The sequence below is a fragment of the uncultured Sphaerotilus sp. genome, assembly GCF_963924895.1.
In the GTDB taxonomy this organism is placed as follows: domain Bacteria; phylum Pseudomonadota; class Gammaproteobacteria; order Burkholderiales; family Burkholderiaceae_C; genus Sphaerotilus.
This window is the reverse complement of the sequence record NZ_CAWURG010000016.1, coordinates 55,554-138,531: the sequence shown is the minus strand read 5'-3', so window position 1 is coordinate 138,531 and position 82,978 is coordinate 55,554. Positions and strand designations below refer to the sequence as shown.

57 protein-coding genes, 1 tRNA gene and 1 pseudogene (1 of these 59 running past the window's edge) are annotated in these 82,978 nt (G+C 69.7%); 22 read left to right on the top strand and 37 right to left on the bottom strand.

Annotation, left to right across the window (positions count from 1 at the left end; translation table 11 throughout):
- Positions 1-136 precede the first annotated feature (136 nt).
- The 3 genes from AABN02_RS07515 to AABN02_RS07505 form a co-directional block, all read right to left on the bottom strand.
- Positions 137-967, bottom strand: coding sequence for a peptidoglycan DD-metalloendopeptidase family protein (locus AABN02_RS07515; RefSeq protein ID WP_338414302.1), 831 nt, complete (start codon positions 965-967; stop codon positions 137-139).
- Between the two features lie 75 nt (positions 968-1,042).
- Positions 1,043-1,603 (bottom strand): hemerythrin domain-containing protein, encoded by a 561-nt coding sequence (locus tag AABN02_RS07510; protein WP_338414301.1) that lies wholly within the window; start codon positions 1,601-1,603, stop codon positions 1,043-1,045.
- Positions 1,600-2,331, bottom strand: coding sequence for a hypothetical protein (locus tag AABN02_RS07505; protein ID WP_338414300.1), 732 nt, complete (start codon positions 2,329-2,331; stop codon positions 1,600-1,602). Before AABN02_RS07505 ends, AABN02_RS07510 begins: the two co-directional genes overlap by 4 nt.
- A gap of 156 nt (positions 2,332-2,487) precedes the next feature.
- Between AABN02_RS07505 and AABN02_RS07500 the strand changes: the two genes are divergently transcribed.
- Positions 2,488-3,342 carry a MoxR family ATPase gene (locus AABN02_RS07500; RefSeq protein ID WP_338414299.1) on the top strand — a complete coding sequence of 285 codons (855 nt, stop codon included), beginning with the start codon at positions 2,488-2,490 and terminating at the stop codon, positions 3,340-3,342.
- 10 nt (positions 3,343-3,352) lie between these two features.
- The gene (locus tag AABN02_RS07495) at positions 3,353-3,952 is read left to right on the top strand and encodes a GNAT family N-acetyltransferase (protein ID WP_338414298.1); all 600 of its coding nucleotides are present in this window, start codon (positions 3,353-3,355) and stop codon (positions 3,950-3,952) included.
- 3 nt (positions 3,953-3,955) lie between these two features.
- On the opposite strand, the gene AABN02_RS07490 is transcribed toward AABN02_RS07495, so the two are convergent.
- The 6 genes from AABN02_RS07490 to AABN02_RS07465 are packed head-to-tail and all read right to left on the bottom strand — an operon-like array spanning position 3,956 to position 10,027.
- On the bottom strand, positions 3,956-4,384 hold the full coding sequence (locus tag AABN02_RS07490; protein ID WP_338414297.1) for a type IV pilin protein: 429 nt from the start codon (positions 4,382-4,384) through the stop codon (positions 3,956-3,958).
- Complete coding sequence (locus AABN02_RS07485) at positions 4,381-7,344, bottom strand: PilC/PilY family type IV pilus protein (RefSeq protein ID WP_338414296.1); 2,964 nt, start codon at positions 7,342-7,344, stop codon at positions 4,381-4,383. Before AABN02_RS07485 ends, AABN02_RS07490 begins: the two co-directional genes overlap by 4 nt.
- A 17-nt stretch (positions 7,345-7,361) precedes the next feature.
- Entirely contained in the window at positions 7,362-7,964 is a 603-nt protein-coding gene (locus AABN02_RS07480; protein WP_338414295.1) for a PilX N-terminal domain-containing pilus assembly protein, read from the bottom strand.
- Positions 7,951-9,018: a PilW family protein gene (locus AABN02_RS07475; RefSeq protein ID WP_338414294.1), complete on the bottom strand. Its 1,068-nt coding sequence runs from the start codon at positions 9,016-9,018 to the stop codon at positions 7,951-7,953. Before AABN02_RS07475 ends, AABN02_RS07480 begins: the two co-directional genes overlap by 14 nt.
- On the bottom strand, positions 9,015-9,500 hold the full coding sequence (gene pilV / locus AABN02_RS07470) for a type IV pilus modification protein PilV (RefSeq protein WP_338414293.1): 486 nt from the start codon (positions 9,498-9,500) through the stop codon (positions 9,015-9,017). Before pilV ends, AABN02_RS07475 begins: the two co-directional genes overlap by 4 nt.
- Complete coding sequence (locus AABN02_RS07465) at positions 9,491-10,027, bottom strand: GspH/FimT family pseudopilin (RefSeq protein WP_338414292.1); 537 nt, start codon at positions 10,025-10,027, stop codon at positions 9,491-9,493. Before AABN02_RS07465 ends, pilV begins: the two co-directional genes overlap by 10 nt.
- A gap of 180 nt (positions 10,028-10,207) precedes the next feature.
- Here AABN02_RS07465 and AABN02_RS07460 point away from each other — a divergent pair, with 180 nt between their 5' ends.
- The 4 genes from AABN02_RS07460 to AABN02_RS07445 all read left to right on the top strand — a co-directional run bounded on the left by AABN02_RS07460 (position 10,208) and on the right by AABN02_RS07445 (position 17,599).
- A complete protein-coding gene (locus tag AABN02_RS07460; protein ID WP_338414291.1) occupies positions 10,208-11,389 on the top strand; it encodes a hypothetical protein in 1,182 nt (393 codons plus the stop codon).
- The gene (locus AABN02_RS07455) at positions 11,386-13,266 is read left to right on the top strand and encodes a BamA/TamA family outer membrane protein (protein ID WP_338414290.1); all 1,881 of its coding nucleotides are present in this window, start codon (positions 11,386-11,388) and stop codon (positions 13,264-13,266) included. Before AABN02_RS07460 ends, AABN02_RS07455 begins: the two co-directional genes overlap by 4 nt.
- Before the next feature lie 2 nt (positions 13,267-13,268).
- Positions 13,269-17,534: a translocation/assembly module TamB domain-containing protein gene (locus AABN02_RS07450; RefSeq protein WP_338414289.1), complete on the top strand. Its 4,266-nt coding sequence runs from the start codon at positions 13,269-13,271 to the stop codon at positions 17,532-17,534.
- A tRNA-Arg gene (locus AABN02_RS07445) sits at positions 17,525-17,599 on the top strand. The genes AABN02_RS07450 and AABN02_RS07445 overlap by 10 nt, the downstream gene beginning before the upstream one ends.
- 14 nt (positions 17,600-17,613) lie before the next feature.
- Here AABN02_RS07445 and AABN02_RS07440 read toward each other — a convergent pair.
- From AABN02_RS07440 to AABN02_RS07375, 14 genes and pseudogenes are all read right to left on the bottom strand, one after another.
- Positions 17,614-20,841 carry a type I restriction endonuclease subunit R gene (locus AABN02_RS07440; RefSeq protein ID WP_338414288.1) on the bottom strand — a complete coding sequence of 1,076 codons (3,228 nt, stop codon included), beginning with the start codon at positions 20,839-20,841 and terminating at the stop codon, positions 17,614-17,616.
- Positions 20,838-21,920, bottom strand: coding sequence for a Fic family protein (locus AABN02_RS07435; protein WP_338414287.1), 1,083 nt, complete (start codon positions 21,918-21,920; stop codon positions 20,838-20,840). Before AABN02_RS07435 ends, AABN02_RS07440 begins: the two co-directional genes overlap by 4 nt.
- A gap of 93 nt (positions 21,921-22,013) precedes the next feature.
- Positions 22,014-22,535: pseudogene (locus tag AABN02_RS07430) on the bottom strand (DUF1016 domain-containing protein); the annotation flags it as partial.
- Between the two features lie 128 nt (positions 22,536-22,663).
- Positions 22,664-23,965, bottom strand: a complete 1,302-nt coding sequence (locus AABN02_RS07425) for a restriction endonuclease subunit S (RefSeq protein WP_338414286.1) — start codon at positions 23,963-23,965, stop codon at positions 22,664-22,666.
- Positions 23,966-24,040: 75 nt separating this feature from the next.
- Positions 24,041-24,412, bottom strand: coding sequence for a type II toxin-antitoxin system VapC family toxin (locus AABN02_RS07420; RefSeq protein ID WP_338414285.1), 372 nt, complete (start codon positions 24,410-24,412; stop codon positions 24,041-24,043).
- A complete protein-coding gene (locus AABN02_RS07415; RefSeq protein ID WP_338414284.1) occupies positions 24,399-24,635 on the bottom strand; it encodes an antitoxin family protein in 237 nt (78 codons plus the stop codon). Before AABN02_RS07415 ends, AABN02_RS07420 begins: the two co-directional genes overlap by 14 nt.
- A 17-nt stretch (positions 24,636-24,652) precedes the next feature.
- Complete coding sequence (locus tag AABN02_RS07410) at positions 24,653-26,206, bottom strand: class I SAM-dependent DNA methyltransferase (RefSeq protein ID WP_338414283.1); 1,554 nt, start codon at positions 26,204-26,206, stop codon at positions 24,653-24,655.
- 45 nt (positions 26,207-26,251) lie between these two features.
- Positions 26,252-27,610 (bottom strand): sensor domain-containing diguanylate cyclase, encoded by a 1,359-nt coding sequence (locus tag AABN02_RS07405; protein ID WP_338414282.1) that lies wholly within the window; start codon positions 27,608-27,610, stop codon positions 26,252-26,254.
- Between the two features lie 125 nt (positions 27,611-27,735).
- On the bottom strand, positions 27,736-28,842 hold the full coding sequence (locus AABN02_RS07400) for an OmpA family protein (protein WP_338414281.1): 1,107 nt from the start codon (positions 28,840-28,842) through the stop codon (positions 27,736-27,738).
- A gap of 5 nt (positions 28,843-28,847) precedes the next feature.
- Positions 28,848-32,195 (bottom strand): hypothetical protein, encoded by a 3,348-nt coding sequence (locus AABN02_RS07395; RefSeq protein ID WP_338414280.1) that lies wholly within the window; start codon positions 32,193-32,195, stop codon positions 28,848-28,850.
- A complete protein-coding gene (locus AABN02_RS07390; RefSeq protein ID WP_338414304.1) occupies positions 32,192-39,259 on the bottom strand; it encodes an SdrD B-like domain-containing protein in 7,068 nt (2,355 codons plus the stop codon). Before AABN02_RS07390 ends, AABN02_RS07395 begins: the two co-directional genes overlap by 4 nt.
- A gap of 445 nt (positions 39,260-39,704) precedes the next feature.
- Positions 39,705-40,283: an SCO family protein gene (locus AABN02_RS07385; protein WP_338414279.1), complete on the bottom strand. Its 579-nt coding sequence runs from the start codon at positions 40,281-40,283 to the stop codon at positions 39,705-39,707.
- Positions 40,280-40,756: a hypothetical protein gene (locus tag AABN02_RS07380; protein WP_338414278.1), complete on the bottom strand. Its 477-nt coding sequence runs from the start codon at positions 40,754-40,756 to the stop codon at positions 40,280-40,282. The genes AABN02_RS07385 and AABN02_RS07380 overlap by 4 nt, the downstream gene beginning before the upstream one ends.
- Complete coding sequence (locus AABN02_RS07375) at positions 40,753-46,086, bottom strand: discoidin domain-containing protein (RefSeq protein WP_338414277.1); 5,334 nt, start codon at positions 46,084-46,086, stop codon at positions 40,753-40,755. The genes AABN02_RS07380 and AABN02_RS07375 overlap by 4 nt, the downstream gene beginning before the upstream one ends.
- 206 nt (positions 46,087-46,292) lie before the next feature.
- Between AABN02_RS07375 and AABN02_RS07370 the strand changes: the two genes are divergently transcribed.
- A complete protein-coding gene (locus tag AABN02_RS07370; protein WP_338414276.1) occupies positions 46,293-48,668 on the top strand; it encodes a UvrD-helicase domain-containing protein in 2,376 nt (791 codons plus the stop codon).
- A gap of 9 nt (positions 48,669-48,677) precedes the next feature.
- Here the strand turns inward: AABN02_RS07370 and AABN02_RS07365 are convergent, their stop codons facing one another.
- Positions 48,678-48,884 carry a hypothetical protein gene (locus tag AABN02_RS07365; protein WP_338414275.1) on the bottom strand — a complete coding sequence of 69 codons (207 nt, stop codon included), beginning with the start codon at positions 48,882-48,884 and terminating at the stop codon, positions 48,678-48,680.
- 163 nt (positions 48,885-49,047) lie between these two features.
- On the opposite strand from AABN02_RS07365, the gene AABN02_RS07360 reads away from it, so the two are divergent.
- The 7 genes from AABN02_RS07360 (at position 49,048) to AABN02_RS07330 (ending at position 62,110) form a co-directional block, all read left to right on the top strand.
- Positions 49,048-51,261, top strand: a complete 2,214-nt coding sequence (locus AABN02_RS07360; protein ID WP_338414274.1) for a PhoX family phosphatase — start codon at positions 49,048-49,050, stop codon at positions 51,259-51,261.
- 148 nt (positions 51,262-51,409) lie between these two features.
- Positions 51,410-52,855 carry an HlyD family efflux transporter periplasmic adaptor subunit gene (locus tag AABN02_RS07355; protein WP_338414273.1) on the top strand — a complete coding sequence of 482 codons (1,446 nt, stop codon included), beginning with the start codon at positions 51,410-51,412 and terminating at the stop codon, positions 52,853-52,855.
- A complete protein-coding gene (locus AABN02_RS07350) occupies positions 52,848-55,016 on the top strand; it encodes a hypothetical protein (RefSeq protein WP_338414272.1) in 2,169 nt (722 codons plus the stop codon). The genes AABN02_RS07355 and AABN02_RS07350 overlap by 8 nt, the downstream gene beginning before the upstream one ends.
- Positions 55,016-56,731, top strand: a complete 1,716-nt coding sequence (locus AABN02_RS07345; protein ID WP_338414271.1) for a hypothetical protein — start codon at positions 55,016-55,018, stop codon at positions 56,729-56,731. Before AABN02_RS07350 ends, AABN02_RS07345 begins: the two co-directional genes overlap by 1 nt.
- Positions 56,732-56,766: 35 nt before the next feature.
- Positions 56,767-57,624 (top strand): efflux RND transporter periplasmic adaptor subunit, encoded by an 858-nt coding sequence (locus tag AABN02_RS07340; protein WP_338414270.1) that lies wholly within the window; start codon positions 56,767-56,769, stop codon positions 57,622-57,624.
- Complete coding sequence (locus AABN02_RS07335) at positions 57,621-60,530, top strand: right-handed parallel beta-helix repeat-containing protein (protein WP_338414269.1); 2,910 nt, start codon at positions 57,621-57,623, stop codon at positions 60,528-60,530. The genes AABN02_RS07340 and AABN02_RS07335 overlap by 4 nt, the downstream gene beginning before the upstream one ends.
- Entirely contained in the window at positions 60,527-62,110 is a 1,584-nt protein-coding gene (locus AABN02_RS07330; protein WP_338414268.1) for a diguanylate cyclase, read from the top strand. The genes AABN02_RS07335 and AABN02_RS07330 overlap by 4 nt, the downstream gene beginning before the upstream one ends.
- Here the strand turns inward: AABN02_RS07330 and AABN02_RS07325 are convergent.
- On the bottom strand, positions 62,090-62,695 hold the full coding sequence (locus AABN02_RS07325; protein ID WP_338414267.1) for a glutaredoxin family protein: 606 nt from the start codon (positions 62,693-62,695) through the stop codon (positions 62,090-62,092). The two genes, AABN02_RS07330 and AABN02_RS07325, sit on opposite strands and share 21 nt — an antisense overlap.
- Positions 62,696-62,744: 49 nt before the next feature.
- Positions 62,745-63,449 carry a retropepsin-like aspartic protease gene (locus tag AABN02_RS07320; RefSeq protein WP_338414266.1) on the bottom strand — a complete coding sequence of 235 codons (705 nt, stop codon included), beginning with the start codon at positions 63,447-63,449 and terminating at the stop codon, positions 62,745-62,747.
- 112 nt (positions 63,450-63,561) lie between these two features.
- Between AABN02_RS07320 and AABN02_RS07315 the strand changes: the two genes are divergently transcribed.
- The gene (locus AABN02_RS07315; RefSeq protein WP_338414265.1) at positions 63,562-64,551 is read left to right on the top strand and encodes an MBL fold metallo-hydrolase; all 990 of its coding nucleotides are present in this window, start codon (positions 63,562-63,564) and stop codon (positions 64,549-64,551) included.
- 83 nt (positions 64,552-64,634) lie between these two features.
- On the top strand, positions 64,635-65,006 hold the full coding sequence (locus tag AABN02_RS07310) for a hypothetical protein (protein ID WP_338414264.1): 372 nt from the start codon (positions 64,635-64,637) through the stop codon (positions 65,004-65,006).
- A 12-nt stretch (positions 65,007-65,018) separates the two neighbouring features.
- Here the strand turns inward: AABN02_RS07310 and AABN02_RS07305 are convergent, their stop codons facing one another.
- From AABN02_RS07305 to AABN02_RS07275, 7 genes are all read right to left on the bottom strand, one after another.
- Positions 65,019-66,215, bottom strand: a complete 1,197-nt coding sequence (locus AABN02_RS07305; protein WP_338414263.1) for a toxic anion resistance protein — start codon at positions 66,213-66,215, stop codon at positions 65,019-65,021.
- Positions 66,212-66,931 carry a hypothetical protein gene (locus tag AABN02_RS07300; protein WP_338414262.1) on the bottom strand — a complete coding sequence of 240 codons (720 nt, stop codon included), beginning with the start codon at positions 66,929-66,931 and terminating at the stop codon, positions 66,212-66,214. The genes AABN02_RS07305 and AABN02_RS07300 overlap by 4 nt, the downstream gene beginning before the upstream one ends.
- Entirely contained in the window at positions 66,928-68,592 is a 1,665-nt protein-coding gene (locus AABN02_RS07295; protein WP_338414261.1) for a VWA domain-containing protein, read from the bottom strand. Before AABN02_RS07295 ends, AABN02_RS07300 begins: the two co-directional genes overlap by 4 nt.
- Before the next feature lie 8 nt (positions 68,593-68,600).
- Positions 68,601-69,734 (bottom strand): hypothetical protein, encoded by a 1,134-nt coding sequence (locus AABN02_RS07290; protein WP_338414260.1) that lies wholly within the window; start codon positions 69,732-69,734, stop codon positions 68,601-68,603.
- A gap of 184 nt (positions 69,735-69,918) precedes the next feature.
- Entirely contained in the window at positions 69,919-70,698 is a 780-nt protein-coding gene (locus AABN02_RS07285; protein WP_338414259.1) for a 5-oxoprolinase subunit PxpA, read from the bottom strand.
- Positions 70,699-70,734: 36 nt separating this feature from the next.
- Positions 70,735-71,775 carry a biotin-dependent carboxyltransferase family protein gene (locus AABN02_RS07280; RefSeq protein ID WP_338414258.1) on the bottom strand — a complete coding sequence of 347 codons (1,041 nt, stop codon included), beginning with the start codon at positions 71,773-71,775 and terminating at the stop codon, positions 70,735-70,737.
- Entirely contained in the window at positions 71,760-72,575 is an 816-nt protein-coding gene (locus AABN02_RS07275) for an allophanate hydrolase subunit 1 (RefSeq protein ID WP_338414257.1), read from the bottom strand. Before AABN02_RS07275 ends, AABN02_RS07280 begins: the two co-directional genes overlap by 16 nt.
- A gap of 469 nt (positions 72,576-73,044) precedes the next feature.
- On the opposite strand from AABN02_RS07275, the gene AABN02_RS07270 reads away from it, so the two are divergent.
- Complete coding sequence (locus AABN02_RS07270; RefSeq protein ID WP_338414256.1) at positions 73,045-73,566, top strand: hypothetical protein; 522 nt, start codon at positions 73,045-73,047, stop codon at positions 73,564-73,566.
- 103 nt (positions 73,567-73,669) lie between these two features.
- Here AABN02_RS07270 and acnB read toward each other — a convergent pair whose 3' ends face one another.
- From acnB to AABN02_RS07250, 4 genes are all read right to left on the bottom strand, one after another.
- Positions 73,670-76,264, bottom strand: a complete 2,595-nt coding sequence (gene acnB, locus AABN02_RS07265) for a bifunctional aconitate hydratase 2/2-methylisocitrate dehydratase (RefSeq protein WP_338414255.1) — start codon at positions 76,262-76,264, stop codon at positions 73,670-73,672.
- Positions 76,265-76,397: 133 nt separating this feature from the next.
- A complete protein-coding gene (locus tag AABN02_RS07260) occupies positions 76,398-76,826 on the bottom strand; it encodes a hypothetical protein (RefSeq protein ID WP_338414254.1) in 429 nt (142 codons plus the stop codon).
- A 146-nt stretch (positions 76,827-76,972) separates the two neighbouring features.
- A complete protein-coding gene (locus AABN02_RS07255; protein WP_338414253.1) occupies positions 76,973-77,995 on the bottom strand; it encodes an aldolase/citrate lyase family protein in 1,023 nt (340 codons plus the stop codon).
- A gap of 116 nt (positions 77,996-78,111) precedes the next feature.
- Entirely contained in the window at positions 78,112-79,098 is a 987-nt protein-coding gene (locus tag AABN02_RS07250) for a malate dehydrogenase (protein WP_338414252.1), read from the bottom strand.
- A gap of 186 nt (positions 79,099-79,284) precedes the next feature.
- On the opposite strand from AABN02_RS07250, the gene AABN02_RS07245 reads away from it, so the two are divergent.
- The 5 genes from AABN02_RS07245 to AABN02_RS07225 form a co-directional block, all read left to right on the top strand.
- On the top strand, positions 79,285-80,046 hold the full coding sequence (locus AABN02_RS07245) for a GntR family transcriptional regulator (RefSeq protein ID WP_338414251.1): 762 nt from the start codon (positions 79,285-79,287) through the stop codon (positions 80,044-80,046).
- A gap of 90 nt (positions 80,047-80,136) precedes the next feature.
- Positions 80,137-80,559 (top strand): succinate dehydrogenase, cytochrome b556 subunit, encoded by a 423-nt coding sequence (sdhC, locus tag AABN02_RS07240; RefSeq protein WP_338414250.1) that lies wholly within the window; start codon positions 80,137-80,139, stop codon positions 80,557-80,559.
- Between the two features lie 37 nt (positions 80,560-80,596).
- Positions 80,597-80,962, top strand: coding sequence for a succinate dehydrogenase, hydrophobic membrane anchor protein (gene sdhD / locus AABN02_RS07235; protein ID WP_338414249.1), 366 nt, complete (start codon positions 80,597-80,599; stop codon positions 80,960-80,962).
- On the top strand, positions 80,962-82,788 hold the full coding sequence (gene sdhA / locus AABN02_RS07230) for a succinate dehydrogenase flavoprotein subunit (protein WP_338414248.1): 1,827 nt from the start codon (positions 80,962-80,964) through the stop codon (positions 82,786-82,788). Before sdhD ends, sdhA begins: the two co-directional genes overlap by 1 nt.
- 36 nt (positions 82,789-82,824) lie before the next feature.
- Positions 82,825-82,978 carry the 5' portion of a succinate dehydrogenase iron-sulfur subunit gene (locus AABN02_RS07225; RefSeq protein ID WP_338414247.1) on the top strand. Its footprint extends 551 nt past the window's final position, so the window shows 154 of its 705 coding nt (coding positions 1-154); it begins with the start codon at positions 82,825-82,827; its stop codon lies beyond the right edge, outside the window.

Here is an 82,978-nt window from a genome sequence, read left to right as displayed (position 1 = left end):
TGTCCTTGATGCGCAGCTTGAGGGTCTTCACGGCTTCCATCCGGCAACTGTATTTCCATACATGTCGGTTGACAAGCCGTCCCGGCTTGAACGCTCGACCCCGGGCTGAACCCCGGGGCTTGTCGCTTCGTCCGGGTCAAGGCGCCAGGAACAGCGCCGGGTCCACCGTCGCCCGGTTCAGCGTGACCGACCAGTGCAGGTGCGGCCCGGTGACGCGGCCGGTGGCGCCGACGTCGGCAATGCGGTCGCCGGTGCGCACGAGGTCGCCCACCTTCACGTGCGTGGCCGAGAGGTGGCAGTACATCGTCAGCAGGCCGCCGCCGTGGTCGAGCCAGACGGTGCCGCCGTTGAAGAAGTAGTCGCCGACATCGACCACCCGCCCCGCTGCCGGCGCCACGATGGGCGTGCCGGTGGGGGCGGCGATGTCCATGCCACTGTGCGGATTGCGGGACTGGCCGTTGAAGACGCGGCGCAGGCCGAAGGAGCTGGAGCGCGGCCCCGGCACCGGCTGGCGCAGGCGCAGCGTGGCGGGCAGCGGCTCGCTGAAGGTGGCGATGACCTCGGCCTGGTGCGCGCGCTCGCGCTCGTGGCGGGCGAGGTTCTCAGGGGTGAGTTCGACGTGCTTGGGCGCCACGCTCAGACGCTGCTCGGCGTAGCGCATGGGCGCCACGGTGAAGGACAGGCGCGCCGCCGGGGCGCCCTCGCGCTGCACGGTGACCTCGTCCTTGCCAGCGCGGGCGCCCAGCGGCAGACCCAGCACGGCGGTCCACTCGATCGGGTCGCCCACCACCAGCACCGGCACGCCCGCGTGGCGCACGGTCGGCGGCAGGTTGGACGGGCCGAGCGACAGCGTGGCGATACCGCCCGGCACCGGGCGGGCGACGGGAAGATCAGGGGACGCGGCCAGGGTCAGGACTGGGGCAAGCAGCACGGCGGCCAGCACGGCCGCGGACAGGGTGGAATTCATCGCGGCATCATGCCGCAGCGCCGGGCCGTTGTGCGTGCGGAGCGGCCGGGCGCAGGTGCTCGGGCGTGCGCTCGTTCATCGGGGAGTTCCTGTGGCGGGCACGCGGCGACGGGCGCTCATCTCGGCGCCCATGTCGGCCAGGGTCGCGGCATCCAGCAAGGTCCGGGCCTGCGGGTAGGCGTGGGCCTCCTCGCGGGCGATGTGGCCGGCGTAGACCGCGGTGAACTCGGCCAGCGCCTCCGGCAGCGGGAAGGTGGTCGAGGCCGGTGCTTCGTCCGCCCACTGCTGCAGCGGCACGCGCAGCGCGGCCCAGAGCGCCTCCATGCGCCGGTGTTCGGCCACCAGTTGCTCGGCCAGCGCGCGCAGGTCGGCATCGTCGCTGGCCAGCAGCGGTGGCAGGACGTGGCGTTCCTCGTCGAGGTGGTGGTGTGGCGCGGCGAGGTCGAAGTAACGCAGCACGTCGCGGGCGGCGCTGCGCGAGGCGGCGTCGTGGCCGTGGTCGCGCACATGGGCCACCAGCCGCTGCAGCAGCGCCAGACTGCGCTCGACCCGGTCGTGGCAGGCCTGCAGCATCTCGAAGGGCTGGTCGAAACCGACCGCAGGCGAGGCGAAACCGGGCAGCGCCGTCGCGTTCATCCGCGCTCGCTCTGCCGCTGGTCGCCGTCCAGCGCCATGGCCCGGTGCGCCTTCAGCTCGGCGACCCACTGGTCGAACTGGTAGGGGTCGACCACCCTGCCCTCGCGCGGCTCCTCGCGCCCGCAGTCGATCACCACCTCGTCCGGCGCCCAGCGCAGCAGCTGCGGCAGGTCGGCGCGGCGCGGCGCGGCCATCAGTCCGACCTGCACGCCCATGCGCCGCAATCCGTCGAAAGCCCCCAGCAAGCGCCCCGGCGAGACGCGCTGCTGCCAGAGGTCGCTGCCCTGCGCGTCCGTGCCGCGGGCGTCCAGCAGCACGCTGGCGAAGCCCTGCTGCGTCACCAGGCTCAGGCGCTGCGCCCAGGCCGCACCATCACCGTGGTCCAGCGGCACGCGCAGCACCGGCGTCACCGGCACGCCCTCGCGGGCGAGCTGCCCGAGCTGGGTCAGCAGCAGCACCGACGACGGCCGCGCCGGCACCAGCACGCGCACCCGGTCCACCCCGCAATCGGCCACCCGCCGCACCCGCAGGCGCACGGCGGACAGTGTCGGCGCCGCCAGCGGGCCGATGCCCGCACCGACCACCACCCCGTCGCGCAGCAGCCGCAGCCGGGCCACCACCGCGCGGATCACCTCGGGCGCGGCCGACATCACCTCGACCCCGGCGGCACCCGCGCGGACGGCCCAGGCCGCCTCTGCCGGATCGCGCACGCAAAGCTGCAACTGCATTGCTTCCTGCCTCTGTCCTTGCATCGCTCTGTTTTTCCCTGAATACACGGCCCGAATTGTCCACGACCCCACCGCGTGCCGCGGCCATGGCCGCCGATATACTGATTCGATTCCCCCCTCCCACCCTGGCCTTCGCCTTTCCGACCCGAGATCCGCATGAAATTCACCGGCTCCTCCCAGTACGTCGCCACCCAGGACCTGATGCTCGCGGTCAACGCCGCCATCACGCTGCAGCGCCCGCTGCTGGTCAAGGGCGAACCCGGCACCGGCAAGACCATGCTGGCCGAGGAAGTGGCCGCCGCGCTCGGCATGCCGCTGATGCAGTGGCACATCAAGAGCACGACCAAGGCGCAGCAGGGCCTCTACGAGTACGACGCCGTCAGCCGCCTGCGCGACAGCCAGCTCAACGACGCCGAGAGTGCGGCGAAGGTGCGCGACATCCGCAACTACATCGTCCAGGGCACGCTGTGGCAGGCCTTCACCGCGGACCAGCCTGTGGCGCTGCTGATCGACGAGATCGACAAGGCGGACATCGAGTTCCCGAACGACCTGCTGCGCGAGATCGACCGGATGGAGTTCTACGTCTACGAGACGCGCGAACTCGTCCGGGCCAAGCACCGCCCGCTGGTCTTCATCACCTCGAACAACGAGAAGGAGCTGCCCGACGCTTTCCTGCGCCGCTGCTTCTTCCACTACATCAAGTTCCCGGAAGCGGAGACGATGCGCCAGATCGTCGAGGTGCACTTCCCCGGCCTGAAGAAGGAACTGCTCGCCGCGGCGATGAAGAACTTCTACGACGTGCGCAACCTGCCGGGACTGAAGAAGAAGCCGTCCACGTCCGAGCTGCTGGACTGGCTGAAGCTGCTGGTGGCGGAAGACATCTCGGCGGAAGCGCTGCACAGCACGGACCAGAAGGTCGCGATCCCGCCGCTGGTGGGCGCGCTGCTGAAGAACGAGCAGGACCTGACGCTGTTCGAGAAGCTGGTGTTCATGCAGAGCCGCAACCGCTGAGGCGACCTCCATGACGACCCTCTGGCCGGCTCCCGTCACGCTCCAGGGTCGGCATGTCCGGCTCGAACCGCTGCGCCCCGACCACGCCCCGGCGCTGGCCGAGGCGGTGCGCGAAGGGGAACTCTGGAACACCTGGTACACCGTGGTGCCGTCACCGGACGGCATGGCGGCCGAGATCGAGCGCCGGCTCGGTCTGCAGACGGCGGGCTCGATGCTGCCGTTCGCGGTGCTGGATGCCGAAGGCGCGCCAGTCGGCATGACCACCTACATGCACATCGACGCGCGCTTCCGGCGCGTGGAGATCGGCTCGACCTGGCTGGCAAAGCGGGTACAGCGCACGGCATTGAACACCGAGGCCAAGTGGCTGCTGTTGCGCCACGCCTTCGAGACGCTGGACTGCATCGCGGTCGAGTTCCGCACCCACCGCTTCAACCAGCAGAGCCGCCGCGCCATCGAGCGGCTCGGCGCGCAGCTCGACGGCATCCTGCGCCACCACCAGCGCACGGCCGACGGCAGCCTGCGCGACACCTGCGTCTACAGCATCACCGCGCCGGAGTGGCCGACGGTGCACCAGCACCTGCGCGCCCGGCTGGACGCACCCGGCCGCTGAGCCTCACCAGCACTGCGCCGTGGTGTAGGTGGCCGAAGCCACGCCCTTGGTGCCGGCTTGGTCGTAGGTGTAGTTGCCGCACTTGTCGCCGACCTGGGCACCAGCCCGGGTGGCGAGCAGGCTGAAGCCGTTCGCATCCTGGCTGGCGATGGACAGCGCGTAGTAGCCCTGGGGCGAGGTCGAGGGATAGACGCCCGTCGAGCCGAGCGCCACCCCGGCGTAGGTGCCGCGCTCGGTGTAGTTGCGCTCCATCAGCTGGGCCACGGCCAGCAGGGCGGATTTGGCATCGGTGCGGCGCGAGGCCGCAATGTGCTCGCGGTAGGACGGCATCGCCACCGCCGCCAGGATGCCGACCACCGCCACCGCGATGATCAGCTCGATCAGCGTGAAACCACGCGCCCGCCGGGGGCAACCCAGCATCGTCTTCGTCATTGGATCTGCTCCCAGCCGGCGCGTCCGGAGGTCTGCGACAGGCCGGATTCGCGGACCTTCATGATGGTGCCCGTCGAGAGGCTGATGAGCTTGTCGTCCAGCGTGCGGTTCGTGCTGCGGATGAAGCGCGGCGCCGAGGGGATGGCCCCGGTCTTCACGCCGGACGGGTTGGTCTTGCCGGCGAGGTAGCTCAGCATGTCGGCGGCATTGACGCTGCCGTCCGCGTTCGTGTCGAGCGACGGCGTCTCCGGACGGTTGCCGGTGAGCGCGTCCACCTCCATCACCCAGCCATCGCCGCCATAGGTGCAGGCAACTGCTGTCGGGACCATGGTCGAGACAACCACCTTGCCCGCCCGCACCGACGCCTGCGCGACGATGCGCTCGCCCGAGGTCGGCAGGTTGAGCACCCAGCCCCGCTTGTTGTCCAGAAAGTCCTTCCGCTCGATCGTGTCGTCGCCGGTGTACGCCGGTGAGGCGGCGCCGACCGCGTGGGTCGTGAACCGGTAGGTGCGACCGTCCGGCCCGGTGGCCGTGCCCAGCACCGCCTGGGTCGTGAGCTGGCTGGACTTGACCGTGGCGCCCTTGTCCCAGATGCCATAGAGCGCCTGGGGGGAGCCGGAGGCGTTGTCACCGGTGTCGAGGTAGCGGCCGGTGCCGAAGGTGACGAGGTAGCCGCCCAGGGGGTGGGCGGTCACGTCGATCCGGGCCGTGATGGGTTGGCCGGAGGCGGTGGCGAACAGCTCCTTCGGACTGCTGGCGCTCCCGTAGGCCACCTTCCACTGCGTGGCGTCGGTGGCGGACAGGTCGAACTTCCAGAGATTGCCCGCGAGGTCGCCGGCGTAGACGATGTCGGCCACGCCGTTGTTGGCGCTGCTGACGGCCACCACACCGGACAGGCCATTGACACTGGACGGCGTGCCTACCTGGGCGCTGATGCGCGTGATCGCCCCGGTCTCGACGTCCACCAGCAGCAGCACGGCGCGGCCATTGGTGCTGTTGTAGCCATTGCCGAGGATGGCCATCCAGCGGCCGTTCTTCATGCGGGCGATCAGCGGCTGCTGCACGAGGTGGCCGACGTCGCCGTCGCTGCCGCTGATTTCCCAGCGCACCACGCCGGAGGCGGTGGACTCGGCGAACTTGGTGGGATCGGTCAGGTCGAGCGCGAACAGGCCCTTGCCACCCGCCCCCAGACCGCTGACCAGCACGGTGTGCCAGGCGCCGCCGTAGTAGACGTCCCGCGCCACCGGCGAGCCGTCGACGTTGTACTGGTGGGTGAAGCTGGTGTCGGCCAGGGCGCTGAGCTGGCCGGCCACCAGCCCAGGCACGTAGGCGAAGACCTCGTTGCCGGTGGCCGAGTTGAAGACGTGCAGCATGCCGTCGTTCGCACCCACCGCCACCAGCGGGGTCAACGTCGAGCGGGTCTGGCGGTAGGTGGCATAGGCGGCGGCCTCGGCGGCGTCGCGGACGTACTGGTCCCCGCCCTTCACGTAAGCCGGTGCGGAATTGATGATGTCCCCCAGCACGCTGACCGGGCGGCTGCGGAACACCGGCGCCGCGCAGTTGCTGCAGACCCGCAACTCGCGCGAGGAGTCGCCCCGCAGGTAGTTCAGGCGCAGCGCACCATTCGTGTCCGCGACACCCGAGCCGTTGCGGTTGAGGGCGGTCACCATGCTGGCATCGAGTTCGGTCGCGCCCGGCGACGCGGCGTTGGCCGGCCACCGGAACGGGATGCCGCGCGCACCGAGGGCGGCCGAGGCCTTGTAGGTGAAGATCTTGCGGCCGGTGTTCCAGTGCTGGGCGTTGAGCTGGACACTGGCATCCCAGCGGGGCGTCGACTGCGGCAGGCCGGTCGAGTCCAGCGGATAGGCCAGCAGCTGGCCGGACCAGTCGGCCGAGCTGAACCGGCCCTGGTAGGCCTCGGAGCCGGTGGTGAGCGAGCCAGAGTTCAGCGCCACGGCGCTGCCGGAGCTGGTGCGTGCGGCGATGTCACTGGTGATCTTCGTGAACGCGGCGTTCACGGCCGCCTGGTCCGATGCCAGGTAGGTGCTGGTGGTGCCGCCCAGCTGCGCCATCTGGTTCATCGCCGCGATCGACGAGGCGTCGGACGCCACATCGCCCAGCCCGATCAGGTAGGTCTGCACGTCGTACTGGCCGTTGATCGCCGCGTTGTTGGTCACCGAGACGTTGCGCAGCGCGGTGATCTGGGTGAACACGTCGCGGGTGGCCTGCCCGAAGGTCCAGACGCCGTTGCTGACGGTGTTGGTGGTCTCGGCGGGGGTGTAGGCGGTGCCGTCGGTGCGGATGGTCGGATCGCCGTCGGTGGCGATCACCAGGAAATTGCGCTGGCAGGTCTTGTCGATGATGGGCGACGCGTGGCCGCTCAGCGTGTTGGAGAAGTACTGCTGCACGGTCCGGATGGCCCCGGGCAGCGGCGTGCCGACCGAGCCGTTCTTCAGCTCCGTCGTGGCCAGCGAGCTGGTCTCGTTGCCCAGCAGCGTCATGAGCTGCTGGTAGTGGGTAGTGGAGTTGTCCTGCGCATCCTCCAGCACCGCCCCGCTGCCATTCCCATCGTTGCTGTAGTAGAGCGTCGGCAGGTCCAGCTCGGGCGCCGTGGTCTTGAAGATCGGCGCGTTCATCGCGAACGTCGACAGTCCCCAGCGGAAGGTGTTCTGGTAGGTGGTGATGTTCTGGCGCAGCACGTCCCGGGCGATGTTGCCGCGGGTGGCGAGGTTGGCCAGATCGGTCGTGCCACGGCCGCTCGGCATCAGGTACTCCATCGACGGCGAGTTGTCGTAGAGCACGAGCAGGTTCGGCTTCACCGAGGCCGCGAGGTAGAGCGGCGTCTGCGAGAAGTTGATGGTCTGCGCCTGCGCGAGGCCCGCGGCCGACAGCAGCAGGATCGCCACCCCGGCGCGAGCGCGGGCACGGGCACGGGCGCGGTTGCAGGTGGTGGTGCGCATGCGCTTCGGGTTCGGGTTCATCGCTTGATGTAGGTGGACTGCAGGATCACGACGGTGGAGGCGCGCAGCCCCGTCGCCCGGACGCTGATGCGGAAGGCCTGTGCGCTGTCCTCGTCGCTGTTGCCCAGGCTGGCGGACTGGCCGGAGACGGGGGGCAGCAAGGGCAGCAACTCGACGAGGTAGCGCGGCGGTGCGGCGACACCGGGCAGCGCCGTCGCGCCGGTCACGCTGCCGTAGGCGCGGCTCTGGCCGGCGGACGCACTCCAGTCGATCGACTGCCACAGGGGCTGTGAGGTCGGATTGCTCGAGGTCATCGACGGCGGCAGGCACAGGCCGCCGGTGCAGGCCGCCACGAAGGGCGAGGCCACCGAGAGATTGGCCTCGACGTCGGCCTCGGCGTCGCGCAGCGCGGCCTCGGCCGCCTGCAGCGCGATGTTGCGGTCGCGGGCATTGCCCGCCATGCGCTCCTGCACCAGGCTGGAGTTCATGCCGGCCAGTGCCAGCGACACCAGCACCACCATCATCATCAGGATGGTGATGAGCGAGAAGCCCGATTGCCCGGACCGTGTCCTGGCCATCGTCTCCACCGCCGCCATGTTCGATCCGTCAGCGCAGCGCATTGCGCACCTGCGTGGTGGTGGAGACGACCGTGCGCAGGCGCCGGTCGGTGGGCGTCACCGTCGCGCCGGCGAAGGTGTAGGGCTGGGCGCTGCTGGTGATGTTGTCCTCGGTGCTGGCCAGCAGCAGTTCGGTCTGGACGGTCACCACCTGGGTCCAGTCGGTGACGGAGGCAGGATCGACGTAGGCATCGGCGGCGCCGTCGGCATTGCTGTCCAGTCCCAGCGTGACGCGAAAGGCCTCGACCCCGGTCACCAGTTCCTGTGGCTGCGGCGTGCCGTCGTAAACCGGCGTGGTGTGGGACCACAGCGCCCGCTGCGAGGTCTTGCCGGTGCGTGCACTGGGGGCGAGGTAGTAGGTGACGGTGGCCAGCCGGAAGACCAGCGCATCCTGCAGGTAGGCCCGCCCCAGGCTGCTCACGCTGACCCCGGGTGTCGCGGTGACGCTGGCGCTGTGCTCGATCGAGCCGTCCAGTCCGGGCGTTGCGTTCGTGGCCTGGAACACGGCCGATCCGACGCAGTCGGACACCAGCAGCAGGTCGCGCGAGGTGATGCGCGCGGTCGGCGTGACGTTCAGCGCCGCGGTGTCGCTGGCCATCTCGGCGGTCAGCGCCCAGCCCGGCCCGACGGTGCGGCGTACCGTCAGCACGTCGCCCGCGAGATGGGGCACAGGACTCAGGGCCGGGCTGGACAAGGCGGCGTCCAGCGCAGGCGCCCAGGCCGATCCGTTGTGGTGCGAGGCCCAGATGCCCAGCCCGAAGTTGTAGAGGAACCCTGTCGGCGTGTTGAGCAGGTTGGTCAGCGGGGTGGACGCCCCGACACCCCGACAGCCCCGGAACCCGGACATGCGCAGATCGCCCGAGAGCGTGTCGACCGTGAAGCGCGCGCTTTCCTGCAGCCGGGACACGTGGTTCTGGGCCTGGAAAGTGCTCTTGCTGCCCAGGAAGATCGTGCCCATGACCCCCACCAGGAACAGCCCCAGTGCCATGGCCACCAGCAATTCGACCATCGTGACCCCATGGGCGAGGGACCGGTACAGGTTGCCGGTTCTCTTCATGGCCGCATCACGTTGACGAAACGGGACTCGGTGCCACGTTCATTCCAGAACACCTTGATGGCGATCTGGGACCCGATGCCGTCGCACGCCGGTGCAGCGGCCGTGCCGTCGTCGGCCGTGCTGTCGAGGCAGATCACGCCTGTTCCGCCGGGCAGTGCGCTCAGGACCGAGGTGCGCCACTCCACGAAATCACGTGCCGCCATCTGGGTGTTGCTGCAGGCATTGGTCAGCGTGCACGCCGACGTCGAGGTCGAGGGCGTGGTCAGGTTGTTGTACTGCCCGGCAGTCACCCCCGGCAGGTTCGCGCGCACGCGGTCCGCGGCTTCGTAGGCCAGCACGGTGGCCTTGCTGCGCCACAGGGCGCTGGAGTTGGCGGACAGCCCGCGCAATTGCAGGGCGGCATAGCCCAGCGCCGCCACCGCCAGGACCACGACCGACACCAGCACCTCGATCATCGCGAACCCGTTCCGGTTCAGCTGCATGTGGTGATCCTCGTCACATCGGCCAGTCCGCTGGGGGGCACCGTGATCTGCACGCCATTCTTCAGGCCGGTGGTCGGACACAGCACGAAGGTCACGGCCGACGCCGGTGTCAGGTAGCCGATGGCACTGAAGTTGAGGGTCGATGCACTCTGCATCTTCAGCGTGCCCGGCAGCGCCGCGTAGGTGCGCAGCAGCGTGTCGCCGCTGTCGACGGTGCCGCTGCCGTTGTTGTCGAGATAGAGGCTCCATCCCTTGCCATATTCGTTGCCGGTGACACCACCCGTGGCCGGCCGCACCAGCATCGGCAGGCCAGCGCGGGCCGCCTCGGTCCGGGCCAGCGCCAGGGACGACACCAGATCCGACGACAGCGCCGAGAGCCGGTTGCTGGCCGTGAAGGCGGTCAGCGCCGGCATGGCCACCGTCGCCAGAATCGCCAGCACGGCCACCGTCACCATCAGTTCGACCAGCGTGAAGCCCCGCGCGATGGTGATCGGGACATGCGGTGTCGGCAATTTCGGCGGCAACATCGGGCAGACGTGGTTCAGGCGGATGGAGGTGATCCTGAATGTAAGGAAACCCTGGCCTGCCACAGCCTCCGAAGAACCAGCCATTGCCCGCGCAATTCAACCCGGGTCGGTCCTGAACTTCACCGCGTGGCCTAGACTCGCAGACACGACGCGGTTGCCGTGCGTCCGGAGACTTCCCCCATGCTGATCGACTTCTTCTACACCCTGCGGGCCGCCAAGCTGCCGGTCTCGATCCGCGAGTACCTGACCCTGCTCGAAGCGCTGCAGGCCGGCGTGATCGACGACGACGGCGGCCCCTCGGTCGACAAGTTCTACTACCTGGCCCGCACGACGCTGGTCAAGGACGAGGTCCAGTTCGACAAGTTCGACCGCGCCTTCTCGGCCTACTTCAAGGGCGTGGAGATGCTGACCGACTTCACCCAGGAAGTGCCGCTGGACTGGCTGCGCAAGACGCTGGAAGTCGAACTCAGCCCCGAGGAGAAGGCCAAGATCGAGAAGATGGGCTGGGACGAGCTGATGGAGACGCTCAAGAAGCGCTTCGAGGAACAGAAGGAACGCCACGCCGGCGGCAGCAAGTGGATCGGCACCGGCGGCACCAGCCCCTTCGGCCACGGCGGCCACAACCCGCAAGGCATCCGCATCGGCGGCGCCAGCAAGAACAAGAGCGCCGTCAAGGTCTGGGAGCAGCGCGCTTTCCGCGACTACGACGACAACCTGGAACTCGGCACCCGCAACATCAAGGTCGCGCTGCGCCGCCTGCGCCGCTTCGCCCGCGAAGGCGCGGCGGAAGAGCTGGACCTGGACGACACCATCCACTGCACCGCGGCGAATGCCGGCCTGCTCGACATCAAGCTCGTCCCCGAGCGCCACAACAAGGTCAAGGTGCTGCTGCTGATGGACGTGGGCGGCACGATGGACGAACACATCCACCGCGTGGAAGAACTCTTCAGCGCCGCAAAAACCGAGTTCAAGCACCTGGAGTTCTACTACTTCCACAACTGCGTCTACGACTTCGTGTGGAAGAACAACCGCCGCCGCTACACCGAGAAGTTCTCGACCTGGGACATCATCCGGAAGTACAACCGCGACTACAAGCTGATCTTCATCGGCGACGCGACGATGAGCCCCTACGAGATCGTGCAGCGCGGCGGCAGCGTCGAATACAACAACGAGGAACCCGGTGCCGAGTGGCTGCAGCGCCTGACCCATGCCTTCCCGAAATTCGCCTGGATCAACCCGGAGCCGCCCGGTGTCTGGGAATACCGCCAGAGCATCGCCATGGTCCAGCAGTTGATGAGCCAGCGGATGTTCCCGCTGTCGCTCGCCGGCCTGGAACAGGCGATGCGGCTGCTGTCGAAATGAGCGGACGCGAGAGAAGAAGCCCCACCCTGCTGCTGCTGGCGGTTCTGGCCGCGACCGCCGTCCCCGCCATGGCCCAGACCGTGGCCCAGCCCACGGCGCAACCCGTGGCGCCAGCCGCCTCGGCGCCCGAAGACGACGCCGACACCCGCGACGTCACCTGGACACTCGACATCGCGGCGCCGCCCGAGCTGCGCACGCTGCTGGCGCGCTACCTCGACCTCTCGCGCTACCTCGCCACGCCGGACACCGCCCGCGTGCCCCGCGGGGAGCTGATGCGGCTGCGGCAGGCGGCACCCGCCCAGGCCCGCGCGCTGCTGGAAACCCAGGGCTATTTCAATGCCAAGGTGAGCACGCAGGCGCGCGACGACGGCACCGTCATCGCGCTGAAACTGCTGGTCGAGCCCGGACCGCTCACCCGCGTGCGCCAGACCCGTCTCGAATTCGAAGGCCCGCTGTCGATCGCCGCCGAAGCGCGCGACCCGGCCGCGGTTTCGCTGGTCGATCGGACGCGGTCCCGCTGGTCGCTGCCCGAGGGCGCGGCCTACACCCAGGACCGCTGGAGCGGCGCCAAGGGCGAGGTGCTCGCACTGCTGCGCGCCGAAGGCTACGCCACCGCCGGCTGGAGCGGCACCGTGGCCCAGGTGCGCGCTGTCGAAGACCGTGCGGCGCTGTTCCTGGTCGCCGACAGTGGCCCGCTCTACCGCTTCGGCGAGGTGCAGGTCACCGGGCTGGACCATGTGGACGCCGAGTCGGTGCGGGCGCTGCAGACCTTCTCCACCGGACAGCCGCTGCGCGAGCAGGCGCTGCTCGACTACCAGGACCGGCTGGTCAAGTCGGCGCTGTTCGACAGCGTCGCGATCGAGATGGAGCCGGACCCGGCGCTCGCGGACGCCATGCCGGTGGTCGTCAAGGTGCGCGAGCGCTCGCTGCAGCAGGCGACACTCGGTCTCGGTATCTCCGACAACACGGGGCCGCGGGTCACGCTCGAACACCTGCACCAGCGTGTCTTCGGCTTTCCCTGGCAGGCCAAGAGCAAGCTGCAGCTCGGCCGCACCGACCAGCAGGCGTCGGTCGACCTCACCTCGCATCCCCTGCCCGGCCCCTACCGCAACCTCATCTCGGCCTCGATCGGCCAGACCGACGCCAGCGGGCTGGAGGTCACCTCGCAGCGCGCCCGGATCGGCCGCAGCAAGGACGACGAGCGCCTGGAGCGCCTGTACTACCTGGAGTGGCAGCGCTCCCGCACCCGCCAGCTCGACAACGGCCTGACCGTGGACGACACCTCGGCCCTCTCCGGCAACTACCAGTGGATCTGGCGCCAGCTCGACCACCCGCTGCTGCCGACCAAGGGCGTGAGCCTGTCGCTGGACACGGCGCTGGGCCGCTCGTTCGCCACCACGGCGCAGCGCAGCGGCGTCTTCGGCCGGATCAACGGCCGGCTGACCCACTACGCCACGCTCGGCCAGAACTGGTACAGCACCAGCCGGCTGCAGGTCGGGCAGGTGCTGTCGGCGACGGCTGTGGCGGTGCCCTACTCGCTGCTGTTCCGCACCGGCGGCGATGACACGGTGCGCGGCTACGCCTACCAGAGCCTCGGCCCGAGCAACGCGGCCGGCACGGCGGTCGGCGGCCGGGTCACCGCCGTCGGCAGTGTCGAGCTGGCCCGGCCGATCCTGGCCCGGATGCCTGCGCTGTGGGGCGCCACCTTCATCGACGCCGGCAATGCCGCGCCGGACTGGAAATCCTTCAAGGCCGCCCTCGGCTACGGCGTCGGCCTGCGCTGGCGGAGCCCCGTCGGCGCGCTGCGTCTGGATCTGGCCTACGGGCAGCAGGTGCGCAAGGTGCGGCTGCATTTCAGCGTGGGCATCACCTTCTGACGATGGCCGACGACACCCCCGACGTTCCGGTCCGGTCCCCGCGAGCCCGCCGGTCCTGGTGGCCGGTGCTTGCCGGGCTGGCCACGCTGCTGTGCCTCCTGGGCGCCGGCCTGTACGCCGCCCTCGCCACCGAGCCCGGCAGCCGCTGGCTGCTCGGGCTGGTGCCGGGCCTGCAGGCCAGCGGGGTGCGCGGCCGGCTGCTGGGAGATTTCGACGCCGACCGGCTCCGCTACCAGCTCAACAGCAAGCAGGCATTGCAGATCGACCAGCTGCGCTGGCGCGGACTGGCGCTGAGCTGGCCCGATGGCAAGGCACCGCTGCTGAATCTTGTCCAGCTGACGATCGGCCACCTGGACTTGCAGGGCCCGTCCGCCAGCGACCAGCCGCCCGTGCTGCCGACGGCGCTGAATCTGCCGCTCGGCGTGCAGATCGGCGAGGTGCGGATCGACCGCCTCAGCATGGACGCGCTGCGCGAGCGCCCGGTGCGCGACCTGTCGGCGTCGCTGAGCCTGCAGGCCGGGCGCGGCGGTCTGCACCGCGTGGACGGGCTTCAGCTGCACTGGGACCGGCTGGCGCTGCACGGTCTGGTGGCGCTCGGTGCCGACGCGCCGATGCCGCTGGAGGCGCGCCTGGTGCTGACGCCGGAAGCGGCCGAACAGGCGGGGGCCGCCGCGGCCTCCACGACGCCGAACAAGCCCGCCACCGGCCTGCCGCAGGACTGGCGCGTTGACCTGCGCGCCCACGGCCCGCTGCAGCAGATCGCGGTCGACACGCGCATGGTCGCGCGCGGCCAGTCGCTGGAGCTGCAGGCCGAGGTCCACCCCGCCCAGCGCCAGCCGCTGAGCCATCTGCAAGCCCGGCTGCAGGCGCTTGACCTCGCCCCCTTCGCCAGCGGCCTGCCGACCACGGCGCTGTCCGGCCAGATCGACGCTCTGCTCGACACCCGCACCCGCACCGGCACGGCCCAGCAGCGCCTGCAGGTGCAGGTCGATCTGCAGAACCTGCGCCCCGGCCCCTGGGCGCAGCGCCTGGTGCCCATCGAGACCGTCAAGCTCACCGCCAGCGGCGACCTGCGCAACCCGGACGCCGGCACGGTCGACACCCTGCTCGTCAGCCTGAACGACGGCACCGACGCGGCCGGCACCGTGCTCGGCAGTGGCCGCTGGACGCTCAGCGGCGCGGGCGCCCAGCGCCGCCTGGACGCGGCCCTCAGCAGCACCTGGCAGGACCTGCATCCGGCGCGGCTCGATCCGCGGGCACCGGCAGTGCAGGTCAGCGGCCCGCTCACGCTGACCTATGGCCAGTCGCTGGGCGAGAACATCGCCGCCAGCCGGCGCATCACGCTGCACACCGACCTGCGCGGCCAGCTCGTCGGCGCCGGGTTGCCCGAAGTCCGGCTGCTGCTGCAGGCGCAGGCCACGCCGCAGCGCATCGACCTGGAGCAGCTCCAGGCCCGCAGCGGCGCAGCCAAGCTGGACGCGAGCGGCCACGCCGAGCAGGTCGACGCCCACTGGAAGCTGCTGCTGAAAGGCGATCTGGCGGCCTTCGACCCCAGTGTGTGGTGGCTAGGCGAAACCCAGTCCGCAGGTCCGCGCGGCACCCACCGCCTGGACGGCCAGCTCGACACCGACCTGCTCATCCCCGTGCCGCTGTCCCCCGGTCTGGCCGGACTGGCCGAGATCACCGGCCGCGCCGATCTGCACCTCGACCCCAGCCTGATCGCCGGTGTGCCGCTGGCGGGCCAGCTGAAACTGCAGACGCGTGCGGGCACCGGCACGTCCCGCTGGAACCTCGACCTGAAGGCCACCGCCGGCGCCCCGGCCGGCGCCGCCGAGGCCACCGATCTGCACCTGACCGGCGACCTCTCCGCCCCCGGCACCGAGGACCACTGGACCCTCCAGTGGAAAAGCAGCGCCCCCGAGCGCCTGAATCCGTGGATGAAACTCGCCGGATCGACCGCCCAGATCAGCGGCGACACCACGGGCCAGCTCGACCTCACCGGCCGCTGGCCCCGCGTGCGCAGCACTGGCCAGTTGCGCAGCGGCCAGCTGCACCTGGGGGCCTCCGACCTGAAGGCCCTCGACCTGCACTGGAAGGCCGGCACCTTTCCCGCCGACCCGATCGACGTCAGCGCGGAAATCGGCACCCTGCGCACCGGTGGCCAGAACCTGAGCGGCGTGACGCTGCGCACCCAGGGCACCGCCGCCAGCCACCAGCTGCAGCTGCGCAGCCAGATCGACGTGCCCGCCCGCACCGACCTGCCGGCCCGCAAGCTGCAGGCGCTGCTGTCGCTGACTGGTGGCTTGGCCGACGAGATCGGGCAGTCGCTGGCGCACCGGGACGCCGGCCTGCGCTGGAACGGCAAGATCGGGCAACTGGAGGTCCGTGACCTCGCGGCGCCGGGCGGTGGTCCGATGCCCGCGGCCACACCCCTGCCCCCCCTGCTGCAGCTGGACCCCGCCCCGCTCACCCTCGTGCAGGACAGCAGCGGTCTGACCGTGACCCTTGGCGCCAGCCGGCTGGCGCTGATGGATGCGCAACTGCTGATCGACCACCTTGACTGGCAGAGCGGTGCGGCGTCGCGCCTGAGCCTGCGTGCCCAGCTCTCGCCGCTGCGGGTGGCGCCGCTGCTGGCACGCGCCCAGCCCGATTTCGGCTGGGGTGGTGACCTCACGCTCGGCGGGCGCATCGAGCTGCAGTCCACCCCCGACCAGTTCACGGCGGACGTCACGCTGCAACGCGACAGCGGCGACCTCAGCGTCGAGGACGCGGACCTCGGCACCGGCCCGCGCCGCCTCGGCCTCGCCGACCTGCGGCTGCGGCTGAACGCGGCCGAGGGCGTCTGGCGCCTGACCCAGCTGGTCTCGGGCGGCAACCTGGGCAGCCTGAACGGCCAGCAGACCGTGCGCACCGACCGCCACGCCTTCTGGCCCGCCGCAGACGCGGCGGTGGGTGGCCAGATCGATCTGCAGATCGCCCAGCTCGGCCACTGGGGCCGCTGGCTGCCGGCGGGCTGGCGCCTGTCGGGCCAGCTCGCCACCGAAGCCCGCGTCGGCGGCACCTTCGGCGCGCCGGCCTTCGCGGGCGAACTGTCCGGCAACCAGATCGCCGTGCGCAACACGCTGCAGGGCGTGGACTGGACCGACGCCCAGCTCAAGGTGCAACTGGCCGGCGACACGGCCCGCATCGACACCTTCAGCGTGCGCGCCGGGGCCGGCACGCTGGTCGCCCGCGGCGAGGCCACGCTCGGCGCCGCGCCGCGCCTGTCGGTCAAGATCACCGCGGACCATTTCGCTGCGTTGCAGCGGGTGGACCGCAAGGTCGTCGTCAGCGGCGACGCCGATCTGGTGCTCGACGCCCAGAGCACCCAGCTCAAGGGCCGGGTGCGCGCCGACGAAGGCCGCTTCGACTTCACGCAGAGCGATGCGCCGGCGCTGGCAGACGATGTCGATGTCGACCGCGGCACCGGGGAACCCCGGACCCGCGAGACCGGCACCGCCAGCCGCCGCACCACCACGCTCGACCTGCGGGTCGATCTGGGCGACGCCTTCATGCTCCGCGGGCGCGGCCTGAACACGCGGCTGGCCGGCGAGCTGCGCCTGACCAGCCCCGGCAACCGGCTGGCGATCCACGGCAACATCCGCGCGGTGGACGGCACCTACGCGGCCTACGGCCAGAAGCTGCGCATCGAACGCTCGGTCATCGCCTTCACCGGCGTGGCCGACAACCCGCGGCTGGACGTCGAGGCCATCCGCCCGGACCTGGAGGACGTGCGGGTCGGTGTCACCGTCACCGGCACCGCCCAGAACCCGCGCATCCGCCTGTTCAGCGAGCCGACCATGACCGACACCGACCGCCTGTCCTGGCTCATCCTCGGCCGGCCGTCCGACGGCCTGGGCCGCACCGACCTCGCCCTGCTGCAGCGCGCCGCCTATGCGCTCATCGCCGGCGAAAACGACGGCCCGAGCCTGGTCGAGCGCATCGGCCTCGACCAGCTCTCGGTGCGGCAGGCCGGCGACGGCGACACCCGCGAGACGGTGGTCACCCTCGGCAAGCAGATCAGCCGGCGCTGGTACGTCGGCTACGAACGCAGCCTGAACGCCGCCAGCGGCACCTGGCAGCTCATCTACCGTGCCGCCCAGCGCTTCACGCTGCGGGCGCAATCCGGTGCGGAAAACGCGCTGGACCTGATCTGGACGTGGAAGTGGGGGCCGCAGGCTACAATTCCCGGCTCCGCAGCACGCCCTGCCGTGCAGTCCTCCCCGTAGTTCAATGGATAGAACGGGCGCCTCCTAAGCGCCAGATACAGGTTCGATTCCTGTCGGGGGGACCACCCATGCAGGCCATTCAGGCCACCCAGGCCTCACCCAGCACCCTCGCCTGCTGCAACACCAGCTCCACCGCTGCGTCCTGCTGGTCCGGCGGGTACTTGTACTTGCGCAGGATGCGCTTGACCATCAGCCGCAGCTTGGCCTGCACGCTTTCGCGCTCGGACCAGTCCACGGTCAGGTTCTTGCGCAGGTTCTCGGTCAGCTCGTGGGCGATCTTCTTCAGCGTCTCGTCGGCGAGTTCCTTCACCGCGGATTCGTTGTTCGCCAGCGCGTCGTAGAAGCGCACCTCGTCCTCGCTCAGCCCGAGCTGTTCCCCGCGGCCGGCGGCAACCCGGAACTTCTTCGCCATCTCGACCAGCTCGCGCATCACCTGCGCGGCCTCGATCGAGCGGTTCTGGTAGCGCTTGACCACGTCGGCCAGCAGGTCCGAGAACTTCTTGTTCTGCACCACGTTGCCGGCGAAGCGCGCCTTGATCTCGCCTTCCAGCAGCCGCTCCAGCAGCTCCACCGCCAGATTGCGCTCGGGCAGGTTGCAGACCTCGGCCAGAAACGCATCGTCGAGGATGCCGATGTTCGGCTTGTCCAGCCCCACCGCGTCGAAGATGTCCACCACCTCGTCGGACACCACCGCCGCGCTGATGATCTGGTGGATCGCCAGCTCTCTGGCCTCGTCGGTCTTCTTCTGCTGGCTGAGTTCGCGCTTGGTCAGCAGCACCTTGACCGCCTGGAAGAACGCCACTTCCTCCCGCACCGCCTTGGCCTCGTCGAGCGTGCAGCACAGCGTGAACGCCTTACTCATCGCCAGCGCGGTGTCGGCGAAGCGCTTCTTGCCGTCCTTCAGGCCGAGCACGAAATTGGCCGCGCCCGCCAGCGCCTTGTGGCCGGCGGTGAGGAAGTCGCTGTGGTCGAAACCGTGGCCGTTCGTTCCCGCCAGCATCCCGCGCAGGATGTCGAGCTTCTCGGCCAGCACGCTGTACGCCTCGTGCGCGTCCACGGTCGGCCGGCCGCGCCCCTGGCTGCTGGTGTATTCCTTCAGCGCCGCCTTCAGCTCGTTGGAGATGCCGATGTAGTCCACCACCAGCCCGCCCTGCTTGTCCTTGAACACGCGGTTCACGCGGGCGATGGCCTGCATCAGGTTGTGGCCCTTCATCGGCTTGTCGATGTAGAGCGTGTGCAGGCACGGCGCGTCGAAGCCGGTCAGCCACATGTCGCGCACGATCACCAGCCGCAGCGGGTCGGCTGGATCCTTGAAGCGTTTCTCCAGCCGCTTTTTCACCTGCCCGCTGGTGAGGTGGGGCCGCAGCAGCGCCTTGTCGCTGGCCGAGCCGGTCATCACGATCTTGAGGGCGCCCTGTTCGGGGTCGGCGTCGTGCCAGTCGGGGCGCAGCTTGACGATCTCGTCGTAGAGGTGGACGCAGATGTCCCGGCTCATCGCCACGACCATCGCCTTGCCGGACTGCGCCTTGGCGCGCTCCTCGAAATGCGCCACCAGATCGGCCGCCACGCGGGCCACGCGCGGCTCGGCACCGACTACCTTCTCCAGCGCGGCCCAGCGGCTTTTGAGTTTGGCCTGCTGGCTCTCTTCCTCATCTTCGGCGAGTTCGTCCACCTCGTCGTCGATGTGGGCCATCTCGTCCGACTTGAGGTCCAGCTTGGCGAGGCGGCTCTCGTAGTAGATCGCCACCGTCGCGCCGTCCTCCTTGGCCTGCTGCATGTCGTAGACGCTGATGTAGTCGCCGAACACCGCCCGGGTGTCGCGGTCCTCGCGGGACACGGGCGTGCCGGTGAAGGCGACGAAGGTGGCGTTGGGCAGCGCGTCGCGCAGGTGCTGGGCGTAGCCGACCTGGTAGCGCTCAAGGGAGCGCTCCAGACCGCTCGCGGGCGGGACGAACTCGGCCTTGTACGGTGGGGCATCGCCGGTGCCGGTGGTCAGCAGGGTCGTGGCGCGGCCGGTGTTCGGTGACTTGGACGGCTTGAGCGTCTTCAGCCTGGCCTCGAAGCCGTACTGCGTGCGGTGCGCTTCGTCGGCGATGACGACGATGTTGCGGCGCGTCGAGAGGGTCGGGAACACGTCCTCGTCCTCGCCGGGCATGAACTTCTGGACCGTGGCGAAGACGATGCCGCCTGAGGGCCGGTTCGCCAGCAGCGTGCGCAGTGCCTGCCGGGTGGTCGCCTGCACCGGCTGTTCGCGCAGCAGGTCCTGCGCCAGCGAGAACACGCCGAAGAGCTGGCCGTCGAGGTCGTTGCGGTCGGTGATGACGACGATGGTGGGGTTCTCCATCTGCGGCGCCTGCATCACGCGGGCGGCGAAGCACGACATGGTGATGCTTTTTCCGCTCCCCTGGGTGTGCCAGACCACGCCGCCCTTGCCGCGGGTGCGCTCGTCGCCGTCCGGGCGCGAGGCGGCGATCACCTGTGTGATGGCGGCACGCACCGCGTGGAACTGGTGGTAGCCGGCGATCTTCTTCACCAGCCGGCCGTCGTCCTCGAACAGCACGAAGTAGCGCAGGTAGTCGAGCAGGTAAGCGGGGGCGAGCGCGCCGCGCACCAGCGTCTGCAGCTCATTGAACTGGCCGAGCGGATCGAGCGCCACGCCGTCGATGGTGCGCCACGCCATGAAACGCTCGGCGTTGGCGGAGAGCGCGCCGAGCAGCGCCTCGGTTCCGTCCGAGATCACCAGCACCTCGTTGTACTGGAAGGCGTCGGGGATCTGGTCCTGGTAGGTCTGGAGCTGCTGGAAGGCTTTCCAGACGTCGGCGTTCAGGTCGGCCGGGTTCTTCAGCTCGATCATCACCAGCGGCAGGCCGTTGACGAAAAGGACGATGTCGGGGCGGCGGGTGTGGCGCGGGCCGGTGATGGAACACTGGTTGACCGCGAGCCACTCGTTGCGCGCCGGGTCGGACCAGTCGATCAGCCGCACGAAGTCGCCGCGGGTGTCGCCGTCGCGCTGGTACTGGACGGGCACGCCGGTGACGAGCAGGCGGTGGAAGTGGCGGTTGGCGGCGAGCAGCGACGGGGTGCCGAGGTCGAGCACCTGCTTGAGCGCGTCGTCGCGGGCGGCGGGTGGGACGGTCGGGTTCAGCGTGTCGATGGCGCGGCGCAGGCGGCGCACGAGGACGACCTGGCGGTAGGAGTCGCGCTCGGGGGTGGCGCCTTCCGGGGCGAGGTCGGGGCCGTAGGCGTGCGTGTAGCCGACGTCGGTGAGCCAGCCGAGGACTTCTTGTTCGAGTTGGTCTTCGGTCATGGCACCTCCCCTGGCGGACGCAGAAGAATCTGGTTGAGCGCCAGATTCATGTAGTAGTTGCTGCGCCCGATCTTCTGTTTACGCAAGAAACCCGCCTCGACCAGGGCATCCAGGTACTTGGTGGCCGTCATGCGAGAGACCTGCAAATCCCGCTCGATGAAGTCGATCTTGGTGTACGGGTGCATGAACAGGTTGTTGATCAAGTCCTGGCTGTAGAACTTGTGGCCGGCGCGTATGCGGTGTTTGTAGTCCTGCAAGGCGGCCTTGATGGCTTGTACGGTATGGATCGCGGCCAGCGCTGTCTTTTCCACGGCGTCCAGCATGTACAGCACCCAAGCTTCCCAGGTGTCCTCGGTCCGCACGGTCTGGAGCAGGCGGTAATAGTCGGCCTTGGTCTGGACGATGTGCTGGCTCAGATACAGCACCGGAATGTCCAGCAAGCCTTCCTTGACGAGGTACAGCACGTTGACGATGCGCCCCGTGCGGCCATTGCCGTCGTAGAAGGGATGGATGCTCTCGAACTGGTGGTGAATGAGCGCCATCTTGATGAGCGGGTCCACGTCCAGCAGATCGGGCTCGTTGATGAAACGCTCCAGGTCACGCATCAGCGCCACGATGGTGGCCGGGTCTTGCGGCGGCGTGTAGACCGTGCGCCCGGCGCCATCCTTCAGCGCCGTGCCGGGCAGCTTGCGAAAGCCGGCGTGGTTGCGCTCCAGCTCACCCTGGATGGTGATGATGTGATTGATCGTCAGCAGTCCGCTGCTGCGCACCTGCTCGAAGCCCACGCGCAGCGCCTGACGGTAGCGCAGCACCTCCTTGGCGGCCGGGTTGGTGAAGGCGTCTGGGTCCACGTCGTCACGGAACAGCTCATCGTGGGTAGTGACGATGTTCTCGATGGCTGAACTGTCCTTGGCTTCCTGCAGGCCCAGGGTGTTGATGAGGATGCCCTGATTGGGGATGGACGCCGCCACGCCCTTGAGTTCTGCCAGTCGCCGGCTGCTGGTGGCCAGCTTCTTCAGGATGGCCGGATGATCGAAGCGCGTCGCTTGCAACTGCTCCAAGGGGAAGAGATCGGGCATCGGTCGGCCTGTGCATGTGTCGAGAAATGGGCGATTCTTGTGCAGGTTCACGCTGACGTGCTCAAAAAATCGAAATTTCTGTGTGTGTGGCGGTTATCTGCTGGCCAGCTCTGCCTCGATCTCGGCAATGCTCGGCAGGTTGCGGCCCAGGTTGTCGGGCAGCTCGCGCATGAGTTGGTATTCGGCCACGCCGATGGGCTTGGCCATGCCGGAGAGCGCGTATTCGGCGACCAGCCGGTTCTGCTGCTTGCACAGCAGCAGGCCGATGGTGGGGTGGTCGTCGGGCTGTTTCACCTGGGCGTCGATGGCCGAGAGGTAGAAGTTGAGCTGGCCGGCGTGCTCGGGCTTGAAGGCGGTGGCCTTGAGTTCGACCACGACGTAGCACTTCAGGCGCACATGGTAGAAAAGCAGGTCGATGAAGAACTCGTCGCCGGCCACCTCCAGCCGGAACTGCCGGCCGACGAAGGCGAAGCCGGCGCCGAGTTCGAGCAGGAAGCGGGTGATGTGGCGGATCAGGCCGCTTTCGATCTCGCGCTCGTGGGCGTCGTCGGCTGGGCCGAGGAGGTCGAAGAGGTGCGAGTCTTTGAGGGCTTCCTGTGCCAAGGCCGAATGCGGCACGTGCACGAGTTCGGCGTTGACGGCCAGCGTGGCGCGCTGCCGGGCCTGCGCGATCTGGCCCTTGAGCTGCGCCAGCCAGTCGCTGTAGCCCTCGGGCACGGCGGGCGGGGTCTTGCGGGTGGCCGTCATGCGATGGCCTCGGCGAGTTGTTCCTCGGCTTCGGGCAGGCGCAGTTGGCCGGAGATCAGGCGAGGGAGCAGGGTGTCGCGCAGGGTGGCGAGGGTTTGGGCTTGCTCGTGGTTCGACGCAATCGCCTTCTGCGCCGCTGTCACGACATCGCCAAAAGCATGTGCAATCGCATCAGACGGAACAGCCACGGGAAATTGGCCTAGTGCATCGTTCTGTATTCGTTGGCGACCGCTGGTGCCGACCATGCTCTGAATCGCAAAATCTAGAAACGGTTTGTGCTTGCATAACAAATATGCAAAGTAATCCGGCAATGCGCCTTTTGGCTTCAAGACAAGAAACTCTGTAGAACCCCAGCCGACTTGGGCGTCATCAAGAAAATCCACAAATGCCGCCTTGCCATTTTCAAGGCAAGGCGTGATGCGCGCCAAAAGGGTGTCACCGTTCTTGAACTTGGAACCTGATCCCATTTCTCGCAGGATAGGAACATCGGTCCGATGACCACTGGTTGCCACGCTCGCCATGTCAAGGTACGGCGCAATTTTTCCTTTTCTCAAGGTTCGAGATGGGTTTATCTCGAACACATCCAAAAATGGCATCAATTGCCACCCCTTCGGCACCAACCCCAACGCCGACTCCTCGAACCCATCCGGAAACAACGCCGCCGTGGCGTCGTCCATCCCCGCCGGCGCGATGCCTTGCTGCTTGGCGTACACGGGATCGAAATCGACGAACCACGACTTGAACAGCGCCTGGGCGATGGCTTCGAGGGTGGTGTTGGTTTCGCGCAGGATGTCGATTCGTTCGTCGATGGCAGCAAGCACTGCAGCAGAGGATCGCTGCATTCCTATTGGAGGGAGCAACACAGATATTTTTCGAAGCTCGCTCTGCTTGATACCCAAAACAGTTGTACCTGTTGCTCGTGCTTTGAGTTGTTCTTGCATCTCTTCTGTTTGGAGAAGATATAGCAAATACGTGCTATCCAGCAGGCCAGCCTTTCCGCGCAGAGTAACCACACGCTGTGCGAGTGCAACTCGTTCGCGACCAAGTTGAGCGACTTCACCAAGTGGAGCTTCAGTCGTCAATACGACATCACCCGCTCTCGGAATTCCGCGCCGCATCCACGAGTCGTAAGCCTCAGATGCGATGAACTCGAAAGGCTTTTCTATACGTCCGCCCTTGATGATTTTAGCGGTTACTAGCGGGACACCTGAATCAGTTTTTTCAGGGGTTTTACCCCGGTAGTCAATCAGCGCATCAAGGCATTTTTCCAGAGGAAGAATCGGCCACTCAGAACTCATACCCCAACCCTCCCAGCTTGGCGCGAATCACCAGATCCAGCCATTTGTGCAAGCACCTCTTGCACCATCGCGCACTCAGACCTCATTCGCCATCACCCGCGCCAGACGCTGATCGAGCGTCAGCAGTTGCGCCCCCGTCACCAGCGCACTGGCGGCCACGATGGCATCGGGCAACTTGAGCAGCCCCGCGCGACGCAGGCGGATGGCCCGGGCTTCCACTTCATCGCTGATCGCGACCACTTGGCAAAGCCCCAGAAAGGCCCGCGTGGCCCGCTCCTCGACCTCCCCAAGACCCGGAAAACCCAGCAACTCCATGCGCGTGATCTGGCTCACCCCCGCCCGCGCGAGCACCAGCCCTGACGCCTTGGCCAGCATCACCGTCGGCTCGCTGCCCTTGAGCAGCCCGATGACGATGTTGGTGTCCAGCAGGTGATCAATCCCACTCATGGCGCATCGCCTCCTGCACGGCCAGCGGGTCGCCATTCCAATGGGGCGAATCTTTCAGGACACCGGCAAGACTTTGCCAATCGCCCCCGCCCGCGGGCGAAGCAGCCGCCGGCCGAGCGGCCGGCATGCGCACGATCACCAGATGCTCGTTTTCCTCGAAATGCACAGGCTCCAGCGGAACGATCTGTCCGGCCCGGCAGACAGCTTCAATGGCTTGGTACATGGTGTGGCCTCCGTGAATCAGAACTCATAGCCCAGTCCGCGCATCTTCTCGCGAATCACCAGATCCAGCTCCGCCCCCTTCGCCATCTGCTCGCCAAGCTTCTCCGTCAGCCCCCGCATCTTGGCCTCGAAGTCCTCGTCATCGTCCTCCACCGCCTCCGCGCCCACATAGCGCCCCGGCGTCAGCACATGCCCGTGCTCGGCGATCTCGGCGAGCCGGACGCTGCGGCAGTACCCCGCCACATCGGCATACACCCCCGCCCCGCCCTCACCGCGCCAAGCCGCCACGGTCCCCGCGATGCGCTCGATCACCGCGTCGGTCAGCGCGCACTGCACGCGGCTGATCATCGTCGCCAGCTTGCGCGCATCGATGAACAGCACCTCGCCCCGCCGCACCCGCTTGGACTTGGCCAGGAACCACAGACACGCCGGGATCTGCGTGTTGAAGAACAACTGCCCCGGCAGCGCCACCATCACCTCCACCACATCCGCCTCGACCATCGCCGCGCGGATCTGCCCCTCGCTGTTCTGGCTCGAACTCATCGACCCGTTCGCCAGCACGATGCCCGCCCGGCCGTTCGGCGCGAGGTGGTGGAGCATGTGCTGCAGCCACGCGTAGTTGGCGTTGCCGGCCGGCGGGTCGCCGTACTGCCAGCGCGCGTCGCCCATCAGGCTGGCGTGCCACCAGTCGCTGATGTTGAACGGCGGATTCGCCAGGATGAAGTCGGCGCGCAGGTCCGGGAACTGGTTGCGCGAGAAGGTGTCGGCCGGCTCCCGCCCGAGGTTGAAGTCGATGCCGCGGATCGCCAGGTTCATCGCCGCCAGCCGCCACGTCGTCGGGTTGGCCTCCTGCCCGTAGATCGACACGTCGCCCACCTTGCCGCCGTGCGCCTCGATGAATTCCTCGCTCTGCACGAACATGCCGCCCGAGCCGCAGCACGGGTCGTACACCTTGCCGTGGTGCGGCGCGAGTACGGCCACCAGTGTCTTGACGATGCTGCGAGGCGTGTAGAACTGGCCGCCGCGCTTGCCCTCGGCGTTGGCGAACATGCCGAGGAAGTATTCGTAGACCTGCCCGAGCACGTCCCGCGCCTCGCCCGCCGTCGCCCCGAAGCCGATCGTGGACACCAGATCGACCAGCTCGCCCAGCTTGCCGTCCGGCAACTGCGCCCGGGCATAGCGCTTGTCGAGGATGCCCTTGAGCTTGGTGTTCTCGACCTCGATCAGCGAGAGCGCCTCGTCGATGCGCTTGCCGATGTCGGGCTGCTTGGCCGCCGCGCGCAGGGCCTCCCAGCGCGCCGCCTCCGGCACCCAGAACACGTTCGCCTCGCGGTAGTAGTCGCGGTCTTCGAGTTCGGCGGCGATGTCTTCGGGTGCGGCCTCACCGTAGAAGTATTCATCGTCCGGATCGGCCAGCCGCCGCGTCAATTCCGCGTGCTTGGCCTGGAAGGTGTCGGAGATGTACTTGACGAAGATGAGGCCGAGCACGAGGTGCTTGTACTCCGCCGCGTCCATGTTGGCGCGCAGCTTGTCGGCGGTGGCCCAGAGGGTCTTTTTGAGGTCATCGAGCATGGTGCGCGAGATTCTGCCCGGCAATGGCGCCGGAATGGCAGATCCTCAGCGCGCGAGACAGACCCGGTTGCGCCCCGTCTGCTTGGCCTCGTAGAGCGCCCCATCCGCGCGGCGCAGCAGCTGGATCTCGTCGTCCACGCCCCCGGCGCCGAAGGCCGCGATGCCGAAGCTGGCCGTCACCACCGCGGCCACCGGCGAGGCCGGGTGCGGCAGCGCCTCGCGCTGCAGCCGCTGCAGCAGGCGCTCGGTCAGGTTGAGCGCCCCCTCGACGCCGGTGCCCGGCAGCAGGATCGCGAACTCCTCGCCGCCATAGCGGGCCACCACGTCCAGCTCCCGGGCGAAGACCGATTTCAGGATCAGCGCAAACTGGCGCAGGCAGTCGTCGCCGGCCGCGTGGCCGCAGTGGTCGTTGTAGGCCTTGAAGGCATCGATGTCGGCCATCACCAGCGTCAGCGGTTCGCCCGAGCGGCGCGCGCGCTGCACTTCGAGGTGCAGCTGTTCATCGAACTCGCGCCGGTTGGCCAGCCCGGTCAGCGCATCGGTGGTGGCCAGATGGCGCAGGCGCTTCTGGGCCTCGTGCAGGTCGGTGGCATCGGTCAGGCTGATGACGACGCCGTCCTTGCTGAGCGGGCGGATCTGGATGTCGAGGTAGCGCAGCAGGTTCTGGCTGGTCAGCAGGACCCGCGTGACGGCCCGGGGCGCGGTGGAGGCCCTCGTCAGCAGGCACTCGGCCTCGACATTGAGCGCCGACCAGTCCGCCAGCGTCTCGTGCACCAGATGCCCGACCAGCGCCCGGGAGGCCATGCCGAACATCTCCGTGAACGCCGGGTTGATCACCAGCACCATCCAGCCGAGATCGACGCCCTGCGCATCGTGCACACGGCGCAGTGCCAGCAAGGCATCGCTGGTCGCGTCCAGCACGGACTCCAGCAACTGGTGGCGCATCTGCAGCGGGTGGCCGTAGACCAGCAGCCAGTCCTCGCCGTCCTGGCTGTCCAGCGGCAGGATCAGGCGCTCCCAGGTGAACACGGCGAGCGAGCGGTCCGAGACATGGACCGTGTAGATCGGCTGGTCGTTCGCCAGGGCGTCCTGGTAGGTGGCCAGGAAAAACTCCGACAGGCGCCCGCCGAAGTCCGACACCTTGCGCCCCGTCATGTCGCCCTGCGAATAGCGGGCGATCTCGGTGCCGTAGTGGCCGTAGATGAACTCGTCGCCTTCCCGGCGCAGCAGCATCAGGCGCGGGTACAGCTCGGGCCAGCGCCCGGCATGGAACATCGCCATCGACGGCCGACGCTGCGCCACGCGCGCGGTCTGCCAGTGCCGCAGCAATTCGAGGACATGCGGGTTGTCCGCGATGTCCTCGATGCCGTTCCGAATCACCTGGTGCCAGATCTGGGTCGTCATAAACCGCTGTTTCAGCGCGTCGAAATTGGTACTCGATCGTTCTGAAGCATAACTGCATTCATGCCACAACCGACACCCGTACCCGGGGCGTCGTCAGGTCTTCAGAAAAAACGGCGGCCAGCGCCTCAGCGCGGCACGCCCGTGATGCTGATCTCGACGCGCCGGTTCGGCTGCAGGCACGCCGCCAGCGCCGCCTGGGTGCGCTGCGAGCAGGTGAGGTTCGGCAGTGGCTCGGCGGCACCGCGCCCCACCGACACGATGTCCACCTTCACGCCCTGCTGCTGCAGGTAGGCCTTGATCGTGTCGGCACGGTCGGTCGACAGTTTGGCGTTGTAGGCCTCGGTGCCGAGGCGGTCGGTGTGGCCGACCAGCTCCAGCCGGTCGACCCGGGCGTAGACGCGGTCCAGACGGGCGACGAGCTGGTCGAGCTGTCCGCGGCCTTCGGGCAGCAGGTCGGTCAGACCACGGCGGTCGAAGGCGAACAGCACGTTGGCGCTCAGCACGATGCGCTCGTGCACCACCGGCGGCGGCGCCACAGGAACCACGACAGGCGGCTGCGGCGCGGCCACCGGCGTCTCCACCAGCGGAGCCACCGGCACAGGCAGCGCCGGGCAGGCCTCGGCCGCCAGACGGGCATCGCCGATCAGGTCCTCGGCGATCTGCACATACGGTTTGGCGTGGCGCCAGCCCTGCTGGCGGTGCTCGTTGCCGGCGTGCACGAGTTCGACCTCGCCGCACGCGACCAGCTTCTCGGCACAGCGCCAGCCGGCGTGCGTCTTGAGTGCGGCGGCCTGCGCCCACAGGTCGTCGCGCAGCTTCAGCGCGTCGTTGACCAGCGGGGTCTGCTGCGCGGGGTTCTCGGCCGCACCGGGGGCGCCGCCGCGGGCGAGGTAGTCGGTGATCTGGCGCGACGCATCCAGCGCGCCCTGCGGGAAGGCCGAGCGGTCGTTGCGTGTGTACTCGTGGAAGCTCACGTCGAGCCAGCACTGCGCTTTGGCCAGGGGGTAGCTGGCCAGGCGGTGGCGGCCGGTGTCGTTGAGGGCCTGGATCGCGTCCTGCTGGACCTTGTAGCCCTGGTGGTCGGCGGCGAGCGCGCCATCGGTGGCGGCATCGGCCCGGACCAGCGGCGCCGCGGCCAGCAGGCCGAGGGCCAGCACCAGGGGACGCAGCGCCAGACGGGTGGACACGGTGGAAACGGTGGAGGTGTTGTTCTTCATGTGCGTCAACTTCATCGCGTTCACCGCGGCAGGCTGCGGTTGATGTCGGGGTTGCTGCCGGACCAGAGGTCGGCGTCGAACTTGTAGCGCAGGCGCAGGTAGACCCCGCGCGCGGTGTAGTCGCTCGACAGGTCGCGGTCGCTGAAACCGGCCCAGTTGAAGCCGGCGGAGAGCCAGAGGTTGGTCTTGACCAGATACCCCGCCTCGATGCCGAGGGACTTCTGCAGCGCCGCGCCGGTCTGGCCGTCGGCCTTGCCGTGCATGACGCTGGCCTGCAGACCGAGGTCCCAGTTTTCGGTGATGTCGTAGATCAGGCGACCGCCGAGCAGCCACGCCTGGTAGCGGTCTTCGCCGCCGCCCTGCGTGTTCGGGAAGCGCTCGCGCACGTCCTTGGCCGCGACACGGGCCGAGGTCCACCAGACCCGGCTCGGGTGGAAGTTGGCCTGCAGCGCGCCGACGTGGACGCGCCGCGCCTCGTCGGTGGCGTTGATGTTGTCCTCGGTCTTGTACTCGTACTTGCCGAGCACATCGAGCCGGTTGTGGTCCACCGGCCGGTAGGCGAAGCCGATCTGGAAGCGGTCCTGCCAGCCGTCCGGGCGCGCGCCGTGGTTGTCGGTGGACAGGTAGTAGTTGCGGGCCAGCGCGGTCCAGTCGCGGTCGAGCTTGCGCACCACGGTCACGGTGGAGAGCCAGCTGTCCTGCGTCAGGTTGGTGGACACGGCATCCAGCCGGCGCCATTCCAGCCGGCCCGACGCTTTCCACCACTCGCTGGCGGTGTAGTCGGCGCCCAGGGCCGCGGCGGTGGCGTTCTGGCCGGTGCCGTCGAGGATCTTCAGGCGCTCCAGCCCGGTGGTCAGCGCCAGGCCTTCGCGGACATGCCAGACATTGCGCACGCCGGTCGCCACCTGCGAGGCGCGGCCGTCGCTGGCGTCGCGCAGCCGGTATTCGCTGAAGACGTTGCCGCCCTCCATGTAGCTGCCGTCGATGCCGAGCGCGATGGCGTTGCTGTGCGCGGCGCTGTCGAGCGCGTACTGCGAGGACAGACCGGTCTGCGACTCGCCGCGCAGGTAGAGCCGGGTGCGCTCGGCGAGCTGGTAGCTGGCGCCGAGTTCGACCCGGTGGCGGTCGTCGCCGGTCACGTCGGCCTCGGCCAGCGCGCGCAGCGTGAGCCGGTCGGTGGCCTTGAACGCGGCGCTGACGAAGGCGGTGGTCGCCTCCAGATCAGGCACGGTGCCGGGGGCTGCGCCGGTGGACGCCAGCGCATTGTTGACGTTGAACAGCGTGCTGCTGCCCGCGCCGCTGAAGCCGCCTTCCGAGCCGGGCGTGAAGTAGCTGCCCGCGCTCGGGTTGGCACCGAGCGTGGCGAGCGCGCCGCGGATGCGGCCGCGTTCCTCGATGCGGCGCAGGCCGCCGCCCAGCGTCAGGGCCGGCGTCACCGCCACCTCGGCGCCGACGGTCAGGCCGGTGCGGCGGGCCTCGTTGCCGGTGTCGTCGGTGCGCTGGGCATCGGCCTTCAGTGTCACGGTGTCGGTGGCCTTGAACGCCGCCGACGCGCCGACCTGCTGGCTGCCGGGCTGCACACCAGCGGCGGTGTTGGCGAAACCGGCGCCGGTGCGGCTGGCGTAGACCTTGGCGGTGAGCGTGTCGCTGCGGTGGGCCAGCTCGATGCGGCCGGCGCGGCCGATCGACGTGTCGCCGCCGGGCAGCGGCGTTTCACCAGCCGCGTTGAGCGTCGGGCGCAGCGCGGCGAGGTCGGCGTCGGTGAAGGCGAGTTCGGCGACGAGGCTGGTCTGCTCGCTCAGCTTGATGCCGGTGTTGACGCTGGCCAGGCGGAAGCGTGCGTTCGGGTTGCGGTCCTCCACGGCGCTGCCACCGACGGTGAGGCGCTCGCCGAGGTTGAGCTGCGCATCGGCGCCCGCCAGCCAGAAGGCCGCCCCGCCCTGGTCGATCTCGTAGCTGATGCGCAGCGAGATCGGGTTGCCGTCGGCGTCCTGGCTGGGCACCGGGCGGGTCAGCAGGATGCGGCCACTGAAGGGCTCGAAGCTGTAGTCGTTGAGCCGCACCAGCGTCGTCACCGAGAGCACGGTGTCGCGGTGGTTGCGGTCGCGGACAACGAGCTGCACCTGCTCGCTGTTCTCCAGCGCCTGCGTGCCGCTGACGGCAAAGGGGCCGCTGGTGCCGTTGGCCTGGACCTCCTCGACGACGTGGCGCAGCGTGTCGCGGCTGGCGTAGGCGTTGGCCACACCGGCCGGCGTTTCCCAATGGCCACGCACGCCGGTCATCACCCGGTTGTAGGCGCCGAGCTGGCGCATCCGGGTGCCGGCCACGATGCCACCGCCGGCGGACGCGGTGTAGGCGTCGCCGGTCGAAAAGTCGCCGTAGAGCAGGAAGTGGCGGTCCTTGTCGACGCGCACATAGAGCTTGGACGAACTTTTCGCCTCGAAGCCCTTGACGCTGGCGTCGCCATAGACCGGGTAGAACTCTTCCGGCTTGATGTCGTTCAGCAGGCGGGCGCGGGTGTCCTTGTCGCTGTCGTAGGCCATGGTCAGCAGCATGTCGCCGCGGATCTTGCCCTTCAGGAACAGCGCGGCCCGCGCCGCCGCCTGGCCGCGGCCGTTGTCGAAGCCGCGGCTCCACTGGCGCAGTTCGGTCTCGAAACCGTCGTCGATGCGGGCCGGCGTGATGGCGCTGTCGTAGCGGCGGCGGGTGCTGCCGATCACGCCCTCGACCAGACCGGCGGCGATCATCTCGCGCAGGTCCGGCGAGAAGCCGATCAGGCCGGACACCTCGGCCTCGCCCGCCGTGAGGCGCAGCAGCACGTCCTCGGGCTGGCTCGGGGCGATCAGGCTGAAGGTGGCGGTGCCGCCGACGACCTTGAGTTGTGTGCCGGGCACGCGGCGGTCGGCGTCCTTGCGGCTCGGGCCGAACTCGTCGGTGGCCGTGCCCTGCATCTGCAGGCGGGCGGTGCCGCTGTGCTCGATGGTGACGAGCACGGCATCCTTCAGCAGCGCGCCGTCGCGGTCGTGCACCGTCACGGTGATGCTGACCGGCGTGACACCGTCGGCCGTGGCACCGGCCCCGCGCACCTCGACCTTGAGCTGCCCGACCCGGGCATTGGAGGCGTACTGGCCATCGAGCACGATCGCCGGGGCGCTCGTGCTGGTGACCGGGTTGAACAGCGGCTGGTAGCGGTTCGCGGTGACCGGCTGGTCCGCGGTCTGCGCCAAGGCCGAGCCGGCCCCGACCAGCCACACGGCCGCGGCGACCGCGCGCAGGGCCAGCGGCCGCGGGAGAGTCTGAACTTGCATCGTCTTGGGGCTCTGGAGCGGGCTCGGGATCAGGGAGAGGGACAGCGGGTGGCGGCTCATTGCGCGCCTCCTTCGCTCTGGCGCGGCTTGACCGTGCCGCCACGCTGGCGGGCACCGTCGGTGGCCTGGGCCGGCGCGCTGACCGGCTTGCCGTCAAAGCGCAGCACCTGGCCACGTTTCTCGGTGTCCACGCCCTGCGTCTCGCCGCGGGCGCGACGGGCCTTGACCTGCTCCAGCACGCGGTTCGAGCAACTGCCCTCGACCACGTCGGCCCGGTGCAGCTCGCCGTTCTTCAGGTCGAGGAACAGGCTGCCGGCGTCGCCCGCGTTGCGGCTGGACGTGGTCGTCAGGCGGCTGCCGCGCGGCAGGGTCGTCTGGTCGACCACCAGCACCTGCGTGCGCGGTGCCAGGCCGCAGAGGCTGTACTTGCCCTCCACGTCGCTGACCAGGCTGGTGCCGTCCGTCAGGTACATCCGCACACCCGGGATGCCCAGCTCCTCGTCGTCCTGCACGTGGTTGTTGTTGCAGTCGACGAAGACCTTGCCGACCACGCAGGCCTCGGCCGCGAACACGCCCCCGGTGACCCGGACGCGGTACTGGCTGACGTTGGAGCACAGCGCGTTCGGCGTCGTGCCGCAGGTGGCGCCGGGGGTGCCGGTGGCCTGGGCGCTGTTGATGCCGGTGCCCTGCATCGCGCCGACACCCAGCCGCACGCGGTAGGTCAGCGTGACCGTGCTGCCCGAGGCCATCGCGCCGAGCGAGAAGCGCAGCGCCGGGCCGGGCTTGCCGACCGGATCGGCGATGCTGACGCCGTTGACCTGCGCCGTGCCGTCGATGTAGCGGAAGCCGGCCGGCAGCATGTCCACCACTTCCAGCGCCGGCAGCAGCGCACTGCCGCTGTCCGAGCGCTTGATGACCACGGTGTAGCGCACCGAGTCGCCGAGTTCCGCCTGGGCGCGGTCGCCGGTCTTGATGACCAGCAGTGCCGGCAGCACGGACGGGTCGAGCGGGATGTGGTTGTTCACCACGTCCGGGCCGGCGGCGGGATCGAGGCGCAGCGCGGTGTACCAGGGCGTCGGATCGCTGCCGGTGGGCGCCGCGTTCTGCGCCTGCACGGTGCAGATGCCACCGGCCGCGCCGTTGGTGCAGCCCACCGGCGGGGTCAGCGTGCCGGCCTGCGCGGGCAGCGTGCGGCTGACGACGTAGTCGCTCGTCGGCGTGATGCGCAGCTGGTAGGTCGCCGCCCCCGGGCAGCCCGCAGGCACCGGGTTGTTCAGCAGGAAGCCGTAGGCCCCTGCCAGCGTGCCGGCCGCCGAGGTGACGACGCTGTTCGCGCCGCCCACCAGGCAGCTCGCCGGCACGGCCGCACCCGCCGCGTCCAGCAGTTCGACCCGCACGCCGCCCACCGGGGCGCGGCTGTCGGTGCCGTAGACCAGACCGCTCGGGTCCAGCGGCAGGCTCTGGTTGATGCGGGCGCGCTGGCCCGCCGGCACGGTGAGGTTGCGGATCACGCCGCTCACCACCACGCCGGTGCCGGCGGCGGCCGTCGGGTCATTGCCACCGGCCGGGTCGTTGGAGACTGGACGGCCGTAGTAGGCGCCGCTGACCGGGTCGCGGAAGCGCACGGCAAAGCCGGGGCCCGGCACCAGGCCGTCGACGCGGTAGTCGCCCAGCGCATCGGTGGTGGCCGTGCCGACGACCGCGCCGCCCGCATCCAGCACCTCGACCGCCATGCCCGCCACCCCCGACTCGCTGCCGGACTGCACGCGGTCGTGGTTGGTGTCGCCCCAGACGCGGCCGGAGACGGCACCCGCCTGCTGGACCGGGGTCGGGTCGGTGGCGGTGTTGTTGTCGCCCGTGCCGCCGACGCCGGACTCGCCGCCGCCGCTGACGCGAACGTTGTTGACCAGCGCGGTGCCGTTCGCCACCGAGCACAGCCCGTTGGCATCCGGCGTCGCGCAGGCGCCGGCCGCGACGTTCACGACCAGCGTGATCGGCGTGGCGCTGGCACCGGCCGCGATCGGCGTCGACGCGGTGCAGGTGGCGCTGGTGGCGCCAATGGCGGTCGTGCTGCAGTCCCAGCCGCTGCCGGTGGGCACCGCCGCGACCGTCATGCCGGCCGGCAGCGTGTCCACCACCGTGTACGGCAGGCTGGTCGCGAAACCGCCCGAGTTGCGCGCGGTGATGGTGTAGGTGCCGGTGTGGCGCTCGGTGAAGACCGCCGGGCTGTGGGTCTTGCTGACCTGCAGGTCCGGCTGGCCGAGCACGTTGACGGTGACCGTGGCCGTGTCGCAGGCCGCCGGGGTCGTGGCCGGGTTGACGCAGATCTGGTAGGTCAGCGTGTAGGTGCCAGGGGTCGTGTTGGCGGGCACCGTGAGGCGGCCTTGCGGATCGACCGTGGCGCCGGTGAGGCCGCCGAGGCTGGTCAGCGTGAGCGACAGTTGCGTCGGAACCACCGGGGAGCCGCCGAGCGTGTCGTTGGTCAGCAGCGCGATGGTGCTGCCGGTCGCCGGCACGGACGCCGGGCCGTCGTTGACCGCGTCGATCACCGGCAGTGCCGCGGTGGTGCTGTTATTGCCGCCGGTGCCGGTGCCACCCTGGAGGTCGTTGGTGGCGCCGGTCAGGCCGCTCAGGTTGACCAGGCCGTTGGCAGGCGCCGTGGCCGTGATGGCGCAGACGATGGCGCTGCCCGCTGGCAGGCTGGCCACCGGCAGGGTCACGGTCACACCGCCGACGGTGCAGACGCCGACCGTGGCGCCGGTGGCGGCACAGGTGGCCTGCGTGGCGGCGGACGGACCGCTGTTGGCGCAGGTCAGCGTGCCCGTGACGGTGCTGCCCGGCGAGGCGGCACCGGGCAGGCCGGTGAAGGTCGGGACCATGTCAGCGCCCTGCACGGTGACGAGCACCGTCGCCCGGTCGCACACCGTGGCCGCGCTGGCCGCGCAGATCTGGTAGGTCAGCGTGTAGCTGCCCGGAGCGGCACCGGCCGGGATGACGAGTTCGCCGGTCGCGGCGTCCACGGTCGCGCCGATCAGGCTGCTGGTGTCGACCAGCGTCGGCACGACCTGCGCCACGGCGATGGTGCTGCCGCCGAGCGTGTCATTGCCATACAGCGGCACGCGCGCGCCGGTGCTCGGCACGGTGGCCGGGCCGTCGCTGACGGCGTCGATCAGCGTGGCGCTGCTGCTGACGCTGTTGTTGCCGCCGGTGGTCAGGCCGCCGTTGCTGTCGTTGGCCGCGCCGGTCGTGCCGGTGAAGACCACCGCCGTCGCGGTTTCGCGGCTGCCACCTTGGGTGCCGGGCGCCGTGTAGCCGAAGGTGCAGGCGATGGCCGCACCCGCGGCGACCGTGCTGCCGGTGGCCGGCGTGCACTGCAGGTTGGTGATGGTGCCCACCGAGACGCTCGGTTGGCACAGCGCGCCGGTGGCGGCCGCCACGCCGGTGGCGTTGCGGCAGCTCAGGCCGAGGCCGGTGAGCTGTTGACCCGGAAAGACCGCGGTCGGCAGGCCCGAGAAGGTCGGGACCATGTCGGACGAGTTCACCGTGGCGGTGAGCGTGGCCGTGTCGCAGGATGCCGTGTCCGGCGCCGGGGCGCAGACCTGGTAGACGACGGTGCAGGCGCCGGTGGCCGGCATGTCGTAGGTGGCCAGGCCGGTCGGGGCCATGCTGGCGAAGGCGCAGGTGCCGCCCGTGCGGGTGAAGGTGCTGCCGGCCGGGAACTGGTCGTTCTCGGCGACGTTGGTGGTCTGTCCGGTCAGGCTGGCGGGGTGGACGTCGGTGTCGTCGACCGCGTCGATCACCACAGCCGAGGCCAGCGTCAGGTTGTTGCCGTTGGCGCTGGTGCCGCCGTTGCTGTCGTTGAGCGCGCCGGTCAGGCCGCGGAAGACGACGTTCACGGCGGGTTCGTCCACACCGCCGCGGGTGCCGGGTGCCGTGTACGAGAAGGTGCAGGCGATGGCCGCTCCGGCCGCGAGGTCGGCGCCCGGTGCGGGCGTGCAGACCAGATCGGCGACGGTGCCGACCGAAGCCTCGGGGGCACAGGTCGGCGAGGTCGCCACCGCGCCGCCAGCGGCGTTGGTGCAGGTCAGCGCCAGACCCGTGTAACGCTGGCCCGGGCCGACCACGCGCGGCAATCCACTGAAGACCGGCGAGAGGTCCGCCGCACCCGCCGTGACGGTGAGCGTGGCCAGATCGCAGGTGGTCTGGTTCGGCGCCGGGGCGCAGAGCTGGTAGGTGACGGTGCAACTGCCGCTGGCCGGCACGTCGTAGGTGGCGATGCCGGTGGCGCCCACGCTGGCGTTGGCGCAGGTGCCGCCGGTGCCGGTGAAGCTGCTGCCGGTCGGATATTGGTCGTTCGGCGCCAGCGGCGTGGTGCGGCCGGTGCTGCCACCGGGCTGGCCGATGGTGTCGTCGACCGCGTCAATCACCGTGGCGGCGGACTGGACCACGTTATTGGACGCGTTCGTGTCGTTGGTGGCGCCGGTCGTGCCGGTGAAGACAAGCGAGAGCGTGGGTTCGTCCGCCCCGCCCTGCACGCCGGGTGCCGTGTAGCTGAAGGTGCAGGCGATCGCCGCACCCGGCGCGACCGAGGTCCCCGCTGCGGGGCTGCAGGCGACGGCCGAGACCGTGCCGGCGCTGACCGTCGGCGCACAGGTGGCCGCGGTGGCAACGCCCGTGGCGGCGACGTTGGTGCAGCTCAGGCCGAGGCCGGTGAGCGTCTGGCCCGGGCGCACCACCGTCGGCAGGCCGCTGAAGGTGGCGGCCATGTCGGCGCCGGTGGCGGTGACGGTGAGCGTCGCGGTGTCGCAGGCGGTGGCGTTCGGTGCCGGGGCACAGACCTGGTAGGGCACGGTGCAGGCACCGGTGGCCGGCACGTCGTAGCTTGCCAGGCCGGTCGGGGACACGCTGGCGTTGGCGCAGGTGCCGCCAGCGCGGACCGTGAAGACGCTGCCGGCGGGGATCTGGTCGTTGGTGTCGAGCGGCGTGGTCTGGCCGGTCAGGCCGCCCGCGCGGGTGGCCGTGTCGTCGAGCGCGTCGATGACCACGGCCGCTGCCGTGACGAGGTTGTTGCCGCCCGTGGTCAGGCCGCCATTGAGGTCGTTGGCCGCGCCGGTCGTGCCAGTGAAGGTCACGGCGGTGGTCGGCTCGTCGGTGCCGCCCTGCGCGCCCGGGGCCTGGTAGGAGAAGCTGCAGATTTGCGCGGCCCCGCTGGCGACATCGGCGCCGACCAGTGGCGTGCAGACGATGTTGCTGACGGTGCCGACGCTGGCCTGCGGCTGGCAAAGCGTGCCGCGGGCGGTGGCGGCGCTGGCGCCGCCGGCGACGTTGGCACAGCTCAGCGTCAGGCCGGTGTAGCGCTGGCCGGGGTACACGACCCCCGGCAATGCGCCGAAGGTGGGCACCATGTCCGCGCCGGGACCGACGACGATGGTCGCGGTGGCGGTGTCGCAGACGGCGGGCGTCAGCGCCGGGTTGGCGCAGAGCTGGTAGCCCACCGTGTAGGTGCCGGGCAAGGTCGCCGCGGTGGTACTGAATGCGCCGCTGGAGGGATCGATCGTGGAGCCGGGGGTGGGCGGGGTCAGCACGGTCAGCGTCACGCTGCCGAAGGTCGCCGCCAGGGTCCCACGGGTGTCGTTGTTCAGCACGGCGAGCGAGACCGCGGTGCCATAGGGCGTGGTGGTGGCTTCGTCGACCGCGTCCAGCAGGCCGACCGATGCCGTGGTGGTGTTGTTCGCGGGGGTGACGTCGTTGCTGGCACCGGTGGTGCCGGTGAACACCACCGCCGTGTCGGCGGTGTCGCTGCCGCCGGCCGTGCCGGGCGCGGTGTAGTTGAAGGTGCAGACCATGCTGGCCCCGGCCGCCACGCTGCTGCCGGACACCGGCAGGCAGTTCACGGCGCTGACCACGCCGGTCGACGCCGTCGGTGCGCAGGTCGCGGCCAGCGCGGCGGCGCCGCCGACCGCGTTCGAGCAGGTCAGCGTCAGGCCGGAATAGCTGGCACCCGGGCTGAGCAGCGCGGGCAGGTTGCCGAAGACCGGGCTCATGTCCGCGGTGGTCGGCGCATTGACGGTCACGGAACCGGTGGCCGGGTTGTTGCCGGCGGCCGGGCTGGTGCCGCCGTTGGTGTCGTTGAGCGCGCCGGTCCCGCCGGTCAGGTTCAGCAGGCCGCCGACCGTGGGCGTGAAGGTGATGCTGCAGGCCCGGCTGCTGCCGCTGGTGAGCAGCCCGGTCAGCGTGCCGCAACCGGCACTGCGCACTGCGCCGGCCGGCAGCGTGCCGGTGAAGTCGCAGGAGGGGTTGATGGCCACGTCCGGGCCGTTGTTGGTGCAGGTCAGCGCGCAGCTCGTCTGCGCACCGGACGCCACTGGATTGGGCGTGCACTGGATCGCCGAGGGCACCATGTCCGCGTCCGGCACACCACCGGCGATGCCGTACTGGCGGAAGCTCTCCCGCACGCTGCCCGGGCCAACGGGCGCGATTTCAAGACCGAAGGCGAAGTCGATGTTGCCGACCATCCCCGTGTAGACCGCGGTCGCGGCGACATTGGGCGTGGTACTCAGCAGCGGGTAGAAGACGTAGTTGCCGGTGCCGCCGTAGTTCGAGTCGTTGCAGCCTACGGCCGTGCCGTTCGCGCAGATGACGGGCGAATAGGCCACGCCGCCGGGAACCAGCGCCTGGGTGTTTTCCAGCTGCGGACCGATCGCGATGGTGGAGGTCGGCGTGATGACCTCGAAGCGCTCCCGGTAGCCCCCCGAGATGGAACTCTGCATGCCGTCGGTGTCAAGACTGGTGAAGTAGACCGGGCCCGGCAGCGGGTTGTCGGTGGTGGTGCCCGGCGTGACGAAGCGCAGCCGGAAGCGCACCTGCGACACGGCGCCCGGTGCCAGATTCGTGCCCACCTTGCCGTCGATGTAGGACACCCCGCCCGACGACCCGCCGACAGCGGCCGCGTAGACGGACGCGCCATTGGTGGCGTCGACCACCTCCAGCAGGATGTCGCGCGGGTTGGCACCGGCGACGGCATTGCTGAAGCGGGTGATGCTGCCCACCGTGGTGCAACCGCCGGCGGTGATGCAGGTGGCCGACGACCAGTTGAACGACGCCGCCTGCGCCACCGAGGCCATCACGCTGCCCAGCAGCAGCAGGACAAACCATCGGGTCAGCGCCCGGAGGGCGGAAAACGGTGCCTGGCTCCTGACGCAGTTCCGGAACGAAACAGTGGAACAACGGCGAGCGCTTGTGGCGTACGAGGACATATCCAGCCTTGATTTTCTTGTTGGCGAGCGAGCGTGCGGCGAGACCGCACGGCGGCCGGCGCGAGCACCAATACCGCCTGAAACCAGCCCGTAGACTCATGAAACGAGCCATCGGGAGGCTTTTTCGATGGATCAAAGGCTAACCGCATGTGGTAACACAGCGCACCTATTGAAAAACTTTAGGAATGAATTCGTATAAAAATCACGGCACAAAAGCGACGTTTTGATTCAACTTGTTACGACTGTTTTATTTTTATCACTTTGAACTTTGGCATTTCGGCAGCACACCCATCGAATCGGGTGCGGCGGCGCGCTACGCGCGGCTCTGGCGCAATGCCTGAGCCACCGCCTCGGCCGAGGCCAGTTCCGCGCAGCGGAAAACCAGCCGTCCGGCTGTGTCCAGGAGGAACACCTGCGCGCTGTGGCGGTCTGCGCCACCCGTGCGGCCGCGCAGGCTGTCCAGCAGCGGGTCGACACCGGCCACGTCCGGCACCGCGGCCAGCCATTGCGCACCGGCCCCATGGCGGGCACGCCAGGTGGCGAGTGCCCGGGCATCGTCCCCCAGCGCGTCGATGCTGACCGAGAGCAGTTGCGGCGCGGGTCCGCGACCGGTGCCCTCCCGCCGCAGCAGCGCCTGCAGCTCGGCAAACACGGCGCCCTGCACTGGACAGATCGAACTGCAGCCGGTGAAGATCAGCTGCAGCGCCGTCATCCGCCCCTGCAGCACGGCAGCCAGCGGCAGGCGCCGGCCGTCGTGCAAGGTCAGCGCGGTGGCGGGCAGGGCCTGCGCCGGTGTGACCGGGCCGAGCAGTCCGTGCGCCCGGACACCGGCCCCCGGCCCGCACAGCACCGCACCCGCCAGGCCCAGGAAGGCACGCCGCCGGAGCGTCATGCGGGCTTGCGGGTCAGGTGGACCCAGAGGGCGCCGCAATCCGCATCACTGATCTCGTAGCGCGGCATCTGGCGCGGCAGCAGGACCGCGGCCGGATCGACTCCGGTCCGCAGCAGCGTGCAGAACGAGGCCGCGTCATAGCGGGAGGGTGGACCGCCGCGACGCGGCCGGGACTCGCGCAGGTGGCGGGCCGTCAGCACGGGCGCGGGCCCGTCCACCGGCGCAAGGCCCGCGGCCGGTGCCGACGCGGCGACAGCGCCCGCATGGCAGTTGAGGCAACGCGCCGCCGCCACTGGCAGCGCGTGGGCATGCCCGACGATGCGGGCCGTCAGCGGCAGGCCACCGCTCCACAGCGCTGCGCCGTGCAGACCCTCTGCCGAGGGACCGGCGCCCCATCTCGGCCCGAGCGCTCCGCCAACGACCAGCGTGACCAGGGCGACTGCAGTGAGCTGCCAGCGCCGCGGATGCATCACGGCAGGTACAGCCGGTTCGCCGGCACCGCCGTGAACACGCTGGTTGTCGGCCAGCGCCAGCGCAGCGCGATCTCGGCCCGCCCCCCGCGCTCGTAGTACTCGACCACGATGCGCAGCCGCTGCCCGGCGGCCATGGTGACCGCGGTGCTGGTGTTGTCGGTCACGCCGTGGTCGGTCCAGTTGTTGAGGACCTGCACGCCATTGACCCAGACGCGCACGCCGTCATCCGAGCGTGTCTGGAACACGACAGGACCCGACTCCGGCGCCTCGACCCAGCCGCTCCAGCGCACCGAGAAGTTGTCGACCGGCACGCCCGCGGCCGGCGCGCCCCGGTCCCAGTTGAAGTCGATCGCCTCGGCGGTGGTGCGCAGCGGCGTGCCGGCCAGGGTGGTGCCGGCGAAGTACTCGCCGCGCAGGCCGGTGCCGGCGCCGGTCGGGGTCGGCGCGGTGGTTTCCTCGCGGCCGATCTGGCGCACATAGTTGCTGACCTGCGCCAGCTCGGCGGCGGTGAGCGCGGGCGTCAGCGTGGTGTGGGCCTGCACGGCCGCCTCGATGGTGGCCGCCGAGCCGTCGTGCAGGTAAGGCGGCGTCGACCACACGTCCCGCAGCGTCGGGGTGTCCAGCCCGGTCAGCGCGGCACCGAGGCGCTGGCCGCTGGATGGCTTGAGCGTCCCGATGTTGCGCAAGGGGCTGGTCGCGCTGTCGGTGAAATCGGCGCCGCCGTGGCAGCTCGCGCACTTGCCGGCGAACACCGTGCGGCCCGCCACCGCGTCGGCGGTGAGCGTGCCATCGGCCTGGCGGTACGGCGTCGGCGCGTGGGCGCTCAACGAGGCGACATAGGCCGCGAGCGCATCCAGGTCGGTGCTGACGCCAGCCTTGGCATCGCCCAGCGGCTGGCTGCGCGTGCCGGTGGCGAACTGGGCGTCGCTCATCAGGCCGGTGCCCTGTTGCAGACCACGGATCTGGCCCTCGAAGTCCTGCACCTCGTCGAAGTTGGCGCTCCAGTGCAGGCGGCCCTGTCCGCCAGCCCGGCCGCGCAGGCTGATGGTGTTGCGCAGGCCCTCGCCCTGGCCGGTGAAGTCCCAGGTGCGGCCGTCGTGGCCACCGTCGTGGTGGCAGGCGGCGCAGCTCATGTAGCCGTCGCGCGCCAGGCGCGGGTCGCGGGCGTCGTAGAAGAACTGCTTGCCGCGCAGCACCGCCGCCGGCAGCACCTCGCTGGCCGTGGCCGCCAGCGTCGCCGTGGCGGGCACCGCCGCTTCCCCGCGCTGCAGCAGCGGGCGCAGGTCGAACACGCCGATGCTGCGGTCCATGAAGTGGTGGACGTAGAGCGTGAACCCGTCCGCCGACACCGCCACCCCCTGCGGCGCACGGCCCGTGTCGAAGCGGAACAGCTCGCGCCGTCCGACCGGATCGACCACCGCCACGTGCCGGCTGGCCTCCAGCGCGACGAAGAGGAAGGCGCCCGTCGGGTGGAAAGCCGCGGCGCTGGCCACCCCAGAGTTGTCGTGGTCCACCCGCGCCGCGGTGGCCTCGGTGAGCGTGCCGAGGTCGATGACCGAGCTGACGGCACGCACCGTCGTCTCGAAGATCAGGCCGAGGCCGTCGCGCAGCGCACCGCGCCGGACGTTGTCCTGCTTGGACGGCACCCAGGCGCTGCGGCCGTCGGGCGCGATCACCGGCGCGCCAAGGTAGTTGGGGATGCCGCGGCTGCTGACGGTCGTGTCCGGGCGCTCGCTGTGCTGCAGCACCACGGTCGACTGGCGCGCCAGCGTGGCCGGGTCGAGCACCAGCAGCTCGCCGCCCTTCGGCGCACCGCCGGCGCTGGTCTGCACCGCCGCCGTGCCTTCGCCGGGCAACGGCGGCGTGATGAAGCGGGTCGCCAGCAGGCGCGTGCCCGCCGCGTTCAGTGCCAGATGCCGCACGTTCGGGCCGACGTCGACGCTGTTGCCGACCACGCCCGCCGCCGACACCTGGGCGATTCGTCCGCTGGCCTCCAGCGACACCAGCGCCGTGCCGTCCGCGCGGACCAGCACGCCGTAGGGCTGCGAGGCCCGCGGCAGCAGCACGGTCTGCACCACCGCCAGCGTCGTCGGCGAAACGATGCTCAGCGAGGCGCTCTCCTGGTTCGCCACCCAGACGCGGCCGTCCGGCGCCAGCGCCAGCGTGCGCGGCTGGGAGCCGACCGGGAGGATCGCCACGCGGGTGTTCATCGCCAGATCGAAGACGCTGACGCTGCCGTGGTCCGGGTTGACGCTCCACAGCCGCGGCGTGGCGCCGGTGCGGTTTTCCACCAGCACCGGCGAGGTCGAGCGGCCGCCCTGCCCCGTCGTGCCCTGCACCACCTGCCAGAAGGAGCGGGTCGTGGTGCGGCCATCGGTGGTGCGCAGCGTGGCGGTGACGGTGTAGACGCCGGCCGCCGCGAAGGCGTGGCTGGCGCTCGGCGACGCGGACCAGGCGGTCACGGGCGTGCCATCGCCAAAATCCCACTGGTAGGTGTAGGTGCCGGCCAGCGAGGGCGCCGCGGTCCACGACACGGTGCCGCCCACTGCGACCGGCGCGACGGTCACGGGCTGCAGCGTCGGCAGCGTGACGGGTGGCGGCGTGTCGGCAGCGGGTCGACCGTGGACCTCGACCTCGGCGAGCTGCAGGAAGTTGGTGCCGGCCAGCTGCACCCGCACGTAGCGGCCGCGGGCGCCGAGCGCGTCCAGGCGCAGGGCGCGCGGCGCGGTGGTGGTGACGCTGCGGCGCCAGACGGTGGTGTCGGCGAGCAGCGCGGCCAGCGTGCGGCCGGTCATCGGCGTGTCGGAGGCGAAGACGTGGAAGTTGGTCAGCCGGTCGGCGCAGCAGTCGGTGCGGTTCCAGAGCCGGATGGCGTGCAGGTCGTGCGCGCGGCCGAGATCGACCTCCCACCACGCGTTCGCCTCGGACTGGGTGTGGGACACCGAATTGCCCGCCCAGTTGCCATCGGTGTTGCCATCGACCGCGCGTCCGGCGGCGCCCACGTCGAACTGCGAGGACTGGCTTGCGGTGCGGCCGCGGGCAATGTTCTCGAAGTGGATGATCTTTTCGGCGGTCGCCGTCGCATCCAGCTGCGAGAAGTCGCCGCTCGCCACAGGCGCACCCCAGTTGACGCCATCGGCACTGAGGAAGACGCGGTATTGGCGGATGGTGCCGTTCGGTGTGGTGCTGCGCGGCAGGTAGCGCAGGCCAGTGACCTCGGCGCCGCGCTGCAGGTCGAGCACGATCCAGTGCGGCATCGGCGCGGTCGCCGTGCTCCAGGCGGTGTGCCAGATCGTGGCCGGGTTGCCGTCGAGCACGTTGGCGGCGCTGCCGTTCTCGTTGGCCGTTTCGGCGCTGTCAGCCGTGGCGGTCCAGCCGCTGCGCGGGAGCGGGCGGCCATCGGCGCCGAGCAGCTCGATCTCGGCGGCGGACGACCACGGATTGCCATTGACCTCGGACAGCGCCTCCAGCCGCACGTAGCGGGTGGCGGCCGGGTTGCTGATGCTCCAGACGAAGTCGGTCGAGACGGTGCGCCCGCCCGCGCTGACGAAGACCGTGACGCGGAAGGTGCCTGCTGCGGTGGGCGTGCCGCTGATGCGGCCGGTGACCGGGTCGATGGTGGTGCCGGCCGGCAAGCCGGTGGCGCGCCAACTGGCGACCGTGCCCGAAGGCAGTGTCACCTGGGGCGTGAAGCCGACCGGGCCGGCGACGGTGGAGGCCTGGTCCGTCACGGGCGCGAGCTGCGGGCTGCCGTCCAGCGTCAGGCGCAGCAGCGTGGACACCGAGGGCGTGCCGGCCGCGTTCAGCGCGAACAGCATCCACTGCCCCGGCAGCGCCAGGCCGCCGTTGGTCGGCACGTCGACCGCGTAGCGGTTGCCACCCAGCGCGCGGAAGGCCAGCGGCAGGCGGCGCTGGTCGTTGTTGGTCGCGTGCGTGGTGGACGACTGGCGCACCAGCGCGAACGCGCCCACCGCGCTGTCGGTCGTGACCTCGATGGTCTGGCCATGGCCGGCCACGGCCGGCGCGGCGGTGATGACCGGGCGCACGGCGGGCGTGCCATCGGCATTCGACAGGTAGGGCGGGCTGAGGATCTGCAGGTCCGGGTGGTTGGCCGCGCAACCCGCGCCGCACAGTCCGCCCCCCGCCGACAGCACCCGGCCATCGGGCAGCAGCAGCGCGATGCTGTGGTAGTTGCGCGGCACGGCCATCGCCGGCAGCGTCGTGAAGGTCTCGGTCTCGGGATCCCAGAGTTCGGGCGCGAGCACCGAATTGGCGTCCGAGAAGCCGACCGCGTAGGTCTGCCCGCCGAGGACCACCACCTGCCCGTTCGGCAGCACCACGCTGTTGTGGAAAGCGCGCCGGTAGGCCATCGGCGGCAGCTTGCGCACCGTGACGCCGCCGTTCAGGTCGATCACGTAGCTGTTGGCATTGGCCTGCACGCTGTCGTAGCCGGGGCCGCCGCCGGTCTTGAGCACCTTGCCGGCGTCGTACATCACCGTGTTGCCGCTGACGCTGAACTCGTCGTCGCCACGCCGTCCGGCTGGCGTGACCGCGCCGGTGCCACGGGCGTCGATCCAGTGCATGTTGACACCGGGACCGGCGTGGAAGACGCGGCCGTTGCCCGCCGGGATCAGCCAGAAGTGCGAGTCGCCGCCGAAGTTGCGCGATGGGTCGGGCGAGAGGAAGGAGTCGATCGGCACGCCCGTCAGCCGCCGCCAGCCACCGGCCTCGGTCCAGACTTCCCCATGCTTGTTGCCGACGCCACCGCTCCACGAGCCGCCCAGCGTCAGCACGCCGCCGTCCGGCAGCAGCGTGTTGGCCTGGTAGCCGCGCGGGATGTTCATCAGCGCGCCGGCCGTCCACACGCCGGTGGCCGGGTTGTAGAGCGAGGTCTTGGCCGAATCCAGCCCGCCGTTGACCAGCAGGCGGCCATCGGCGAGGTTGGTCGTGCCGACGCAGAACATGTCATGGCCGGTCTCGGACACCAGCCGCTCCGACACCGCGTCACTGAGCGGATCGAAGGTCAGGCTGTAGGTGCGGCCCGACCCGCCAAAGCTGAACTTCTCCTCAGCCGACCACATCAGCAGCCGCCCGTCCGGCAGATTGGCCGCCGACACCGGCACCAGCGGCAGGGTCTTCACCGCCGACCAGCGCGCCAGGTTCGGCTGCACGACCGCCAGCGCCTGGCGGCGGACCTGCGGTGCGGTGGTCGATGCCGTCCCGGTCGCGTTGGTCGCTTCAGGCTCTTCGCTGTTGCACGCCAGCAGTGCCGCCGTGGCGGACAGCAGCAGCACGAGCCTCGGCAGGCGCCGGATGCAGAAACGGTTCATGGGGCAGGAGCCGGTCGGTGTTCGGCCAGATGTTTCTAATTGTGTTTAATGGTACGAAATGAACACCCCGCCGACGGCGCCACGCGTACCCGCATTCGCAGGTGTCCGCCACACCGGAGCGGCCTGTGTCCGCGCGGCTTGTGCAGTTGCGGGGTATCGGCCGCCCGATGGCCGCGCCCGTCAGACCCGGCACGTAGAATTTCCCGATGCACGAATCCCCGGACTCCCCGATGCCCCACGACCCCGCCGCGCCGGTGTCGTCCCGCCTGCTCGCCAACCTCAACCCCGAACAGCTCGCCGCGGTCACGCTGCCGCCCGAGCCGGGACTCATCCTGGCGGGCGCCGGCTCCGGCAAGACCCGCGTGCTGACCACCCGCATCGCCTGGCTGCTGCAGACGGGCCAGGTCTCGCCGGGCGGGCTGATGGCGGTGACCTTCACGAACAAGGCCGCCAAGGAGATGCTCACGCGGCTCGGCGCGATGCTGCCGTTCAATGTGCGCGGCATGTGGATCGGCACCTTCCACGGCCTGTGCAACCGCTTCCTGCGCGCGCACTGGAAACAGGCCGGCCTGCCGCAGAGCTTCCAGATCCTCGACAGCGGCGACTCGCTCAGCGCGGTCAAGCGGGTCATCAAGGGCATGAAGCTCGACGAGGAGCGCTTCGTGCCCAAGCAGGTCGCCTGGTTCATCGCCGGCGCCAAGGAAGAAGGCAAGCGCCCGAAGGACGTGGACGTCCAAGACCCGCACAGCCAGAAGCTCGCCGAGATCTACCAGGCCTACGAGGACCAGTGCCAGCGCGAGGGCGTGGTCGACTTCGCCGAGCTGATGCTGCGCAGTTACGAGCTGATGCGCGACGATGCCGCGCTGCGCCAGCACTACCGCCACCGTTTCCAGCACATCCTCGTCGACGAGTTCCAGGACACCAACCGGCTGCAGTACGCCTGGCTGAAGATGTTCGCGGGCGATCCGGCCAAGGGGGATGTGCCGTGCGCGGTATTCGCCGTCGGGGACGATGACCAGAGCATCTACGCCTTCCGCGGTGCGCGCGTCGGCAACATGGCCGACTTCGAGCGCGAGTTCCGGGTCGCCAGGCTCATCAAGCTGGAGCGCAACTACCGCTCGTTCGGCAACATCCTCGACTCGGCCAACGCGCTGATCTCGCGCAACACCGGGCGGCTGGGCAAGAACCTGCGCACCGAGGCGGGGCCGGGCGAGCCGGTGCGCGTCTACGAGGCGACCAGCGATTTCGCCGAGGCCGCGTGGCTGCTGGAGGAGCTGCAGCAGCTGCACCGCGGCGGCATGGCGCGCTCGGAATGCGCCCTGCTCTACCGCAGCAATGCGCAGTCGCGGGTGCTGGAGTCGGCGCTGTTCAATGCGGGCGTGCCGTACCGGGTCTACGGCGGCCTGCGCTTCTTCGAGCGGGCCGAGGTGAAACACGCGCTGGCCTACCTGCGCCTGATCGAGAACCCGAACGACGACACCAGCTTCCTGCGCGTCGTCAACTTCCCGGCACGCGGCATCGGCACGCGCTCGGTGGAGCAGCTGCAGGAAGTCGCGCGCGCCAGCGGCCGCAGCCTGTACCAAGGGGTCAGCGGCCTGACTGGCACGGCGGGCGCCAAGGTCGCCGCCTTCAACCGCCTGATCGACGGTCTGCGCGCCAGCACCCAAGGACAGACGCTGCGCGTGATCATCGAGCAGGTGCTCGCCGCCAGCGGGCTGATCGACTTCTACCGCACCGAGAAGGAAGGCCAGGACCGCATCGAGAACCTGGAGGAACTCGTCAACGCGGCGGAGGCCTTCGTCACGATCGAGGGCTTCGGCAAGGACGCGGTGGCGCTGCCGGTGGACGAGATGGGGCAGACGGCGGCCGAGTTGCTGCCGGACGCGGAGACGGGCGAGATCCTGTCGCCGCTGGCCGCCTTCCTGACCCACGCCGCGCTCGAAGCCGGCGACAACCAGGCGCAGGCAGGGCAGGACGCCGTGCAGATGATGACGGTGCACGCCGCCAAGGGGCTGGAGTTCGACGCGGTCTTCATCACCGGGCTGGAAGAAGGCCTGTTCCCGCACGAGAACGCTGCCACCGAGGCGGACGGACTGGAGGAAGAGCGCCGCCTGATGTACGTCGCCATCACCCGCGCCCGCCAGCGGCTCTACATCAGCCACAGCCAGACGCGGATGCTGCACGGTCAGACGCGCTACAACGTGAAGAGCCGCTTCCTGGACGAGCTGCCCGAGGAAGCGCTGAAGTGGCTCACGCCGAAGCGGCAGGCCTTCGGTTCGTCAGGGTCGGGCGCAGGCTTTGGTGGCGGCTACGGCGCGCCGTCACGGCCGGCGTGGACACCCGCACCGGCACCACCGCCCTCGTGGGCGTCTCCCGTGCCGGTGGCGATGGCGCGCAGCGCGGCCGAGTCCTCAGGCCACGGTCTGCGGCCCAAACAGGCCGTCTTCCACAACAAGTTCGGTGAAGGCGTGGTGCTGGCGCTGGAAGGCAAGGGAGCGGATGCCCGCGCCCAGGTCAACTTCGGTCGCCACGGCACCAAGTGGCTGGCGCTCAGCGTGGCGAAGCTGACGCCGATCGACTGAAGCGCAGCCTCATTCCGCAGGGGTCGGGCTGGACGGCGTCACCACGTCGATCGTCTTCTCGATCACCTTGCCGGTCACCTTGACGCCGGTGGAGACCACCGCACCGGCCACCGAGATCGCGGCACCCGCGGTGGCACCCGCCACGGCCATCACGCCGCAGCCGCTCAGGCTGACTGCCAGCCCCGCACACACAACAAACCGGAACACTGCATTCATGGTCAAGGCCCTGGACAGGTAGAAGAAAAAAGGTAGGAGAAGAAAGCGGCATTGTCGATCGGCGCAGGTGTCACCGATCCGACTTGATGCTGTCACGGTATTTTCACAATGCGCGCAGACGATGCCGAAAGTCACAACTTCCGCCACGCGCCACGGACCTGCCATGAACCACCCTGTCGATCACCGCCTCCTCGCCCAGCCCGCCTTCCAGGAAGAAGAAGACAGCAACACCAGCGCCAACCCGACCTTCGAATCGGTCATGGCCGCCCGGCTGAGCCGCCGCGGCATGCTGCGCGGCAGCGTCGGCACGGCTGCGACGGCGGTGTTCGGCAGCTTCGCCACCGCCGCTTGCGGTGGCGGCGACGACGAAGTGGTCGCCGCCCCGTCGACCGTGGTGTCCTCGCTCGGCTTCGCAGCGGTCGGCAAGTCGCTGGCCGACACGATCACCGTGCCCGCGGGCTACACGGCCACCGTGCTCTACCGCTGTGGTGACCCGATCGCCACCGGCGTGGCCGCGGCGAAGAACGACGGCACCGACGGCGATTTCGACAAGCGCTCGGGCGACTGCCACGACGGCATCGAGTACTTCGGCCTGAACGCCGCCGGCACCGGCCCGGACGCCTCGAGCAGCGAGCGCGGCCTGCTCGGCATGAACCACGAGTACCAGAACAACCTGTTCCTGTTCCCGAACGGCCCGACGCCCAACCCGCGCCCGGCTGCTGAAGTGGACAAGGAAGTCGCGGTCCACGGCCTGTCCATCGTCGAAGTCAAGCGCACCGGCAGCGTCGTCAGCTACGTCCAGGGCTCGACCTTCAACCGCCGCATCACCGCCGCCACGACGATGACGCTGTCCGGCCCGGCCGCCGGCGACGCGCTGATGAAGACGAAGTACTCGATCGACGGCTCCACCACCCGCGGCACGCAGAACAACTGCGGCACCGGCACGACGCCGTGGGGCACGCTGATCACCTGCGAAGAAAACTGGATCGGCTACTTCACCCGCGCCGCTGCCGATGACACCGCCCGCGGTGGCGCCACCGCCCGCAGCGTCGTGTCCCTGAAGCGCTACGGTCTGGCCGCAGGCGCAGCCAGCCGCTACGGCTGGGAAACCGGCGGCACCGCCGACCTCTACGCCCGCTGGAACGCCAGCCAGTCCGGCACCTCCACCGACGGCACCGACGACTACCGCAACATCATCAACAACTTCGGCTGGAACGTCGAGATCGATCCGTACCAGCCGACGGCCAAGATCAAGAAGCGCACCGCCATGGGCCGTTTCGCGCACGAAGCCGCCGCCTACCTGACCCCGGTGGCCGGCAAGCCGCTGGCGTTCTACATGGGCGACGACTCGCGTGGCGAGTACATCTTCAAGTTCGTGTCGGACGCCATCTGGGCGGCCGCCGACGCTGTGCCCGCCGACCGCATCGCCACCGGCGACAAGTACCTCGACAAGGGCAAGCTCTACGCCGCGAAGTTCAACGCCGACGGCACCGGCGAGTGGCTGCTGCTGGACATCAGCGCCGCCGCGATCAAGGGCTACGCGACCTACACCTTCGCCAACCAGGCCGACGTGCTGGTCAACGCCCGCCTGGCCGCTGATGCCCTGGGTGCAACCAAGATGGACCGCCCGGAGTGGAGCACTGTCAACCCGGCCACCGACGACATCTATTTCACGCTGACGAACAACACGAACCGCGTGCTGACCGGCACGGCCTACCCGCTGGTCGACGCGTCGAACCCGCGTGCCTACAACGACACCAAGGGCACGGCCACGGCACAGAAGGGCAACGTCAACGGCCACATCATCCGCATGTCGGAAAACGGCCGCAATCCGGCCGCGGTGGCGTTCCAGTGGGACGTGTACCTCTTCGGTGCCGAATCGACTGCCGCCGCGGCGATCAACCTGTCCGGCCTGACCGCTGACCAGGACTTCTCCAGCCCGGACGGCATGCGCTTCACCAACAGCACGGGTCTGGCCTGGATCGAGACCGATGACGGCGCCTACACCGACGTGACGAACTGCATGCTGCTGGCCGCCGTGGCCGGCTCGCGCGGCGACGGTGCCAAGCTGACCGTCAACAACACCCGTGACACCGCCACGCTGGCCGTGGACACGTACATGGGCAAGAAGCCGACGGCGACGACGCTCAAGCGCTTCCTGGTTGGCCCAGCGCAGGCGGAAGTCACCGGCATCTGCGAAACCCCGGATGGCAAGGCCCTGTTCATCAACATCCAGCACCCGGGCGAAGACACCGCCGCGGCGTCGATCGTCGACCCGACCAAGTTCGGCAGCCACTGGCCGGATGGCGGTACCGCCCGCCCGCGCTCGGCGACGGTCGTGATCACCAAGAACGACGGCGGTCGCATCGGCACCTGAGCCAGACCGGATCGGGCGGCTGCCCGCGAAGCGGTTCGACACCGTTTCGCAAGGCAGCGCAAAGGTTGTGACGGAATTCGCACCTTTACAATGGGGACGTCCGATTTTTCGCATTTTTCAACCGCCGGGCACTGCCCGGCGGTTTGCCATGACGAGTCCCCTCCTCGACCCCCGCACCACCACGGCACGTGACACCGCGACCTCCGATGGCCCGCCTGCGCTGAAGCAGTTCGTCGGCTGGCAGGCCGGGCTGATGTCGCAGGACAGGCTCGGTCCGGCCGCCATGCAACTTGTTTCAGATCTGGCCACCAGCTTCGGCTGCGCCCAGGTGGCGCTGGGCTGGTGGCAGCGGCAGCGCAGCCACCTGCTGGCCGTCTCGAACCCTGGTGCACTGGGAGACGAGGCCAGCACGGTCCGGGCCAAGCTGGCCTTCGAAGCGGCCCTGGACGAGTGCATCGACCAGGGCGTGCTGGTGCGCTGGCCGGAGCCCGCCGGTGGTCCGCCCCGGCTCACGCTGGCCCATGCCGCGCTGGTGCAGCCCGCGGGCGGCGATCTGGGCGCCGTCGCCAGCCTGCCGCTGCACGCCTACGGCCGCGTCGTCGGCGCCCTCACGCTGTGCTGGCGCGACCCGCAGGCACTCGCCCGTTTCGACCCCGACACCCTGGCGCACCAGCTCGCGCTGATGGCGCCGTGGCTCGACCTGCTGCACCGCCACGAACAGCCGCTCTGGCAACGCGCCACCCAGCGCGTGTCGCAGCGCTGGCACCGCTCCTCCTGGCTGCGCCGCGGGCTGGGCGCCGGTCTGGCCGTGCTGGCAGCCGGGTGGCTGCTGTGGCCGGTGTCACACGAGCTGGGCGGACGGGCGCGGCTCGATGGCCGGCAGGAGCGCAGCCTCACCGCGCCCACCGACGGTTTCCTGCAGGCGGTCCACGCCCGGCCTGGCGACCATGTCCGCGCCGGCCAGCCGCTGCTGGAACTGGCGCCGCAGGACCTGGAGGTCGATGCCCGCCGCCTGGAAAGCGAGATCGCCCAGCACCAGAACGCCTACATGGCCGCCCTCGCCCGCTCGGACCGGGCGCAGATGGGCGTGCAACTCGCCCGCAGCGACGAGATCGGCGCACAGCTGCAGCAGGTGCGGCGCGAACTCGGCCGCACGCGCATCGAGGCGCCGATGAATGCCCTCGTGCTGGACGGCGACCTGACCCGCTCGGTCGGCATGCCGGTGCGGCGCGGCGACACGCTGATGCGCCTGACGCCGGACCAGGCGCCGCGGGTGGTGATCGAGATCGACGAGCGCGACATCGACGCGGTGCGGCCCGGACAGCCGGCGCGGCTGGCGCTGTCGGCACTGCCCTGGGACACGCTGGCGCTGCAGGTGGAGCGGGTGCAGCCGGCGGCCCATGCGGTGGAGGGCGCCAATGTGTTCGAGGTCGAGGCCCGGCTGCAGCCCGGTGCGGAAGCCGGCGCCTCCGCGCTGCGGCCCGGACTGACGGGGGTGGCCCGCATCGAGGTCGGCCGGCAGAGCCGGCTGCTGACGCTGGGCACCCGGGTGGCCGACTGGCTGCGCCTGCAGTGGTGGCGCTGGAATGGCTGACTTCCCCGCCGATGCCCTGCTGCACCCGCACTGGTACCGTGTCGCGCCGCTGAAACCGCGTCTGCGCGGCCATGTCCGCCTGCAGCGCCAGATCACGCGGGGCGAGCGCTGGATGCTGCTCACCGACGGCGTCTCGCAGCGCACCCACCGGCTGGACGCCGCCGCCTGGGCCCTGGTCGGGCGCTGCAACGGGGAGCGCACGGTGCAGCGGCTGTGGGAGACGCTGCTCGATGAACAGGGCGACGACGCCCCGACCCAGGCCGAGGTGATCGACCTGCTCACGCACCTGCAGCAGGCGGGTCTGCTGCAGGCGACGATCGATGCCGCGGGCGGCAGCCCGGCCCGCCCGGACCAGGACTGGCAGCGTGCACGCGCGCCCGTCAGCGCGGCCAATCCGCTGTATTTCCAGGTGACGCTGGGCAACCCGTCGCGGCTGGTGCGGTGGCTGGAGCACGGGCTGCACCCGGTGCTCCAGCCCGCGCTGCTGGTGCTGTGGGCGCTGGCGGTGGCCGCGGCCGGGCTGGCGGCGCTGGCCGACTGGCCGGCCCTGTCCGCCCACGGGCGCCACTGGCTGAGCAGCCCGCACCACCTCGGTCTGCTCTGGGCCGTCTACCCGGTGATGAAGCTGCTGCACGAGACCGCCCACGCGCTGGCCATCCACCGCTTCGGCGGCGAGGTGCGCGCCTTCGGGCTGACGATGATGCTGTTCACGCCGGTGCCGCACGTCGATGCACGCGCCGCCAGCGCGCTGGCCAGCCGGGGCCAGCGGCTGCTGGTGAGTCTGGCCGGGATCATGGCCGAGCTGGCGATGGCCGCCGGCGCCCTCGTGGTCTGGCAGCACACGCAGAACGGCCTGCTGCACGACCTGGCCTTCGTCGTGCTCTTCCTGGGCGCGGTGTCGAGCCTGCTGGTCAATGGCAACCCGCTGCTGCGCATGGACGGCTACCACGCCCTGTGCGATGCGCTGGACCTGCCGAATCTGGCGGCGCGCTCGCGGCGCTGGTGGCTGCGTGTGGGCAGCCGGCTGGTCAATGGTGCGGGCCACGCCGCCTCGGCACCAGCCTGCGCGCCCGGCGAGCGGGGCTGGCTGATCGCCTACGCGCCGCTGTCGTGGCTCTACCGCGCCGGGCTCAGCCTCGTGATCGTGCGCTGGCTGGGGAGCGTGCACGCGGGCCTGGGGCTGGCCGCCGCCGCCGTGCTGGGCGGGCTGATGGTGGGCGCACCGCTGCTGGGCCTGTGGCGGCAGCTCCAGGCGCCGATGCTGGCGGCTTCGGTGCGCCGGGTTGCCATGGGGCGGGTGGCGCTGATCGCGGCGGCCGTGCTGGCGCTGTTCTTCTTCTGGCCGCTGCCGCACGCGACCACCGCGCAGGGTGTGGTCTGGCTGCCGGAGTCGGCCTGGATCCGGCCGGAGACCGCCGGCTTCGTCACCACCCCGCCCGAGCCGGCCAGCCGCCGCGTGGCCGCAGGCGACGTGGTGCTCCCGCTGGACAACGACCGCCTGACCAGCCGCCGCGACGCGCTGGACGAACAGCTCGCCGGGCTGGACGCGCGCCGCTTCGACGCCCTCGCCCGCGACCCGGGCCAGGCCGCCGCGCTGCAGCAGCAGGCCAGCGCCCTGCGCGCCCAGCGCCAGCAGCTCGACACGGAGATCGCCGGACTGGCCGTGCGCGCACCGCTGGCCGGCACGCTGGTGCTGGACGACGCGACCCGCCTCGGCGGACGCTGGCTGGAGCGCGGCGACACGCTCGGCCACGTCCGCCCGGACGACAACCGCACGCTGCAGGTGGTGCTGCCGCACGAGGACGCGCTGCTGGTGCAGGACGGCCTGCAGGGCATCACGCTGCGCCGCAGCGACCGGCCGGCCGACCTGCTTGGCGCCCATCTGCGCACCACCACCCTGCCGTCGGCCACCCGGCGCCTGCCGACCCGCAGCCTGGGCGACACCGGCGGCGGTCTGGTCGTCACCGATCCGTCCGATGCGCAGGGGCTGAGCAGCCGCGACCCGGTGTCGGTGCTCGAACTCGCCAGCGACCAGCCGCTGGGCGAGCGCGTCGGCAGCCGCGTGTGGGTGCGCTTCGCGTTCACGCCACGCTCGGCCGCGTGGCAGCTGGGGCGCTGGCTGCGCCAGACCTTCCTCGGCCAGTTCCAGGCGCGCGACTGATGGACACCAGCGCCGCGCTGAAAACCCGCCTCGACGCCACCTGCCGCGAGGCGCTCGGGCTGCTGCCGCGCCCGAACCAGTGGCTGGCGGCGCAGGCGATGGTCGACGGGCGCCTGGCCGAACTCGCCACCGGCGAGGGCAAGACAATCGCGCTCGCGCTGGCCGCCGCGCTGCTGGCCCTGCGCGGCCGCAGCGTGCACCTGCTCACCGCCAACGACTACCTCGCCACGCGGGATGCCCGGCAGCTGCACGGCTGGTTCGCGGCGCTCGGCCTGCGCGTGGCCGCCGTCACCGCCGAACACACGAGCACCGAACGCGCCGCGGCCTACCGCGCCGATGTGGTCTACGTCAGCGCCCGGGAGCTGGTCTTCGACAGCCTGCGCGACCAGGTGGCCGGCCGCTCGGCCTGGTCCGCCTCGGCGCGCGACGCCCGCCTGAGCGAACACGCCCGCGCCCTGACCCAGACCCCCCTGGACGACGACACCGCGACCGTGCCCGCCTTCGACGTGGCCCTGATCGACGAGGCCGACAGCATCCTGCTCGACGAAGCCGTGATGCCGCTGGTGCTGGCCCGCCACGGCGAGGCCGGCGAGCGCCTGTCGCAGCTCGGCACCGCGCTCGATCTGGCGGCGCAGCTGCAGCCCGGCCGCGACTTCGAGCTGCAGCCGGTCGCCCGCGACGCCGTGCTGACCCCCGCCGGCGCGCAGCGGCTGGACACGCTCTGCACCGGCCTCGCGCGGCTGTGGCGCCACCGGCTGCACCGCGAGGAACTCGTGCGCCTGGCGCTGGTCGCCACGCACCTGCTGCAGCCGCAGCGCGACTACCTGGTGCGCCACGACCAGCTCCGCCTGATCGACCCCGTGACCGGCCGCATCGCCACCGGGCGGATGTGGTCGAACGGCCTGCACGAGCTGGTCTGCCTGAAAGAAGGCTGCCCCCCACCGCCACCCACCGAAAGCGCCGCCCGCACCACCTACAGCCACTTCCTGCGCCGCTACCGCCTGATCGGCGGCACCAGCGCCACGCTGCACGACCAGCGCGACGAGCTGCACCGGCTCTACAGCCTGCGCGTCACCCGCGTGCCGCCGCACACCCCGCCCCGCCGCGAACGCGGCCCGAACCGCTGGTTCACCGACGAGGCAGCCCGCGACCGGGCGGTGGTCGAGCGGGCGCTGTCCCTGGCCCGGATCGGCCGGCCGGTGCTGATCGGCACCGACGGCGTGCCGCAGTCGCTGCGGCTGGTCGCGGCCTTCGAGGCCACGTTTGCCGCGGGCGCGGCGCCGCTGCCGCTGCAATGCCTCGACGCGCGGCAGGACGCCAGCGAGGCCGCCCTGATCGCCGAAGCCGGCCAGCCCGGCCGCATCACCGTGGCCACCCGCATGGCGGGTCGCGGCGTGGACATCCGCCTGCACCCGCGCGCGGCGCAGGCCGGCGGGCTGCACGTGCTGAACTGCCAGGACAACCCGGCGCGCCGCCTCGACGAACAGCTCTTCGGCCGCACCGCGCGCCAGGGCGACCCCGGCAGCGTCGAACACTGGCGGGTGGGTGCGCCCCGCTCGCTCTACAGCCTCAGCGCGCTCGGCGCCTGGCGCGACCTCGCCTGGCGCCTGCGCCAGCGCGCCCGCGAGGCCCGGGCGGCCGACGAGCGCCGCCGCCTGCGCCTGGGCGACGAGCTGGACCGCCAGCGCCTCGACCGGCTTGCCCCGGGTGACTGAACCAACCCGCCCACTGTCCGATGACACCACGCCCCATGCCCCGTGACCGACACCTCCCGTACCCTGGCCTGCTGCTCGGCCTGTCGCTCTGGCTGCTGCTGCCCGCCTGCGCGTCCGCGCTCACGCTCGGCTGCCTGATCACGCCGGTCCGGGTGGCCGAGATCGGCACGCCCGTCGCTGGTGTGGTCGAGCGCATGCTGGTCGACCGCGGCGACACCGTGCGCCGGGGCCAGCCGCTGGCGGTGCTGCACGCCGCGGGCGAGCGGGCCTCGGTCCGCACCGCCGAAGCCCGTGCCCGCGCGCAGGCCGCCGTCAGCGCCGCCCAGGCCACGCTGTCGCTGACGCGGCAGAAGGCCCAGCGCGCCGAGTCGCTGCACGGCGACCAGTTCATCTCCGACATCGCGCTCGACCAGGCCCGCACCGAGCTGGCCGTGGCCGCGCAGAACCTGCAGCAGGCCCAGGACCAGCGCGCCGTCTACCAGGCCGAATCGGCCCAGGCGCTGGCGCAGCTGGGCCAGCGCGCGCTGCGCAGCCCCTTCGACGGCGTCGTGGTCGACCGCATGGCGCAGCCCGGCGAGCGGGTCGAGCTGCTGCCGCTGCTGCGGGTGGCCGATGTGGCGCGGCTGCGGGTCGAGGTGGTCGTGCCGGCCAGCCAGTTCGGGCAGGTGCGCGCCGGGGCGCGGCACCCGGTGAAGGCCGAGGTGCCGGGCGTGGCCGCGCGCGAGGCCACGGTCACGCAGGTCGACCAGGTGATCGACGCGGCCAGCAACACCTTCCGCGTCCGGATGGCGATGGACAACGCCGACCGCGCCGTGCCGGCCGGCGCGCGCTGCCAGGTCGATCTGGGTCTGGCCGTCGCAGCCGGAGCGGCTGCCGAGAAGAAATCCCCATGACGCGCCCGCCCCGCCGCCGCTGGCAGTACGAGGAGCTGGAGCCGCGCATCCTGTACGCCGCCGACACCGCCGCGCTGGCCAGCCTGGGCGACATCGGCAGCACCTTCGTCGTCAGCACCACCGCCGACAGCGGCGCCGGCTCGCTGCGCGACGCCATCACCCAGGCCAACCTCCACCCCGGCGCCGACACCATCCGCTTCGACATCCCGGCGCCGCTGGTCAACGGCGCCCACACCATCACCCCGCGCTCGGCGCTGCCGCTCATCACCGACACCGTCTGGCTCGACGCCAGCCGCGAGCCGGACGCGCTGGCGCTGGGCCGGCCGGTGGTGGAACTGGTTGGCACGGACGCGGGCGGCAGCGCCTCGGCGCTGGTGCTGGCCGATGGCAGCGACGGCAGCCTCGTGCGCGGGCTGGTCATCCAGCAGTTCGGCGGGGCCGCCATCCAGGTCCGTGCCGGCGCCGATGGCGTGACGCTGGCCGGCCTGCGCATCGGCACCGACACCACCGGGCAGTCCGCACCGGGCAACAGCGGCAACGCGGTCGAGATCAGCGCCGCACAGGCCCTGGTCGGCGGCCCGACGGCGGCCGACCGCAACCTGCTGTCCGGCAACTACGCCGGGATCCTGGTGACCGGGGCGAGCGCCAGCGGGGCCCGCATCGAGGGCAACTACATCGGCACCGACAGCCTCGGCCAGTCCGCGCTCGGCAACCGGACGGTGGGGATCTACCTGGACGCCCCGTCGGCGACCGTGGTCCACAACCTGGTCAGCGGCAACGGCTACGAGGGCGTCTACCTGCTCGCCGGCGCCAGTGGCAGCAGCGTGCAGGGCAACCTGATCGGCACCGACCTGAGCGGCACCCACGCCGTCGGCAATGGCTCGTTCGGCGTTTACGTGGAAAACACGCGTGACGTGCTGATTGGCGGCACGACCGCCGGCACCGGCAACCTGATCGCCTGGCAGAAGGCCGGCGCGGGCATCTCCATCGTCGGCACCGCGGGTGGCGTGTCGGTGCTCGGCAACGCGGTCCACGACAACGCCGGGCTGGGCATCGACCTCGGCGCCGCGGGCGTCAACGGCAACCGCGAGGCCGACACCGACGGCGGCCCCAACAACCTGCTGAACTACCCGGTGCTGGGCAGCGCCACGAGCGTGGCCGGCGCGACGCGGCTGGTCGGCGACATGACCGGCACGGCCGGCACGACGCTGCGCATCGAGTTCTTTGTCAGCAACCAGGCCGACCCGCTCGGCTTCGGTGAAGGCGCGGTTTTCCTCGGCAGCACGAGCGTGACGGTCAACGCCAACGGCCTCGCGCACATCGACACCACGCTGGCCGGTGTGCTGCTGCAGACCGGTCAGGTGGTGTCGGCGACCGCCACCGTGCAGTCCGCCGCCCTGGCGCCCAGGCCCTGGGGCGACAGCTCCGAGTTCGGCAACGCGGTGGCGGTGCAGGTGGTGCCCAGCGCCCCGGTGGTCGATGCCGCGCAGACCCTGCACGTGGCGGAAAACAGCCCGGCCGGCACCGTGGTCGGCACGCTGCATGCCACCGACGCCGATCCCGGCACCACGCTGTCCGGCTGGACACTCACCGGCAGCGCCGCACTCGCGGTCGACCCCGCCACCGGCACGATCCGGGTGGTCGATCCCGCCTCGCTCGACCACGAGCGGCTGGCGTCGGTCGTCCTCACCGCCACGGTGCGCGACGGCGTCCTGACCAGCGCCCCGCAGACCCTCACGGTCTTCATCGACAACGTCAACGAGCCGCCGGCGCTGACGCTCGCGCCCTGGAAGATCCAGAGCGACCAACCCCTGACGCTCGGCACGGACGTGCTGAACGCGCAGGACCCGGACGGCACCGCCGCGCCCCTGCTGGTGGAGGTCGGCACCATCAGCGGTGGCCGCTTCGAGGCGGTGAACGCGCCGGGCACCGCGCTCGCGCAGTTCAGCCTGGGCGCGCTGCAGGCCGGCCAGATCCGCTTCGTCGCGACCGCGACCGACCAGGCGCCCACCGTGCAGCTGCGTGTCAGCGACGGCAGTGCCTTCAGCGCCTGGACCACGGTCGGTGTGGAGTGGACGCCTGCCCCGCCACCGCCACCGCCACCCCCCCCTGCGCCGGCCCCTCCCCCGCCGCCCCAGCTGGCGCCGACGCCCGTGCTCACCGTCAGCGGCCCGACGGCGAGAGACGCCACCGCGGTTGATGCATCGACACTGGACCTGCCGTCGCTGTCGGCTGACCGGCAACCACTGTCACGCGAGGTCCGCTCGGTCGCGGCGGAGCAGTGGCTGGCGCAGGTCCAGGCCGACAGTTCCGCCGACATCGCGGCCCTGAGCGCGCACAGCCGCGTCGCCTACGCCGGCCCTGAGGCCGCCGCGCACGCGACCGATGCCGCAGCGCCCACCGACCTGCTCGCACTCGTCCTGCCCAACACGGTGGTCGCGGCGCTGCAGGCCAGCTATGACCTGCCAGGCGCCCTGTCGCACGGCATCGAGCTGCCCGCGCTGGCGGACGATGGTCTGGACCTGTTGCGCACGGACCTGCAGGACACCGCGGGGCAGCTGCAGTCGGCCATCGACCCGATCGAGGCCTCGGGACTGGCACTGACCGTCGGCCTGGTGTGGTGGACGGTGCGGCTGGGCGGCGTGGCGGGCTCGCTGCTGGTGTCGGTGCCGACCTGGCAGTTCTTCGATCCGCTGCCGGTGCTGACGCGGGCGCCGCTGCCGGTGCGGCTCCGACCGGACGACGACGCGGCGGCGGGCCCGGACCCGCAGAACGAGGAAGCCTCGGCCGCCGAGGTGCTGGGCCGGGACCGCTTTCCGGCCCCCCGCGAGGACAGCGAGCGCGATGACGGCGTCGACACCACGGCCGGCAAGCCCCGCGCGCCTGCCAAGGGAGCCGGACGGTGAGCCGGTCCACGGGCTGGCCCACCCTGCCGGGTTGGTGGCCGCGGCCGGGGGTCGAGGTGCGCCTGACGCTGGGGCTGGTGGCGATCTTCCTGGCGGTGATCTTCCTGCTCGACGTGCTCTTCGGCCTGATCCCGGACCGGGCGCGCACCGAACTCGTCGCCCGCCAGACCACCAGCACGGCGCTGGCGCTGCTGGTCACGCAGGGGATCGAGCAGGGAGGGCGCCTGCCGCAGCGCGCGATACGGCAGCTGGCCGAACAGGACCGCGAGGTGCTGTCGGTGGCGCTGCAACAGAAGGGCCGCCCGCGCACCACGCTGATCGGCGACCACGCGGCGCACTGGACCCTGCCGCCCGGCGAGCGCTCGACGCTCACGCAAGTGCGCGTGGCCATCCACGACGCGCAGTCGCAACCCTGGGGCACGCTGGAAATCGCCTTCCGGCCGATCTACCCGACGACGCTGGCGGAGGTGCTCGCCGCGCCGGTCGTGCGGGCGCTGCTGGGCGTCGTGCTGCTGAGTTCACTGGCGATCTGGCTCTACCTGCGCCGCGTGCTGCAGCACCTCGACCCGGGCCAGGTGATCCCGGAGCGGGTGCGCGACGCCTTCGACGTGCTCGACGAGGGCATCGTGATCCTCGACCCGCAGGCCCGCGTCATGATGGCCAACGAGGCCTTCCGCCGCCTGGCGCCGCTGCAGCAGCCGCGGCGCGCGGTGGCCATCGGTCAGCCGGTCACGCAGCTCGACTGGCTGTGCCGCGCCGTGGCCGGTGACGGGGACGGCACAGCGCCGGTGGAATCGCCCTGGGCCACCGCCGTGCGCACAGCCGCGCCGTCCGAGGAGCGCGAGGTGCGCATCGGCCCGGCGGACGACCCGGCGCAGGTGCGCGAGGTGCTGGTGAAGTGCACGCCGGTGCTCGACCCCGGCGGGCAGGTGCGCGGCAGCATGCTGCGGCTGCGCGACGTCAGCGCGCTGCACCAGCTCAACCGGGCGCTGCAGACCTCGCAGCAGGCCCTGCGCGAGCGCAACGAGGAACTCAGCCGGCTCGCCACCCGCGACCCGATGACGAGCTGCCTGAACCGGCGCGCCTTCTTCGAGCAGGCCACCCGGCTGTTCGAGCTGGCCGACCAGCGTGGCGAGGGCCTGGTCTGCGTGATGGCCGACATCGACCACTTCAAGCAGTTCAACGACCGCCACGGCCACGCCACCGGTGACCAGGTCATCAAGGCGGTGGCGGCCATCCTCGCCGGTGGCGTGCGCGGCACGGATCTGGTGTGCCGCTATGGCGGCGAGGAGTTCTGCCTGCTGCTGCCGCAGCGCGAGGCGGCCGACGTGCTGATGCTGGCGGAGCGGCTGCGGCGCGAGATCGAGGACACCGCGGGCAGCCAGGTCGAGTCCGTGGCCGGCCTGCGGGTCACGTCCAGCTTCGGCATGGCGCTGTTCGAGCCGGGACTGGCGGGTCTGGCCATGCTGGTGGACCGGGCCGACCAGGCGCTCTACGACGCCAAGCGCACCGGGCGCAACCGCGTCAGCCGCTGGCCCGTGCCGGTGTCGGCGCCCGTGTCAGAAACGAAAACTGCCTGAGGCCGCCGGCAGCACCGGTGCGGGTGCGGCCGGGCGGCGTGACGCGGTGTCGCCCTCGCCTGGCGCCGCCATCGCTTCTGGCGGCACCAGCGGCTGCACCGGCGCGGCCCGCCAGGTCGGCGGCAGCTGCGAGCTGCGCGGGTAGCCGGCCGCGTCGAGCGTGCGTTGCCAGTCCCCGGTCTCGAAGCCCTGCAGGCGCTGGGCGCCCAGGCGCAGGATGGGCAGCTCGATCTGGCCTTCGCGGCGCTGCAGTTCGGCGACGTCCTCGGCCCGGTCGATGCTGATCTCGCGCACGGGGATGCCGCGTTGCCGCAGCAGCGCACGCGCGCTGTCGCAAGGGGCGCAGTTCGGCGCGGCGTAGAAGGTGGCCGGGTAACGCGCGACCGCCTGCCGCAGCGTGTAGGGCAGCTCGGCCGTGGGGGTCGCCGCGTTGGCAGCACCGAGCGGGCGGGCCGTGGCCCCTGCGGGCGGCCGGTCGGTGTAGGTGACCCGACCGTCCGGGCCGACCACCTTGTATTGCGCCGAGGCCGAAGCGGCCAGCCAGAGCAGCAGCCAGCCGCCGCACCGTGTCGCCAGGGTTGTCATCACTGCACTCCTCGTGTCCTGGATCCGGCCCATGGTAGCGCCAGCGGCCTCACGGCGTCAGCGACAGGCGTCCCTGCTCCCACTGGAGCCGGAAGCCCTGCAGGAAGCTGTTGCCGAACAGCACGTAGGCCATGTCGCTGTCGATGACCACCGCCTCGACGTCGCGCGCCTGCAAGGGCCCGAGGCTGATCTGCGCCAGCCGCACCCGCCGCCCGGCGCTGCGACCGGACGCAGTCTGCACCTGCGCGGCGCTGCCGGCCTGCCAGTCCACCCCCAGCCGGCGCGCCGCCTGCGTGGACAGCACGACCAGCGAGGCCCCGGTGTCGACAACCCCCTGCACCACCTGGCCATTGATCTCGCCGGCGGCGTGGAAGAGCCGGTCGCTGCCCGCCTCCAGCACCAGGCGCCGCGCCGCGCCCGTCGTCCCCGACGTCGCCGCCGCCCCCACCATCACCGGCGCCGCACCCACCACCAGTTCCCGCTGCACGCCGCCGCTGGTCGCCACCACCACCGACTGCCCCCCCGCGCCACGCTGCACGCGCACGCCGTCGGCCGTGTCGCCGACCGTCATGACCCGGGTGCGGCCGTCGATGACCACGACCACCTTGTCGCCCATGGTGCCGGCCAGCACCACCGTCGGCGCGCCGGTGGCCCGGCCAAGGCCCGGCGCGGCGAGCGCACCCAGCACCAGCCCCAGGGCAGCGCCCCAGGAACCGCTCCGCTGCAATCGACCGATCGGCCAGGAACCAGACATCCAACACTCCGTTACAACCTGGTTCGCAGACTACGGCCCGGCAGGCCCGGGCAGGACCGGAATAAGCGCGCCATTCGCGCGGCACATCGTCCCTGCGTGGCATGCTGGCGGCATGACGCTGCCCGCCCACGCCGAAGATCTCGGCCACCAGATCTACGCCATCGACACCGGTTTCGAACGCGCGCGCTTCGATGCGGCCTACCTCGTCGTCGACAGCGGCCGGGCCGCCTTCATCGACACCGGCCACAACGCGGCCGTGCCGCGGCTGCTGGACACGCTGGCCGCGCTGGGCCTGTCGCGGGACGCGGTGGACTGGGTCATCCCGACCCATGTGCACCTGGACCACGCTGGTGGCGCCGGCCTGCTGATGACGCAGTTACCCCAAGCCCGCGCGCTGATCCATCCCCGCGGCGCGCGGCACCTCATCAACCCGCTGGCGCTGGTCGAAGGCGCCCGCGCGGTTTACGGCGTCGAGGTGGTTCGCCAGACCTACGGCACGGTCGAACCGATCCCCGCCGAGCGCGTGGTGGAGAGCCACGACGCCATGGAAATCCTGCTCGGCCAGCGCCCGCTGCGGCTGATCGACACCCCCGGCCATGCCCGCCACCACCACTGCATCTGGGACGCCCGCAGCCGCGGCTGGTTCACCGGCGACACCTTCGGCATCAGCTACCGCGAGTTCGACACCGCGGCGGGACCGTGGATGTTTCCCAGCACCACCCCGGTGCAGTTCGACCCCGACGCACTGCGCCAGTCGATCGACCGGCTGCTGGAATCCGATCCGCAGGTGCTCTACCCGACGCACTTCAGCCGGGTCGATAACGTACCGCGTGTGGCCGCGCAATTCCGCGAGGTGCTCGATCAGTTCGTGTCGGGCGCACGCGCGGTACAGGCCGACTGGCCAGCGGATCGCGCCGAGCGTGTGCGCCGGCTGGAGGCGATGGTCGCCAGCACCCTGCTGGCCTCGGCCCGCAAGGCCGGCATCTCGCTGGCCGAGGAGGCGGTCCTCGCACTGCTGCAGATGGACGTGACACTGAACGCACAGGGCATCAACGTCTGGCTATCCCAAGGTACGGCACGCAAAACTGAACCCGAGGGTTAAATCCATCCATGTTTCCGGCATGTTTCCAACGGTTGTGCATTGTGACCTTGAAGCACCGGAAAGTACCGATCAGGATGGCGCCCATGCGTACCCTCACCTCCCCCTCCCTGCGCCGAAGTCTCAGCGTGCTCGTGCTGGCCGGCGTCCCTCTGAGCACCGCCTGGGCCGGCTACGACGACGGAGTGGTGGCCTACCAGCGTGGCCGACACGATGTGGCGCTCAAGGAATTTTCCGATGCGGCGGCCCGTGGCGACGGCCGCGCCCAGCGCAGCCTGGGCCTGATGCACGAGCGTGGCGACGGTATGCCCCGCGACCTCGCAGCAGCGGCCGCGTGGTACCGCAAGGCGATCGCCCAGGGCCTCGAGGGTGCGCAGTACAACCTGGCCTTTGTCACCCAGGCGCCCCAATCCGGTGCGCCGGCAGCCGCCGTCCAGCTCGCCACGTCGCGCCCCTGACCCCGCGCAGGGTCAGAGCTTGACCGGCCCCCCCGTGGCCACCCCCGCCGACGCCGCCTCGCGCGCCTGCTGCTGGCGGGTCCGGTCGACGTAGTTGTCGGCCCGCGCGAGCTGGTCGCGGATCATCGCGTTGTTCTGGCCCATCACCTCGATGGCCTTGGTGCGGAAGTTGTCCATCGTGTCCATGGCCTGGAAGGTCTGGTCGAACATCTCCTTCATCTTCTCGATGCCGAGCATCGGGTTCTGCGCGAACTGGGTGGTCTGGTCGACGTGCTGGTTGAGCTGGCGGCCGGTCTCGCTGATCAGGTTGCCGATCGTGGCGTTGACGCCCTGCAGCATCTCCATCACCCGGATCTGGTTGCCCGTCGCGCGCGCCACCGTCTGTGCCACCGCCAGCGCGCTCATGCCCGTGGTCGCCACGCGGGTGCAGCCGTTGATCATCTCGCGGCCGGTCTTCTTCAGCACATCCAGCGCGAGGTAGCCGTTGACGCACACCGCCTGCTGGGTCTGGATGTCCTGCAGGTTCTGGCGGGCGTAGAACAGCACCTCCTGCCGCAGCGCCTGCGCCCGCTGCGGGTCGGTCGGCTCCAGCGTGCGCACACGCTCGTCGAGCTGCGCGTCGAGTTGCGTGGCGAAGCGTGAGGCCGCGGCCAGCTTGGTCATCGCCTCCCACAGCTTGCCGCGGGTGGACTCGATGGCGATCACGTCCTTCTGCATGTCGTCGCGGGCGGCGTAGAGCTGGCCCATCGAGGTCTTGAGCTGCTCGGCGGCGCTCTGGTACTTGCGGAAATACGCCTCCAGCTTGTTGCCGAAGGGGATCAGGCCCAGCAGCTTGCGCGGCTGCATCAGGTCGCCGTCGTTGCCGGGGTTGAGGTCGTCGAGCTGGGCGCGGATGTCCTGCAGCGCCTTGTAGGCCGGGCTGCTTTCCACGCCGACAAAGTTGGACTGCATGAAGCGGCCCTGCATCAGGCTCGACGCGTTGGAGATCTCTTCCTTGCCGAGCGCAAAGGCACTGTCGAGCCGCGCCTTGAAGGTGTCGGAGTGGATGTCCTCGGTCGCCAGCGCGTCGATGAAGCGCAGCACCTGGTCGTCGACCTGCTTGCGCAATTCCGGCTGCAGCGGCACCGCCTCGCGGGCGGCTTCGACCGGCACCGGGGCCAGCACTTCGGGTGGCGTCAGCGTGAAAGCCGGGGTAGCGGGTTGGTTCATGTCGAAGCGTCCTTCCGTGGGTTCGGGGAAATCGAGGGATTCGGGGGGAGGTTGAGCGCAGGCGCGTCCAACCCTTGCGGTGCGAACTTCTGGTTCAGGAAGCGGGAGTGTTCGAGGAAGGCCTGCGCGTCCTGTCCGGCCAGGTCGCTGCGCAACTGGCGGACTTTGGTCTCCAGCTCGGCCAGCGTGTCCTGGAAGGTCTCGACCGCCGTCTTGCCGTTGTCCAGCCGCTGCGTGGCGGCGAACTCGGCCGGGATCGACAGGTAGGTGTTGAGCATCTCGGGCAGGTAGCGGATCGCGATGTGGCGCGCGTGGAAGCTATCCTGCAGCGACAGCGTGCCCTTCGAGCCTTCCCACTGCGTCAGCAGCGCGTCCAGCGACTGGCACAGCGCCAGCACCCGCGTCCGCAGCGCCGCCGGGATGCGCTGGCCCGGGTTCTGGTCGACCAGCCGCCGCACGCCGGTCAACGCGCGCTCCATCGCCTCGCGCGTGTCGCCCTCGTCGCTGAATTCGAGCGCCTCCCACGCCGGCTCCCGGTTTGACGGGAACCCGAACCACAGCCCGCCGACCACGAACCCGGCGCCATACCCAAGCACCGCCATGCCGAGCCCCAGCGTGCCGAGCAGCCCGGCGCCCTTCAAGCCGAGCACGACACTCGCCAGCCCCAGCCCGCACCAGTTCGCTGGCGAGGCCAGCCACCGCATCAGCCACTTCATTGGTAAGCCCGGATGTCCTTGAACACGCTGTACAGCGGCGTCTTGCGGGCGTCGAACACGCGCCCGCCAGTGAGCTGCGCGAGTTCCTTCAGCGCCGCTTCGTTCGCCTCGCCGAACAGCACCCAGAACACCGGGATGCCGCGCACGTCCTCGGGCAGCGCCGCGTAGTCGCGCTTGAAGTCCTCCAGCGTGCGGCCCTTGTTGTTCTCGCCGTCGGTGAGGGCGACGACCGAATACTGGAACTTCGGGTTCTTCTGGCGTTCGGCGAGCATGTGGGTGAGCGCCTGGAACACGGCGTCGTACACCGCCGTGCCCCCTTGCATCTGCAACTGGTCCGCCGCGCCGCGCACCTCCGCCAGCACCTGGCGCTTGGCCTCACTGTCCGCCTGCTCCGCCACGCCCTTCGCGGTCGCCGCACCGGCCGGCACCTCGAACGCCTTCAGCCCGTAAGGCATCTCCGAAAACGGCTGCAGCCAGATCCGCTCGCGGTTGGTGAGCTTGGCGATGCGGCCGGTCAGCGATGTGTCGGCGCCGGCGATGTAGTCGATGGCCTGGATGAGCTGGCGGCGGCGCTCGCCCTGCATGCTGCCGCTGGTGTCGAGCACGAAGGTGCTGGCGATCGGCGTACGGAACTCGTTGAGGTAAGCGGCGATCAGTCCGTCCGCCAGCGCCCGGTCAGGCGAGAACGGCAGCTCCACCTGCAAGCCCTGCTTCGGCAACAGATCCTCGACCCGCGCCGCCACATCCTGCCGGATCGGCCGGCGCAGCGTCTGGCGGGCGAGCCAGGTCTGGGCCTCGTCGCCCTTCAGGTATTCCACGACCTTCAGGTAATCGGCGCGCTTGCCCTCGTCGAGCAGCATGAACGGATAGTCCGCCGTGCTCACGCCCTCGTAGGGGTAGATCAGCCGCAGTTGCTCGCGCAGCTTGCCGCTGGCGTTCAGGCTCAGCAGCCAGCTCTCGTAGTTGATGAAGGCGTTGACCCGCGTGCCCTGCTGCAGGATGAACTGCTCGGACAGGTAGGTCGAGTTGTCACCTGGCAGCTTGTAGCCCTTGAGGAAATCGGCGATCGCGCCACGGTCCACATCGGCCGCCGACAGTGCTTCCGCCTTGCCGCTGGCGGCGGCCACCACGCCCATCAGTGCCATGAAACCCTGGTTGGACGTGGCCGGGTTCGACAGCGCGTAGTGCAGCTTGCCGGCCTTGGCGGCGGCGGCGATGTCCATCCAGGTCAGCTTCAGGTCGGGCTTGTCCCAGCCGTATTTCTTCGCGTCCGACTCGCTGACGCCGACCGCGATCGGCGACAGCATGATCTTTTCCTGCAGCTTCACGCGGGACTGCCCCTGCGGGTTCGACAGCAGGTAGCGCGCGTTCGCGAACCACGCCGCGTCCGCCTTCGCCTCGCCGTTGAGCACCGCCTCCGTGCTTTCCATCGTGCCGCCGAAGCGGAACTTCAGCTTCACACCGGTGGCCTTGTCCACCATCTGCTCCAGCGGCTGGATGTCGCGCAGGTCGCTGGTGGCCAGCACGGTGAACTCGGGCGCGGCGGCGACCTGGGCCGTAGGCGTGGGTGTGGCGGCCGGTGCCGGAGCATCGGGCTTCTTGCCGCAGGCGGCCACCAGCAGCACCAGTGCCGCGGTGGTCAGTCGGCGAAGCGTCGTCATCGTGCGGTTCATTGCGTCATCTCCCTGGCAACGGTGTCGATCATCTCGGACATGACTTCGGCGGACGGCGGATCGACGAGCTGCGTCACCCGCGGCTCCACCGCCAGCCCGGTCGGCTTCACGGCGGCCACAAAACGCTCGGTGTCGGCGATGCGGAAGCCGTACTCGACCGCGATACCCTGCAGTTCGGCATCGCTGGCCAGCAACTCGCCCAGCGCCTTGGCCCGGTCACCCAGCGAGACGAAGACTTCCTTGTTGACGATGGTCGGCTGCGGGTACATCAGGACCATGTCGGCGCCAATGCCCTTCTTCTGCAGCGCGTGGCGCACCATCTGGTACTCGTAGAGGAAGGCCATGGGGGTCTTGCCGATGCCGATGGAGACGTAGTCGTCGAAGTTGCCATCGACGTAGTTCTCCTGGTAGCCCTGGCGCTTGAAGAGTTCGGTGAGCTGCAGCGCGAGTTTCTGGCCGGTGGCGCGGTCGGTGACCACGTCGCCGTTCAGCGCTGCGCTGGTCAAGGCCAGGTACAGCGCGCCGGAGTTGCTGCGCCGCAGATCGGTGGTGGAGACCAGCACGCTGCGTGAGACGTCGTAGCCGCTGCTGTCCTTCAAGTCTTTCCAGCGCTTGCGGGCGAGCATCAGCTTCGTCAGCCGCTCGGTGTCGACGCTGTAGACCTTGGGCGACACGGCCTTGGCCAGTCCGTTGGCGACCAGGATCTTCGCGACCGGCTCCCACGAAGCGATGACCAGCGGTGAGTGGAACGGCGCGACCTGGACAGCGGGCAGGTTCGCCTTGCGCGCCGCCTCGACGATCTGGTTGGCGGCGACCACGCCCGACGAGAACAGGAAGTCCGGTGCCGAGCCGGCCACCACCTTGCCCGCCATCTCGCGGCTGCCCACGCGCACCACCTCGACCGGCAGCCGTCGCGCCACCAGCACCTTCTGCACCCGCGGATCCTTGAAATAGCCCTCGACATCCAGCGAGATCACGCCGCGCAGCACGGTGGCCGAGGCGACTTCCTGCTGCTCGATCTGCGCCGCCTGCTGCTGTTGCTGGCCGCGCAGGGCGAAGTACAGCGCGCCGCCGAATGCGGCGGTGACCAGCACGGTGATCGCGGTGCGCCTGCCGGGGGTAAGGGCCATCAAGGTGCTCCTGGGTGTATCGATTGCCAAGGATGGCAGTCTGCCGCGCCAAGATAGCGCTGATCGGCGGAATTCTCTACCGAGGGCAGCCCGTAGGGCTTGCGCGTCGTCTTCTCCACCGCCGTGGAACGTGTGCGTGGGTCCTCGCATTCGCGAGGATGACGGGGGTGGGTGGCCCAGCAGCTCAGCCCGGCAGTTGCGGCAACGGCAGGACCGCCACCCCGGCTGCCACCAATCCGGCGCGGATCGCCCGCGCGGTCGCCACCGCCTCGGCGCCGTCGCCATGCACGCAGACGCTGTCGATCGCGGTCGGCAGGCGCCGGCCGGTGACGCTGACCAGTGCCCGCGCGTCCAGCATCTGCTGCACGCGCTGCCAGCAGGCCTCGGCGCCATGCAGCACCGCGCCGGGGTGCGCACGCGGCACGAGTTGACCGTCGTCCTGGTAGGCCCGGTCCGCGAACACCTCCAGCGCCACGCGTAGACCCGCGCGCTGCCCGGCCCGGGCCAATTCCGAGTGGGCCGGGGCCAGCAGGATCAGATCCCGGTCCAGCGCCCGCACCGCCCGCGCCACGGTCTCCGCCAGCGCCGTGTCCGCGCAGGCCATGTTGCTCAGCGCGCCATGCGGCTTCACGTGCGTCACCCTGCCCCCTTCCGCCGCCGCCACGCCCTGCAGCGCGCCGATCTGGTAGACCAGCACCGCCTCCAGCTCCATCGGAGACAGGTCCATGCGGCGCCGGCCGAAGCCCTGCAGATCGGGAAATGACGGATGCGCACCGACGCTGACCCCGCGCGCCAGCGCCGCGCGCACGGTCTGGCGCATCACCAGCGGGTCACCGGCGTGGAAACCGCAGGCAATGTTCGCGCTGCTCACCACGTCGAGCATGGCCGGGTCGTCGCCCATCGACCAGGCGCCGAAACTTTCGCCGAGGTCGGCATTGAGGTTGATCGCGTCCAGGGGATGCACAGGTCTCTCCAGCGTCCAGCGGGTTCAAGATCAGGGTCAGGGTTCAGCGCGCAACATGCCGCTGACCAAGTTGTCGTTGTACAGGGCCGCTTCGTCCAGCCAGCCCTCCGGCGGACACGGCACGAGGGCCGCCACCCAGGCCTGCCAGTCGGCGTGGGCCGCCAGCAATGCGCGGCGCGCGGTCGACGCCTCCACGGCCGCGAAGCGCAGCGTACCGCCGGGCGACAGCAGCGCCAGCCGCGGCAGGTCCGCCCGGATCACGGTGGCGATCTTCGGATAACCGCCCACCGTCTGCCCATCCGCCAGCAGCACGATCGGCTGGCCGTTCGCCGGCACCTGAATCGCGCCGGGCACGACGCCATCCGACACGATGTCGGCGGCGGCCGCGCTGGTGTGGGCCAAGGCAGGGCCTGCCAGGCGCATCCCCATGCGGTCCTGCTCGGGGGTGACGCACCAGTCGGTGGAGAGGAACTGGGCACGCGCCTCGGCGGTGAAATGGTCGTCCTGCGGTCCCCAGAGGATGCGGATCGGTCCTGTCGGCAACGGGACGGGTGCGTGGGCCATGCGCTCGTCGGTGCGGCCATCGGACCGGCGTGCACAGGGCAGCCGGTCGCCGGGTCGCAGCATCCGGCCATCGAGTCCGCCCAGGCGGGTGCGGACGTGGGTCGAGCGACTGCCCAGCACGGTCGGCACCAGGACGCCCCCACCGAGGGCGAGGTAGCCGCAACCGGCCAGCGCGGCACCGAGCTGCAACCGGTCGCCCTCGCCCAGCGTGGCGCTGCGCCAGGTGGCCAGCGGACGCCACGGCCCGTCCCCCCGCGACAGCGCCCCGCGCACGGCACCCGCCATGGCCACCCGCACAGGCCCCCGCAGCACCCGCAACACCAGACCAAGCCCGCGCCACTCCAGGCAGGCCGCCCCGGCCAGATTGCCCACGAGCGCGTTGGCGGCGTCGGCCAGCGGTGGCACGAGGGCACCCGCCAGCGCGATCCCCCCGTGGCGCTGGCCGACACGCCCGGCGTCCTGCACCGTGCAGCCCGGCCCGCCAGACACGACCTCGATCAGCGCGTCCGCCACGGCGCCTCCTCCCCGGTGTCGAGAAAATCCTGTCGCCCCAGCGCACCCCGCGCCCAGTCGGCCGCCAGACGCCCGTGTTCGGTGGCCTCCACCGCCGTCCAGCGCACCTCGTCGCCCGCCGCCAGCCACGCCGGCGCGCTGGTTTGCGCCAGATCGAACAGCGGCAAGGGCATGTGTCCCAGCAAACGCCAGCCGCCGGGACTCTCCCAGGGGTACACGCAGCACAGCGCACCCGCCACCGCCAGCGAGCCCGCAGGCACCGCTCTGCGCGGCGAGGCCAGGCGCGGCAGGGCCAGCGCGGGCGGCAGGCCGGTCATGTAGGGAAAGCCGGGCATGAATCCGATCATGCCGACCCGGAACAGGGTGCTGGTGAGCAAGGCCACCACCGCCCCGTCGGTCAGCCCGCAGGCGGCGGACAGATCGACCAGATCAGGCGCGAACGCAGGGGCACAGCACACCGGCAGTTGCCAGCGGCGACCGGGGTGGGCGCTCGCCGCGTCCGCCGCACTCCATGCCAGCAGCCGCTGCCCGAGCGCGTCCGCATCGGTGCGCAGGGGATCGAACACCACGGTGAGCGAGCGGAACGTGGGCACCACATCGAGCACACCCGCCAGCACTGCCGCCTCCTGGGTCGCGCTGCCCCGCAGCGCCTGCACCTTCTCGGCCAGCGCCAGCACCCGGGCCTGCAGCACGGGATCAACCACGTCACCGAACTCCACGGTCCAGGCGGCATCCCCCAGCGGCAGCAGCGTCGCCGGTGGCCACGCGCTCGCTCCCTCCCCCTCACCTCCTGCGTCCACTTCGTGTCCTTCTACAAGCCTGCCCAGCGCATTTTCGGTGGCTGTCCAGCGCGTCCTGTCCACCGTTTCTGTGATTTTTATTTCACGAACATGTAAGCACATCGAACAAATCGGCTCAGGTCGCGCGAGTTTTCGCCTCCATATTTATCATATTTATCATTTATGAGCGAGGCCATGCATCCGCAATCGAAAATTTCTGGCTGACACATTAACTGATAATTATGAAAACCATTTCAGGCGTCCGCCATGTTCAGCCATCTCAACCCAAGTTCTGTCATCTTCCATCATCATCTAGATAAATACAATCTCTGCTACTTCTTAGCATCAATTGGAACGCAATGAAACCATACCTTTGAACGGGTTAAGCAATACCCTAAGAACAGGCACTGCATTCAGTTGAAATAGACCATAAAATTAATGCCACCCGCAAAGTAGCGGGGGAAGCCCCAATAAACTTAAGGAGTGGACCATGGCCATTCAGCACAGCGTCCGGCATCTGTCGACGCAGTTTTTCCACACGGCTGTCGCTATTGGCGCCGTCATGCTGGCTTGTCAGGCCCAGGCTCAGGCACCGCGCTCGATGCCTGAGCCGCAACCGCAGGCCAAGGCCTCGCGCCAGTCGACTGCAACCGCGCCGCGCCTTGTCGCACAGGCGGCTCCGCAACAGCAGCAACCGCTGTTCGACCGGGATGAGCGTGGTCACCACGGCAGCAACGACCGTGACCGCAAGCAACCAGCGCCCCGCGCCCAACCCGCCAACGCCGGACACGACGACCGCGGTGGCTCGCACGGCGATCGGGACCACGGCGGCCGTGACCATGGCGGCCGTGACCACGGCGATCGGGACCATGGCCATGACATGAACCACCACAACGAAGGCCCCCGCGGCCGTCCGCCGGTCGTCCGCCCGCCGATCCACCCGCATCCGCCGCACCCGGTCATCGTCGTGCCGCCGTGCAAGCGCGGTGGCCCTGGCATCACGCCCTGCTGATTCCGAGTTCAGCAACACATGAGGCGCCTTCCGGCGCCTCGACATGAAAAAAGCCCGCCGGGGCATCCCGGCGGGCTTTTTGTATTGCAGCGGGTCAGAACCCTCAGGCGGTCACGCCCTTGGCCACGTCCGCATACTCTTCGATCTGGTCGAAGTTCAGATACGTGTAGATCTTGCTGCTGTCCTTGTTGATCACGCCCATGTCGGCGGCGTATTCGGCCACCGTCGGGATGCGGCCCAGCTTGGACGCGATCGCGGCCAGTTCGGCCGAGGCCAGGTAGACGAAGGTGTTCTTGCCCAGGCGGTTCGGGAAGTTGCGGGTCGAGGTCGAGACCACGGTCGCGCCTTCACGCACCTGTGCCTGGTTGCCCATGCACAGCGAGCAGCCCGGCATTTCGGTCCGCGCACCGGCCGCGCCGAACACGCCGTAGTGGCCTTCCTTGGTCAGCTCGCTGGCGTCCATCTTGGTCGGCGGCGCGATCCACAGCTTGACCGGGATGTCGCGCTTGCCTTCAAGCAGCTTGGAGGCCGCACGGAAGTGACCGATGTTGGTCATGCAGGAGCCGATGAACACTTCGTCGATCTTGGCACCAGCCACAGCGGACAGCAGCTTGGCGTCGTCCGGGTCGTTCGGGCAGCACAGGACGGGCTCGGTCAGCTCGTTCAGGTCGATCTCGATCACGGCCGCGTATTCGGCGTCCTTGTCGGCTTCGAGCAGGTTCGGGTTGGCGAGCCAGGCTTCGACCTTCTCGATGCGGCGGGCCAGCGTGCGGGCGTCGGCGTAACCGTCGGCGATCATGTTCTTCATCAGCACGATGTTGCTGGTGAGGTATTCCTTGACCGGGGCCGGGTTCAGCTTGACCGTGCAGCCAGCGGCCGAGCGTTCAGCCGATGCGTCGCTCAGCTCGAACGCCTGCTCGACCTTCAGGTCCGGCAAGCCTTCGATCTCGAGGATGCGGCCCGAGAACACGTTGATCTTGCCGGCCTTGGCGACGGTCAGCAGACCGGCCTTGATGGCGTACAGCGGAATGGCGTGGACCAGATCGCGCAGGGTGATGCCGGGCTGCATCTGGCCCTTGAAGCGCACCAGCACCGATTCCGGCATGTCCAGCGGCATCACGCCCGTGGCGGCACCGAAAGCAACCAGACCGGAGCCAGCGGGGAAGCTGATGCCGATCGGGAAACGGGTGTGCGAGTCGCCACCGGTGCCGACGGTGTCGGGCAGCAGCAGGCGGTTCAGCCACGAGTGGATCACGCCGTCGCCCGGACGCAGCGCGACACCGCCACGGCTGGAGATGAACTTGGGCAGTTCGCGGTGGGTCTTGACGTCGACCGGCTTCGGGTAGGCGGCGGTGTGGCAGAAGGACTGCATCACCAGATCGGCCGAGAAGCCCAGGCAGGCCAGGTCCTTCAGCTCGTCGCGGGTCATCGGGCCGGTGGTGTCTTGCGAACCCACGGTCGTCATCTTCGGCTCGCAGTACGTGCCCGGACGAACGCCCTGACCTTCCGGCAGACCGACCGCGCGGCCGACCATCTTCTGCGCCAGCGTGAAGCCGGCCTTGGTGGCGGTCGGGATCGACGGCAGGCGGAACAGCGTGGACGCGGGCAGACCCAGGAACTCGCGCGCCTTGGCGGTCAGCGAGCGGCCGATGATCAGGTTGATGCGGCCGCCGGCGCGCACTTCGTCGAACAGCACGTCGCTCTTGAGCTTGAACTCGACGACGGTTTCGCCGTTGCGCACGAGCTTGCCTTCATACGGCCGCACGTCGATCACGTCGCCCATTTCGAGCTTGGTGACGTCGACTTCGATCGGCAGCGAGCCGGAGTCTTCCTGCGTGTTGAAGAAGATCGGGGCGATCTTGCCGCCGAGCGTGACGCCGCCGAAGCGCTTGTTCGGGACAAACGGGATGTCCTGGCCCGTGGCCCAGATCACCGAGTTGGTGGCCGACTTGCGGCTCGAACCCGTGCCGACCACGTCGCCGACGTAGGCCACGAGGTTGCCCTTCTGCTTCAGGTCCTCGATGAACTGCATCGGGCCGCGCTTGCCGTCTTCCTCGGGCTTGAACGCCGCGCCTTCGCGGGTGTTCTTGAGCATGGCGAGGTAGTGCAGCGGGATGTCCGGGCGGCTCCACGCGTCAGGCGCGGGCGACAGGTCGTCGGTGTTGGTCTCGCCGGGCACCTTGAACACGGTCACGGTGATCGACTGGGGGACTTCCGGACGGGTGGTGAACCACTCGGCGTCGGCCCACGACTGCATGACTTCCTGGGCCTTGGCGTTGCCGGCCTTGGCCTTTTCGGCGACGTCGTTGAAGAAGTCGAACATCAGCAGGGTCTTCTTCAGACCTTCGGCGGCGACGGCAGCGACGTCCGCGTCGGCATCCAGCAGCTCGATCAGCGGGTGCACGTTGTAGCCGCCCACCATGGTGCCGAGCAGCTCGGTGGCCTTGGCCTTGGAGATCAGGCCGACCGCGATGTCGCCATGGGCCACAGCCGCCAGGAACGAGGCCTTCACCTTGGCCGCATCGTCCACGCCCGGGGGCACGCGGTGCGTCAGCAGATCCAGCAGGAACGCATCTTCGCCAGCCGGCGGGTTCTTGATCAGCTCGATCAGGTCGGCGACCTGCTTGGCCTCCAGCGGCAGCGGCGGGATGCCGAGGGCGGCGCGTTCGGCGGCGTGTTCACGATAGGCTTGCAGCATGAGAGGGCTCCGTGCGGGGTGGCTGGGCTTGGGGGTAGTCCGGTATTTTATGTCTTATATAAGACTTGCCAAGGGAAAGTACGCACTGGCCGTGGCGATCTCGCCATGCCAGCGTCAGTGCGTCTGTCCTGGATCAGATTTTCTGCGTCGGATGGATGCACTCGTCAACCATGCGCTGTCCGATCTTGGAGTTCATCATCATGGACTTGTTGGCAATCTGCAGCCAGACGACGCCGGCCTTCTTGTCTTCCAGACGGACGGCACCCGTCGTGGTCGGCTCCGGCACGAGCAGGTACTTCTTGCCCTTGAAGGCGATGCGGAAGTAACCCGCCTTCTCCGGCGCGCTCTCGACACTGATGGTCTGGTTGAACTCGCAGTGCTGTGCACCAACCAGCACACGCTCGGCATTGGCGATCTGCTCCGGGCTCAGTTCGGCGAGCGGCGCAGGCGGGGCCGCCTCCGCCTTGGCTTTCTTGGTGGCCGCCAGCGCTGATCCGGCAGTCAGCGCGCAAGCGGCAGCAATCAGGGTGGCAACGAGGGAACGGGTGATCAGGTGGGACATCAGGAACTCCGGAGCGGATGAGGCGAAACAGGCGGAAGCGAACCATATCGGCACACCCGGGCAACCGGGTGACCGCAGGACACAAGGACGTGCAGTTTGCCGCACCGGATCTCCCTGACTGTTGCAGGGCGTAGCGACACCCCAGCTCAGTGTGCCCCGAAAAAGGCCAGGCGCACCTCGCCCGGCATCTGACCGGCGCCGTGGATCGACGTGCGGTGCGCGCGTTCGAGCACGTGCCAGAAATAGCGGTAGCTGGCGCGGTCGTGGAGCGTGTCCTGCCCATGGTGGCGGTGGCGGATTGGCCCCCAGTGGGCGGCCTGCGCGGCCAGCAGGATCTCGGCGGCCTGGTCCACCTCGGCGGTCGTCGGCGAGAAGGCATCGACGATCGGGCGGATCTGGTCCGGGTGGATGCTCCACATCCGCGTGTAGCCAAGTTGCCGGCACGCCTTGGTTGCCGCTTCTTGCAACGCTGACATGTGCTTGAACTCGGTAACCACGCAGTGCGACGGCACCTTGCCCCAGCCGTGGCAGGCGGCAGCGATCTCCAGCTTGGCGCGCATCACCAGCGGATGCTCGAACTGGCCCTTGACCGTCATGCCGCTCTGCGGAATGGCCCCGCGGTGGTCAGAAACAAAGTCCATCAGCCCGAAGGACAGCGACTCGATGCGCGGGTGTGCGGCCAGCGCCTGTACCTCGCGCAAGGCGCCGTGCGTCTCGACCAGCGCGTGCACGGGGATCTGGCGCGACACGCCGTGGCGGGCGATCGCCTCGTCGATGACACCGACCGCACGCTCCAGATCGGCGATGCCGCGCGGCTTGGGCACCATCAGGTAGGCCAGCCGCTCGCCCGCCCGTCCGACCACCACATCGACCATGCGCTCGAACGCCGGGTGGTCCACGGTCTGCACCCGGGCACCGACACGGCCGTAGAGGTTCTCGGGCGCATTGACCAGATCGGCGATCAGGTGCGCATGCTCGACCTCGCCGCCGACGGGGGCGCCGTCCTCACCGTCGAGCGTGATGTCGAAGACGGGGCCGAGTTCCGCCTGCAACTCCAGGCTCTTGCGCATGCGGACTTCGACGCCGGCGTAGTGGTCGCACACCGGCAACTCGGGCACAGGGGCGTCGTGGGCATCGAACAGGGCGTCGCGGGGATGGACTTTGCGCATGGTGTCAGACCTTGGTGTCCCAGACCTACAAGAAAAAAGGCCGGTGCTTGTGGCGACCGGCCTTCCATTGTGGACCTGCTGGATCAGCCGGTCCGCACTGTCATCTCAGTGAGAGATCACAGCAGATGCTTGACGCCGTCCTTCTCGCCTTCGAGTTCGGCCAGGGTCTTGTTGATGCATTCCTGCGAGAACGCGTCGATGGACAGGCCTTCGACGATCTTGTACTCGCCACCTTCGCAGGTGACCGGATAGCCGAACATCGTTTCAGCCGGGATGCCGTATTCGCCGTTCGACGGGATGCCCATCGTGACCCAGGCGCCGTTGGTGCCCAGGGCCCAGTCGCGCATGTGGTCGATGGCCGCGTTGGCAGCCGAAGCAGCCGACGACAGGCCACGGGCAGCGATGATCGCGGCACCACGCTTGCCGACGGTCGGCAGGAACACGTCGCGGTTCCAGGCTTCGTCACCGATCATGTCCTTGACCGACTCGCCGCCGATGGTGGCGAAGCGGTAGTCGGCGTACATCGTCGGCGAGTGGTTGCCCCACACGGCCAGCTTCTCGATGGCGGCGACCGGCTTGCCGGTCTTGGCAGCGATCTGCGAAGCGGCGCGGTTGTGGTCCAGGCGCAGCATGGCGGTGAAGTTCTTGGCCGGCAGATCCGGAGCCGCCTTCATCGCAATGTAGGCGTTGGTGTTGGCCGGGTTGCCGACCACCAGCACGCGAACGTCACGCGAAGCGACCGCGTTCAGTGCCTTGCCCTGCGCGGTGAAGATGGCGCCGTTGATCGACAGCAGCTCGGCACGCTCCATGCCCGGACCGCGGGGACGCGAACCGACCAGCAGCGCGTAGTCGGTGTCCTTGAACGCGGTCATCGGGTCGCTGTGGGCTTCGATGCCGACCAGCAGCGGGAACGCGCAGTCTTCCAGCTCCATGATCACGCCCTTGAGCGCTTCCTGGGCCTTTTCCATCGGCACTTCGAGCAGTTGCAGGATGACCGGCTGGTCTTTGCCGAGCATTTCGCCCGAGGCAATGCGGAACAGCAGGGCGTAACCGATCTGACCAGCAGCGCCGGTAACGGCAACACGGACGGGCTTCTTGCTCATGGGCGAGGCTCCTGAAATAAGTGCAGCGAGGTGGGGTCAACGAAAAACCAGAAATCGGCGGCCAGTCTAGGGATCGACCCCAATGCTGTCAATCATCTTATGTCTTATATAAGACATCTTGTAGAACAGCGTTGCAGCACGGCACAGCGATGTGCTGCAATCTCGCCCATGCCCCCTCCCGCGTCCATGTCAGCGCAACCATTGCCCGCCGATCCGGCAGGTGAAAACACGCCGGCCTTCAGTCCGCTCTACCAGCAGATCAAGTCGCTGATCATGCGCGGCCTGCAGTCGGGCGAGTGGAAACCGGGCGAGGCCATCCCGAGCGAGCTGGAGCTGGCGGCGCGTTTCCGGGTGAGCCAAGGTACCGTGCGTAAGGCTATCGACGAGTTGGCAGCAGAGAATCTGCTGGTTCGACGCCAAGGCAAGGGCACCTTCGTGGCCACCCACAGCGAAGAGAAAATCCAGTATCGATTCCTGAGGCTGCAGCCAGAAGGCAGTGCCGATCCAATGCCCATGCAGCGCCAGTTTCTGGACTGCAGACGGATCCCGGCGCCCGCCGAGGTGGCGAAAGCCCTGTCGCTGCGGGCGGGCGAGATGGCGGTGGAAATCCGCCGCACGCTCTCGCAGAGCGGTTGCCCGATCGTGCTGGACGACATCTGGTTGCCCGCCCAGCTCTTCACCGGGCTGACCGCACAGCGCATGGGCGACTACAAGGGGCCGCTGTACGGCCTGTTCGAATCCGAGTTCGGGGTACGCATGATCCGGGCCGAGGAGAAGATCAGGGCGGTGGCAGCCGACACGGAAGTGGCCGGTGTGCTGGGTGTCGAGGCAGGCAGTCCGCTGCTGAGCGTCGAGCGCCTGTCGTTCACCTACGGCGACAAGCCGGTGGAGTTGCGCCGAGGCTTCTACAACACCTCGACACACCACTATCGCAACGAGCTGAGTTGAAAAGATGTGGGCCGGACCTCCCGCGAGGGTGTTTGGCCTGCTGCATTGCAATAAAATTCGACGGTTTCATCGTCATTACAAAGGCATCTCATGGCAGACACCATCAAGCAGCGGCCAGGCCCGATGCGTCTGATCGACGCGACCCAGTACCGACTTCCCGTCGCAGCACAGTTGTCCATCCTGCACCGCGCCAGCGGCATCGTGATGTTCCTGCTGCTGCCGTTCATCGTCTGGATGTTCGACACCAGCGTCAGCTCGGAAGTCTCGTACGACAGCTTCACATCGGTCTTCTCGGCCGGCTGGGGGTTCCTGCCGGGCTGGTTCGTCAAGCTGGTGGTGCTCGCCCTGATCTGGTCCTACCTGCACCACTTCTGCGCCGGTGTCCGCCACCTGTGGATGGACGCCACCCACAGCGTCTCCAAGGAACAGGGCCGCTCCTCGGCTGTCGTCAGCTTCGCGCTGAGCCTGACGCTGACCGTGGCCCTCGGTGCCAAGCTGTTCGGCCTGTATTGACCTGACAAGACAAGAGACCACAAGGCGATTCCCCACCATGTCCATTAATTACGGCTCGAAGCGCATCGTCACCGGTGCGCACTACGGTCTGCGCGACTGGCTCGCGCAGCGCATCACCGCGGTGCTGATGGCGCTGTTCACCATCGCCCTGCTCGCGCAGGTCCTGTTCGGCGGCCCGCTGGGCTATGACCGCTGGTCGGCGATCTTCTCGTCGCAGTGGATGAAGACGCTGACCTTCGTGCTGATCGTCTCGCTGGCGTGGCACGCCTGGGTCGGCATGCGCGACATCTTCATGGACTACGTGACCCGCTCGCTCGGGCTGCGGCTCACGCTGCAGGTGTTCACGCTGGTCTGGCTCGTCGGCTGTGCCGGCTGGGCGGTGCAAGTTCTCTGGAGACTCTGATGGCGTCCATCGCTACTTCTGCCAGCTACGCTGGCTCCCTGCCGCGCCGCAAATTCGACGTGGTCATCGTCGGCGCCGGTGGTTCGGGCATGCGTGCCTCGCTGCAACTGGCCCGCGCCGGCCTGAACGTGGCCGTGCTGTCCAAGGTGTTCCCGACCCGCTCGCACACCGTCGCCGCCCAGGGTGGCGTCGGTGCCAGCTTGGGCAACATGTCGGAAGACAACTGGCACTACCACTTCTACGACACCGTCAAGGGCTCCGACTGGCTGGGTGACCAGGACGCGATCGAGTTCATGTGCCGCGAAGCACCGAAGGTCGTGTACGAGCTGGAACACTTCGGCATGCCGTTCGACCGCAACGCCGACGGCACCATCTACCAGCGCCCGTTCGGCGGCCACACGGCGAACTATGGTGAAAAGCCCGTCCAGCGCGCCTGCGCCGCCGCCGACCGCACCGGCCACGCGATGCTGCACACGCTGTACCAGCAGAACGTCAAGTCGCGCACGCAATTCTTCGTCGAGTGGATGGCACTCGACCTGGTCCGCGACGCCGAAGGCGACGTGGTCGGCGTGACCGCGCTGGAAATGGAGACGGGCGACGTCTACATCATGGAGGCCAAGAGCGTGCTGCTGGCCACCGGTGGTGCCGGCCGGATCTTCCAGGCCTCGACGAACGCCTTCATCAACACCGGCGACGGCCTCGGCATGGCGGCCCGCGCCGGCATCCCGCTGCAGGACATGGAGTTCTGGCAGTTCCACCCGACCGGCGTGTCCGGCGCGGGCGTGCTGCTGACCGAAGGCTGCCGTGGCGAAGGCGCGATCCTGCGCAATGCGAACGGCGAGCGCTTCATGGAGCGCTATGCCCCGACGCTGAAGGATCTGGCGCCGCGTGACTTCGTCTCGCGCTGCATGGACCAGGAAATCAAGGAAGGTCGCGGCTGCGGTCCGAACAAGGACTACATCAACCTCGACATGACCCACCTGGGTGGCGACACCATCCTGAAGCGCCTGCCCTCGGTGTTCGAGATCGGCCACAACTTCGCCAACGTCGACATCACCAAGGAGCCGATCCCCGTGGTGCCGACCATCCATTACCAGATGGGTGGCATCCCGACCGGCATCACCGGCCAGGTCGTGACGACGAAGGACAACGTCAACACGATCGTCAACGGGCTGTACGCGGTGGGTGAATGCTCGTGCGTGTCGGTGCACGGCGCCAACCGCCTGGGCACCAACTCGCTGCTGGACCTGCTGGTGTTCGGCAAGGCCGCCGGCAACCACATCATCGAGTCCTTCAAGGCGGCGCCGAAGTCGCACAAGGAACTGCCGAAGGACGCCGCCGACCGCTCGCTGGCCCGCCTGGCCCGCCTCGACAGCAGCACCACCGGCGAGTACGCGCAGGACGTCGCCAACGACATGCGCGCCGCGATGCAGCAGCACGCCAGCGTCTTCCGCACGCAGAAGATCATGGACGAAGGCACCGTCAAGATCAACGCGCTGCGCGAGCGTGTCGCCCGCATCACGCTGAAGGACAAGTCCAAGGTCTTCAACACCGCCCGCATCGAGGCGCTGGAAGTCGACAACCTGATGGAAGCTGCGCAGGCCACGATGACCTCGGCCGCTGCACGCCAGGAATGCCGTGGCGCGCACACCGTCAAGGACTACGAGCGCGGCGCGGACGACGCGCAGTTCCCGCTGGGTCGCAACGACAAGGAATGGATGAAGCACACCCTCTGGGACAGTGCCACCAACTCGCTGTCGTACAAGCCCGTCAACCTCAAGCCGCTGACGGTGGACTCGGTTCCGCCCAAAGTCCGCACCTTCTAAGACGCCCAGCGAAGTCAGCAGACAAGAGAACACACCATGGCCAAGCGCACATTCCAGATCTACCGCTACGACCCCGACAAGGACGCCAAGCCCTACATGCAGTCGATCGACGTCGAACTCGACGGCAACGAGCGCATGCTGCTGGACGCCCTGAACAAGCTCAAGGCCGTCGATCCTACGCTGAGTTTCC

Bases quoted from the DNA above. Each gene is read 5' to 3' on its own strand.
- AABN02_RS07515 (WP_338414302.1), bottom strand. From the start codon at position 967: ATGAATTCCACCCTGTCCGCGGCCGTGCTGGCCGCCGTGCTGCTTGCC.
- AABN02_RS07510 (WP_338414301.1), bottom strand. From the start codon at position 1,603: ATGAACGCGACGGCGCTGCCCGGTTTCGCCTCGCCTGCGGTCGGTTTC.
- AABN02_RS07505 (WP_338414300.1), bottom strand. From the start codon at position 2,331: ATGCAGTTGCAGCTTTGCGTGCGCGATCCGGCAGAGGCGGCCTGGGCC.
- AABN02_RS07500 (WP_338414299.1), top strand. From the start codon at position 2,488: ATGAAATTCACCGGCTCCTCCCAGTACGTCGCCACCCAGGACCTGATG.
- AABN02_RS07495 (WP_338414298.1), top strand. From the start codon at position 3,353: ATGACGACCCTCTGGCCGGCTCCCGTCACGCTCCAGGGTCGGCATGTC.
- AABN02_RS07490 (WP_338414297.1), bottom strand. From the start codon at position 4,384: ATGACGAAGACGATGCTGGGTTGCCCCCGGCGGGCGCGTGGTTTCACG.
- AABN02_RS07485 (WP_338414296.1), bottom strand. From the start codon at position 7,344: ATGCGCACCACCACCTGCAACCGCGCCCGTGCCCGTGCCCGCGCTCGC.
- AABN02_RS07480 (WP_338414295.1), bottom strand. From the start codon at position 7,964: ATGCGCTGCGCTGACGGATCGAACATGGCGGCGGTGGAGACGATGGCC.
- AABN02_RS07475 (WP_338414294.1), bottom strand. From the start codon at position 9,018: ATGAAGAGAACCGGCAACCTGTACCGGTCCCTCGCCCATGGGGTCACG.
- pilV (WP_338414293.1), bottom strand. From the start codon at position 9,500: ATGCAGCTGAACCGGAACGGGTTCGCGATGATCGAGGTGCTGGTGTCG.
- AABN02_RS07465 (WP_338414292.1), bottom strand. From the start codon at position 10,027: ATGTTGCCGCCGAAATTGCCGACACCGCATGTCCCGATCACCATCGCG.
- AABN02_RS07460 (WP_338414291.1), top strand. From the start codon at position 10,208: ATGCTGATCGACTTCTTCTACACCCTGCGGGCCGCCAAGCTGCCGGTC.
- AABN02_RS07455 (WP_338414290.1), top strand. From the start codon at position 11,386: ATGAGCGGACGCGAGAGAAGAAGCCCCACCCTGCTGCTGCTGGCGGTT.
- AABN02_RS07450 (WP_338414289.1), top strand. From the start codon at position 13,269: ATGGCCGACGACACCCCCGACGTTCCGGTCCGGTCCCCGCGAGCCCGC.
- AABN02_RS07440 (WP_338414288.1), bottom strand. From the start codon at position 20,841: ATGACCGAAGACCAACTCGAACAAGAAGTCCTCGGCTGGCTCACCGAC.
- AABN02_RS07435 (WP_338414287.1), bottom strand. From the start codon at position 21,920: ATGCCCGATCTCTTCCCCTTGGAGCAGTTGCAAGCGACGCGCTTCGAT.
- AABN02_RS07425 (WP_338414286.1), bottom strand. From the start codon at position 23,965: ATGAGTTCTGAGTGGCCGATTCTTCCTCTGGAAAAATGCCTTGATGCG.
- AABN02_RS07420 (WP_338414285.1), bottom strand. From the start codon at position 24,412: ATGAGTGGGATTGATCACCTGCTGGACACCAACATCGTCATCGGGCTG.
- AABN02_RS07415 (WP_338414284.1), bottom strand. From the start codon at position 24,635: ATGTACCAAGCCATTGAAGCTGTCTGCCGGGCCGGACAGATCGTTCCG.
- AABN02_RS07410 (WP_338414283.1), bottom strand. From the start codon at position 26,206: ATGCTCGATGACCTCAAAAAGACCCTCTGGGCCACCGCCGACAAGCTG.
- AABN02_RS07405 (WP_338414282.1), bottom strand. From the start codon at position 27,610: ATGACGACCCAGATCTGGCACCAGGTGATTCGGAACGGCATCGAGGAC.
- AABN02_RS07400 (WP_338414281.1), bottom strand. From the start codon at position 28,842: ATGAAGTTGACGCACATGAAGAACAACACCTCCACCGTTTCCACCGTG.
- AABN02_RS07395 (WP_338414280.1), bottom strand. From the start codon at position 32,195: ATGAGCCGCCACCCGCTGTCCCTCTCCCTGATCCCGAGCCCGCTCCAG.
- AABN02_RS07390 (WP_338414304.1), bottom strand. From the start codon at position 39,259: ATGGCCTCGGTGGCGCAGGCGGCGTCGTTCAACTGGTCGTCGGCCACC.
- AABN02_RS07385 (WP_338414279.1), bottom strand. From the start codon at position 40,283: ATGACGCTCCGGCGGCGTGCCTTCCTGGGCCTGGCGGGTGCGGTGCTG.
- AABN02_RS07375 (WP_338414277.1), bottom strand. From the start codon at position 46,086: ATGAACCGTTTCTGCATCCGGCGCCTGCCGAGGCTCGTGCTGCTGCTG.
- AABN02_RS07370 (WP_338414276.1), top strand. From the start codon at position 46,293: ATGCACGAATCCCCGGACTCCCCGATGCCCCACGACCCCGCCGCGCCG.
- AABN02_RS07365 (WP_338414275.1), bottom strand. From the start codon at position 48,884: ATGAATGCAGTGTTCCGGTTTGTTGTGTGTGCGGGGCTGGCAGTCAGC.
- AABN02_RS07360 (WP_338414274.1), top strand. From the start codon at position 49,048: ATGAACCACCCTGTCGATCACCGCCTCCTCGCCCAGCCCGCCTTCCAG.
- AABN02_RS07355 (WP_338414273.1), top strand. From the start codon at position 51,410: ATGACGAGTCCCCTCCTCGACCCCCGCACCACCACGGCACGTGACACC.
- AABN02_RS07350 (WP_338414272.1), top strand. From the start codon at position 52,848: ATGGCTGACTTCCCCGCCGATGCCCTGCTGCACCCGCACTGGTACCGT.
- AABN02_RS07345 (WP_338414271.1), top strand. From the start codon at position 55,016: ATGGACACCAGCGCCGCGCTGAAAACCCGCCTCGACGCCACCTGCCGC.
- AABN02_RS07340 (WP_338414270.1), top strand. From the start codon at position 56,767: ATGCCCCGTGACCGACACCTCCCGTACCCTGGCCTGCTGCTCGGCCTG.
- AABN02_RS07335 (WP_338414269.1), top strand. From the start codon at position 57,621: ATGACGCGCCCGCCCCGCCGCCGCTGGCAGTACGAGGAGCTGGAGCCG.
- AABN02_RS07325 (WP_338414267.1), bottom strand. From the start codon at position 62,695: ATGACAACCCTGGCGACACGGTGCGGCGGCTGGCTGCTGCTCTGGCTG.
- AABN02_RS07320 (WP_338414266.1), bottom strand. From the start codon at position 63,449: ATGTCTGGTTCCTGGCCGATCGGTCGATTGCAGCGGAGCGGTTCCTGG.
- AABN02_RS07315 (WP_338414265.1), top strand. From the start codon at position 63,562: ATGACGCTGCCCGCCCACGCCGAAGATCTCGGCCACCAGATCTACGCC.
- AABN02_RS07310 (WP_338414264.1), top strand. From the start codon at position 64,635: ATGCGTACCCTCACCTCCCCCTCCCTGCGCCGAAGTCTCAGCGTGCTC.
- AABN02_RS07305 (WP_338414263.1), bottom strand. From the start codon at position 66,215: ATGAACCAACCCGCTACCCCGGCTTTCACGCTGACGCCACCCGAAGTG.
- AABN02_RS07300 (WP_338414262.1), bottom strand. From the start codon at position 66,931: ATGAAGTGGCTGATGCGGTGGCTGGCCTCGCCAGCGAACTGGTGCGGG.
- AABN02_RS07295 (WP_338414261.1), bottom strand. From the start codon at position 68,592: ATGACGACGCTTCGCCGACTGACCACCGCGGCACTGGTGCTGCTGGTG.
- AABN02_RS07290 (WP_338414260.1), bottom strand. From the start codon at position 69,734: ATGGCCCTTACCCCCGGCAGGCGCACCGCGATCACCGTGCTGGTCACC.
- AABN02_RS07270 (WP_338414256.1), top strand. From the start codon at position 73,045: ATGGCCATTCAGCACAGCGTCCGGCATCTGTCGACGCAGTTTTTCCAC.
- acnB (WP_338414255.1), bottom strand. From the start codon at position 76,264: ATGCTGCAAGCCTATCGTGAACACGCCGCCGAACGCGCCGCCCTCGGC.
- AABN02_RS07260 (WP_338414254.1), bottom strand. From the start codon at position 76,826: ATGTCCCACCTGATCACCCGTTCCCTCGTTGCCACCCTGATTGCTGCC.
- AABN02_RS07255 (WP_338414253.1), bottom strand. From the start codon at position 77,995: ATGCGCAAAGTCCATCCCCGCGACGCCCTGTTCGATGCCCACGACGCC.
- AABN02_RS07250 (WP_338414252.1), bottom strand. From the start codon at position 79,098: ATGAGCAAGAAGCCCGTCCGTGTTGCCGTTACCGGCGCTGCTGGTCAG.
- AABN02_RS07245 (WP_338414251.1), top strand. From the start codon at position 79,285: ATGTCAGCGCAACCATTGCCCGCCGATCCGGCAGGTGAAAACACGCCG.
- sdhC (WP_338414250.1), top strand. From the start codon at position 80,137: ATGGCAGACACCATCAAGCAGCGGCCAGGCCCGATGCGTCTGATCGAC.
- sdhD (WP_338414249.1), top strand. From the start codon at position 80,597: ATGTCCATTAATTACGGCTCGAAGCGCATCGTCACCGGTGCGCACTAC.
- sdhA (WP_338414248.1), top strand. From the start codon at position 80,962: ATGGCGTCCATCGCTACTTCTGCCAGCTACGCTGGCTCCCTGCCGCGC.